Genomic DNA, 111,726 nt, shown 5'->3' with positions numbered 1-111,726 from the left:
CGAGCATCGGGGTGAGGGTGAGGTCGGGGTACTCGCGCTGGAGCGCGCGCAGCCGCCACTTGTCGGTGAACACCGCGACCAGCGAGCCGTCCAGGGCGCGCTCCAGGACCTCGACGCCCTTGCGGCCGGTGAGCGTCTCGGCGGACTCCTTGTCGGTGATCCGCGCGGTCGAGTAGTCGAGCCGGGTCAGCTCGACGGGGGCGCCGAACTCGGTGTCCATGCGGGCGGTGACCACCTCGAACTGCAGCGGCCCGACCGCGGCGAGGACGGGCGCCTGGTCGCCGCGCAGGTCGCTGCGCAGCACCTGCACCACGCCCTCGCCGCCGAGCTGCTCGATGCCGCGCCGGAACTGCTTGGCGCGCCCGTTGTCCTTGGAGCGGACCACCATGAAGTGCTCGGGCGCGAACGCCGGGATGGGCGGGAACTCCACCGGGTTCCTGCTGTAGAGCGTGTCGCCGACGGTCAGGCCGGACGCGTTGGGCAGCCCGATCACGTCGCCGGGGTAGGCGGCGTCCAGCGTCGAGCGGTCGCGGCCGAACATCGTCTGCGCGTACTTCGTCGCGAGCGGACGTCCCGTCGAGGCGTGCGTGATCGTCATGCCGCGCTCGAACCGGCCCGAGCACACCCGGATGAACGCCAGCCGGTCGCGGTGCGCCTTGTCCATGCCCGCCTGGACCTTGAAGACCTGGCCGGAGAACGGCGCCGACACCGGACGCTCCCGCCCGCCCGCGTCCGCGCGCGGCGCCGGGGCCGGGGCGAGCCTCCGCACCGTCTCCAGCAGCGCGGCGACGCCGAAGTTCGGCAGCGCCGCCCCGAACAGGACGGGCGTGCACACCCCCGCCCGAAAGGCGTCCATGTCGAGGACGGCGCCGATCTCGTCCAGCAGCTCCAGCTCCTCGACGGCGGCCCGCCAGGCGTCGCCCTCCTCCCGGGCGGCCTGCTCGGCGGGCATCCGCTCCTCGATCGCGCGCTTCGCGCCGCCGGGCGTGCGGCGGAAGCGCGTGAACGAGCCGTCGGCGCGGTCGATCAGCCCGCGGAAGTCGCCCGCCGCCCCGACCGGCCAGGTCAGCGGGGCCGGCCGCAGCCCGATGCGCTGCTCGACCTCGTCCAGCAGCTCCAGCGGCTCGCGTCCGGGACGGTCCCACTTGTTGACGAAGGTGATCACCGGGATGCGGCGGTGCCGGCACACGTCGAACAGCTTCAGCGTCTGGGCCTCCAGGCCCTTGGCCGAGTCCAGCAGCATGACCGCGCCGTCGACGGCCGCGAGCACCCGGTAGGTGTCCTCGGAGAAGTCGGCGTGGCCGGGGGTGTCGAGCAGGTTCAGCAGCGCGCCGCCGAACTCGAACCGCAGCACCGACGAGGTGATCGAGATGCCGCGGGAGCGCTCGATGTCCATCCAGTCGGACCGGACGCCGCCGCGCCCCGCCTTGCCGTGCACCGCCCCGGCCTGCTCGATCGCCGCCGCGTGCAGCGCGAGCGCCTCGGTCAGCGTCGACTTCCCCGCGTCCGGATGGCTGATCATCGCGAACGTCCGCCGCCGCGCCGCCTCGGCCGCCACGTCCTCCGGCGTCCCCGCCCCGCCGCTCACCCGCGGCCCCTTTCCGTGCTCGCCGAGCCGATCCGCGTCCGGTCGTCCGCGGCGCAAATGAGCTTAGTGAACCTTCGCCGTGCCCAGCGCGTTCCGGTGGCGGCTTGACCTTCGAGTCGGGTCGAAGGATTACCGTCGCGGGTATGACGACGATGCGGATCTCGCAGCTCGCCGAGCGCACCGGTGTGCCGGCGACGACGCTGCGCTTCTATGAGGGCGCGGGCCTGCTGAACGCGGGCCGCACCCCGTCCGGCTACCGGATGTACGGGGAGGACGCGGTCACGCGGCTCGCGTTCATCGCCTCGGCCAAGCACCTGGGCCTGCCCCTGGAGGAGATCGGTGAGCTGCTCGCGGTGTGGGAGACCGGGGCGTGCGCGGACGTGAAGGCCGACCTGCGTCCCCGGGTCGCCGCCCGCCTGTCCGAGGCCGAGCACCGCCTCGCCGAGCTGGGCGCGTTCACCCGCACGCTGCACGACGTGCTGCGCCGCCTCGACGCGCTGCCCGACCGGGCGGAGCGCTGCGACGCCGGCTGCGGGTTCCCCGCCGGGCCGCCCGGGGCCGGGGAACCCGCCGCCTCGCCCGCCGAGCCCGAGCCGGCGATCGCCTGCTCGCTCGACGGGGACGGCATGGCGGAGCGCGTCGCCGAATGGCGCGCGGTCGCCGGGGACGCGCGGCCGGTGGAGATCGACGGCGGGGTGCGGGTCACGCTGCCCGCCGAACGGGCCGGGGCCGTCGCCGCGCTGGCGGCGGACGAGCAGCGGTGCTGCCCGTTCTTCGATTTCCGGCTCCGCTTCGCGGGCGAGATGATCGAGCTGGAGGTCCGGGCCCCGTCCGGCGCCGCCGCCCTGATCGACGAGCTGTTCACCCCCTGACCTCGGCCGGGAGGACATCCGTGCACATCGTCCGCTCCATCGCGCTGTTCGCCGCCGCCGCCGTGCTGGAGATCGGCGGCGCCTGGCTGGTCTGGCAGGGGTGGCGCGAGGAGCGCGGCTGGATCTGGATCGGCGGCGGCGTCATCGCGCTCGGCCTGTACGGCTTCGCCGCCACGTTCCAGCCGGACGCCCATTTCGGCCGCGTGCTGGCCGCCTACGGCGGCGTCTTCGTCGCCGGGTCGATCCTGTGGGGCGCGGTCGCCGACGGCTACCGGCCCGACCGCTTCGACATCGCCGGCGCCCTGATCTGCCTGACCGGCATGGCCGTCATCATGTACGCCCCGCGCTAGGAGCCGGCCAGGAAGTCGCTCTTCAGCCGCGCCTTGTGGATCTTGCCCACGGGCGTCAGCGGGACCTCGGCGGTGATGACGAACCGGCGGGGCACCTTGTAGTCGGCCAGGCGCTCCCGGCAGTAGGCGGTCAGCTCCTCCTCGGTGGGCGGTTCGGCGCCGGGGCTCGGGACGACGTAGCAGCGGCCGACCTCGCCGAGCACCTCGTCCGGGACGCCGATGCCCGCGGCCATCGCCACCCCGGGGTGCCCGGTCAGGACGTTCTCGATCTCGACCGGGTACACGTTGAAGCCGCCCTGGATGTACATCTCCTTCTTGCGGCCCCGCAGGACGAGGTGGCCGTCCGGCTCCATCTCCACCATGTCGCCGGTGGCGAGCCAGCCGTCCGGCAGGAAGACCTCGGCGGTCTCCTCCGGCATGTCCCAGTAGCCGGCGGCCACGCAGCCGCCGCGGATCTGGAGCTCGCCGGTCTCGCCGGGCGGGAGGAGCGCGCCGTCCGGGCCGGTCACGCGGGCCTCGAAGTCGCCGATGACCGCGCCGAGGGTGCGGGAGACGGTCTCCGCGTCGTCGTCAACCGGGGACAGCACGCAGGCGCCCGACGACTCCGACAGCCCGTAGAGGCCGTAGAGCGGGGCGCCGGGGAAGGCGCGGCGGATCGACTCGGCCAGCGCCGGTTCCACGTTGGAGCCGCCCGCCATGCACAGCCGCACGGACGAGACGTCGTGGTCGGCGAAGTCCGGGCGGCCGAGCATGAGCACGTACATCGTCGGGACGGCGCCGAGGAACGTCACCCGGTGGCGTTCGACGGCGCGCAGTGCGCCGTCCGGGGAGAAGGCGGGTAGCAGCGCCACCGACCCGCCGCTGACCAGCGCCGCCATGATCGTGCAGGTGATGCCGCCGACGTGGTTGAACGGCAGGTGCCCGAGCAGGACGTCGGCGTCGGTCATCGCGAAGTGATCGGCCTGCGCCCGCGCCGACGCCAGGATGCCGCCATGCGTGATCACGGCCCCCTTGGGACGCCCGGTCGTCCCGGACGTGTAGAGGATCATCAGCGGGTCGTCCGCGGTGACGGCGTCCCGGGCGGCCTCCAGCCCGGCCGGGTCGGCGGGCGCCGCGGCCAGCGCGTCGAAGTCCGCGCCGAAGAAGAGGTAATCGGTCACCCCGGGAGCCTGCGGGCGGAACTTCGCAAAGAATGCCGCGAAGTCGAAATCCGGGATGGCGTCGACGCTGATGACCATTCGCGCGCCGCTCTGCCCGAGCATGTAGGACAGCTCTTGCTCCCGATAGCGCACGTTGAGCGGGACGATGACGGCGCCGATCCGCGCCGCGCCGTAGAACACCGCCAGCCATTGCGGCGTGTTGAGGCCGAGAAGGCCGATCCGGTCGCCGCGCCCGATTCCGCGCGCCAGCAGCCCGCCCGCGACCCGGTCCACCAGCTCGTCGAACTCGGTGAACGTGAGGGCGCCGTCACCGTCGTACAGGAACGCCTTGTCGCGCGCCGCCGCGTCCGCCAGTGCCGCCCCGACCGTGTCCGACGAAACCGTGTCCGACCAAACCGTGTCCGCCCGCATTTCCGCCTCCGCATTCGGCCCGTCCGGCCATTGACCCGTCCCGCCTTAACGATCACGCACCGGGGAGCGTTCTGCCAATAGCCCAGGACGTGCCGCCGCGGGCTCAGGGCCTGCGGCCGACGCCCGCGTAGAACCAGATCGGCAGGGCCTCCGCCACGGTGATGGATCGTTCCGGCCGCCACAGCGGCGCCCACACGAGGCCGGGGTCGAGCAGTTCGAACTCGCCGAACAGGGCGGTCACCTGCTCCCGGGTGCGGGGCGTGCCGGGCGCGTTCGTCCGCTTGTAGACCTCGACGACCTTGGCGACCACGTCGGGGACGCCGTCGGCCGACGCGTGCGTCAGCACCAGGTGGCTGCCGGAGGGCAGCGCGTCGCGCAGCTCGGCCATGATGCCCTGCGGGTCGTCCACGTCCGGGATGAAGTGGAGCGTCGCGACCAGCAGCAGCGCGATCGGCCTGCCGAAGTCGAGCAGCCGCCGCACCTCGGCGTTCTCCAGGATCTGGCGGGGATCGCGGACGTCGCCCTCGATCATCCGCGTGCCCGGGGAATCGGCGAGCAGCGCCCGCCCGTGCGCGACGACCTGCCCGTCGTAGTCGACGTAGGCGACGCGCGCGTCCGGATTCACCGACTGCGCGATCTGGTGGACGTTCTGCTGCGTCGGCAGCCCGGTGCCGATGTCGAGGAACTGGTCGATTCCCTGCTCGGCCAGATAACGCACCGCGCGGCCGAGAAAGGCGCGGTTCTCCCGGATCAGGGTGACGAGCGTCGGATCGGCCGCGATCGCCTCGTCGGCGCGTGCGCGGTCGGCCGCGTAATGGTCCTTGCCGCCGAGATAATAATCGTACATCCGCGCGATGTTCGGGACGTTCGGATCGAATCCGCTCGGCTGCGGACGGCCACCTGGCACCATTTCTCCTCACAGCCGCGAGCACCGGCTCCCGGCCCCCTCAGATTACGCGATCATGAACGTTCCGCGGCCCCGCCGTCGGCCCGCCCGCGCTCACAGGTCGGCGGGCGCGGCCGGGGTCTCGTCGAAGATCAGCCAGGTGCGGGTGGCGCGGACGCCTTCGACCGCGTGGATGCGGGCCAGCACGACATCGCGCAGAGAGGCGTTGTCGGGGGTGCGGACCAGCATGACCAGGTCGACGTCGCCGCCGACGAAGGCCATGTGCTCGATGTGCGCGACCTTCCCGAGCTGGGCGGCCACCTTGCGCCAGGAGTTCTGCTCGATGTTGACGAGCACGTAGGCCGCCGTGCCGAGGCCCGCGCGGACGGGATCGACCTGCGCGGTGAAACCGGTGACGACGCCTTCGGCGATGAGGCGCTCCACGCGCGTGTAGGCGTTGGAGCGGGACACGCTGACCCGCTCGGCGAGGGCGCGCATGGAGATGCGGCCGTCCGCGCGCAGCTCCCGGATGATCGCGCGATCGAGGTCGTCGAGGGGGACCGCCGAACGTCCGTCCGGGCCCGGAGGCGGCGGGGGTTCCGGAGACAGTTGGTCCATGTTCACTCCCCTGGGCGGCCGTTCGTCCTGGATTCAGGCCGTCTATTGAGACCTATGGCCGTTCTGGTTCATATTCCTAGCACCGATCGAGTGCGGAGGTGGAGGCGTATGACGACGGGACGGATTGAGGCGCTGCTCCCCTCGGCGGAGCCCGTGCGGTTCCTGACCGACGGCGGCGCGGCGGTACGCGGGAGGCAGCGCTACGCGGTGCCGGACATGGAGCTGCTGCGCAGGGCGCACCGGGCGATGGTCGTCGGGCGGCGGTTCGACGCGCAGGCGACCGCGCTGACCAAGCAGGGCCGGCTGGCCGTGTACCCGTCCAGCCACGGGCAGGAGGCGTGCCAGGTCGGCTCCGTGCTCGTCCTGGAGGACGGCGACTGGTTCTTCCCCACCTACCGGGAGTCGATGGCCCTCGTGTCGCGCGGCATCGACCCGGTCGAGGTGCTGTCGCTGCTGCGCGGCGACGCGCACTGCGGGTACGACCCCGGCCGCCACCACACGGCGCCGCAGTGCACCCCGCTCGCGACGCAGACCGTCCACGCGGCCGGGCTCGCGTACGCGGAGCAGCGCAAGGGGACGGGACGGGTCGCGCTGGCCTGCGTGGGCGACGGCGCGACCAGTGAGGGCGACTTCCACGAGGCGCTCAATTTCGCGGCCGTGTTCAAGGCGCCGGTGGTGTTCCTCGTCCAGAACAACCAGTACGCCATCTCGGTGCCGCTGGAGCGGCAGACCGCGGCGCCGTCCCTCGCCTACAAGGGCATCGGATACGGGGTGCGCTCCGAACGCGTGGACGGCAACGACCCGGTCGCGGTCCTGGCCGTGCTCGCCGCGGCCGTCGAGCACGCCCGATCGGGGAACGGACCGTTCCTCGTCGAGGCGCACACGTACCGGCTCGAATCGCACACGAACGCCGACGACGCGTCCCGCTACCGGACGGACGCCGAGGCCGACGCGTGGCGGAAGCGCGACCCGATCGCACGGCTGGAGAGCTACCTGCGGCGGCGCGGGCACCTCTCGGACGAGGACGTCGCGGCGGCGTCCGCCGAGGCGGAGGAGTTCGCCGCACGCCTCCGGGACCGGATGAACGCCGACCCCGAACTCGTCCCGCTGGGCCTGTTCGAGCACGTCTACGGCACCCCGACACCGCAACTGGACGAGCAGCGGGCCCTGCTCCGGGCCGAGATCGAGGCCGAGGAGGCGCTGACGTGATCACCATGGCGCAGGCGCTCAACACCGCGCTGCAGGAGGCGATGGACGCCGACGAGCGGGTCCTGGTGTTCGGCGAGGACGTCGGCGCGCTCGGCGGCGTCTTCCGCATCACCGACGGGCTGGCCGCCAAGTTCGGCGACGACCGCTGCTTCGACACGCCGCTCGCCGAGGCGGGCATCGTCGGGTTCGCGGTCGGGATGGCGATGGGCGGGTTCAGGCCCGTCGTCGAGATGCAGTTCGACGCGTTCGCCTATCCGGCGTTCGAGCAGATCGCGTCGCACGTGGCGAAGATGCGGAACCGCACGCGGGGGCAGGTCGCGCTGCCGATCGTCATCCGCATCCCCTACGCGGGCGGGATCGGCGGCGTCGAGCACCACTGCGACTCCAGCGAGGCGTACTTCGCGCACACGCCGGGGCTGAAGGTCGTCACGCCGGCGACGGTCGAGGACGCGTACTCGCTGCTGCGGGAGGCGATCGACGACCCCGACCCGGTCGTGTTCATGGAGCCGAAGAAGCTGTACTGGTCGAAGTCGGACATCGCGCGGCTGGACCGGACGGAGCCGTTCGGGCGCGCCGCCGTCCGCCGCCCCGGCCGGGACGCGACGGTCGTCGCGTACGGGCCGACCGTGCCGGTCGCGCTGGAGGCCGCTGCCGCCGCCGCGGACGAGGGCTGGGACCTGGAGGTCGTCGACCTGCGGACGCTCGTCCCGTTCGACGACGCGACCGTGGCCGCGTCGGTGCGCAGGACGGGCCGCTGCGTCGTGATCAGCGAGGCGGCCGGGTTCGCGGGCGTCGGCGCGGAGATCGCCGCCCGCGTCCAGGAGCGCTGCTTCCACAGCCTGCAGGCCCCGGTGCTGCGGGTGACCGGGTTCGACGTCCCGTACCCGCCGCCGATGCTGGAGCACCACCACCTGCCGAGCGTCGACCGCGTCCTGGACGCGCTCGACCGGCTCCAGTGCGACGACCGGCCGGACACGCGCTATCTGGGGGGCGCCGCATGAGCGAAGCGAACCGGGGGGCGCGGGGGGTCGTCCCCCCGCAAGAGACCCGCATGAGCGAAGCGAACCGGGGGATCGCCGCCCCGGACGAGACCCGCGTGAGCCCGACGGTCTTCAAGCTGCCCGACCTCGGCGAGGGCCTCACCGAGGCGGAGATCCTGGAATGGAAGGTCTCGGTCGGCGACACGGTGGCGGTCGACCAGGTCATCGTCGAGGTGGAGACCGCGAAGGCCGCCGTGGACGTCCCGATCCCGGTCGCCGGGACCGTCGCGGAGCTGTACGCGAAGGCGGGCACGGTCGTGGACGTGGGCTCGCCCCTCATCGCGGTGACCGCGCGGGACGCGGCCGCGGAGCGGTACCGGGAGGAGGAGCGGGCCGGTTCGGGGAACGTGCTCGTCGGCTACGGGACGTCCGGGACGCGCCGCTCCCGCCGCCGCGCCGCACGACCGTCCTCCGCCGGACCGGCGGCGGCGCCCCCGGCCCGCGACGACGTGGCGCGGGTCATCTCGCCCGTGGTGCGGCGCCTGGCGAAGGACAACGGGATCGACGTCGGCGTCATCGCCGCGACCGGCCCCGGCGGCGTCGTCCTGCGCCGGGACGTGGAGAAGGCGATCGCCGACGTCGCCCCCGCTCCGGCACCTGACGCGCGCGACGAGAAGGCGTCCGCGCCCCGCGAGCAGACCGCCTCCGGGCCCCGCGACGAGGACGCCGCCGAGCGCGTCCCGCTCAGGGGCGTCCGGCGGGCGACGGCCGAGAAGCTGTCCCGCAGCCGCCGCGAGATCCCGGACGCGACCACGTGGGTCGACGTCGACGCGACCCGCCTGGTCAAGCTCAAGAGGAGGATCGGGCGGGCCGACCCGGACGCGGGCGTCGGCATGCTGGCCCTGTTCGCCGCGATCGCCGTGGCGGGCCTCCGCCGGTTCCCCGAGCTCAACGCCTACGTGGACACCGAGCGGCAGGAGATCGTCCGGCTGCCGCGCGTCCATCTCGGGTTCGCCGCGCAGACCGACCGGGGCCTCGTCGTGCCGGTGGTCCGCGACGCGCACCGGATGACGCTGGCCGAGCTCGCCGCCGCGCTCAGGGAGCGCACGGAGGAGGCCCGCGAGGGACGCCTGTCCCCCGGCGACCTCACCGGCGGCACGTTCACGCTCAACAACTACGGCGTGTTCGGCGTGGACGGCTCGACCCCGATCATCAACCACCCCGAGGCGGCGATGCTCGGCGTCGGCCGGATCGCCGAGAAGCCGTGGGCGCACAACGGCAAGGTGAGGGTGCGCGAGGTGACGCAGCTGTCGTTCACCTTCGACCACCGGGTCTGCGACGGCGGCGTCGCCGGCGGGTTCCTCCGGTTCGTCGCCGACTGCGTGGAGCGCCCCGAGATGCTGGTCAGTCGCCGTTAGCCGCCGCGCGGCGGCGCAGCCCGTCGAACGCGACCTTGCACAGCGCGTCGGCGATCTCCCCACCACTCGCGCCGCCGCGCGGCCTGTACCACTCGATCAACGAGTTGACCAGGCCGAACAGCAGCCGGGCGGTGATCGCGGGGTCGATGTCGGCGCGGATGTCGCCCTCCGCCTCGGCCTGCGCGACGAGCGCGGCGACCAGGTGGTCGAACTCGCGTCGGCGGGCCAGCGCCCGCTTCTCGACGGCGGTGTTGCCGCGCACCCGCAGCAGCAGGGTGACGAACGGCTGCCGCTCGACGAGGACGGCGACGCTGGCGCGCACGAGGTGCTCCAGCCGGTCGACGGCGCGGCCCTCCACGGCGGCGGTCTCCTCGGCGGCGGCGAACAGCCCGTCGAGCGCCCGGTCGACCGCGAGCTGGAGCAGCTCGTGCTTGCCGGAGACATGGTGGTAGATCGCGGACTTGCCGATGCCGAGCCGCTTGGCCAGGTCGTCCATGCTGGTGCCGTCGTAGCCGCGCTCGTTGAACACCGTGACGGCGACCAGCAGCAGCGACTCCCTGTCGTAGCCCGGCCGCCCTCGCCGGTTCGCCCGCCCGCCGCCCGTGTCAGCCACGCGCCCATTATCGCAGCGCCGAACGCCGTTCGGCTCTTCTCCCGGGCCGCGCACCGGGTTAATATCTGACTGAACGGACGGTCAGTAAATCGAGGAGGCCAGATGGGTCCGCTGCCCAGTTACGTGTCCGGCGCCTGGCATGTCCCGCCGGACGAGGGCGCCCCGCTGGCCGACGCCGTGACCGGCGAGCTGGTCGCCCGCGTCTCCACGTCCGGCATCGACATGGGCGCGGCGCTGGAGCACGGGCGGCGGACGGGCGGCCCGGCCCTGCGCGAGCTGACCTTCCACCAGCGCGCCGCGCTGCTCAAGAACCTCGGGCTTCACCTGCGCGAACACCGCGACGAGCTGTACGCGCTGTCGGCCCGCACGGGCGCGACCCTGGCCGACTCAAAGATCGACGTCGACGGCGGCATCGGCGTCCTGCTGGCGTACGCGAGCAAGGGCAAGCGCGAGCTGCCGAACGACACCGTCCTCGTCGACGGGGACGTGGAGCCGCTGGGCAAGGGCGGCACGTTCGCCGCACGGCACGTCTGCACGCCGCTCCAGGGCGTCGCGGTGCAGATCAACGCGTTCAACTTCCCCGTGTGGGGCCCGCTGGAGAAGCTCGCCCCCGCGTTCCTCGCCGGGATGCCGAGCCTGGTCAAGCCCGCGCCGCAGACGGCGTACCTGACCGCGCGGCTGGTCGAGCTGATCGTCGAGTCGGGCATCCTGCCGGAGGGGACGCTCCAGCTCGTCTGCGGCGACCCCGGCGACCTGCTCGACCACCTGACCGAGCAGGACGTCCTGGCGTTCACCGGGTCCGCCACGACCGGCCGCACGCTGCGCGCGCACCCGGTCGTGACCGGGCGGTCGGTCCGCTTCAACGCCGAGGCCGACTCGCTGAACTGCTCCATCCTCGGCCCGGACGCCCGCCCCGGCACGGCCGAGTTCGACCTGTTCGTCAAGCAGCTCGTCACCGAGATGACGGTGAAGGCCGGCCAGAAGTGCACGGCCATCCGGCGCGCGCTGGTCCCGTCCGACCTGATGGACGACGTCGCGCGGGCGGCGGGCGAGCGGCTCGCGCGCGTGAAGATCGGGAACCCGTCCGACCCGGACGTCCGGATGGGCGCGCTCGCCACCCTCGAACAGCGCGAGGAGGTCCGCCGGCAGCTGAAGAAGCTCCTGGACGCGGGCCGCATCGTGTACGGCGACCCGGAGCGCGTCGAGGTGGCCGGCGCCGACGCCGAGCGCGGCGCGTTCCTGTCCCCGATCCTGCTGCGCGCGGACGACGCCGACCGCGCCGAGCCGCACGAGGTCGAGGCGTTCGGCCCGGTCAGCACGCTACTCCCCTACGACGGCGGCGCCGAGCGGGCGGTCGCGCTGGCGGCCCGCGGCCTCGGCAGCCTGGTCGGCTCGGTCGTCACCGCCGACCCCGGTTTCGCGCGCCGCGTCGTGCTGGGCGCCGCGCCGTGGCACGGGCGGCTGCTGGTCCTCAACGAGGAGGACGCGAAGGAGTCGACCGGGCACGGCTCGCCGATGCCGGGCCTCGTGCACGGCGGCCCGGGACGCGCGGGCGGCGGCGAGGAGATGGGCGGGATGCGCGGCGTCATGCACCACATGCAGCGCACCGCCGTCCAGGCCGGGCCCTCGATGCTGTCCGCGATCACCGGGCGCTGGACGCCGGGCGCGCCCCGCACCGAGACCGGCGCCCACCCGTTCCGCAAGCACCTCGAAGAGCTGCGGATCGGCGACACGGTCGTCGCCGGCCCCCGCACCGTCACCCTCGCGGACGTCGAGCACTTCGCCGAGTTCACCGGCGACACCTTCTACGCCCACATGGACGAGGAGGCCGCCAAGGCGAACCCGTTCTTCGGCGGCCGGGTCGCGCACGGCTACCTGGTGGTCTCGTTCGCGGCGGGCCTGTTCGTGTCGCCCGATCCCGGCCCCGTCCTCGCGAACTACGGGCTGGAGAACCTGCGGTTCCTCACGCCGGTCAAGCCGGGCGACGCGCTGACCGTCACCCTCACCGCCAAGCAGATCAGCCCGCGCGAGAACGCCGCCTACGGCGAGGTCCGCTGGGACACCGACGTCACCAACCAGGACGGCGCCTCGGTCGCCAGGTACGACGTCCTCACCCTCGTGGCCAAGCGGGAGGCATCATGACCCAGGAGACCCGCGACACCCGGGAGACGCAGGCGCACTTCGAGCGGACGATCGGCCGCGACCAGCGGATCGAGCCGCGCGACTGGATGCCGGACAAGTACCGGGCGACGATGGTCCGGCAGATCGCCCAGCACGCGCACTCCGAGATCATCGGGATGCAGCCGGAGGGCGCCTGGATCACCCGCGCGCCGTCGCTGCGCCGCAAGGCGATCCTGCTCGCCAAGGTGCAGGACGAGGCGGGCCACGGCCTCTACCTGTACTCGGCGGCGGAGACGCTCGGCGCCGACCGGTCCGACCTGACCGCCAAGCTGATCTCCGGCGGGCAGAAGTACTCCTCGATCTTCAACTACCCGACGCCGACGTTCGCGGACGTCGGCGTGATCGGCTGGCTGGTGGACGGCGCCGCGATCTGCAACCAGGTGCCGCTGTGCCGCAGCTCCTACGGCCCCTACGCGCGGGCGATGATCCGCATCTGCAAGGAGGAGTCGTTCCACCAGCGGCAGGGCTACGAGCTGCTGATGACGCTCATGCGCGGCACCGGGGCCCAGCGCGAGATGGTGCAGGACGCCGTGAACCGCTGGTGGTGGCCGTCGCTGATGATGTTCGGCCCGCCGGACGCCGACTCGACGCACACCGCGCAGTCCATGGCCTGGAAGATCAAGCGGCACACCAACGACGAGCTGCGGCAGCGGTTCGTCGACATGACCGTCCCGCAGGCGGACGCGCTCGGCGTCACGCTCCCCGACCCGGACCTGCGCTGGAACGAGGAGCGCGGCCACCACGACTTCGGCGAGATCGACTGGTCGGAGCTGAAACGCGTGATCAGCGGCGACGGCCCCTGCAACGCCGAGCGGATCGAGCGGCGCCGCAAGGCCCACGAGGACGGCGCCTGGGTGCGCGAGGCCGCCGCCGCGTACGCCGCCAAGCACTCCGACTCCGGAAGGGAGGTGGCGTGATGGACAAGGACTGGCCGCTGTACGAGGTGTTCGTCCGCGGCAAGCGCGGCCTGAACCACGTGCACGTCGGGTCGCTGCGCGCCCCCGACGACGAGATGGCCCTGCGGAACGCGCGCGACCTGTACACGCGGCGGAACGAGGGCGTCAGCATCTGGGTGGTCAAGGCGAAGGACATCACCGCGTCCAGCCCGGACGAGAAGGACCCGTTCTTCGCCCCCAGCGGCGACAAGGTCTACCGGCACCCGACGTTCTACGACATCCCCGAGAACGTCCCGCACATGTGAGGTCCCGATGCCCTCCGACAACCCGTTCGAGGCGCTCTCCGAGCAGAGCGACGACGCCCGCTGGGCGTTCGGCACCGGTTTCGACGACCCGCTCTCCGGGATCGACCCGTCCGTCCCGGACGGCGTCGACCGCGACGCGCTGGCCGCGTACTGCCTGATGCTGGGCGACGACGCGCTCGTCATGTCGCACCGCCTCCAGGAATGGTGCACGCACGCACCCGAACTGGAGGAGGAGGTCGCGCTCGCCAACATCGCGCTCGACCTGCTCGGCCAGGCCCGGCTGCTGCTGGCCCGCGCGGGCGTCGCCGAGGGCAAGGGCCGGGGCGAGGACGACCTCGCCTACTTCCGCGACGCGTCCGACTTCCGCAACGTCGGGCTCGCCGAGGCGGAGAACGGCGACTTCGCGTACTCGACGGTCCGGCTGCTGATGTTCGCGACCTGGCGGCTCGCGCTCCTGGACCGCCTCACCTTCTCCGCCGACCCCGTCCTCGCCGCGATCGCCGCGAAGAGCGTCAAGGAGGTCGCCTACCACCGCGACCACGCCGCGCTGTGGACGGTCCGGCTCGGCGACGGCACCGCCCTGTCCCACGACCGGACGCAGCGGGCGCTGGACCACCTGTGGCCGCTGACCGGCGAGCTGTTCGCCACGCACGAGGTCGAGCGCCGGATGGCCGACGCGGGCGCCGGCGCCGACCCGTCCGACGTCCGCGACGAGGTCGACGCCGTCCTCGACGAGGTGCTGGCGCGGGCGACCCTGCGCCGTCCCGAGCCCGTCCCGCCCCACCTGGCCGGACGGGACGGCGCGCACTCCCCGGCGCTCACCGCCCTCCTGACCGAGATGCAGAGCCTGGCCCGCGCGCACCCCGGAGCGACCTGGTGAGCGCCCGCGCGGTCGCCGAGACGGTCACCGACCCCGAGCTGCCGATGCTCACGCTCGCCGAACTCGGCGTCCTGCGCGACGTCACGGAGGAGACCGGCCGCGTCGAGGTGACGATCACCCCGACGTACACCGGCTGCCCCGCCCTGGACACGATGCGCGCCGACCTGCGGAGCCGCCTCGCCGTCGCCGGATACACCGACGTCCGGATCCGCACCGTCCTCGACCCGCCGTGGACGACCGACTGGATCAGCGATTCGGGGCACCGCAAGCTGCGGGAGGCCGGCATCGCGCCGCCCGGCCCGGCGCCCCGCCGCGCGCCGGGCCCGATCCCCCTCACGCTGGGCCCGACACGGCGCGTCCGCTGCCCGCGCTGCGGGTCCGCCGACACGGTCGAGCTGTCCCGGTTCGGCGCGACGGCCTGCAAGTCGCTGCGCCGCTGCGCGTCCTGCCGCGAGCCGTTCGAGCACTTCAAGGAGATCTGAGTGACGCTCATCGAGGCCGCACCACGCCGGGCCGGCTTCCACGCGCTGCGCGTCGCGGGCGTCGAGCGCCTGTGCGACGACGCGGTGGCGGTCACCTTCGACGTGCCGCCGGACCTCGCCGCCGCCTACGCCTTCCGGCCCGGCCAGTTCCTCACGCTCCGCCGGACGATCGGCGGGCGCGAGGAACGCCGCTCGTACTCGATCTGCGCCCCCGCCGGGGCGGCGCCGCGCATCGGCGTCCGCGAGATCCCCGACGGCCTGTTCTCCTCCTGGCTGGTGCACCACGTGCGGCCGGGCGACACCGTCGAGGTGCTCCCGCCCTCCGGCACGTTCACCCTGGACACCACCGCCGCGCACCACGTCCTCATCGCCGCCGGATCGGGCATCACGCCCGTCCTGTCGATCGCCGCGTCCGCCCTCGCCGACCCGGACGCCCGCGTCACCGTCCTCTACGGCAACCGGACGAGCGGCACCGTCATGTTCGCCGACGAGCTCGCCGACCTGAAGGACGCGCATCCCGACCGCTTCGAGCTCGTCCACGTCCTCTCCCAGGAGCCCCGCGAGGCGGAGCTGTTCAGCGGACGCCTGGACGCCGGCAGGCTGCGCACGCTGCTGCCCCTCCTCGTCCCCGTCGCGGACGTCGGCCACTGGTGGCTGTGCGGCCCGCTCGGCATGGTCACCGACGCCCGCGACGTCCTCGACGGCTTCGGCGTGCCGCGCGACCGCGTCCACCAGGAACTCTTCTTCGTGGACGACGCCCCGCCCGGGCCGAACCGCGCGCAGGCGGCGCCCAGCGGCCCGTCCTGCGAGGTCACCGTCGTCCTGGACGGCCGCTCGACGACCCTGACCCAGCCCGCCGACGCGCGGATCCTGGACTCCGCCCAGCGCGTCCGCCCCGACCTGCCGTTCGCGTGCAAGGGCGGCGTCTGCGGCACCTGCCGCGCCAGGGTCGTCGAAGGCGAGGCCGACATGCGCCGCAACTTCGCCCTCGACCCCGCCGAGGTCGAGGCCGGCTACATCCTCACCTGCCAGTCGACCCCGTCCACCCCCCGCCTCACCGTCGACTACGACTCCTGACCCGCACGTTCCGGTCATCGGGACAAGGGGTGGGCGCGGCGCCCCCGCCTCCTTACGATCGGCGCACTCGTGAAGTCGCCCTGGCGGCGGCAACGACCGGGCCAGGCGCGGGCCCTCGACTGGGGCGCTCGCGCGTGCGCGGGGCCGCTGAGAGGAAGACATGGACCAGACCGCTGACTACGTCGTGGTGGGGGCCGGCAGCGCGGGGTGCGTGCTGGCGCGGCGACTGGCCGACTCGGGGGCGAGCGTCGTCCTGCTGGAGGCGGGCGGGCCGGACCGGACGCCGCTGGTGCGCAAGCCCGGCCTGATCGCCGTCTTCCACAACGTCCCGCAGCTGAAGAAGAAGCTGGACTGGGGCTTCTACAGCACCCCGCAGGAGCACGCGCTCGGCCGGAAGATCCCGCAGGTGCGCGGGAAGGTCCTCGGCGGCTCCGGGTCGATCAACGGGATGCTGTTCGTGCGCGGGCACCGCAAGAACTACGACGACTGGGCGGCGGACGGCTGCGCCGGCTGGGGCTTCGACGACGTCCTCGCCAGCTACAAGCGGCTGGAGAACTGGGAGGACGGCGCCACCGACCTGCGCGGCGCGGGCGGGCCGATCCAGGTGACCCGGCAGCGCGACCTGACGCCGGCGTCCGAGGCGTTCATCGAGTCGCTCATCGACACGGCCGGGGTGAAGCGCAACGACGACTACAACGGCGCGGAGCAGGAAGGCGCGGGGATCTTCCAGCAGAGCGTCGACAAGGGGCTGCGGTACAGCTCGTCCGTCGGCTACCTGGACGACCACGGGCTCGCGAACCTGACGGTCGTCACGGGCGCGACGGCCGGCAAGGTGGTGATCGACAAGGGCCGCGCGACGGGCGTCGAGATCGTCACCAAGAAGGGGCCGGGGACGATCCGGGCGTCCAAGGAGGTCATCCTGGCGGCGGGCGCGTTCGGGTCGCCGCACCTGCTGATGCTGTCGGGCGTCGGCCCGGCCGCGCACCTGCGCGAGCACGGCATCGACGTGCACGCCGACCTGCCCGTCGGCGACAACCTGCACGACCACATGTTCGTGCCGATGACGTTCGTCATGGACACCGCCCGGAACAAGGGCACCGCCCCCTACTTCGCGCGCGGCGTCGCGAAGGAGTGGACGAAGGGCGGGACGTGGGTGGCCCGCAGCGTGTTCGAGGCGGTCGGGTTCGTCCGCAGCGGGCAGGCCGGTGAGATCCCCGACCTGCAGATCCACGCGCTGCCGTGGTCGTACCCGTTCCCGAACCAGGACGCCCCGGTGCGGCACAAGGTCGACAAGCGGCCCGCGCTGACGATCATGCCGACGCTGATCTACCCGAAGAGCCGCGGGACGGTCCGGCTGGCGTCCGCCGACCCGGCCGCGGCGCCCGTCATCGACCCCGGCTACCTGACCGAGCCCGACGACGCGCGGCTGCTGCTGGACGGCATCGAACTCGTCCGCGAGGTGATGAACAACAAGATCATCGCTGGGGACGTGAAGGCGGAGCTGTCCCCCGGGCCGCAGTACCCGGACCGGGAGACGCTGGCGAAGGAGCTGCCGAACCGCGCGACGACCGTCTACCACCCGGTCGGAAGCTGCCGGATGGGCGCCGACGAGCGCGCCGTCGTCGACCCGGCGCTGAAGGTCCGCGGCGTCGAGGGGCTCCGCGTCGCGGACGCGTCGATCATGCCGAGCATCATCGGCGGCAACACCAACGCGCCCAGCATGATGATCGGCGAGCACGCCGCCACGCTGATCCTGGGCGACTAGCCGCCACCCATTTCGTTGACCTGCGGCATGTTGTTGTTATGGCAGGCCGGATAACAACAACACGCCGCAGTTCAACGGGCGAATTCTCTGACGACCCAGCGGCGTTGCCAGGGGGTTTCGACGGCGCGCGGGTGGTGGTGCTCGCGCGCCCAGGCGACCGCGCCGGACGGGTCCACGCCGGCCAGGACGGCGAGGCAGGCGATGACGGTGCCGGTGCGTCCGACGCCGCCGCCGCAGGCGACCTCCACCGCCGCGCCCGCGGCGGCCCGCTCGTGCAGGGCGCGGACCTGCCGGACGGCCTCGTCCCGGTCGCGGGGCAGCCGGAAGTCGGGCCAGTCGAGCCACGCCGACTCCCAGCGCAGCCCCGGTTCGTGGCGCCGCCGGAGCCTCGCCGTCCCCAGGTAGAGGCCGAAGTCGGGCGGCGGGCCATCGGGCAGCGGGTCGCGGAGGCCGCGTCCCCGGACCCAGGCGCCGTCCGGCAGCCGGATCGCGCCGGTGAGCGGGGCGGTCACGGGGTCACCGCCTGGCGGCGGGCGCGGTGGTTGGCGACGTTCTGCCGGTTCCCGCACCGCTCCGGCATGCAGTAGCGGCGGCGTCCGGCGCGGCTGGCGTCGGCGAACACGCCCGCGCAGCCGGGCGCGGCGCACGCGCGGAAGCGGCCGTGGCCGAGCGCCCGGATCAGGTCGAGCAGCGCGACGCCGATGACGGCGGCCAGCTCGCCGGCGAGGGAGGCGTCCCGGACGGTCGGCACGTACCACTGCCACCGGCCGGACGGGTCGCGGCGCAGCACGGGTGCGAGCCCCGCGTGCCCGGCGAGCAGCGACGCGCCCTCCACCGCCCGCTCCTCGGTCTCGGCCTCCAGCACGGCGCGCACCTCCCGGCGCAGGAACCGGGCCTTCTCGACGTCCCCGGCGCCGGGCGTCCGGAATCCGAGCGGCGGGAGGAGGCCCGCCAGCGCGCCGGCGTCGGCGAGAGCCTCGCCGCCCCGCACTTCCGGTGACGTGGCGACGAGGGCGTTCGCGACCTCGACGCCCCGCGCGTAGTCGGCGATCGGAATGAGCACACGTCCTCCTGTAAGGGTTACAGAAGGACTTTAACCATTACTCGGTGCTGACGTCGAACTGGAGGCCGCCGTTCACCGCGGACACCTCCACATGCCGGCCGTGCTCCAGGTCGCCGGACAGCAGCAGGTCCGAGAGCTGGTCGTCGACCTCCCGCTGGATCGTGCGGCGCAGCGGCCGGGCGCCGAACTCCGGCTGGTAGCCGCGCTCGGCGAGCCAGTCGACGGCCTCGGCGGTGAAGTCGACGTCGACGTCCTGCGCGCGGAGGCGGCGGCGCGTCTCGTCCAGCAGCAGGTCGGTGATCTGCCTGAGCTGGCCGGCCTCCAGCCGCCGGAACACGATGATCTCGTCGATCCGGTTGAGGAACTCGGGCCGGAACGACTCGCGCAGGCGCCGCATGACCCGGTCGCCGAGCGCGCTCCCCTCGCCGGACATGCCGAAGCCGATCTCGGTCGTGCCGGTGATCAGCTCCGAGCCCAGGTTGCTCGTCATGATCACCACGGTGTTGCGGAAGTCGACGGTGCGGCCCTGCGCGTCCGTGAGCCGGCCGTCGTCGAGGATCTGCAGCAGCACGTTGAACACGTCCTGGTGCGCCTTCTCGATCTCGTCCAGCAGGATCACCGAGTACGGGCGGCGGCGGACGGCGTCGGTGAGCTGCCCCGCCTCCTCGTACCCGACGTATCCGGGCGGGGCGCCCATCAGCCGGCTGACGGTGTGCCGCTCCTGGAACTCGCTCATGTCGAACCGGATCATCCGGTCCTGGCTGCCGAACAGCGCCTCGGCGAGGGCCTTCGCCAGCTCCGTCTTCCCCACGCCGGTCGGGCCGAGGAACAGGAACCCGCCGATCGGGCGGTCCGGGTCGCCCATGCCCGCGCGGGACCGCCGGACGGCCCGCGCCACCGCCGCCACCGCGTCCTCCTGCCCGACCACGCGCTGGTGCAGATGCTCCTCCAGCTCGGTCAGCCTCTCGCGCTCCGCCTGCGTGAGCTGCGTGACCGGCACCCCGGAGATCCGGGAGACGACCTCGGCGATGTCCTCCGCCGTCACCTCCGGGACGGTCGAGGGGGCGTCGTCGTCGCGCGCCGTCGCGAGGTCCTTCTCCAGCCGGCCGATCTCGTCGCGCAGCTCGGACGCCTTCTCGTAGTGCTCGTCCGCGACCGCCTGGTCCTTCTCGCGGCGCCGCCGCTCCAGCCGCTGCTCCAGCTCGCGGCGGCTGCCGTCCCGCGTCCCGGACCGCAGCCGCACGCGCGCGCCCGCCTGGTCGACCAGGTCGATCGCCTTGTCCGGCAGGAACCGGTCGGTGAGGTAGCGGCTGGACAGGTCCACGGCCGCGACCAGCGCCTCGTCGTTGTAGCGCACCTGGTGGTGCGCCTCGTACCGGTCGCGCAGGCCCCGCAGGATCTCGATGCTGTCGTCGCCGCTCGGCTCCGACACGAGGATCGGCTGGAACCGGCGCTCCAGCGCCGCGTCCTTCTCGATGTTGCGGCGGTACTCGTCGATGGTCGTCGCACCGACGACGTGCAGCTCACCGCGCGCCAGCGGCGGCTTCAGCATGTTCCCCGCGGACATGGCGCCCTCGGCGCTGCCCACGCCCACGATCGTGTGGATCTCGTCGATGAACACGACCAGCTCGTCGGCGTGCTCGCGGATCTCGTCCACGAGCTTCTTCAGCCGCTCCTCGAAGTCGCCCCGGTAGCGGGTGCCCGCGACCACGCCGCCCAGATCCAGCTGGACGATCCGCTTCCCGCGCAGCGTCTCGGGCACGTCGTCGTCGACGATCCGCTGCGCCAGCCCCTCGGCGATCGCCGTCTTGCCGACGCCCGGGTCGCCGATCAGGACCGGGTTGTTCTTGGTGCGCCGCGACAGGACCTCGACGGTCTCCTCGATCTCCTGCTGCCGTCCGATCACCGGGTCGACCCGGCCCTCCCGCGCCAGCGCGGTCAGGTCGCGGCCGAACTCGTCCAGCGTCGGCGTCGCGGACGGCTGCGCGCCGCCCCCGCCCGGCGGCGGCTGCCCGGGGCCGCCCCCGCTCGCGGCCTGCTGCAGCGTGTCCGGCGTCACGTGCTCGTGGTCGAGGATCCGGCCCGCGCTCGACCCGCGGTCGAGCGCCAGCGCGAACAGGACGTGCTCGGGCCCGATGTAGGACGAGCCCAGCGCCCGCGACACCTGGTGCGAGTCCAGCAGCGCGCGCTTCGCCGACGGCGTCAGCTCGGGCGGGACGTCGCGCGGCTCGCCCCGCCGGCCATGGCTCTCGATCTCGTCCTTGATCTTGTCCGGGTCGGCGCCGGCCCGCTCGATCCAGTGCCGCGTCCCCTGCTGCCGCGTCGCCGCCCACAGCAGGTGATCGGTGTCGAGGTCGACGCTGCCCCACTGCGCCGCCTGCGCCGCCGCGTCCCGCACCAGTTCGCGCGCCGGCTCGCTCATGAGCCGGGCGATGCTGATCCGCTCCTGCGGGCGGCGGTGCGCCCGCGAACCGAAGAAACGGGCGAGCATCTCCTCGAAGGGATCCATCCCCCCTGACCCGTACCATCCCGCGGTCATCTTCGGAAACCCCCCGGTCGTCGAAGGACACGTCTGGCAATGGTCACTCACGTGCCCGTGGCGCGCTCCCGGAAACCCGGCCGGACGGTGCGCGCGGCTCCCCGGCGGCGCCGCACGAGATCGTCGGCGGCGTCCGGCCACCGGACGTGCTCGAAGGCGAACCCCGCGTCGAGCAGCCGGCCGGGGACGACACGGCGGCTCTTCAGCAGGAGCTCGGTGTCGGACCGGATCGCGAGCGCGCCGACCTCCGCCATCCACGCGGTCGCGGGCAGGCCGGCCGGGACGCCCCACGCGGCCCGCAGCGCCCGCATGAACCGCCGCTGCGGCAGCGGCCCCGGAGCCGCGAGGTTGACCGGCCCGGCGAGATCGTCCCGTCCGATCAGGAACTCGACCGCGCGGACGAAGTCGCGGTCGTGGATCCAGGACACGTACTGCGCGCCCCCCGCGACGGGCCCGCCGAGCCCGAGCCGCGCCAGCCACGACAGGACGTCGAACACGCCGCCGCGATCCGGGCTCATCACCATCGCGGCCCGCAGCGCGACCTTGCGGGTCCCCGGCGTCTCGGCCCGCTCCTGCGCCCGCTCCCAGTTCCGGGCGATCCTGACGCTGTAGCCCCAGTACCCCGGTACTCCGGGCTCACCACCGCCGATCACGCCGGTCGCCTCGTCGTTCGGCGCGTCGAACCGGTGCGCGTAGACGGTGGCCGTGCTCATTTGCAGCCAGACCCGCGGGGGTCGCGCGGCGGCCGCGATCGCCGCGCCCACGACCTCCGTCGACTGGACCCGCGAATCCATCATCTCCCGCAGGTTGGCGGGGGTGTAGCGGCAGCTGACGCTCCGCCCCGCCAGGTTGATCACGACGTCGCTGCCGTCGACCGCCTCCGCCCAGGCGCCCAGCGTCCGGCCGTCCCACGGGATCTCGCGCTCGCGCGACGGCCTCCGCGTCAGGACCACGACCTCGTGCCCCGCCGCCGTCAGCGCGCGATCCAGGATCGTGCCCACCTGCCCGGTACCCCCGGGGATCACAACCTTCATCGCCCCGCCTCTCGACGTCCCACAGGCGACTCTAACCGCAAAACTGAACGCGTTCAAAGAACGGTGCCGCACGCCACACCGGATCTCCCGGAGGGCCGCCCTACCCGCGCTCCACATCGTCCGCCGGGGTCTCGACCGGGCCGTGCAGCACCTCGCGGGCCTGTTCGGCAGCGCGAATGGTGCTCTCGCTGACGAATTCGAGGAAACGGGCGACGTTCTCGAGGCGCTCGGCGGCCGGGGTGCCGCGGCCGAGGACGTCGACGCCCTGCCGCGCGGTCTCGACGATCTGGGTGAGCGACCGGGCGCTCGCCATCATCGACTGGTACCAGACGTCGTCGTCGACGGTGTAGCGCTCGCGGCGCCGCTCGTCGCGCTCGCGCCGGACGAGGCTCTGCTCCTCCAGGAACGCGATCGCCTTGGACACCGACGCCGGGCTGACCTGGAGGCGCTGGACCAGTTCGGCCGCGGTGAGGCTGCCGGTGTCGGTGAGGGAGATGCACCCCAGCACCCGGGCCGTCATCTTGGGCATCCCCGAGGCCATGAGGACGGTGGTGAACGTCTCGGTGTACTCGCGGAGGGCCTCGGTGTCCCGCCCGTCGGGCCGCGGGGGCGCCTCCCGGGACGCCGCCCGCCTGCGCCGGTGGGCGCGGCGCTCGGTGGCGCGGTGCGCCAGGTCGGAGCGGTAGGCGGTGGGCCCGCCGTTGCGCATCACCTCGCGCGTGATCGTCGAGGTCGGACGATCGAGGCGGCGGGCGATCTCCGCGTAGGCGAGGCCGTCGGCCACCCCCAGCGCGATCTGCTGGCGTTCCTGCTGGGTGAGCCTGCCTCCCGGCATCGCGACCTCCTCGGTGCTCCTGGATGCGGAGAGCATAGCGTTCACTTCCAAGTCATTGCAACAATCGACTGTCCAGTCGTTGCATTGACCTTCATGTCATTGCAACAATTTAGGACTTTCTACCTGTAGAAACGCTCTTCACGTGCAACACAGTCGTTGCCAAAATTTGAAACGCAACGTAGCGTTTTTAGCATCGGAAACACAATCCACGGGGTGCGACGCCGGAGGCGCCACAGACCTCGACATCCACGCGACCACCTACGGCGACATCGTCGCTCGCGGCCTCTGAGGAGCACCATCATGACCAACCTGGCCATCGCGGCGAACGGGCTGCGCAAGTCCTACGGCGACAAGGTCGTGCTCGACGGCGTCGACCTGGCCGTCCCCGAAGGGACGATCTTCTCTCTGCTGGGCCCGAACGGCGCCGGCAAGACGACCACCGTCCAGATTCTCTCCACCCTGATCCCGGCCGACGGCGGCACCGTCCAGGTCGCCGGGCACGACCTCGCCCGCGAACCGGACGACGTGCGCGGCGCCATCGGCGTCACCGGCCAGTACTCGGCCGTCGACAAGCTGCTCACCGGCGAGGAGAACCTCCTCCTCATGGCCGACCTCAAGCACCTGCCCCGCAAGGACGGCAAGCGCAAGGCCGCCGAACTGCTCGACCGCTTCGACCTGGCCGACGCCGCGCGCAAGCCCGCCTCCACCTACTCCGGCGGCATGCGGCGCCGCCTCGACCTGGCGATGACCCTGGTCGGCGACCCCCGCCTGATCTTCCTGGACGAGCCCACCACCGGCCTCGACCCGCGCAGCCGCCGCTCCATGTGGCGGACCGTCCGCGAACTCGTCGCCCGCGGCGTCACCATCTTCCTGACCACCCAGTACCTGGATGAGGCCGACGAGCTCGCCGACCACATCGCCCTCCTCGACAACGGACGCCTGATCGCCGAGGGCACCGCCGACGAGCTGAAACGCCTCGTCCCCGGCGGCCACATCCGGCTCACCTTCACCGGCACGCCCCCGCTCGACGCCGCCCGCCGCCTCGTCGGCACCGGCATCGCCGACCCCGAGGCGCTCACCCTGCGGGTGCCGAGCGACGGCGGCGTCCGCTCGATCCGCGAACTGCTCACCCTCCTGGACGACCACGCGATCGACATCGCCGACATGAGCGTCCACACCCCCGACCTCGACGACGTCTTCCTCACCCTCACCGGCCGGCAGAAGGAGCCCACCCCATGAGCACCCTCACCCTCGCGATGCGCGATTCGTCCACCATGGTCCGGCGCCAGCTCAAGCGCCTGGTCCGCTACCCGGCCATGACCGTCCAGCTGATCATCACGCCGGTCATCATCCTGCTGCTGTTCGTCTACGTCCTCGGCGGCACCCTGGGCAGCGGACTCGGCGGCGGACGCGACGCCTACGTCAACTACGTCGTCCCCGGCATCCTCCTCATGGCGGTCGCGACCGCCGCGACCGGGACCGCCGTCATGGTCGCCACCGACATGACCGAAGGCATCATCGCCCGCTTCCGCACCATGCGGATCTCCCGCGCCTCCGTCCTCACCGGCCACGTCGTCGGCAGCGTCGTCCAGCAGCTGCTCGGCATGGCCGTCCTCATCGGGATCGCCCTGGCCATCGGCTTCCGCCCGAACGCCACCGCACTCGAATGGCTGGCCGCCATCGCGATGCTCACCCTGTTCGCCCTGGCCGTCACCTGGCTGTCGGTCGCCCTGGGCCTGAAGTCCCCGACCCCCGAGGCCGCCAGCAACGCCCCGATGCCGCTGATCCTCCTGCCCTTCCTGGGCAGCGGCTTCGTCCCCACCGACTCCATGCCCACCGCCCTCCGCTGGTTCGCCGAGTACCAGCCCTTCACCCCCATCATGGAAACCATCCGCGGTCTCCTCCTAGGAACCCCCATCGGCAACAGCGCGACCATCGCCACCGCCTGGTGCACCGGCATAGCGGCCCTCTCCTACCTCTGGGCCAAGCGCACCTTCAACAAGCCCTGACAGAGCACCCCGCCCCAAGGGCCGTCGGACCCCAGGTCCAGACGGCCCTTCACCCTTTCCAGGCCACCCATTCCAGCCCGGTCACGAAGTCCGGTTCGGTTACGTGGGGTCGGCGTCGCGGCCTTGGCGTTGGACGCCCCGGCGCATCGCGTCGAGGAGGATTTTTCCCACGAGGCCGAGGAACACGAGGTCACCGAACATCTGGACGGTCGTCAGGATCCGCGCCGGCTGGGAGCGCGGAACGATGTCCCCGAACCCGACCGATGAGAACACGGTCACGGTGAAGTACAGCGCGTCGACGTGGGTGAGCGGTTCGGAGAACGTACCCGGCGCATTGTTCTCCATCAGGCAGTAGCTCCCCGCGAACACCACCAAGAACAGCGTGACGGACGTCGCGAGCGCCTCGACGGCACGCAGCAGCGGCGTGGGCGACCGCACGATCGCCTTCGCCTGCCACCCGACGAGGACTCCCAGCGCGCCCAGGGAGCAGCCCAGCACCACGCTCGTCACGCCCGTGAACGAACGGGTCAGCGGCACCGCGAAGTAGACCGCCAGCAGGCAGGCGGTCGTCAGCGTCGGGCGCAGGACGGCCCAGAACACGAACCGGCGCGAGCGGGTCACCACCCCCCACCCATTCCCCGGCGGGACGAAGAAATCGTCTCGGTCATCCGCACCCGCCTGGCGCCGTAGCGGTCAGGGCGTCCGGCGGTCGCGCCAGGCTCACCGAACTGCTCACCTTCGCCGCCGATGGCGTCCTGGAACCACGGGTCGCCGGCCGGGTGCCCCTGACCGACGCCGCAACGGCCTACGACAGGGTCGCCGGCGGCGGCCAACGCGGCCGCTGGCTCCTACTCCCCTGACAAGCTCCCCTGACAAGCCTCAGCCGGCGCGGCCGTCCTCGACGGAAGCACGCCGAGGACGGCGTTCTGGCGTGTCCCGCCCTCGGGCCTCCTGCACTGGCAGCAGGCCCGAGGGCCGGGGGGGACGGTCAGGACGCGGGATCCACGAACATGGTGGTCTCCCAGGTACTGCCGTCCGGGAGTCGCGCCGTGAGGGTGGGGGCCGCGAATTCGCTCACCTCTGACGTCGTTCCCTGGAAGGTGACCGAGGACTGGCCCGCCGGGATGGTCACCTCGGCGGGGAGCTGAACGACCGGGTCGCTGCTTTCGAGATGCACGCTGATCGGCACGCTCGTGGCCGTCCCGAGGCGGACGGTGCCCGCGAACGGCTGCCCGCCGGTGATCACCCACGGCTCGACGTCGAACCCGACGAGACCGGGGTGCACCCGGACGGTGTGGCTCCGCGTCCCCACTCCCTCGATGTTCGCCGTGATGGTGACGTCGCCGTCGATATCGGACGGCATCGAGACCTGGATCTGAGAAGTCCCGGTGTGGCCTTCCAGGTACTGCCGAGGACTGGGCGGGTACTGGAGTTTCCACCATCCCGCCCTCTCTGAAACAGCGCACAAGGACTTCCGAACCAAGATCGTAAACGCGTGGGAGCTGGTGCGACGTCACATCTTGGTAGCGCTGCCGTCGTGAGGCGGCACGGAGAAGCGAGCGTCAGGGCGGGGTCAGATGAGGCCCTGGGCGAGCATGGCGTCGGCGACGCGTTCGAAGCCCGCTATGTTCGCGCCGACGACGTAGTTGCCGGGTGCGCCGTAGCGTTCGGCGGTCTCGTAGCACGTCTCGTGGATGTTCCGCATGATCGAGGCCAGTTCCTCCTCGACGCGGGAGAACGACCAGGCGGCGCGGCTCGCGTTCTGGCGCATCTCCAGGGCGCTGACGGCGACGCCGCCCGCGTTGGCGGCCTTGCCGGGGCCGAACGCGACGTTCGCGTCCTGGAAGATGTGCGCGGCCTCCGGCGTGGTCGGCATGTTGGCGCCCTCGGACACCGCCTTGACGCCGTTGCGGACGAGGATCCGCGCGGCCTCCGCGTCCAGTTCGTTCTGCGTCGCGGACGGCAGCGCGATATCGGCCGGGACGTCCCAGACCCGGCCGCCCGGTACGAACCGGGCGGACACGCCGCGCTTGTCGGCGTAGTCGGACACGCGGCCCCGGTCGATCTCCTTGACCTGCTTCAGCAGGTCGAGGTCGATGCCCTTCTCGTCCACCACGTACCCGCTGGAGTCGGACACCGTGATCACGTTGGCGCCGAGCTGCTGCGCCTTCTCGATCGTGTAGATCGCGACGTTCCCGGAGCCGGACACGGTGATCTGCTGGCCGTCCAGGTCCTCGCCGCGGCGGCGGAGCATCTCGGACGTGAACATGACGTTGCCGTAGCCGGTCGCCTCCGTCCGGCACGCGGAGCCGCCCCAGAGGGCGCCCTTGCCCGTCAGCATCCCCGCCTCCCAGCGGTTCGTGACGCGGCGGTACTGGCCGAACAGGTAGCCGACCTCGCGGCCGCCGACGCCGATGTCCCCGGCCGGGACGTCGGTGTGCTCGCCGACGTGCCGGTACAGCTCGGTCATGAACGACTGGCAGAACCGCATGACCTCCTCGTCGCTGCGGCCGTGCGGGTCGAAGTCGCTGCCGCCCTTGCCGCCGCCGATGCCGAGCCCGGTCAGCGCGTTCTTGAAGATCTGCTCGAAGCCGAGGAACTTGACGATGCCGAGGTTCACCGTCGGATGAAAGCGGAGCCCGCCCTTGTACGGCCCGAGTGCGCCGTTGAACTCGACGCGGAAGCCGCGGTTGACGTGGATCTCACCGTTGTCGTCCTGCCAGGGCACCCGGAACATGATCTGGCGCTCCGGCTCGATCACCCGCTCGACCATCTTGGCCGCCGCCAGCCCCGGCCGCGCCGCCAGGACCGGGCCGAGGGACTCGAGCACCTCGTGGACGGCCTGGTGGAACTCCGGTTCGCCCGGGTCCCGGCTGAGCACCCTGTCGTAGGACTCTTCCAGGGCGGCCATTGTCTCGGGCGGCGCCGGCAGACGAGGGGCCAGTGGCATGGTGAGGTTCCCTTCCGTGAGACCCCTCCACTCTAAAACCTGTGTTTCACCGCCTGAGACGGGGTGACCGCAGGTCGGAACCGGTGCACTGCCGACCAAAGCCCTGAACGGTCCCATGCCGAGAGCGCCGGGCTCGTGAACCACCGCGGCGGCGAGCGGTCAGGGGGCGGCGCGGAGGTGGCCGGCGAGGACGGCGGCCTGGCTGTGGTCGATGTCCTTGGTCGCGGTGAGGAGGGTGAGCGTGCCGCCGGCGGCGAGTTCGCGGAGCCGGTCGAGGGCGGCGGCGCGGTCGGGGTCGCGCAGCTCGGCGTCGTAGCGGTCGGTGAACTCGCCGAACTTGTCGACGTCGTGGCCGTACCACTTGCGCAGCTCGGTCGATGGGGCGACGTCCTTCGCCCACTCGTCCAGGCGGGCCTTGTCCTTGGACAGCCCGCGCGGCCACACGCGGTCGACCAGGACCCGCGTGCCGTCGTCGGACGATGCGGGCTCGTACACCCGGCGCAGCTTGACGTCCATGCTTCCTCCCAGTCCCACCTATACCCGGCCCGGCGGCTCGATGCCCGGGTTCTGTCGGTGCCGGGCCGTACGCTCTGGCCGTCCGTCCACGGGGAGGCCGCATGCCGGAGACCGCGCGCCAGGCGCCCTTATGGCGGCTCACCCCGGCACAGCGGCTGCTGGAGGGCGGTGCGCTGCTGAACTCGCTGGCGTTCTTCGCCGCGATGCCGTTCGCGCCGCTGTACCTGAGCGAGCACACGAGCCTCGGGAAGCCCGCCGTGGGCGCGGTCGTCGGGGCGGTCGCGCTCATCGCGGCGTTCGGCGGGCTGCTCGGCGGCATGATCGTCGACCGGCTCGGCGCGGTGCCGCTGATGCGGGCCGGGCTGGTCTGCTACGTCGCCGTGTACGGGCTGCTGGCCTCGGTCCGCGAGGCGGCGGCGATCGTGGTGCTGTTCCTGCTGCTGGGCGGGGCGCGGCTGATGGTGGAGCCGGGCGCGAAGAAGCTGCTGTCGCACGCGGCCGACGAGTCCCCCGGGCGCGCGGAGGGCCGCATGTTCAGGGTGCGGTACATGACGCTCTGCGCGGGCGCCATCGGCGGGCCCGCGATCGGCGGCGCGCTGTACCACGTCGATCCGGTGGCGTTCTTCGCCGTGCCCGCGTTCTTCTACGCGTCCTACCTGGTCCTCGTGCTCGTGCGGAACCGGGACCTCGTGGCGTTGCAGCCGCCGCGCGGGGACGGGGCCGGGCCGTCCGCGCGCGCGTCGGTCGCGGCCACGCTGCGCGACCGGCGGCTCCTCGCGGTCGTCGCCGGCGGCATCGTGGTCTTCTTCGTCTTCTCCCAGCTGGAGTCGATGATCCCGCTCTACATGAAGGAGCGGTACGGCGACCGGACGGAGGGCTACTTCGCGGTCCTGTTCATCACCAACGCCGTGCTCGCCCTGGCGCTGCAACTCCCGATCGACCGGGTGTCGGGGCGGATCGGCCGCACCGCCTTGATCGTGCTGGGCGCGGCGAACTTCACGCTGGCGTTCGCGTGCTTCTGGGCGAGCCCGTCCGGCCTGGTCTGGCTGTACGCCGGGATCGTCTTCTGGACGATCGGCGAGGGCGTCCTGCTGCCGCTGCCCGACATCGCCGTCCACGAGATGGCGTCCGGCGAGCACAAGGGCGCGTACTTCGGCCTGTCGGAGGTCCGGCAGCTCGGCTTCTTCCTCGGCCCCTTCACCGGCGGCCTGCTGCTGGACGCCGGGACGACGCCGTACTTCCTCGTCATGGGAACGTTCATCTTCCTGTGCGTCCCGCTGTTGATGCACCGCCCCTCCGGCGCCGTGCCGTCCGCCTCCGGAGCCGCCCCCACGCCCGCACCCGCTCCCTGATCGCGGTCCGGGCGCTCACCCGTCCGGGCCCGCCGCGGGGTTCCGGTCGGCGGGGCTCCGGTCGGCGGCGCTCCGGGCGCGCTCGGCCGCGCGGCGGGCGAACTCGGCGGCGGCGGTGCGGCGGGCGAACTCCCCGGCCAGGGCGCGGCCGAGGACGTCGTCGTCGGGCCGGTGCCGTTCCAGGTATTCGAGGGCCTCGGCGAGTTCCCCGGTGGTGAGCCGGCGCACCGGCTTCCCGGTCCAGCGCGGAGGCCGCCCGTCGGCGGCCCCGGCGGCGGGCGCCGCACGCGTTTCTGAGTTCACGTTCCTGCCCCTTTCATTGTCCGGTGCCGGTCATGGCGCGGCGCGGCGCCGGGTACCGCATTCGCCGGCTCGAATAGGATCGCCGCGTGCATTGGTGGAGCCAGCAGGCGTGCGACGCGGCCGCGGAGGCGCAGGCCGCCGATCCCTCCCCGGGAAATCTCATGGCCGCGGCCCAGGTGCAGGCGCTGGTCTCGCTGGCGGAGGCGCTGCACCGCATCGCCGCGACGCTGGAGGAGCGGGACGAGAACGATACCGCCCCGCCATTGCCCGTCCGGCCGAAATAGCGATCGTTTCCGCAAAGAACACCGGCGCGAAAATACCGGTGCGCCCGCAAAGGGGACGCACCGGTATCTCCCAGGACGATCAGACGTCGCTGAATGACTTGCGTTCCGTCCTGCCGTTGGCGCTCGGGGCGAGGCGGGAGGTCTTGGCGACGGGCGGGCGGGGCGGCGGCACGGTCTCCACGGGGTGGTCGGTGTCGGGCGCCGGGGCGCGCTCGTCGGGCACGGTGGGGCGGGGCTCGTCGCGGGGCCGGTCGCGCAGCCGCCGCGCGGCCTGCCGGAGGGCGCGCTCGCCGACCAGCCGGGTCAGCTCCAGGCCCCAGCAGTCCAGCTTGTCGGCGTCGGTGAGGTCGTCGCGGTGGCTCAGCTCGGCCGCGAGGCCGCCGAGCCGCTGCGCCTCCGACAGGTCGAACTCGCGCATGAGGTGGCAGCACAGCTCGGCGAGGGCGGCGTGGTCGCGCTCGAACGACAGCCCCGCCAGGTCGTTGCGCGACAGCCTGCTGAGGGCGCGCTTGCGCTCCAGCTCGCCGTCGGCGATCCGGAGGATGCCGTTGAGGACGGAGATCGGCCCGGCGCCGGCGGCCCTGCTCTGGGCGGGGGCGAACGACATCCGCAGGACGGCGGCGGAGCCGAGCCCGGCGGCGATCACCCGGACGACCATGAGGCTCGCCGGGGGCGTGGTGTCGGGGAGCCCGAACGTCCAGTCGGCGGCGGTGACCGCGATCAGCGCGACGATGGACGCGCTGCCGTTGACGAACACGAACAGCAGCCCGCCCGGCGACAGGAGGGCGGAGAACGGCTTGTCGCGGTAGCGTGCGACGAGTTCGGCGAGGCCGATCGCGCCGCCGATCAGGGCGGCGAAGAGCATCTCGAGGGTCATGGCCTTCCCCTATGCGCTGCGGGCGGTCAGCCGGCCGAACGGGGACTCCTCGCGCCGGTCGCGCCGCGCGAGCAGGGGTGCGGGACGCTGCCGGGCGGCGAGTTCGGCGCTCTCGACCTGCAGGAAGACCAGCAGCCATTCGGCGGGGCCGGCGGCGAGTCCGGAGTGGGTGCGCAGCGCCTGCTCGCGGGCGCCGAGAAAGGCCAGCAGCCAGCCGGTCGGCCCGGCCGCCCCGGCGCCTCGAATTCGTGAATTCATGGGGACGACCTTCGCGCAGCGGGGCACGGAAGTCGACGCCATCCGGGTCAAGTTTTCGCGGCGCGGGAGGGATTATCGGCAATTGCCGTTACGTCGGGAACGTCCGGTCGGCGGCGCCGATCTTCGCCCTTTTGGAGGGAATCCGGTGCCGTTTGATCAGGCCCGGGGATACCTTTACGAAGATTTCCGGTTCGGCGCTGAAACGTCTCCTGCGGGGAGATCTCCTGCCCCGTTCGCGGGCCGTCCGGCGGGGCTTCCGGCATTGCCCGGGAGGCGGTGCGACACGCCGCGCGGCGTGTCGTCGACTGTCAGCGCGGTGACAATCACCGGCCGGCCGCGCTGTCGCTGCGCTGGGCGCGGCAGGGGCTCGCGCTGGTCGAGCGGGGCGTGCTGCCGGGCAAGGAGCCGCTGCGCTGCCTGGACCATCTGCCGAGCCTGGTGGCGGCGCAGAGCGAGGAGCTGCTGGACGTGGCGCTCGGCGGCCGGCTCGCGCCGCTGATGAAGCTGCCGCCGCACCGCCGGGACGCGCTGGCCCGGACGCTGCTGACCTACATGGAGTGCCGCGACAACGCGGTGGCGGCGGCGGAGCGGCTGCTGGTGCACGAGCAGACCGTCCGGTACCGGATCCGGCGGCTGGGCGAGACGCTCGGCGGGATCATGCTCGATCCGGACCGGCGCATCGAGCTGCTGCTGCTCCTGCACCATCTCGTCCGCCTCGATCCGGGCGACCGGCGGCTGTCCCCCGGCGGACGCGCCGCAGGCGTGAACCGCGGTTGAGCGCCTGAACGGGCGGAGGGGCCACTCCCCCCGAAGTGACCCCTCTCCCCCCGTTCCGCCCGTGCCGGCCCCGGTGTTCTCACAGGACCGGCCGCTCCCCCCGAAGCGGCTCGCACCGGCCGGCGGCGGATGTGAAGAACGTAGCGAGGGCGGCGCGCCGAATCGAGGTTTCGGCCCTCCCCATCGACGAACGGGCCACTATGTGCGACGAACGGACCACGCTCAGCGAACATCTGGTGGGGGAGCGTGATGTAATTGCGTATTCCGGACGGCTTGCAGGGGCGAAGGGGCGAGGCGATGGCGGGACGCGCGCGGCCGATCACGCTGGTGGGGACTCCTGTCCTGCATCAGCCGTGCCGGCCGGTCGAGGACTTCGGCGCGACGCTGCGGGAGCTCACCGACGACATGTTCGCCAGCATGTACGAAGCGGAGGGCGTCGGCCTGGCCGCGAACCAGATCGGCGTGGACCTGCGCGTCTTCGTCTACGACTGCCCCGACGCGGACGGCGAGCGGCACAAGGGCGCCGTGGTCAATCCCGTCCTGGAACTGCCGGATCTGGAGGACAGGCGGCTGGACGACGACGAGGAAGGGTGCCTGTCCGTGCCGGGCCCTCATGCGCGCCTGGCACGTCCCGACCGTGCGGCCGTGCACGGCTTCGACGTCGAGGGGGCGGCGATCCGGGTAGAGGGGACGGGATTGCTCGCCCGCTGCCTCCAGCACGAGACGGACCACCTTGAGGGCAAGCTCTACATCGACCGGCTGTCGGCAAGGGCGCGCAAGAAGGTGCTCAAGGAGTTCGAGGCCCTGCGCGCGGAGAGCGCGGCGGGCTAGGCGCGGAGAGCGCGGCGGGCTAGGCGCGGAGAGCGCGGCGGGCTGGACGCGCAGGGCGCGGCGGGTCAGCCGTTCCACACCGGGAGGTGGACGGCGGACGGCCGGTCCCTGTCGCGGAGGATCTCGAAGCGGGTGCGGCGGGACGCGACGGCCCGTCCGGCGGGCTCGCCGGTGCCGTGGTTGCGGGCGAACCTGGGGAACGCGCCGCCCGCGAGCATGACGCGCAGCCGGTGGCCGCGCAGGAAGCGGTACGCGGTCGGGTGCATCTCGATCTCGGCCCGGACGACGCCCTCGCTCCCGATGCGCAGGATGCCGTCGGTGACGTTGCGGGAGACGCCGTCGCGGTCGACATCGCAGAGGCGGATGAACAGGTCGCCCCGGCCGGTGCTCGTCCGGACGTGGATCGTCGCCGACACCGGGCCGATGAGGTCGAGGTCGTCGTCCAGGGGCGTGCCGGTCATGACGACGACGTCGGCGCGGTGCTCGATCCGCGTGTTGTCCCGCTGCTTGCCTTTGCCGGGCGACAGGAGCGGGCCGCCGACGGTGGGTGTGGGGTCGAGCGGGTCGTAGGTGAACGTGGCGGGGCCCGCGTCGGGTGGGCCGTCCCAGACGAGGCTCTGGCCGAGGTAGAGCGGCGTGGGCTTGGTCTCGGGCGGGGGCCACTGGTCGAAGTCCAGCCAGCGGTCGGCCTTCTGCAGGTGGAGCCTGACCGGGGCCCGGCGGAGCTGGGCCTTGTCGCCGTTCAGGTGGGCGTTCAGCCAGGAGACCTGGTCGGAGACCATCGCACGGAGGGCCTTGGTGTCGTGTCCCCACGGGCCGATGGTGATGCGGACCTGGCGACCGGCCTCGTGGAGGGCGGTGAAGTCGCGTAGCTGGCCGCGCAGGAAGAGGTCCCACCATCCCGTCACCATCGTGGCCGGCGTGGTGGTGGCGGGGACGGCGGCGCTGTGGTCCGTCGCCTCCCAGAAGCCGTCGCCCGGTTCGGCGTGGGCGGTGACGTCGCGAAGGAACGATTCGGAGCGTCCGATGGCCGCCGTGTCCGCTTCCCCTACCGGCAGGTGACGCATCGCCTGGCGGACGCGCCTGTCGTGGAAGGGCCGCTTCCTCTCGCCTTGCGTGCCCATCAACGACGACCAGACGAGCGTGTTGTGGAGGGCGAGCGCACCACCCGGATAGAAGGAGCTCACGAACTCGGACGCGGTGACGCCGAGCCCCATCGCCTCAAGGGGAGGGTCCGCATAGGGCGCGATGGCCCATTCGGTGAAGCCGAGATAGCTCGCGCCCACCATGGCGACCTTGCCGTTACACCACGGTTGGTCGCGGAGCCATGCGAGCGTCGCCAGGCCGTCCGCCTTCTCGTTGTGGAAGGCGTGGAACTCGCCGCCCGAGCCGAGGACGCCGCGCACGTTCTGGATGACGACCTGGAACCCGCGCCTTGCGAGGACCCCGGCGAACAGCCGCATCGCGGGTTGCCGCTTGCCGTAGGGGGTGCGTATCAGCACGGCCGGCATCGGCCCCACGCCGCGCGGCCGGTACAGGTCGGCGATGAGGACGGCGCCGTCCGGCATGGGGACGCGCAGGTCGCGCCTGATGCCGATGTCCGGTGCGGGCACCTCGGGCAGGCCGAAGAGGCGGTCGACGAGTCGTCCCACGATGGCCATGCGCTCCTCCTCGGTCCGGTTACGAGGCTAGGAGACGTTCGTACTCGTAGAGAACGCCGGCGAACTCGCCGGTCGGCATCTCGCATGCGTGGCCGGGCAGCCACAGATGCTCCAGCCGGACGGTCTGGACGTCGACCCGCAGATGGCAGGCGTTCCCCGTGTGCTCCCAGCCGGGACGCGCCGCGCGCACGACCTCCAGATGGTGGCGATGGCTCTGCACGTCGTGGAGCAGGAACGCCGTGAGGACGTGGCGCGGCCCGTTCACCGCCTGGGTGAAGGTGCCCGCGCTGGACGCGGCGGCCTCCAGGTCGACCCCGGAGTCGACCAGCTCTGGGAAGAACACCCGGACGTGGCGGACGACGCCCTCGATCTCGATCGGCTGGCACGGCAGCCTCGGGACGGCGTCCGGGTCGACGTATCCGTGCACCGGGACACCGGCGACCACGCCCGACCACGCTCCCGGGACGCCGCTGACGAAACGGGCCTGCGTCAGGGTGTTGCCGAGCTCCGCCAGAAGCCGCTCCGGGTCGAGACCCCGCGGCATGAAGGTCTTGGTGCCGCCGCGCAGGCGGGTGCCCGACTCGTCCAGGACGGCGAGGTCGGCCCAACAGGCACCGGAGCCGGTCTCCATGACGCCGTGCGGGAGGCAGCCGTCGGGGTGCGGGGTGAGCCCGGCCATGTCCTCCAGCATGGCGCGCGGTGACTGGATCAGGCCCCAGCCCTGCGTCCGGTGGGAGACGGACCCGAGCGCGAGGGAACTCGCCATCGGCTCGCCGTTGCGCGGCTCCCCCAGGACGCGTTCGAGGCTGCGGCGGCTCCGCAGGGCGCCGATCTCCTGGAGGTACTCCTCCAGGCACTGCCGCAGCACGTCCGGGTCGAGGTCGCAGGACGCCCATCCGCCGACGTCCCGGACGTGGACGATCGTGCCGTCGAAGTCGAGGCGGTGGTAGCGGTAGACCTCCTCCCAGGGCGCGGACGGGCCGCCGCGGCCCAGCCGCCCCTGGGCGCGCGCGATCGCGGAGACGTCCTCGCCGAGGTCGTTGATGAGAAAGTCGCGCAGCGGGGCGTGCAGTGGATCGGTCTCCACGGCCACCCGCGCGCCATCGCTGCGGAACCGCACCGGAAGCGACATCGCCATTCGCGTGATTATGCCTATAAGCGAAGATCATCACCGCTAGGGCGGAATGTTCTTTCCGAACGTGCAGGCCATCAGCCAGTTTCGCTGCCCGTCCACGCGGGTTCGTCGGCCGTGTACGGGGGCGCCGGCTCGTACGGGCCGGCTCAACCGGGGCCGCTGAGCGGCGTCTCCCGGCCCCGGTCCCGCCGCCGAGCGGCCGGGGCCGGGAACTCCGCCCACACCACCGTCCGCGGCCCGTCCGCGCGGAACCCCCAGCGCGCCGAGAGCGCCTCCACGATCCGCATCCCGCGTCCCGTCTCGGCCCCGGCGCCGTCCTGCGCCCGCGGGGCCCTGACGTGCGGGCGCGCGCCCGCCGCGCCGTCGTCGGCGACCTCCAGCCGGTACACCCCGTCGCCCGCCGCGAGGACGACCGTCACCCGCCCGCCGTCCAGCCCCGACGCCGTGTGCGTGACCGCGTTCGCGACCGTCTCGCTCACCACCATGATCATGTCGTCGAGGGCGGGGAGGCCGGGCACCAGGTCGCGGACGAAGCGCCGCACGACCCCGACCGACCGCCGCTCCCCCGGCACGGTGATCTCGCCGATCACCGTGCACTCCCGCGCCTCCCCCACAGCACCGCCTCCCCCACGCCGGACGGAACCGGCCCGCAGGCCCGGATCGCCGGCCACGGCGGCCCGCAACGCGTCCTCGACGCCCACCCGACGGCTCCCTTCACGTCCGGAAAGTCGCCCGCCACCTCGCTGTACGGCCCCGCACCGGCCTTCCGTTCACGCCCCCCGGCGGGCCGATCGGACACCCGGGACCGAATGGTTACGCTGAGTAGTGCAAGGTGACCACGAGTACCGCACCGGGGGATCGGCTGTGACGACGGAGAGGCGGGACCGCGTCCGCCGCTGGCGGAACCGCCTGCTCTTCTCGGTGCGGGGGCGCGCGACGGTCCTGACGGCGGCGGTGTCCGCGCTGATCCTGGTGCTGGTGTTCGTCCTGGTGATGCTCCTCGCCCGGGACTGGGCGACGAACAGGGTGGCGCGGAAATCGGAGCGGACCGCCGAGCGGATCGCGTTCGACGTCTCCACGGGCGCGCAGCGCCAGGCACTCACCGTCAAGCCGGACGAGGCGCCGCTGGTCCAGGTCGTGAGCCCCGACGGAACGGTCGAGGCGGCCAGCAAGGCCGCCGAAGGACGCCCGGCCTTCGCGCAACCGCGGCTCAAGCGGAACGTCCTGCTGATCGACGAGCGGGCATGCCCCGCCTCCCTGGACGGTTGCGTCTGGGTGTTCGGCCTGCGCCTGCGGACGTCGCCGTGGGGGGAGGGCGTGATGGTCATGGCCGCGTCCCCGCTGCCGACCCCGCTGGACGTGTGGCTGCTGCCGGTGGGCACCGCGTTCATCCTCGCCGTGCTCCTCGCCCTCATCACCTGGTGGACGTGGTACACGCTCGGGCGGGCGCTGGTCCCGGTCGACCGCCTCCGCGCGGAACTCGCGGACGTCGGCGCCCGGGGCCTGGACCGCCGGGTCACGGTGCCGCGGACGGAAGGCGAGATGCAGGCGCTCACCGAGACGGTCAACGCCACCCTCGCGCGCCTGGAGGAGGCGTCCAACCGGGAGCGCCGGTTCGTCTCGGATGCCTCGCACGACCTGCGGAACCCGATCGCCGGCCTGTACATGCGGCTGGAGGTCGCGCTGGACGAACCGGACGACTACCCCTGGAAACCGATGGTCCGCGCGGCCATGGCCGACGTGCAGCGGCTGAGCGACATCGTCATGGACCTGCTGGAGCTGTCCCGGCTCGACGCGCGTACCCCGGCGACCGTCGAGCCCGTCGACCTCGCCGAGCTGGCCCGCCGCGAGCTGGCGCTGAGCGGAGGCCAGGTCCCCATCGAGACCCGGCTCGAACCGGGCGTGGTCGTCGCCGCGAACACGGTGCGGCTGGGCCGGGTGCTCGCCAACCTCCTGAACAACGCCGAGCGGCACGCCGAGTCGCGGATCCGGGTCACCGTGGCCCGCGACGACGGTGAGGCGGTCGTGGAGGTCCTGGACGACGGCTCCGGCGTCCCCGAGAAGTCCCGCGAACGGGTCTTCGAGCGATTCGCCAGGCTCCCGGAGTCGCGCGACCGGGACCCGCACGGCACCGGCCTCGGCCTGCCCATCGCCCGCGAGATCGCCGAGATCTACGGCGGCTCGCTGCGCGTCGCCGACAGCCCGCGCGGCGCCCGGTTCGTCCTTCGGCTCCCACTCGCCTGAGCACATCGGGAGGAATCAGGGCGGATCCGGTGTTATGCCGTTGATCGGCGAGAGGACGTCATGGGCGAGGACCTTGGGTACGGGTGGCAGGGCGAGCTGCTGGATCTGCCCGCCTATCTGAAGCGTGTCGGATACGACGGCGAGCCGGCGCCGACCGGGGAGGCGCTACGGGCGCTCCACCGGGCGCACGTCACGTCGATCCCCTTCGAGAACCTGGAGATCATGCTCGGGCGGCCGATCGGGCTGTCGCTGGACGCCGTCCAGGCGAAGCTCGTCGAGCGGCCGCGCGGCGGATACTGCTTCGAGCACAACCGGCTGTTCGCGGCCGTGCTGGAACGGCTCGGGTACGAGGTCACGGCCCTGACCGGGCGGGTCACGCTGGGCGCGGCGAACCTCCGCCCGCCGACGCACGCGCTGCTGCACGTCCGCGCGCCGGGCGCGCCGCGCGACGAGCCCGCCTGGCTGTGCGACGTGGGCTTCGGCGGCGGGCCGCTGGAGCCGCTGCGCCTCGTCGACGGCGAGGAGGTCGTCCAGGACGGCTGGGGTTTCCGCCTCCAGCGGGGCCGCACCGTCACCGCGTGGACCCCGCCCACGACCGGCTGGGAACTCCACCAGACCGGAGCGGACGGCTGGCTCCAGCGGCACACGTTCACGCTGGACGAGGCGTTCCGGGTCGACTTCGACGTGCTGAACTACTACGTCTCGACCAATCCCCGGTCGCCGTTCACGACCCGTCCGTTCACGCAGCGGTTCTCGCCGGACGCCCTCCGCGCCCTGGACGGGACGACGCTGACCGTCACCCGTCCGGACGGCTCCGCCGAGTCCCGCGAGCTCGCCCCGGAGGAGCTGCCCGAAACGCTCGAACGGGACTTCGGGATCGTCCTGGAGGCCGAGGACGCCGCCCGCCTCATCGCGTTCGTCCGCGCCGGCGCCCCAGGACCGGAGGATTGAGATTCGCCCTCCGGGTATCGCCTCCGTTCGAGTCCGACGAGGAGGGGCGATGACCGGGCACGACTCGAACAAGCACGACGCGAACGAGCACGATTCGAACAAGCGCGACGAGGACAAGCCGCTCGCCGACCGGCGCGCCGAGGCGGGCGCGCCGCAGGACACCGAAGCGGACTTCGCCGAGGAGCACACCCCCGGCCCCACCGACCCGCCGATCGCCGAGGCCGAGACCCCCGGCGGCGAGGACGACGGCTACAGCCCGCAGACGGAGGTCCCGTAGCGGCTCACTCGCTGTCGTCGCCGTGGTCGGAGCCGACCGTGACGCCGACGACGTCGTCCAGCTCGCTCAGGTGCGCGGTGAGATCGGGCACCGAGCCCGTGCCCTCCAGCACCAGCGACACGACCGCGTTGCCGTGCCGCCGCCGCTCGGCGGGCTCGCGCCGGTCGCGCCGCTCGTCCCGGCCGCGGTCGGAGTCGTCCGGCAGGTAGTCGCGGTCGACGTTGACCTCCAGGATGACGAACCCGCGCTGCGTGCACTCCATCAGCACCTGCCGCAGCACGCCCCGGCCGTCCCGGTAGACGAGCCGCATCCGCACCGTCCCGGCCGGGCGGAACCGCCGCAGCGGCAGCCGGTGCGACAGCCCGCTCAGCCCGTACACGACGAGGAAGTGCACGGCCGTGACCGCCACGGCCAGGACCGGCAGCCCGCCGCCCGCCGCCATGCCGACCGCCGCCGTCACCCACACGACCGCCGCCGTCGTCAGCCCGCGCACCGCGTCCCGCCGGACGAAGATGAGCCCGCCGCCGATGAACCCGATGCCGGACACGATCTGCGCCGCCACCCGGGACGGGTCGAGCGACACGTTGCCCGGGACGTCCTCGAACCCGTACTTGCTGACCAGCATGAACAGGGCGGAGCCGACGCCGACGAGGGTGTGCGTGCGCAGCCCGGCGCTCTTGTTGCGCAGCCCGCGCTCCAGGCCGATGGCGGCCGACAGCACCATCGCCAGGAGCAGCTCACCGATCTGGACGAACCCCTGGCCCGGCGACAGCTCGATCACCCGTTGTCCCTACCCTCCCGCCGCGTCCCACAAGCCATCACAAACCATCACAAGCACCCGCAAACCTCCCCATGCAGGCCACGGCATGCGAAACCTGCCCCGGGTTCCGCTCCCGGGACAGGCTCGCCTCGCCCTATGCGCTGGACGGCTCGGGACGCAGCGGGTCGTGCCCCACGCTCATCAGCGCGTGCCGCCACTCCTCGTCCCGCTCCGCGTTCGGCGGACGGTGCTCCAGGCGGTCCTCGACGAAGTCCACGACCTCCACCATCAGCTCGGCGTCGCCCTCGGTCAGGTCGACCTTGCGCTTGCGCAGCACGTCCACCACGCGGGCGCCGAGCCGGTCGACCCCCGGGCCGCGTCCGCCCGCCGGGAACGCCTCTTCGCCCGAGGCGTCCGTGAGCAGCCACGTCCGCAGTTCGTCGGAGGTCATGTTGACGACCCGGTGGAAGTCCTCCCAGGCCAGCTCTACGTCAGCCGGTATGCGATCTTTCATCGGCAACTCCCTCTCGGCCGTTGCGGACCGCCCTACCCGATGCTCACCGCCCCATTCGTCCCACATTGCTGGGACATGACCGTGTTGCCTGACCTGCCATGCGTTACAGGGACGGCGAGCCGGGCACACGTCCGCCCATGGACCACTCCCAGGCCCCCGTCCTCGACGCCCTCGCGGCCTACCATCGCGAAGAGCAGCTCCCCTTCACCCCGCCCGGCCACAAGCAGGGCCGCGGCGCCGACCCGCGCGTGCGCGAGGTGCTCGGTGACGCGGTGTTCCGGTCGGACGTCCTCGCGATCTCCGGCCTGGACGACCGCATGTCGAGCAACGAGGTGCTGGAGCAGGCCCAGGAGCTGATGGCGGACGCCGTCCACGCCGAGCGGACGTTCTTCTCCACGTGCGGCAGCTCGCTTTCGGTCAAGAGCGCGATGCTGGCGGTGGCGGGCCCCGGCGAGAAGCTCCTCATCGGGCGGGACGCCCACAAGTCGGTCGTCTCGGGCCTGATCCTCTCGGGCGTCCGGCCGATCTGGGTGGAACCGCAGTGGGACGCCGTCCGGCACCTCGCGCACCCGCCGTCCCCCGAGGCGTTCGCGGCGCGCCTCGACGAGCACCCCGACGCGCGCGGCGCCCTCGTCACCAGCCCCACCCCGTACGGGACGTGCGCCGACCTCGCCGCGATCGCCGAAGCCTGCCACCGCCGCGGCAAGCCGCTCATCGTGGACGAGGCGTGGGGCGCGCACCTGCCGTTCCACCCCGGCCTCCCCACCTGGGCCATGGACGCCGGCGCCGACGTGTGCGTCACGAGCGTCCACAAGATGGGTGCCGGGCTAGAACAGGGCTCCGTCTTCCACCAGCAGGGAGACCTGGTCGACCCCGACGTGCTCAAGGCCCGCGAGGACCTGCTCGGCACCACCAGCCCGTCCGTCCTGCTCTACGCGGGGCTGGACGGGTGGCGGCGGCAGATGGTGGAACACGGTGAGGCCCTGCTGCAGGACGCGCTCGACCTGGCGTCCGGCGTCCGCGCGAAGATATCCGCCATCCCCGGGTTAGACGTCCAGGGCCGGACCGAGTTCACCGGCCCCGGACGTGCCCGCGACCTCGATCCCCTGCCGATCGTCATCGACATCGCCGGGCTCGGCGTCACCGGCTACCGCGCCGCCGACTGGCTCCGCGAGCACCACCGCGTCAACATGCACCTCGCCGACCACCGGCGGATCAGCGCGCAGCTCACCTTCGCCGACGACAAGGACACGGCCGCGCGACTCCTCGCCGCGCTCGGCGACCTGCACGCGCACGCCGGCGATCTGAAGGGGTCGCCGGAGATCTACGTGCCGTCCCCGAAGCAGCTGCGGCTCGAACTGGTCGTGCTGCCGCGCGACGCGTTCTTCGGCCCCGCCGAGCAGGTCCCCGCGCGCGACGCCATCGGACGCGTCAGCGCGGAGATGCTCACCCCGTACCCGCCCGGCATCCCGGCCGTCCTGCCGGGTGAACGGATCACGGCGCCGGTCACGGACTACCTGCGCACCGGCGTCGACGGCGGAATGGTCATCCCCGACGGAGCGGATCCGTCGGTGAAGACGATCCGGGTCCTGATCGAAGACTGACGTAGTCCTCCAGGCGGGCCACGGCGAAGCCCTGGCGCCGCACCCGCTTGAGCATGTGGGCGAACATCCCGGTCATCGTCTCGCCCTTGAGCTGCTCCGGGCCCCGGAAGTGGGCCAGCAGGATGTCGCCGGGGTGCAGCCTCTTGTTCACGTCGTCGTACTGCATGTCGTGGATCTGCATGGAGGCGCGCCACATGACGATCCCGTCGACGCCGCATTCGCGGGCCGCCTGCTGCGTGACCCAGTTCCATCGTCCGTAGGGCGGCCTCAGCAGGGTGGGACTCGTCCCGTACTGCTCGGTCAGCGCCTTCTGGTTGCCGCAGATCTCGCGCTTCTGGCCGTCCAGCCCGAGCGCCGGCAGGACGGGATGGGTCAGCGTGTGGTTCTGGACCTGGTTCCCCAGAGCCTGCAAGGGCCGGAAGTACGCGTAGTCGTCCATGACGACGTTGTCGGTGAGGAACATGGTGACGGGCACCCGGAGGTCCGTCAGCATCTGGACGAACCGGGGGTCCTTCTCCTGACCGTCATCGATCGTGATGAAGACGACCCGCTCCTCGGTCGGGACACGGTCGAAGACCTTCACGGGTCCCTTGCCGCCGAGCTTGAGGGGCGCGTCCTGCGGCGGAGCGGGCGCCGGCGGCAGCGGCGCGAGGCCCCACTTCCGCCAGACCGCGGCCTCGTCCCGGACGACGGGCGCCGCACTCGGCGCCGGCGCCCGCGTCGCCTGCACCGGCGCGGCCACCCGGCTCGGCTCGGCCGCCTCGCATCCCCGCGCCCCCAGCACCGCGACCAGCACGGCGGCACCGGCCACCACCCGAAAAGCCCGCACCCCTCGCCCTCCCCCACCCGGCTGCTCAGAACCTATCGGCCCTCGTGGGGGCGCCGGAGGGCGCTGTGCCAGACTCCTATCCGGCGGGACCGCTAGCTGAGGAGCGACATGGAGCTGATCCACTCCGGGAAGGTCAGGGACGTCTACGCGGACGGCGACGAGCTGATCCTCGTGGCGTCCGACCGGGTGAGCGTCTACGACGTCGTCCTGCCCACGCGGATCCCCGACAAGGGCAAGATCCTCACCCAACTGTCCCTGTGGTGGTTCGAGCAGCTCGCCGGAATCATCCCGAACCATGTCGTGTCGGCGACGGACGTCCCCGACGAGTGGGCCGGGCGCGCCATCCGCTGCCGCCGCCTCAGCATGCTCCCCGTCGAGTGGATCGCCCGCGGCTACCTCACCGGCCTCGGCCTGAAGGAGTACGAGAAGAACGGCACCGTGTCCGGGATCGCGCTGCCGGGCGGCCTGGTCGACGCGTCCAGCCTCCCCGAGCCGATCTTCACCCCGACCACGAAGGCCACCGAGGGCCACGACGAGTTCATCACCTACGCCGACGTGGTGGACGAGATCGGCGCCGACACCGCCGCGCGGCTCAAGGACGTCACGCTGGAGATCTACAAGCGCGGCGCCGCCCTCGCCGCCGAACGCGGCATCATCATCGCCGACACGAAGCTGGAGTTCGGCCGCGCCGCCGACGGCACGCTCGTCCTCGGCGACGAGGTCCTGACGCCCGACTCGTCCCGCTTCTGGCCCGCCGACGACTGGGCGCCGGGCCGCGCCCAGCACTCCCTGGACAAGCAGTTCGTCCGCGACTGGAGCAGCACCCTCGACTGGGACCGCACCCCGCCCGGCCCGGCCATCCCCCGGGAGGTCGTGGACGCCACCCGCGCCCGCTACACCGAGGTCTACGAACGCCTCACCGGCACCCCCTGGACGTCCTGACCCGGCCGGCGGGTGCTCTCAGAAGCCGGAGCGGTCGCCGGACGAGACGATGTCGTGGCCGAGCGGCGTCAGGGAGATCGGGATCAGCTTGAAGTTGGCGATGCCGAACGGGATGCCGATGATCGTGATGCACAGCAGCACGCCGGTGACCAGGTGCCCGAGCGCCAGCCACCAGCCGGCGACGATGATCCAGATGATGTTCCCGATGAGGGAGCCGACGCCCGCGTTGCGCTTGGGCACCGTCGTCCGGCCGAACGGCCACAGCGCGAACCCCGCGATCCGGAACGACGCGATGCCGAACGGGATCGTGATGATGAGGATGCAGCAGATGATTCCGGCGACCACGTAGCTCAGCGCCATCCAGAACCCTGCCAGCACCAGCCATATGACGTTCAGCAACGTCCGCACGAGCGACCTCCCGACGGCAGCACCCCAGTGATCCCGAGCATAGATCGTCCCAGGGCGGGTCCGCGCTGGACCGGCCGGATCAGAAGTGGCCCTCCAGGTCGGCGAGCAGGGCGCGCTTGGGCTTGGCGCCGACGATCTGCCGGACGACCTCGCCGCCGCTGTACAGGTTGAGGGTGGGGAAGCCCATGACGCCGTACCGGGCCACGATGTCGGCGTTCTCGTCGCCGTTGAGCTTCGCGACGGTCAGCCGGTCACCGTGCTCCGCCTCGATCTGCTCCAGGATCGGCGCGATCATCTTGCACGGCGGGCACCAGTCCGCCCAGAATTCGACCAGTACCGGCCTGTCGGCGCGCAGCACCCGCTCGTCGAAGTTCTCGCTGGTCAGTGTGAGCATTCGTCCCCTCCGGTGAGAGCGCGCAGCCCGGACAGGCCCGCGCGAGCTGGCCGGCCACGTCGGCGCGCAGGCGGATCAGCGCGCCGATCTCGGTGTCGATCTCCGCGAGCTTCCGCCGGTACACCGCGACGGACTCCGGACAGGACGCCCCGTCGGCGTGCCCGGCGCGCAAGCAGTCGACGAACGGACGCGTGTCGTCTAGCGTGAACCCGGCCGCCAGCAGCGACCGGATCTCCGCGACGAGCCGGACGTCGGACTCCTCGTACAGCCGGTACCCGTTGGACGCGCGCCGCGCCGGCAGCAGCCCCTGCTCCTCGTAGTAGCGCAGGGTGCGGGTGCTGACGCCCGCGCGTGCGGCGAGTTCCCCGATCCGCATCGGTCCGTCCTCCTCGTGGCCGATCGCGACGCTATCCCTTCACACCGGCGTCAAGGTCAAGCCCGATTCTTCCGTTGATCTGCGGCGTGTTGTTGCTTTCCGTGCGCTCATAACAACAACACGCCGCAGGTCAACGCGGGGGGGTCAGTGCAGGTCGGCGGCGGACTGGACGGCGGTGCGCAGGGCCGCACGGGTCAGCACGAGGACAGGCCCGTCCGGGTCCTTGCTATCCCGAACCGCCACCACCGCACCAGCCACGCCCGCCAGCTCGACGCAGTCACCGCCGTTCTCACCGCTGCGGCTTGCCTTGCGCCAGGTGACGTTGCTCAGGTCCATTTCTCCAACGCCTCTCTGATCATGTCCCGGGACATGTCTTCGGGGAGCGCCCTCGCTCGCAGTTCTCGGAGCGATTCGGAGAGTTTGGCGAGGTCCGAGGGGTTGTCGGTCGTGATGCCTCGCACCGTCGTCTCCATATAGGCGACTTCGCTCCGGTCCTCCATGGTAGCCACCACGAAGGCGCCGCCTGTGCCCGCCGGTCGCCCATTGTTGCGGACGATCTGGATGGTGATGTTGGGCAGTTCGCTGAGGGCGAGCAGGTGCTCGAACTGTTCGCGCATCACTTCGGGCGAGCCCACCAGGTAGTCGAGCACCCTCTCGCTCAGCAGCGCGGTCAGCACCGTGGGAGGCGCGTCCTCGCGGGTGAGGATGGCCTGGCGAGCAATGCGGGCTTCCACGGCTTCGTCCGAGGTGAGGAATGTACGGGCGTAGGCCGGAGTCTGGAGGAGGCCAGGGACGATGGTGTGCTGCCAGGTGACCAGTTCTGCGGCTTCGGATTCTGTTTGCGGCCAGTCGAACCAGATCGGTACCGGGTGGCCGTCCTTGTTGAGGTCATCCCACAGGCTGGTGAGTGATCCGCCTGCCTCTAGGTAGTCGTCCACGAGTTCCACGAATGTGCGCGTGGCGCGCTTCTTACCGCCCTCGATCCGGCTCACTTGGGCGGGGCTGACCTTTGTCAGGTGGGCGATCGTCTCCTGCTTGATGTCCTTGGCCTCCCGCAGCCGTCGCATTTGGCGGCCGAACGCGACGAGGGCGGGGGAGTCATCGGGACGCTGACGCCGTACGGCCATGGCGACTTACCTCTCTTGGTAACTTGCACATACGTCTCTCTCCGTGCCGTTGCAATCCACTTGAGGAGTGCATGCGAATCCTAGCTCCGAAAGTGGCTAACTGTGTGCAGTACGCCACACATAGTGAGGAGCGGTCATGGGGCAGGCGGCGACGCAGAGCGAGATGGTGGTGAAGCGGGACCTCAAGGGGGTCGCGGAGGTCCGGGAGTTCGTGCGGCTGGTCACCGGCGAGTACGGGATGGACGACTTCGTCCCGTGCCTGGTGGCCAGCGAGCTGGTCACCAATGCGCTCCAGCACGCGACGTCCGAGGCCGACGGCGACGTGGTCCTGCGGTTGAGCCGCACCGAGGACGACGCCCTGTGGATGGAGGTCCAGGACGCCGCGTGCAGCCTCCCGCACCTGCTGGCGGCCGACGCGTCCAGTGAGAGTGGCCGTGGCCTGTTCATCGTCGACCAGTACGCCCGCTGCTGGGGCATCCGCGCCCTGGCCGGCAACTCCGGCAAGGTCGTCTTCGCGGTCATCGACCGCACCTGAAGACCAGCGGAGGGACGACCCCCGGTCCGTCCCTACGGGTGTCCGCCGGTGCCGCAGCCGGACGATTGGTCATCTTGGCCAGGACTCATGTGGTTCAGCCGAGCGACTGCTCTTCTCGACCTCGCCGAGAACGCACCCGGGGTGGATCAGGCGGGGTCGCAGACGACGACGGGGATCGTGCGGTCGGTCCAGCGCTGATAGTCGCCGTACTCGGGATAGAACTCGACCAGGCGGCGCCAGAGGTCGGTGCGTTCGTCGCCTTCCGCGGTACGAGCGACCATCGGGCGGGGACGGCGGCCCGTCTGAACGGCCACCTTGGGGTTGGCGCCGATGTTCAGGTACCACTGCGGGTGGCGTCCCGTTCCGCCTCTGGACGCGACGAGGACGACGCGGTCGCCGTCCGGGAGGTAGAGGAGCGCCATCGTCCGCGGCTTTCCGGACTTGCGGCCGCGAGTGGTGAGCAGGCAGACCGGCACTCCGGACGGAAAGGCGCTCCCGAACCGGAACCGGCTCCCGGCACGTCCGCCGGTGGCACGGAAGAGCGCCACATGTCCCCTGGTGAGGGCCTTCATCGCGGGAGCGAACAACGCGGAATCGAAGAACGTCGGCCTGTCGCTGGGCACCATCGACTCCCTCGTCCGGCAGTGGTGATCAGTATGCCGTCCACGGACGGGCCGGCGCGATCCTCGGCGGGCCCTCGCCGAGCACCTCCAGCAGCCGGTACCGGCCGACCACGGCACTTCCCGCGTCCTGCGCCACAGCGGCACATTAGTCACTCGGCGCGTGTTCCGACAGCGCCCCCCGCCCGGCCGCCTCAGGCCGAGGCGCGGGGACGGTCGGCGGGCGGGGTGAAGGTGCAGGGCAGGCGCTTGTAGCCGTTGATGAAGCCGGACATGAGCCGGTCGGGCTCCCCCGCGGTGATGTCGGGCAGGCGGGTGAACAGCTCGCGGAGCATCACGGTGATCTCGCGCCGGGCCAGGTTGGCGCCCAGGCAGAAGTGCGGGCCGGGGCCGCCGAACCCGACGTGCGGGTTCGGTGAGCGCAGGATGTCGAAGCGGTCCGGGTCGGTGAAGACCGCCTCGTCCCGGTTGGCGGACCAGTAGAACAGCGTCACCCGCTCGCCCTTGCGGTAGGTGTGGCCGTTCAGCTCGTAGTCGCGGGTGAGGTTGCGGCGCATGAAGATGACGGGGCTGCTGTAGCGGACGATCTCCTCGACGGCCCCGGCGATGCGTCCGTCGAAGTCCTCCATGAGGAGTTCGCGCTGGTCGGGGTGCTCGGTGAACAGCTTCAGGCCGTGCGCGATCGCGTTGCGCGTGGTCTCGTTCCCGGCGACGACCAGCAGCAGGAAGAACGCGGCGAACTCGCGCGGGCTCAGCCGCTCGCCGTCGACGTTGGCATTCACCAGTGCCGAGGTCAGGTCGTCGGTGGGCTTGGCCTTGCGCTCCCGTCCGAGCTTGAAGGCCAGCCGGTGCAGCCGCCAGCCCGCCGACGCGATCGTGCCCAGCATGCGGATCGTGTCGATCCGGCCCAGCTTGGGGCCGTCGCCGCCGTACTCGACGGTGGCGCCGACGTACTCGGGGTCGCTGTAGCCGACGATGATGTTGGTCCAGTCCACCACACGGCGGTGGTGCTCGACGGGGATGCCCAGCATGTCGCAGATGACCTCGACCGGGAGCCGGGCCGCGGCCTGCGACACGAAGTCGCCGCCGCCGGCCTCGATCAGCTCGTCGACGATCCGGGTGGCGCGCCGCGCGATGTCGTCCTCTGCCTTGGCGAGCATCTTCGGGCTGAACGCCCGGGACACGATCCGGCGGATCTTGGCGTGCCGCGGGTCGTCCATGTCGATCATCGAGTTGAAGTACTTGTCCATCCAGCGCGGCATGTCGGCCGGGCTGGTGGCGCTCGGCTCGCTGCTGAACACCTGCGGGTTGCGGCTGGCCTCCGTCACCTCGGCGTGGTGCGTCAGCGCCCACGACCCCGGGCTCTGCGGGAGGAACGGCATCTTGGGCAGTTCGTTGAACGTCGGCTCCGGCCGGGCGCGCAGCGCCGCGAACGCCTCCGCCCGCTCGTTCAGGGGACGGACCCAGAACCGCAGATCGCTCAGGTCGATGTCCGCTGGCGTCGATTGCGGGGGGTTCTTCGTGGCCACCGGACCTCACGCTCCCATCTCATCTGGTGAAGCGACACACCAGAATTCTGGTGTTCAGCGTCCCCAGATCCGGGGGCGAAGTCAAGGGATGCGGCACAATCGGGTCTGTGACGTCCGAGCCCGCACCCGCGCGCCCCTACCGGGGCGTGCCCGCCGAGCAGCGCCGCGCCCGCCGCCGCGCCGCGCTGCTGGAGGCCGGGCTGGAACTGCTCGGCACCCAGGGGTGGGCCGCCGCGACCGTCCGGAAGGTGTGCGCCGAGGCCGGGCTCAACGACCGCTACTTCTACGAGAGCTTCCCGGACCGGGACGCCCTGCTCCTGGCGGTCGTCGACGACCAGGTCGCCCTGGGCACCGAGGTGATCCTGTCCGCCGCCCGCGGCGCGCCCCGCGACCCGCGCGCCCGCACCCGCGCGGTCGTCACCGCCATCCTCGACTTCCTGACCGGCGATCCGCGCCGCGCCCACATCCTCACGCACGCGTTCCCCGCCTCGCCGCTGCTCCAGCGGCGCCGCATCGAGATCATCCGGACCATGGCCGCGATCTTCATCGCGCAGACCCACGACACCATGGACCAGGTCCTCCTCCCCGACGTCGACGTGGAGCTGACCGGCCTGACCCTCACGGCCGGGCTCTGGGAGCTGTTCACCACCTGGTTCCGCGGGGACCTCACCATCGACCGCGACCACCTGACCGACTACACGGTCGCCCTCATCCTCACCACCACCGAGCTGGCCGCCCCCCTCCACCACCACCTCCGCTGACCCGGCCTTCGCCGCCACAGCCGCCGCGCCGGCCGCCGCTCCTCTTCAGCCGCCGCTCGCGGCTTCGAGACCGGCGGCCTCCGCGAAGGCCTCCCAGCCCGCTACGCGCGCGACTCCACGGAGATGTGCGGGGACAGGGCGCGAAGGAAGTCGGGGGCGTCGAAGATCTCACCGGCGGAGGCGACGCCGGTGGTCTTCGTCCGCCCGGTGAGGATGCGGTCGACCGCCTCCACCGCCAGCGGCGCGGTGACGGCGTAGATGTCCCGGCCGGTCGCCACGGCGCGCCGTTCGACGCCGCCGGAGCGCACGACGACGTCCACCAGGAAGGTCTGCGCCGACCGCCCGTGCTCGTCGGCCGCAGCCGGCGACGGGGTGTCCGGGGCGGCGATGTCCTGGGCGGCCTCGACCGTCATGTAGGTGCGCACCTCGGGGATGGGCAGGTGGCTGGGGACGGTGACGACGTCGGCCATCGTGAACTCGCCGATGACGGTGCGGGGCCCCATCGGGTCGGGGAAGGTCCACTCCAGGGTCGGCGGGTCGTCGTGGCGGTACTCCAGCCGCCCGCCGGTGAAGCGGACGCGCCGTCCGTCCCGGCGCTCCCCGGAGACCCTGCCCGAGGCGCGCGTCCCGGCGGTGGGGTGCCAGCCGCTCAGACCGTAGGCGATGTGGGCCTCGTCGGCCGCCGTCCAGTCGCCCATCGCGGCCGTGACGAGCAGGTCGCCGAGACCGCCGTAGAACGCCATCGCCGGGACGACCACCGCCCCGGCGGCGCGGGCGCGGTCGCCGAAGTGCGCGAACGTGTCGGCGTTGGCCTCGATCTCGGCCGCGACGTCCACGTACGGGATCCCGGCGCGCAGCGCCGCCTCGATCACGGGGGCGGCCGTCACGGCGAAGGGGCCGGCGCAGTTGACCACGGCCGCGGCGCCGCCGAGCGCGCGGTCGAGCGCGGCCGGGCCGTCGACGGGCGCCGGGCGGTCCTCCAGCCCGGACTCGTACGCCATCGCCTTCAGCTTCGCGGCGTCGCGCCCGGACAGCACCGGGACGAACCCGCGCTCCCGCAACCGCGCCACCACAAACCGCCCGGTGTGCCCGTACGCGCCGTACACCACCACGATCCGCCCCGATTCCATGGGCCCTCCCTCATGCTCGAACGCTCCGCCGCACACATCCTGACGAGGGCGGGCGCACCACCGCGAGAGTCTGGAACGCCATGACCCATACAATTCCGGACATGCGTTCTGTCGCGCTCGCCGTCACCGACGGCATGCTGCATTTCGAGATGGCGCTCGCGTACGAGGTCTTCGCGTCCGCCCCGGCCGGCGTCACGGCCCCCTGGTACGACGTCGCCGTCTGCGGCCCGGCCGCCGTCCGGGCCGGGCTGTTCCGGCTGGAACCCGACCACGGGCTCGACCGGCTCCGGCATGCCGACACCGTGATCGTCCCGGGGTGGGCGGACGTCGACGCGGCACCGCCCGCCGACCTCGTCGACGCGGTGCGCGCGGCCCACGAGGCGGGCGCGCGGGTGGCCTCGCTCTGCACGGGCGCGTTCGTGCTGGCCGCCGCCGGGCTGCTGGACGGCCGCCGCGCGACCACGCACTGGGCGCACACCGAGGTCCTGGCCGCCCGCCATCCCCTCGTGGACGTCGACCCGGACGTCCTGTACGTGGACGGCGGCAGCGTCCTCACCTCCGCCGGCAAGGCCGCCGCCATGGACCTGTGCCTGCACCTCGTCCGCCTCGACCACGGTTCGGCCGTCGCCAACACGGCCGCCCGCCGCCTGGTCGTGCCGCCGCACCGGGACGGCGGCCAGGCGCAGTTCGTCCCCACGCCGGTGCCCGACCCGGGCGACCACCCGCTCGCCGCACTGTTCCCCTGGATCATCGAGCGGCTCGACCAGCCGCTGACCGTGGAGGACCTGGCCCGCCAGGCGCGGATGAGCTCGCGCCACCTCGGCCGCCGCTTCCGGGCGGTGACGGGCACCACCCCGCTGCAATGGCTGCTGACCCAGCGGATCCGCCACGCCCAGGAACTGCTGGAGACCACCGACGACGGCATCGACGCCGTCGCCGCGGCCACCGGCATGGGCACCGCCACCACGCTGCGGCGCCACTTCAACCGCACGGTCGGCGTCCCGCCGGACGCCTACCGCCGCACCTTCCACTCCCGCGCCGCCGAACCGCCCGGGTGAGCCGCTTCCGTGCGCGCGGTGGGCGAGACTGGCGGGCATGGAGTTCTTCGTCTACCACCGGGACCGGCCCGGGTCGCTGCGGCTGCGCACGGAGCTGCTGGAAGAGCACTGGTCCTACATGGACCGCTACGGGACGGAGATGATCGCCCGCGGCCCGACGTTCGCGGACGACGGCGAGACGGTCACCGGCAGCGTCCATATCGTCGACCTGCCCGACCCCGCCGCGGCCCGCGCGTTCGCGTTCGACGAGCCCGGCTACCAGGCGGGCGCGTACCGGGACGTGCTGATACGCCGATGGCGCAACCTGCTCGGCCGGACGATGTGGGACTTCCCCGGCGGACGCACCGGCGGCGACCGGTTCCTCGTGCTCGGCCTCGGGCCGGGTGAGGGCCCCGGCCTCGGACCGGGTGAGGGCCCCGGCCCGGCCGTGCCGCCCGGCCGGGACGACGACCTGATCGCGTACGGGCCGCTGCTGTCCGACGACGGCGGCGTCTGGGTGGGGACGGCGGCCCTCGTCCGGGCGTCCGGCGGCGACGCCGCGCGCACCGTCCTCGACCAGGACCGGTACGCGGGCGTCGAAGTCCACGACTGGGAGTTCGGCGGCCGGCGGTAGGCGGCGCCGTGCCGCCCGGGATCAGGTGGCGGCGGTCCAGGCCGGCGTGCGGCGCCTCGTGCGCGTGCGGCGCTCTTCGGCCGGGCCCGCCGGGACGCCCGCCGGAGGCAGGCGCACCTCGATCCGCCCGTTCTGGGTCCGCGTCTCGTAGCAGGGCTGCGGCGCGCTCGCGGGGCCGCGCACGATGCCGCCGTCCGCGAACCGGAAGGTGCTGCCGTGCCACGGGCAGGTGACGCAGCCGCGTTCGATCGTCCCCTCGGGCAGCGGGCCGCCCATGTGGCTGCACGTGGCGGCCAGGGCGTACACCTTCCCGTGCATGCGGTGCAGCAGGATCTGCACGCCGCCGGCGTCGGCCGTGCGGTGCTCGCCCTCGGCCAGCTCGCCCTCGCCCAGCACGGACGTCCACTCGTCCGGGCCCTCCCGCCAGGCGTTGCGGTTGACGTTGACGCCCCTGCCGAAGGACAGGTGGCCGCCGAGGTAGGAGCTCGCCCCCATCAGCCCGAACCCGGCGAAGCCCAGGATCTTGCCGTTCCGCCGGTGCCCCCGCGCGCGCTCGACGAGCGACGCCACGTACAGCGACAGCGCCGCGGTGTTGGCCGCCGCGTGGACCAGCCCGACCCGCCGCTCCCCGCCGAGGGTGTCGGACCAGTCGTTCAGTCCGCTCATGGCGGTGGGCACGGCGGCGATGACGCCGGTCGCCATCAGCATGTCGGACGCCGGTTCCGACTCGTACCCCCCGAAGACGTCCAGCAGCGAGGCCATGCTCCACGCGCCGATCGTCACGTCCGTGAGCGCCGGATGCAGCGGATGCCCCAGATTCGTCCCGCTGAGCAGGTTCCGGACGATGCGGGGCCGTACCGCCCGCTGCACCGCCTTGCTCACCGGCTTCGCGACCTTGTCGAGCGCTTCCACCTGCTCAAGCCGACGCATCATCTTCTGCGGCATGCTCATTCGCAGCCTCCCCCAGGCACACGACGTCATTTAGTCCGCTCCCTATCCGCCCAGCACCCCCCAAAACCCTTCGCCCGACTCCGCGGTCAGGAGGCGCTGCGCAGCAGGTCGTGGACGACCTCGCTCATCGTGACCGGATCGACCCTGCCGAAGGGCGCCGTGCCCGCGGCAGCCGGCGGGGGCCTCCGCGGGTCCGTCAGACGATGATCGCGAGGACCAGCGAGGCCGCGGCCAGGCCGAGGTAGGCGCCGGGGAAGGCGATGTTGGAGAAGACCCGGGCCCGGACGTGGAACGCGACCGCGACGACGAAGAACCCCACGAGCCCGGCCGCCGCGGCGATCCCGACGGCGTCGAGGCCGAGCAGGCCGAGGACGAGCCCGGCGGCGCCCGCGGCCTTGAGCGCGGCCAGCCGCGGCAGCCACGAGCGCGGCACGCCCACCTCCGCGGAGTTGGCAAGGACGAACCCGGCCTTCGCCAGGTCGGCGACGACGATCGCGGCATTGATCGCGACCGTGACCAGGGTGACGACGACGTAGCCGATGAACACTGTCAGTCCTCAATGTGCAGCAGGGCCAGCCGCCGGGGGTCGGCGATGACGTCGTAGTGGACGATGAGGCCGTCGGCGATGGTGAAGACGAGCGCGGCGAGCGGGCCCGGCCCGACGGCGATGCCGGGCCGCCCGTCGATGACGGCCAGACGTGCCCGCCGGGCACTGGCCCGCATGGCGCGGGTCTCCTCGACGACGGCCTCGATCCCCTGCACGCGCTGCGGGGCGCCCGGCCGGAGGACCTGCGGGTCGGCCGTCCTCAGCACGTCCGGGTGCAGGACCTCGACGAGGCCGTCGACGTCGCCCTGCCGGGCGGCCTGCATGAAGGCGCCGACGACCCGCCGGGCCTCGCCGGACTCCACGTCCGGCCGGGGCGTCCCGCGGACGCGTCCCCGGGCGCGGCTGGCCAGCTTCTTGGCCGACCCCTCGGTCGTCCCCAGGATGTGGGCGATCTCGTCGAAGGGCGCGCCGAACACGTCGTGCAGGATGAGCGCGACCCGCTGCGGCGGCGTCAGCGCCTCGACCACGACCGTGAAGGCCGCGGTCAGCTCGCCCGCGAGGAGCGCGACGTCCTCCGGGTCGTCCCCGCCGGGGGCCGGCGGCAGGTCCTCCGGGCGCCGTGGCTCCTCGCGGGAACGCCGCAGCAGGTCGAGGCACAGCCGGGTCACCACGGTGGTCAGCCACGCCTGCACGTTGCGGATCTCGTCGGCGTCGGCTCGGACGTACCTGGTCCACGCGTCCTGCACGACGTCCTGCGCGTCGGCGTCCGATCCGAGGATGCGGAACGCCACCGCCAGCAGCCGCGGCCGCTCGCGGTCGAAGACCGCGACCCGATCGGTGCTCCCTGCCGTCACGACGCCTCCTGTCCTCCGTGCCCGTCCACCCACCAGACGCACCGGCGCCACTAAAGGTGACCCGACCGGCGGAGACCGGTTCTATGCGCGGCGGGTGGGCGCGCACGACGACGTCGTGGAGGGAGTCCTCCTCGCCTCCGTGACCGGTGAGCGCGGCTGACGCTGGGCCCCGACCGGCCGAGGTTCGTTGACCTGCGGCGTGTTGTTGCTTTGGCAGGGGGCGATTTCACCAACACGCCGCAGGTCAACGTAGCCGGCGCCGGTGCGGGAGCGGTTCGGGGTCTTGGGGCGGGGTGGCCGCGCGGTCACAGGTGGTGGCGCAGGACGAGGTCGGCCGGGAACGGGTCGAGGAAGGTCTGTTCGGCCAGGTAGGCGAGGTCCTCGCCTTCGGCGTGGTGGCGCAGCAGGGCCACCGGGACGCTGAGCGGGGCCTCGCCCTGGCGGTAGGACTCGACCGCCGCCACGATGTCGTGGCGCCGTGCCTGGTTGAGGTGCTCGCTCAGCGGGCCCAGGACGTGCAGGAGCGCGTTGGCGTTGCGGCCCCGCTTGGGCCGGATGGCGAAGGCGTCGGCGAAGGCGCGGCGGTACTCCGACTCCAGCTCGTCGCGGTCGCCGGTGCCGGCCCGCGCCACGATCCGTCCCATGGCGCGGTAGGCGGACGGGTCGTGCGCCAGGATCTGCAGCTTGTGCCTGCTGTGGAAGGCGACGAGGTCCCGGGGCCGCCAGTCGCGGTCGAAGAACTCGCGGAGCCGGGCCTGGGCGAAGACGCGCTCGATGAAGTGCTCGCGCAGGCCGGGATCGTTGAGCCGGCCGTCCTCCTCAGTGGGGAGGTGCGGGAGCGCCCTCGTCACGCGGTCGGCGAACAGGCCCCGGCCGTGGCGGTCCACCGGCTGCCCGTCGGTGCGCTCACCGGGGCGGCCGGACGCGTAGCGCGGCAGGTTGAGCAGCCCGCAGCTGGGCGACCGGGACTTGAACACGTATCCGTCGACGTCCGCGAGGCCGGGGATCCGGTCGTCCGCCAGCGCCGTCATCGCCTTGGTGTGGTCGGCGTCCCCGTCCTTGGCGACGATCCGCCCGTCGGAGAGCAGCCGCAGGGTGGGACGGGGAGCGCCCAGCCCGATCTCCATCTCGGGGCAGACGGGGACCCAGTCGACGTGCCGCGCGAGCGCCCCGGTGAGGAAGCGGTCGCGGCTGTGGCCGCCGTTGTAGCGGACCGGCGCGCCCAGCAGGCAACTCGACACCGCCAGCCGGGGACGCGGATGCCCCGGGCCGGCCGCGGGCCCAGGCGGCGGCATGGGCGCTGACATGGGCGAGGCCGTACCCGGCCTGGCCTGGCATAACCGACCGCGCCGCGCCCGGTACGGGTAGCGACTGCCAAAATCAGGGAAAAGTAGCGGATAGTCACACATCGGCCACGCTGAAGCACCTACGCTCGTGCGCATCCCCGAACCGTGCGTGAAGGCGCGCACCGCAAGGAGACGTCCCCCGTGAAGTTCAGCTACGCCATGCTCCCCGACTACCCGCTCTCGGAGTCGCTGGCCTCGATCGAGCTCGCCGACGAGCTCGGTTTCCACGCCGTGTACGCCGCCGACGAGCCGTGGCACAAGGACCTCTGGCTGCTGTTCGCCGCCGCCGCGGCGAACACCTCGCAGATCCGCCTCGGCCCGTCGGTGTCGGCGGTGACCCTGCGCGAGCCGTCCCTGATCGCCCAGGCCGCCGCGACGCTGGACGAGCTGACCGGAGGCCGCGCCGAGGTCGTCCTCGGCAGCGGCAACTTCGGGGTGCTCGCCCAGTACAAGATCGACTGGACGAAGACCAAGCCGCTCAGCCGCGTCAAGGAGGCCGTCGCCGTCGTCCGCACCCTGCTGGACGAGGGCGCCATCACCCGCGACGGCGAGTTCTACTCCTACGACGGCCTGTTCACCTTCGCCCGTCCCGTCCAGACGCGGCTGCCCGTCAAGATCGGCGCGATGCGCGGGCCGAAGTCGTTCGAGGCGGCCGGCGAGCTGTCCGACGGCGTCCACCACGCGCTCAGCTACTCCCGCCGCGCCTACGAGTACGCCGTCGAGCACGTCAAGGCCGGCGCCGAACGCGCGGGCAGGGACTGGCGCACGCTCGACATCGGCGCCTGGGTCGTCTTCGCCGTCGGCCCCGACTCGGCCGCCGCCAAGGAGGCGGCCCGCAGCATGGTCGGCCTGTACGCCTCGGCGATGCCGGCCGAGCAGCTGGAGCGCAACGGCGTCGACCCGGCCGACATGGCCCCGATCATCGACGCCATCGGCGCCGGCGACCTGGCCAAGGGCATCGAGATGACCACCCCCGAGATCACCGAGAGACTGTCGCTGGCCGGCACCCCCGAGGAGGTCCGCGCCAAGATCGAGTCCGAGATCGCCCCGACGGGCGTGAACCACATGATCTGCGCCATCACCGACCCCGGCCTCGTGAAGTCCTTCACGGGGCGCGACCTCGCCGGCGTCCCCGACGTGGACGGCCAGCTCCGGCTGATCCACGACCACCTGATGCCGGCCTTCACGTAGGCCCTCGCGGGACCACACCGGCCCCGTCCCGGTGTGGTCCCGTCCGGCTGCCTCTACAGGACGACGGGGCTGCGGCGTTCCAGCAGGACGACGTCCCGCCAACGGCCGTGCAGGCGGCCGAGCCGTTCGCGGACGCCGACGGTGCGGAACCCGGCTTTGGCATGCAGCCTGAGGCTGGGCGTGTTCTCGGGGAAGATGCCGGTCTGGATCGTCCAGACGCCATCGGCTTCGGTAGCGGCGATGAACGCCGCCAGCAGGGCGGCGCCGACGCCTCGGCCACGGGCGCGGGGGCTGACGTAGATGCTGTGCTCCACGACACCGGCGTAGCAGCAGCGGTCGGACACGGGACTGGCGGCGATCCAGCCGAGCACGTCGGTGCTCGCCGCCGCGGCGGGGTCGGCCGCGACGTAGCGGTACCGGTCGAGCCTGGCGGCGTCGAACTCGTCCCAGGTGGGCGCGGTGGTTTCGAAACTGGCGTCACCGGTGTCCAGGCCGTCCTGGTAGATCTTCAACACCTGGTCGGCGTCTTGCGGTCGCATCGCCCGAAGGGAGATGCCGGGGACGTCGTGGTCATGAGGTGCCATGGCGCTCTTCCGGACGGTCAGCCAGTGGGCTTGACGGCGTGGACGGTGGCCGCGTGCAGCCCGCCGCCCGCCTCGCCGGTCGGGGTGATCGCGACGGCGGTGAAACCGGCCGCGTGCAGTTCGCGGCGGTGGCGGCGGCACCGAAACAGGAGTCGCCGCACTGGCCGCCGTCCTGCGGGGTGTCGCCGGCCATCGCGATCCGGGCGAGGCCGGAGTATCTCGTCACGATGGTGGCGTCGGTCGCGGACGTGCCGTCGGCGCGTGAGTCGGTCATCGGTCGCCCCCTTCGGGCGGGCAGGTCGGCGTGATCGGTGCGGGACGGCCCATGACCACATCGGCGGCGGTCGGGAAGCACCCCACGCACGCGGCGTTGATCCGGTAGAAGCGGGAGGTGCCGTGCTGGTCGACCAGGACGAACCTGACCTCCGACAGCACCTTGAGATGCGCGGACACGGTCGACTGCCCGACGTGGACGGCGTCGACGATCTCGCCGACGCTCATCGGCCGTCCCTGCCGGGCGAGCAGCGACACGATCTGGACGCGCGTCGGGTCGGCCAACGCCTTGAACCACGCCGCGTACTCGGTGGCGGCCGATCGTTCGAGCGGCCCCTTCTCCATGTTCATCGTCCATCGACGATAAACGATTAAGTCGGAGAAGGGAACCCGCGCCACGGCCCGTACCGGCGGCCCTACTTAGACACATCTCTAATTTGACATCCATCTATCTCTGGGCGCATACTCGGGTCACGGGCTACTTAGACGGATATCTAAGCAGCACACGGCCCGCCACCGAGGAGGAACCGCATGTCCCGCGTCCAGCTCGCACTTCGCGTGTCCGACCTGGAAGGCTCGATCGCCTTCTACTCCGAGCTGTTCGGCACCGGACCGGCCAAGCTCCGTCCGGGCTACGCCAACTTCGCCATCAGCGAGCCGCCGCTCAAACTCGTCCTCATCGAGGGCGAGGGCGACGAGCCGACCCGCATGGACCACCTCGGCGTCGAGGTCGAAGACTCCGGCCTCGTCCACGAGGCGACCAAGCGCCTCGCCGATGCCGGTCTGGCCACCCTGGAGGAGAACGACACGTCCTGCTGCTACGCGCTACAGGACAAGGTCTGGGTCCACGGCCCCGGCGGCGAGCCCTGGGAGGTCTACACGGTCAAGAACGACGCCGACACCCTCGCCAAGGAGGGCACCAGCGCCTGCTGCACCTGATCAACCTTTGACCCGCGCCGAGACGAGACACGGCGAATAGCACTGATGGTTTGGCAATGGCGAGACATCTTGGCATCACGTGCAGAAATGCTCCTCGCCCGCCGGCGAGGGCGAGCGCCACTGTCTCGGCAGTCATCAGCCCACCGCCACGGCGATACGGTTGCGATTCTCACTTCTACCCCGGGTCAGAGACGTCGGCCGATGGTCAGGACGGCGGACCAGTGCCGGGTCAGTAGTCCGTCTGGGCGGGCGGCGAGGCGGTGGCGTATCTCGCGGTACAGATGTTCGCGTATGGAGGGCTCCATGGCGATGTGGCCGGAGAAGGTCTGCAGCAGGACGATGTACTGGTCCGCGGTGTAGCGCAGGGCCCAGAGGTAGCGTCGCGCCCCGACGACCGTGAAGTGCCCGGAGGCCTCGAACTCGCCGGCGTTCGGATCGGTCTGCTCCTCGGGTGCTGGCGGTGGCCAGGGACCACCATCGCCTTCGCCGATCTCGTCATAGACCTGCTGGATGTCGGTGAAGAACGGGTCGAAGCCCGGAGGGAAGGCGTGCGTGGCGTCCCAGACGGCCAAGTGGCCGCCTTGCGCGAGGAGGGCGGCGGCCTTGGCGTACTTGACCTGCGGATCCACCCATTTCCAGGCGGTGGCCGCGTAGACGAGGTCGAAGAGGGCGCCGGTCGGCGGCCTCCAGTCCTCGAAAGACGACGTGATCACCGATACGCCGACGAAGTCGGCGAGGCGGTGCCGTGCCTCCGCGGCCAAGGCGTCGCCGAGTTCGACCGCGGTGATCCGAAAACCCATCCGTGCCAGCGGCAGCGTGGCCTTTCCTGGACCGCACCCCACTTCGAGCAGGTTTCCGGGCGTTTCGAGCCCCGTGACCGCGAGCAGGTCGGAATACAACCCGGCTGGATAGTCAGGGCGCGCGTCCTGATAGATGGCGGCGGCCCTGTCGAAGGTGACTCGCAGCCGACGGTCGCGGGACATGCTTCCAATGTCGCATGAGGAGGTGACTCAGGACGAGCCATGTCGATGAACCAGGATGCTACGGCATGCTGTGTCTCCCGGACCCATCCAAGGTGCCGACTCGATTCGAACGGCGCAAGGTGGGCCATGGTCCGCGGCGTCCCCCGTGGGCGACCGACGCGACCATGATCATCCGCTCTGACGGGCGCGCAACGGGCACGGCCAGTCGGACTATAGAGGCCACGATCTCGACTCCTTCCCCTGAACCGCCCGCAGGATCCTCCGCGAGGACCTGATCAGGGCCCTTGACGACGCAGGCTGCCAGCACCAAGTCAACAGCACCCTCACCTTCGGCAAGCAGTCGAGCATCCTCACCCGGCCCGCCGCCGTCTGCGCGGTCTTCAGCCTTCCGGGAGGTGGCCGCCACGTGCCACACCGCGACCGGCATCACCTCACGGTCATGCATAAGCGCACGGATTGAGGACTCGAATAGCAAACGCCTGGCACATAGCACTCCCATCGGCCTGGTCATCATCCCCAACCTGTACAAGCACCCGGATGGGTACGTCCAACCCGGCCCCAACGGCTTCGTGTTCGTCGGCGTCCGGGCGGGCAGCTCCGACAGGAGCGACTTCTCCAAGGTCTGGGCTCGGACGCTGGAGAGGTCAGAGTTGGAGGTCGGTGCGATCCACGTCCATGGCCTCCGCCACACGGGCAACATCGGCCGCGGGCGTGGATGCGACGGTGGTCCGGTCGGACTCGACGGCGTTGCGTGAGGCACTGGAGCAATGTGGCAGCGCGTGAGGCGTCCGGTGTTGAAAAGAGCCGGGTGATGGTGGCGTGTCATCACCGGTTGGGGCCGCCCCCGCGCTGAGTGGGACGGTCCTGGGAAGGCTGAGGCGGCGCGGCGGCGCCTATCCCCCCGGATGCACTCGCGGCGCCGCCTCGGCCGTTCACTGCTCGGCTGCTGCTCAACCGGCTCGGGCGGGTGCTGCGGCGGCGCGGCCGGAGGGTGGAGCACCGCTCGGTACTGCACGAAGAGCACATCATCATGAGGAGGCACGGAACGCCGAATTTGGGGGGACGACGATGACGGGGCGGCGGGGTCACTGGTGCCCGTGACTTGGTTCCACGCTAATTGCACGATAGTGATGTCAACGAAAAACGATCAAGGCCCAGCGTCAGGAATCATGTCCCTGACCTGGGCCTTCGTCGTGAGCAGGTGACGGGAATCGAACCCGCGCCGTCAGCTTGAGAATAGCTTCGATCTTGCTGGTCCACCCGGTCGACATGCAGTCGCGGTGTTCCGGGAGTGACCGTGAATGACTCTTGATCGCCCTGGCTTACAGCCCGCTCATGGAGATCGAGATCCGGTCGGTGGTGCTCGAGCCCGCCGAGACCACCGAGTACGTCGTGCTGAGCCGGGAACGCGAGGACTACCCGCGGACGCAGATCGCGCACCGATTAGGTTTCCGCGCCGCGCCCGTCTGTACGTGCGAGATCGACTCACAGGAGGCTGGCACGATGCGGAAACTGATCTTCGCCATGAACGTGACCCTGGACGGCTATATCGCCGCGCCTGGCGACGACCTTGGTTGGAGCGTGCCGAGCGACGAGTTCTTCCAGTGGTGGTCCGACCGGGTGGACGCGACGAGCCTGGCGCTGTACGGGCGCAAATTGTGGGAGGCGATGAGCTCTCACTGGCCGACCGCCGACCAGCAGCCTGGCGCCACACCGGCGCAGGTCGAGTTCGCCCGCCGCTGGCGGGACATGCCGAAGGTGGTGTTCTCCTCGACGATCAGCACGGTCGACTGGAACGCCCGCCTGGTCACCGGCGACGCGGTCACCGAGATCACCCGGCTCAAGGCCGAGGACGGCGGCCCCATGGACGTCAGCAGCGGCACACTCGCCGCGGCGGCCATGCGGGCCGGGCTGATCGACGAGTACGCGATCGTCACCCACCCGGTCCTGGTGGGCGGCGGCACGCCGTTCTTCACAGCCCTGGACAACTGGGTGAAACTGAACCTGGTCGAGACGCGGACATTTCCCGGCGGCGTGGTGCTGACCCGATACGAGACGAGGCGCTGACCACGAGCCAAAATGCTCGGCTCGTAAGGCCAGGTCGAAATCTTTCCTGGCGTGCTCACCATGGCCCTCGGCTATGAGGGAACCCTTTCCCGGGCCCTGCCTCGCGTTCCAAGTGAGCTGTGGACCGACTCGCTGAAGATGGGGCCGACGGCCTCGTTGATCTGACGGTGTTCTTCGGGTATCTGGTGTTCGCGTTGCCGCGTTGGTGTTCAGTTGGTCGGGGTGCTCATTCCGCGGTGACTTCGGTGACGCCTGCCCGTGCGCTGGACTCGTCCACGATGGGGACTTGTCTGATCACAGCGCCGCGGGCAGGCCCAGCCAGGGTTTGTCGGTGGCGTCGAATCCGGTGAGTTCGGCGATCTTCCCGTCGACGATGTGCAGGACCGCGATGTTGGACAAACGGTATTCCGGGTTGTCGGGGGTGCGGAGGTACAGCACGGCGGCAGGCATGCGGTTGACCGTCGTGGCGATGCAGCGCCAGTCGTCGTGGCCACGCTGGAACAGCCCACCGGAGACCCAGCCGTCCACCGCGTCCTTGGCCGTGACGATCAAGGTGCCCGGGTCGGGCAGCATCGCGAAGCGCAGGTCGTCGCGCAGTAGGCCCATCAGCCCGTCGAGGTCGTTGCGCTCATGGGCGTCCATATACGACCTCACCACGCCGCGCTCGTCATCCGACAGCTCGTGCGTGGCGGGGCTCCGCCAGTCGAGGCGGCGGGCGGGCAGCTGCTCGCGCATCGTCACGCGCGCCCGCTGCAGTGCGCTGGTCACCGATGCGACGGTCAGCTCGAGGGCGTCGGCGGCCTTCGACGCCGGCCAGCCGAGGACGTCGCGCAGGATGAACACCGCCCGCTGCCGCGGCGGCAGGTGCTGGACGGCGACGATGAACGCCAGCTCGATCGTCTCCCGCGCCACCACCGATTCCTGCGGGTCCTCCGGGAGCATCCGGTCCGGGTAGGGCTGCAGGTAGCGCACTTGCGACCCCGCGTCCGGCAGCTCGGCAGGCACGGGTGTGCGGTCGTTGCGCTTCTCCAGGAAGTCGAGGCAGGCGTTCGTCGCGATCCGGTACAGCCAGGTCCGCAACGCAGCGTGGCCCTTGAACGACTCCCGCTTGTTCCACACCCGCAGGAACGTCTCCTGCGTCATGTCCTGGGCGTCCTCGTAGTTCGCGAGCATCCGGTAGCAGTGCACCTGCAGCTCACGCCGGTAGCGCTCCGTGATGAACGCGAACTGTGCCGCGTCGTTTGAGCGGGCCGCCGCGATGAACGCGGCCTCGTCGTCGCCTAGCAGTCTGGCGTCGGTCATGGTCGTCAATCCTTCCGCAGGTGGCGAGGGGCTACCAGAACTGACGACGTGGCGGAGGATTTCTGAGCGGTAAAGCCGCTGACACCGGGCCGTTTGTCAGGCCGGATGGGGCGGGCCGATCCAGGGGACGTGTTCGGGTCGGGCACACCCTCGAGGTCGAGTGGGAGTCCCCCAACACAACCAGGACGACGAAGAAGAGACGGCGGGACGGCCCGGTCGCTCGCGCCGGTGGCTCAATTGCACGGCGGGCGCTAGAGCGCACAAATGATCAAGGCCCAGGCCCAATGATCAGTCCCTGACCTGGGCCTTTGTAGTGGAGCGGGTGACGGGAATCGAACCCGCGCTGTCAGCTTGGGAAGCTGAAGTTCTACCATTGAACTACACCCGCGTGGGGGCCCCTGGGGGCTCCATGCTGTGGATACTGTACCGGATCGCCGGGTGGGGTGTGGGGTGGGATAGCGTTTCGGGGTGCTGCTCAGCGATCGTGATATCAGGGCCGAGCTCGAGTCCGGGCGGGTGAAGATCGACCCGTACGAGGCGGGCATGGTTCAGCCGTCCAGTGTGGATGTAAGGCTGGACCGGTACTTCCGGGTGTTCGAGAACCACAAGTATCCGCACATCGATCCCGCTGTGGAGCAGCCGGATCTGACGCGGCTGGTGGAGGTGGAGGCGGACGAGGCGTTCGTCCTGCATCCCGGGGAGTTCGTGCTCGCGTCGACGTTCGAGGTGTTCGGGCTGCCGGAGGACCTCGCGGCGCGGCTGGAGGGGAAGAGCTCGCTGGGGCGGCTGGGGCTGCTCACCCACTCGACCGCCGGGTGGATCGATCCCGGGTTCAGCGGTCATGTCACGTTGGAGCTGTCGAACGTGGCGACGCTGCCGATCAAGTTGTGGCCGGGGATGAAGATCGGGCAGATGTGCCTGTTCCGGACGAGCTCGCCGGCGGAGTACCCCTACGGGTCGGCGAAGTACGGGTCGCGGTACCAGGACCAGCGGGGACCGACGCCGTCGCGGTCGTTCCTGAACTTCCACCGGACGAAGGTGTAGTCCTTTTGTGACCTGAACGTGACGAGAGTGCCCAAAAGATGAAACATGTTCTCTGGACGGGTAGTTTCGGGTGACGCACAGGTTCGGCGTCCGGTTTACGGCCTCTTCGCGTGAGGTGCGGACGTCCAGGGCGACCCGTTTCCGCGCATGACCGTGGGAACCCGGAAGGAGATCGTGTCAGTACTCCGCGCGGAAAGCGTCACCAAGCTGTTCGGTCGTAAGGCGGCAGAGGCACACCGGAAACTGAAGGCGGGCGCCGATCTGGAGGCGGTCCGCGCGCTCGGGGTCACACCCGCCGTGGTGGACGCCTCGTTCGAGGTCCGGCAGGGCGAGATCTTCGTGGTCATGGGACTGTCGGGGTCGGGGAAGTCGACCCTGATCCGGATGCTGAACGGGCTGCTCGGGGTCACCTCCGGAAGCGTCGAGATCGACGGTCAGGACATCGCGAAGTTGTCGCCGAAGGCGCTGCGGGCGCTCCGGCAGAACAAGGTCAGCATGGTCTTCCAGCACTTCGCGCTGTTCCCCCACCGGACGGTTCTGGCCAACGCGGCGTACGGGCTCGAAGTCCGCGGCGTCGCGAAGGAGGAACGCGAGAGGAAGGCGCGGGAGTTCCTGGCCCTGGTCGGACTCGAGGGCTGGGAGGACAAGGTTCCCGGCCAGTTGTCCGGCGGCATGCAGCAGCGCGTGGGGCTCGCCCGGGCGCTCGCGTCCGGTACCGACATCATCTTGATGGACGAGGCGTTCAGCGCCCTGGACCCGCTCATCCGGCGGGAGGTCCAGGATCTGCTGCTCGATCTGCAGGGGCGGTTCGGGAAGACGATCGTCTTCATCACCCACGACCTGAACGAGGCCATGCGCATCGGCGACCGGATCGCCGTGATGCGGGAGGGCCGGATCGTGCAGATCGGCACGGCCGAGGAGATCCTGACGGACCCGGCCAACGACTACGTCGCCCAGTTCGTCGCGGATGTGGACCGTACCAGAGTGCTGACGGCGTCGTCCGTCATGGAGAAGCCGCTGGTCACGGTGCCGGCGTCGACGGGGCCGCGGACGGCGCTCCGGACGATGCGCGAGCACCAGACGTCCGCGGCGTTCGTCGTCGGACGCGACCGCAAGCTGATCGGCCGGGTCCGTGCGACGGTGATCGCCGACGCGGTGCGGGAGAACGTGCAGAGCCTGGACGGGCTGATCGACCTGGGGGAGCCGGGGCCCGTGGCGCCCGACACCCCGGTCGCGGACCTGTTCGTCCGGTGCGCCGAGAGCGAGCTGCCGGTCCCGGTCGCGGACGGGGACGGCAGGCTGCTCGGCGTGATCCCGCGGGTGACGCTGCTGGCGGCGCTCGGCGCGATCAACTCGACGGTCGAGGAGGCCGTCGGGGAGGCTGTCGGGGAGGCCGCCGGGGAAGGTCCGGAACTCGCGCTGGCGAAGGAGGGCGGCGACGGTGAGTGATGCGATCGAGCTGCCCAGGGCGCCGATCGGCGAGTGGTTCGACACCCTGGTGAGCTGGTGCACCGACCACCTGTCGTGGCTGTTCGACGGGATCGGGACGGCGATCGAGACGTCGGTCGACGGGCTGACGGACGTCCTGACGTTCCTGCCGCCGCTGGGGGTGACCCTGGTGCTCGCCGTCATCGCGCTGGCGGTCAGCGGCTGGCGGCTCAGCCTGTTCACCGTCCTCGGCTTCGCGCTGATCGACAGCATCGAGCTGTGGGACGACTCGATGGACTCGCTGGCGCTGGTGCTCGTGTCGGCGGTGGTGTCCACGGTCCTGTCGATACCGATCGGCATCGCGGCGGCGCGCAGCGACGTGGTGAGCCGGATCGTCCGGCCCGTCCTCGACTTCATGCAGACGATGCCGGCGTTCGTCTACCTGATCCCGGCGATCTTCTTCTTCAGCATCGGCTCCGTGCCGGGCGTGGTCGCGACGGTCATCTTCGCGATGCCGCCCGGGGTGCGGCTGACCGAGCTCGGCATCCGCGGCGTCGACCCGGAGATGGTGGAGGCGGGCGAGGCGTTCGGCACGCCCCCGAACCGGATCCTGACCCGGATCCAGATCCCGCTCGCCATGCCGTCGATCATGGCCGGCGTCAACCAGCTGATCATGCTGTCGCTGTCGATGGTCGTCATCGCGGGCATGGTCGGCGCGGGCGGCCTCGGCGGCGTGGTGCTGGAGGGCATCAACCGGGTGGACGTGGCGAAGGGCTTCGAGGGCGGCATCGCCGTCGTCATCCTGGCCATCTACCTGGACCGCCTCACCGGCGCCCTGGGCGAGGGCCCCGGCATGCTCCGCGCGCTGTTCGCGCGCGGCAAGGCCACCCGCGGAGCGGCCCCCCGCGAAGTGGCCACACCGTCGGCCGACCTCGTCGGCTGACATTCACGGCAGAGCCGATCCGCCCGCCGGGCGGAGAGTTCCGCTCCCCCTACTCCCACTGATGCAAGCCAACGAAGGGATGGGCATGCGTTTCAAGTTCAAGGGTCTGACGGTCGCGGCGTTGACGCTGGCGCTCGGTTTGAGCGCCGCGGCGTGCGGCGACTCCGACTCGGGCGGGGGTGAGAACGACAAGGAGATCACCATCGGCATGATGTCGGGCTGGGCCGAGGGTGAGGCCGCCACGGCGCTCTGGAAGCGGATCCTGACCGACAAGGGCTACAAGGTGGACGTCAAGACCCTCGACGTCGGCGTGCTCTTCGCGGGCATGTCGAAGGGCGACGTGGACCTGTTCGTGGACGCCTGGCTCCCCGGCACGCACGAGGACTACTGGAAGAAGTACGGCGACAAGCTGGAGAAGGTCGGCGCCTGGTACGACGCGGCGCCGCTGACGATCGCGGTGCCGGAGTACTCGCCGCTCCAGTCCCTGGAGGATCTGAAGGGCAAGGGCGGCCAGTACGGCGGCGAGATCATCGGCATCGAGAAGAGCTCCGGCCTGTACCGGGTGTCGCAGGAGAAGATGCTTCCCGCGTACGGCCTCCAGGACGAGTTCAAGGTGACGACGTCGTCGACGTCCGCCATGCTCGCCGAGCTGAAGAAGTCCATCGACGCCAAGAAGGACGTCGTCGTCACGCTGTGGCGGCCGCACTGGGCGTACGCGAAGTACCCGATCCGCGACCTGAAGGACCCGAAGGGCGCGATGGGCAAGCCGGACGCCATCTACACGGTCGCCCGCGAGGGCTTCGGCAAGGACCAGGCCGAGGTCGCGAACTGGCTGAAGAAGTTCAAGATGGACGACAAGCAGCTGGGGTCGCTCGAAGACCTCATGGAGAACAAGTACAAGGGCAAGCCCGACGAGGCCGTCGACGAGTGGCTCAAGACGAACCAGAGCTACGCGACGTCCCTGACGAGCTGATCCGTCGGCGGAAGGAAGGGCCGTCCGGCGATGCCGGGCGGGCCTTCGCCGTTCCCGGGCCTCAACCGGCGAGGCTCACGGCGAACAGGACGGCGACCAGCCCGGCCCCGGTGGCGCACAGCGTCATGACGCGCGGGTGGACGCTGTGCGCCTCGGGCAGGATCTCGGCGGCGGCCAGGTACAGCAGGACGCCCGCGAACGTCCCCAGGTAGGGCCCGAGGACGGCGTCCGGGACGGTCGCGAGGGTGCCGAGCGCCGCCCCGGCGACGGGCGCGGCGGCGTCGGCGAGCAGCAGCAGGACGGCGGGGCGGCGGTCGTCGCGGTTCAGCGAGGCGGCGGTGAAGGTGTTGAAGCCGTCCGCGAAGTCGTGGGTGATCACGGCGAGGGCGACGAAGACGCCGACGTCCGTCCCGGACTGGAAGCCGAGGCCGATGCTGAGGCCGTCCACCAGGCTGTGCAGGACGAGCGCGGACGCCGCGAGCAGCCCCCCGGCGCCCGGCCGGTGGCCGTGGGTGTGGACGTGCGGCGCGTACTCGTCCTCGTGGGCGCGGTGGATCGCGACGGCCTGCTCGACGACGTGCAGCAGCACGAACCCGGCCGCGAAGCCGATCATCGGTGCGGGCACGCCGAGCGGGCTGTGCCGCGTCATCTGCAGCGACTCGGGGATGAGGTCGAACGCGACGACGCCGAGCATGAGCCCGCCGGCCAGCCCGAGCACGAGGTGTCGCCGGTCGCGCACGCGCATCGCGGCGAGCCCGCCGGCGAGCGTCATCACGAACGCGAGGACGGACACGAGCACGGCCATGCCCGAGTCTTACCAGGAGTCCGCGTTCACAACCTCATCCGCGGGTGGGGAGCCGCCCGCCCGGCGCGGCCCGCGGCCCCGGGACGCCGGGCGGGCGGCGGCTCATTCGAACGCGTCGCCGTCGACGACGCTCGCGGCGGGCGGGCGCTGGACGTCCACCGGCTGCTCGTATGCGAGGTACTCGATGCGGTTCCCCGGGCCGCCGTTCATCACCAGCACGTAGGGCTCGCCCCGGGTCGCGACGCTGATCTCCTCGCCGGGTGCGCCGGTGAGGGTCACGGCGGGGGTTCCGCCGATCGCCCCCGTCTTGCCCTTCGTCCAGGTCCCGACGGCTTTCACGGCCTCGTCGAAGAGGGCCGTGCGGGAGGTGAAGGCCGCGAGGTCCTTGAAGTCGGCGTTGCTGGTCGTCGTCTTGAGGTGCTTGCCGGAGAACAGCTGCACGGCGCCCTTCCCGCCGATCGACTTCCAGAACGCGTTGTTGCCCTTGAGGTAGACGTCCTTGCCGATCCTGGTGATCTCGACGCGCTCGGCGCCCTGCTGGAACCAGCCGGTCGCCTTCGTCTTGCCCGCGAAGCGGAAGTCGAGCTTGAACGTGTCGCCGCCCTCCTGGACGTCGCCGCGCATCCGCAGGAAGCGCGCGGACCCCGTCGCCTTGCGGGCGCGGGCCAGGATCTCCGCGGACTTCAGCTTCTCCACCCCGTTGGACGCCGCGGCGGGCGACGCGGAGCCGGTGGCGGACGTGGAGGCCGCCCTCGGTGTCGTCTCGGTCTTCTCGGCCGGCCCGCAGGCGGCGACGGACGCGAGCAGGAGCATGAGCGCGGCCGGCGTGCCGGCGGCCCGCAGTGTGTGATCCCGCAGTGTGCGATGAGGCACCGGAGGTCCCCTCTCTGTTTGCCTTCGTGGGACATCGCCCCCGATGTCCGGATCCAGCCTGTTGCAGGCCGGTGCGGGACCACTGTCGTTATGCTGCGGTCACTGCGTCCGGGCTGCCGAACGACTGCCGCGGCGCCCGGCGACGGTGAACGGAGGTGGTGGCGCTGCCGGACGAAGGACCATCACCGCGCTTCGAGATCCTGGGGCGGACGGCCGCGTGGCGGGACGGACGGGAGCTCGACCTGGGGCCGGGCAAGCAGCGCGCGGTCCTCGCCGTCCTGCTGCTGACGCTCGGCCGGCCGGTGTCGACGGCGTCGATCGTGCGGGCGGTGTGGGGGGACGAGCCGCCCGACAACGGCGCCAACGTCGTCCAGAAGTACGTGGCCGGGCTGCGGCGCGTGCTGGAGCCGGACCGTTCGCCGCGCGCCCCGGGCCGGCTGCTGACGCTGACCGGTGCCGGATACGCGTTGAACGTCCCGCCGGAGGCGCTGGACGCCGAGGTCTTCCAGGAGCGGGTGAGGGCGGCCCAGGCGGTGCTCGCCGGGGGCGACGCGGCGCGGGCGGAGCCGATGCTGCGCGAGGCGCTCGCGATGTGGCGGGGCCCGGCGCTGGCGGACCTGAGCGGCTCGTTCTTCGACGCGGCGCGCGACCGCCTGGAGGAGACGCGCGCGGCCGGGCTGGAAGCGTGCGCGGAGGCCGCGCTGGAGTCGGGCGAGCACGCGCGTCTCGTCCCGGAGCTGCTGCGGCTGGTCGCCGAGTTCCCGCTCCGGGAGGGGTTCCGGTACCTGCTGATGCTGGCCCTGTACCGGTGCGGGCGGCAGGCCGAGGCCCTCGCCGCCTACCGGGACGCGCGCGACCTCCTCGCGGACGAGTTCGGCGTCGAGCCCGGCGAGCGCCTGCAGAACCTGCACCTGGGAATCCTGCGCTCCGATCCGTCCCTGGCCGCCTCGACCGCGCGGGCGCCCGCGCGGACGCCCGCGCAGGCGCCGGCGCCTGCCGACCCGCCTGCCGACCCGCCTGCCGACCCGCCTGCCGACGCGGCCGAGGCCCTGCGCCTCGCGCCGCCCGACCCGCTGGAAACGATCACGCCGGTGCCGACGGCGGCCGTCCACCCGCCTCCCGCCCCGCTCTACATCCCGGCCCACCATCTCGCGGGCGAGCATGCGGCCTGGCCGCCCCCGCCGCCGCCCGCCCGGCGGGTCGCATGGCCGCTGCGGACCGTCCTGCTGGCCCTCCCGGTGTTCACCTTCGGATTCATGACCTGGGCCCTGGTCGTCTACTACGGGGCACGGCGCCGGAGCCGCGCGCTGGCGCTGATGGGGGCCGGCTACCTGGTGCTGTCGCTGCTGTTCTTCGTCGGCGTCATGAGCACCGAGACCGAGCAGAGCACCCCGTGGGACGGCCCGATCTTCTTCACGGTGCTGGTCACGATGTTCGGCGGCGCCGTCCACATGGCCATCCTCACGGCCGAGCCGCATCCGGCCGGTCATCAGGGCGGGCCGCCGCTGCTGAACGTCCAGCTGATCGAGCGGCGGGTCCGCCGGGAGCAGGCGCGCTCGCTCGCCGCGCACCACCCGTCGATCGCCCGCCGCCTCGCCGTCGGACGTCCCGACCTGCCGCGCACGTTCGACGACGGCGGGCTCGTCGACGTCAACTCGGCGCCCGAGCACCTGCTCGCGTCGCTGCCGGGCGTCGACCCGCACCACGCGAAGCTGATCGTGCTGGCCCGGACGGCGCACGGCCCGCTCGTCTCCGTGGACGACCTCGCGACCCGGGCGATCCTGCCCTACCAGGCGGTCCACGCCCTGCGCGACATGCTCATCGCCGTCCCGCCGGCCGCGGACGCCGAGCCGGAACCGGCGGTCCCGCCCGTGGAGCGGGCTCCGCGCCTGTGAGCAGGCCGGTTCCCGGCCCGTGAACGGGAAGGACCCCGGGCCGCGGGCCCGGGGTCCTGCGACGTCGGTCGCGCTATTCGGCGGCCACGGTCTCCTTCTCGGGCGCGCGGCCCTCGCCCTTGATCGAGCGGATCAGGAGCTGGGACACGTCCACGACCTCCAGCGTCTCCTTGGCCGCGCCCTCGTTCTTCTTCTCGTTGATGGCGTCGCCCAGCATCACGAGGCAGAACGGGCAGGCGGTGGACACGGTGTCGGGGTTGGTCTCCAGCGCCTCGTCCACGCGCTCGGTGTTGATGCGCTTGCCGATGCGCTCCTCCATCCACATCCGGGCGCCGCCGGCGCCGCAGCAGAAGCCGCGGTCCTTGTGCCGGTGCATCTCCTGCGTCTTGACGCCGGGGACGGTCGCCATGATGTCGCGCGGCTGCTTGTAGACCTTGTTGTGCCGGCCCAGGAAGCAGGGGTCGTGGTAGGTGATGTTCTCCTCGATCGGCGAGACCGGGGTGAGCTTGCCTTCCTCGACGAGGTGCGCGAGCAGCTGGGTGTGGTGGACGACCTCGTAGTTCCCGCCGATCTGCGGGTACTCGTTGGCCAGGGTGTTGAAGCAGTGCGGGCAGGTCGCGACGATCTTCTTGACCCCCGCGTCGTTCAGCGTCTCGACGTTCTGCTGGCCGAGCATCTGGAAGACGAACTCCATGCCGAGGCGGCGGGCCGGGTCACCGGTGCACGCCTCCATGGGGCCGAGGACGGCGAACTTGACGCCCGCGATGTGCAGCAGCTCCGCGACGGCCTTGGTGGTCTTCTTGGCCCGGTCCTCCAGGGCGCCGGCGCAGCCGACCCAGAACAGGTACTCGGTGTCCTCGGCGACCTTGTCGTCGACGACCTCGACCTCGAAGTCCAGCTCCTCGATCCATTCGAGGCGCTTCATCTCGGACATGCCCCACGGGTTGCCCTTGTTCTCCAGGTTCTTCAGCATGACGCCGGCCTCGCTGGGGAACGAGGACTCGATCATGACCTGGAAGCGGCGCATGTCCAGGATGTGGTCGATGTGCTCGATGTCGACCGGGCACTGCTCGACGCACGCGCCGCAGTTGGTGCAGGACCACAGGACGTCGGGGTGGATGACGCCGTCCTCGCCGACGAGCTCCTTGTCCACCTGCATGGCGAGCTTCTGCTCGTCGGTGAACGCGTTGCGGGCCTCTTCCGACGCGGTCATGTACGGCGCCTTGGCCAGCGCGTGGTCGCGCAGCTCCAGGACGAGCATCTTCGGCGACAGCGGCTTGCCGGTGTTCCAGGCGGGGCACTGCGACTGGCAGCGACCGCACTCGGTGCAGGTCGCCATGTCGAGGAAGCCCTTCCAGGTGAAGTCCTCGATCTTGCCGCGGCCGAAGACGTCCTCGTCGGGGTCGGCCTCCTCGAAGTCGAGCGGCTTGCCGCCCGACATCATCGGCTGCGCGGCGCCGAGGCCGTCCGGGCGGCGCTTGAACATGACGTTCAGCGGCGCCAGGAAGATGTGCAGGTGCTTGGAGTGGACGACGAAGACCAGGAAGACGAGCGCGACGCCGATGTGCAGCAGCAGCCCGACGGACTCCAGGACCTCCAGCGTGGTGTCGCTGCCGATCCCGTCGAACAGCTTGCCGGTCAGGTGCGAGAAGTAGGCGGCCCCGCCGTAGCCGAAGTTGTCGCGGGCGACCTCGACGCCGCGGAAGAAGAACATCGTCCAGATCACGTTGAAGATCATGAACAGCGTGATCCAGGCGCCGGACAGGTGCGAGCCCTTGAACCGGGACTTGCGGCCGATGCGCTTCGGCGAGTTCTTGACCCGGATCGCGGTGAAGACGATCAGGCCGGCGAGGCACGCCAGGGCGATGGTGTCCTGGACGAACCCGATCGGGCCCCACGTCTGCAGGCCGGGGATGTGCGCCTCGAGCCCGAACAGCAGCTGGACGGCCGCCTCCAGGTAGACGGTCGCGAGCAGGAAGAACGCCCACATGACGGCGAAGTGCGCCGCGCCGGCCACCGTCCACTTCAGGAGCTTGCGCTGCCCCAGGACCTCGACCGCCTGGCCCTCGACGGCCTTCTTGGGGTCACGCTTGACCTGCAGCGTCCGCTCGGGGTCGGGCTGCCCGCTCTTGGCGATGGCGTACAGGAACAGCACCCGCCGCGCAGCGAGCGCCAGAGCGACCGCCGCACCGGCGAGCCCAATGACCAACGTGATCCAGAACACTGTTCCGTCCTCCTGGGGTACGGGCGTTGGCAGTCAGCGTAGGGCGCGCGACAGACCGCTCTTCACCCGGGGCCCGAATACTACTCGGTAGTAGCTTATGCGTCACATGCCCTGGTCAACACATTCCCAACCCCTCCCGGGGCCCTGGAAGCACCGCCCGGAGGCCGTGTCGCCCGTCATACCTTAGAGATTCCCGGCGCCGATGAGTATCGGCGGGTTCCGAAGTCCATACCACAGGACGCCGCCCGTCCAGGGCGATCCCGTCCACCGGAACGTGGAACGAAGGGACCGAGATGACCCCGATGCCAGACCTTGAGCCCGCCGCCCGCCGCATGGCCGCCCTGCTGGCGAACGTCCCCGACCACCGGCTCGACGCCCCGACGCCCTGCGCGGACACGTCCCTCGGCGCGCTGATCGACCACGTGAACGGGCTGGCGCTCGCCTTCACCTGGGCCGCCGCGAAGGACTTCCCGGAGGGCGGTTCGCAGCCGCCGTCCGCCGACGCGTCCAGCCTCGCCCCGGACTGGCGGGCCCGCGTGCCCGAGCGGCTCGACGCGCTCGCCGCCGCCTGGCGCTCCCCGGACGCCTGGTCCGGCATGACCGCCGCCGGGGGCATCGACCTCCCCGGCGAGCAGGCCGGGCACGTCGCGATGAACGAGCTCATCGTGCACGGCTGGGACGTCGCACGCGCCACCGGCCAGACCTACGACGCCGGCGAGGACGAGATCGAGTCCTGCCTGGCCTTCGTCGGCCCGACGGTCGAGCAGAGCGGCGGCAAGGGCGTCCCCGGCCTCTTCGGCCCCGCCGTGGACGTCCCCGCCGACGCCCCCGCCCTCGACCGCCTGATCGCGATGACCGGCCGCGACCCGTCCTGGACTCCGCCCGCCGCCTGACCGCCGCGCCAAGGCCGTCGCGCGAACCCCTCGGCCCCTCGGCGCCGATCCGACCCCGGATGCATGTTGAATGCCTGGGAGGGACGAGGCGAGGAGGCCACGGTGGAGCAGTGGGCGCGGCAGGTGACGACGGTCCGGGTGATCGGCACCGGGGCGATGGGGCGCGGCATCGCGCAGCTCGCGGCGGCGGGCGGGCTGACCGTGGAGTTGGCCGACATCCGGCTGGAGGCCGTCGTCGCCGCGACGGAGTACATCGGCGGCATGTTCGACAAGCTCGTGCGCAAGGGCCGGATGACCGCCGAGGAGGCGGAGGCCGCCAAGGGACGGCTCCGCCCGGTCGGGGAGCCGCTCACCCCTTTCCAGGACTGCGACCTCGTGGTGGAGGCCGTCCGGGAGGACATCGACACCAAGCGCGAACTGTTCAGGTCCCTGGAGAAGGTGTGCCCGAAGCACACGGTCCTGGTGACCAACACGAGTTCGCTGCCGGTGACGGCGATCGCGGCGGCCCTGGACGACCCGTCCAGGGTGGCGGGGCTGCACTTCTTCAACCCGGTGCCGCTGATGCGTCTCGTCGAGGTGATTCCGGGGGCGCGCACGGCGGAGTGGATCCCGGACGCGCTGGTCGAACTCGTCCGGCGCCTCGGGCACGAACCGGTGATCGCCCCGGACGCGCCCGGGTTCCTCGTCAACCATGCCGGGCGCGGCCTGGTGACGGAGGCACTGCAGATCCTGTCGGAGGGGATCGCCGAGCCTGTCGACATCGACCGCATCGCGCGGGACGTCCTGGGTCTCAAGATGGGCCCCTGCGAGCTGCTCGACCTGACCGGCCTGGACGTGTCGCACCCGGTCATGGAGTCCATCTGGACGGGGTTCTACACCGAGCCGCGGTTCCGTCCGTCCAGGATCGGGCGGGCGCGCATGGAGGCCGGCCTGTACGGACGCAAGACGGGCGAGGGCTTCTATAAGTACGTGGACGGCGCCAAGCAAGAGCCACCGGAGGTCACCGTCCCGGCGGTGGAGCCGCGCCCAGTCTGGGTGCACGGCGACGTCCGCGAAGAACTGGGCGCGCTGCTCTCCACAGCGGGAGTGGACGTCGAGTCCGGGGAAGGACCGTCGGCCGACGCGGTCGTGCTCGTCGCGCCGTTCGGGCAGAGCACCGTGGCCGCCGCCGAGGGCCTTCCCCTGGAGCGCACCTTGGGCGTCGACCCGCTCGGCGGGTTCTTCACGCGCCTCACCGTCGCCGTCCATCCGGGCGTGGACAGGGACGCGGGCCGCGCCGGTCTCGCCGCCCTCGCCGCCACCGGACGTGCCGTGACCGTGGTCCGCGACGCCCCCGCGACCGTGGCGCAGCGGCTCGTCACCTCGATCGTGAACGTGGGCTGCGGCATCGCCGAGCAGCGCCTCGCCCTGCCGCGGGACATCGACACCGCCGTCCGGCTCGGCCTCGGCTACCCGCGCGGCCCGCTGGAGTGGGGCGACCACGAGAGCGCCGGCCGCGTCCTGCGGATCCTGCGCGGCCTGCACGAGGCGACCGGCGACCCCCGCTACCGTCCGAGCGGCTGGCTGGCCGAACGCGCCGCCCTGGCCCTCCCCTTGACCGAGTCCGGCACCGCCCCGGACGACCTCACGTCCTGACACGTCCGGGGCACGACGGCACGATGCCCCGCCCGGACGGCGGGCGGGGCATCGCCGGGGGGACTCCACGCCCGAACGGCCTCCGCCCGGGGTGCACCGGCGGGAGGGCATTGGCGCCCCGTTGCGGAAGGGCCGCGCTCACCTCGGCCTGCGCACGGAACCTAGAGCGCCCAGCCGGGTCCGCCGTCGACCGGCTGGCCGGAGTCGTTCTGGGGCGTGAACTCCACCCGCTGAGGCCGCTTGTCCTTCGGCACCTCGAACGGGATCCAGTCCCGGACGCATTGGCCCGCGCGCACGTACCGGGCGGCGGGGTAGACCTGCACCGAGAACCAGTCCTGGCCGGCGGAGGCCACCGGGGAGGTCGCGGGCCCCCCGCTGTAGACGAGCTTCCACTGCGTCCAGACGAGCCTTTCGACGCTGGCGGTGCGGTCGACGCAGACCCGGACGTCGAGCCCGGCGTACACATGACCCGCACGTTGTGGAGCGCCCCGCCCCGGACGAGGCCGCAAGGGCTGGCGGTAGGCGAGCACGGTGACCCGCGCCCGTCCCTGCGTGCCGTTCGTGGTCGGCACCGTCACCCCGAGGCGCACCGGCTCCCGGGCGGTCGGGGACGGCGCGGGGGCGGCGCTCGTGGCCGGCGGCGACGCATGGGCCGCCGGGCCGGGCTCGTCGGAGGACTGGCAGGCGGCCAGGGCGGCGGCGCTCACGGCGACCAGGACCGCCCGCAGGACGAGGCGCGGCCTCGGGGTGCTGTCGTTCACCGGGACAGCATGACCACTCTCGACACCCATATCGGATTGTTTGCCGCTTTCGGCCGACTCTGCGCGCCACGGCCACGGGCGTCGGCCGGGCCGCGATCCGCGCGTGCGCGGTCAGAGGCCGGCGTTCCGAGGGGGTCGTGCGGACGAGGCGGTGCGTCCTCCTGGCGGGGGACGGCGGCGGGAGGCCCTCCTCCGTCCGGCCGAACTCCGACCGGATGGAGCCGATGCCGGGAACCGGAATAGGTGGCTCAATCGTCCTGTTGTAGAGGTCGTCAGCAAAGTTGAGTGAGGTTGACTCAAGTGATTTGACAAGAAGGTCGATCTCAGGGCAACCTTGCAGACGGAGACGACGAACCGGCCGCGCCCTGGGGGCGACCGGGGCTGCGATAACACCGGAAACGACGGAGGACGAGAACATGGCACGTGCGGTCGGCATCGACCTCGGGACGACCAACTCGGTCGTCGCGATTCTGGAGGGCGGCGAGCCCACCGTCATCGCCAACGCGGAGGGGTCGCGGACCACGCCGTCCGTCGTCGCCTTCGCCAAGAACGGCGAGGTTCTGGTCGGCGAGGTCGCCAAGCGCCAGGCGGTGACCAACGTGGACCGCACCATCCGGTCGGTCAAGCGCGAGATGGGCACCGACTGGAAGACCAAGATCGACGACAAGGACTTCAACCCGCAGCAGATCAGCGCGTTCGTGCTGCAGAAGCTGAAGCGGGACGCCGAGTCCTACCTGGGCGAGACCGTCACCGACGCGGTGATCACGGTCCCCGCCTACTTCTCCGACCACCAGCGGCAGGCCACCAAGGAGGCCGGCCAGATCGCGGGCCTGAACGTCCTGCGCATCATCAACGAGCCGACCTCGGCGGCGCTGGCGTACCACCTGGAGAAGGAGAACGAGGCCACCATCCTGGTCTTCGACCTCGGCGGCGGCACGTTCGACGTGTCCCTCCTGGAGGTCGGCGACGGCGTGGTCGAGGTGAAGGCCACCAGCGGTGACAACCACCTGGGCGGCGACGACTGGGACAACAAGGTCGTCGACTGGCTGGTCGAGAAGTTCAAGAACGCCAACGGCGTCGACCTGTCCAAGGACAAGATGGCGCTGCAGCGGCTGCGCGAGGCCGCGGAGAAGGCGAAGATCGAGCTGTCCGGCTCGTCCGAGACGCAGATCAACCTGCCCTACATCACCGCGTCCAGCGAGGGCCCGCTGCACCTGGACGAGAAGCTCACCCGGGGCGAGTTCCAGCGGATGACCTCCGACCTCCTCGACCGGACCAAGGCGCCGTTCCACTCGGTGCTGAAGGACGCCGGCATCACCGTCGACAAGATCGACCAGGTCGTCCTGGTCGGCGGCTCGACCCGGATGCCCGCCGTGTCGGACCTGGTGAAGGAGCTGACCGGCGGCAAGGAGCCGAACAAGGGCGTCAACCCCGACGAGGTCGTCGCGATCGGCGCCAGCCTCCAGGCCGGCGTGCTGAAGGGCGAGGTCAAGGACGTCCTGCTGCTGGACGTGACCCCGCTCAGCCTCGGCATCGAGACCAAGGGCGGCATCTTCACCAAGATCATCGAGCGGAACACGACGATCCCGACCAAGCGGTCGGAGACGTTCACCACCGCCGACGACAACCAGCCGTCCGTGGAGATCCAGGTCTACCAGGGCGAGCGCGAGATCGCCGCGTACAACAAGAAGCTCGGCACCTTCCAGCTCACCGGTCTGCCGCCGGCGCCGCGCGGCGTCCCGCAGATCGAGGTCACCTTCGACATCGACGCGAACGGCATCGTGAACGTCAGCGCGAAGGACCAGGGCACCGGCCGCGAGCAGTCGATGGTCATCACCGGAGGCAGCGCGCTGCCGAAGGAGGACATCGAGAAGATGATGCGCGACGCCGAGGACTACGCCGAGGAGGACCGCAAGCGCAAGGAGGAGGCCGACGTCCGCAACCAGGCCGACACCCTCGCGTACTCGACCGAGAAGTTCCTGCGGGAGAACGACGAGAAGGTCCCCGCGGAGCTGAAGACCGAGGTGAACGACGCGGTCGCCGAGGTGAAGAAGGCCCTGGAGGGCACCGACGTCGACGCCATCAAGGGCAGCGCCGAGAAGCTCGCGCAGGTCTCCCAGAAGATGGGCGCGGCGATGTACGCGCAGAACCCCGAGGGCGCGCAGGCCGGCGCCGAGGACCACGGTCCCACGGCCGACGCCCAGGGCCCGCAGGACGACGAGGTCGTCGACGCCGAGATCGTGGACGAGGACAAGCCGAAGGGTGATGCATCGTGACGTCCTCCCCTGACGAGGGCGAGGAGAAGGAGGGCCCGGTGATCCGCGACAAGCGGCGCATCGATCCCGAGACAGGGGAGGTCCGGGCGTCGGCGGCGGAGTCGCCGGCCCCGGAGGCCCCGGCGAACGGGGGCGCCGACCAGACCGGCGGGGCCGCCGACGAGGAGGTGTCCGCGCTGAAGACGCAGCTGTCGGAGCGCCTCGCCGACCTCCAGCGCCTGAAGGCCGAATACGACAACTACCGCAGGCGGGTCGAGCGGGACCGGGTCGCGGTCCGCGAGCAGGCTCTCGGGCAGGTGCTGTCCGAACTGCTCCCGGTGCTGGACGACATCGGCCGCGCCCGTGACCACGACGAGCTCACCGGCGGGTTCAAGTCCGTCGCGGAGAGCCTGGAGGCGGTCACCGGCAAGCTCGGCCTGGAGCGGTACGGCGAGAAGGGCGAGCCCTTCGACCCGACCGTGCACGAGGCGCTCATGCACTCGCTCTCGGCGGAGGTGACCGAGACGAGCGTGGTGGACGTCCTCCAGCCCGGCTACCGCATCGGCGAGCGGATCCTGCGGCCCGCGCGCGTCGCGGTGGCCGACCCGGACCCGGACGCCGACGCCGGTGAGGCGGACGGCGAGCCGGGCGACGACGGCGAATGAGCCCCGCGGGGCCCGTCCCGAGCGGCGGGCCCCGGCCGGGGGCGTGGACGACATGTGGCAAGTGGCGATAGCAGAAGGCGGGGCGCCGTGAGCACCAAGGACTACCTGGAGAAGGACTACTACAAGGTCCTCGGTGTCGCGAAGACGGCCTCGCAGGAGGAGATCAAGAAGTCCTACCGGAAGCTGGCGCGCAAGTACCACCCGGACGCCAACAAGGGCGACTCCGACGCCGAGGACCGCTTCAAGGAGGTCTCCGAGGCCTACGACGTGCTGTCCGACGCGAAGCGCCGCAAGGAGTACGACGCCGTCCGGTCGATGCCGGGCGGGTTCCGCGGCCAGCAGGGCGGCGGCGGCTTCGGGTTCGACCTCGGCGACCTGTTCGGCCAGCCCGGCGGCGGGACGCAGACGGGCGGCGCCGGTGAGCGCATCGGCGACCTGTTCGGCGGCCTGTTCGGCCGGGGCGGCGGCACCCGCACGACGGGCACGCGGCGCGCGCGGCGCGGCGCGGACGTCGAGACCGAGGTGACGCTGTCGTTCGGGCGCGCGATGAACGGCGTGACCGTCCCGATCAAGCTGACCAGCGAGGCGGCGTGCGACAGCTGCCGCGGGACGGGCGCGAAGGCCGGCACGGTGCCGCGGGTGTGCCCGAACTGCGAGGGCACCGGGCACGAGACCCGCAACCTCGGCAACTTCGGCTTCCAGGAGCCGTGCAAGGAGTGCCGCGGCCGGGGCCTAGTCGTCGACGACCCGTGCCCGGTCTGCCACGGCAGCGGCCGCGCGACCGGCACCCGGACGATCCAGGCCCGCATCCCGGCGGGCGTCGCGGACGGGCAGAAGATCCGGCTGAAGGGCAAGGGCGCGCCCGGCGAGAACGGCGGCCCGGCCGGCGACCTGTACGTGCACATCAAGGTGCTCCCGCACGCGGTGTTCGGCCGCAGCGGCGACAACCTGACGCTGACCGTCCCGGTCACGTTCCCGGAGGCGGCGCTCGGCGGCGAGATCAGGGTGCCGACGTTCCAGGGGCAGCCCGTCACGCTGAAGCTGCCGGAGGGCACGCCCAACGGCCGCAAGTTCCGGGTGAAGGGCCGCGGCGCGACCCGGCGGGACGGGACGAAGGGCGACCTGCTCGTGACCGTCGACGTGCACGTCCCGCGGAAGCTCGACGAGCAGTCCCGCGAGGCGCTGGCCAAGCTCCGTGAGTCGGGCGGCGGCGAGGACCTCCGCACCGAGCTCCTCCAGCAGGCCAGACAGGAGTGAAGGCATGACGCCCACACGCGGCGCGGCGTGCTCCCGGGCGCGGGCGAACGGAGTGAGCCATGAGCGCTGACCCCTTCGGCGATGACACCCCGGTCTATGTGATCTCGGTGGCGGCGCAGCTGTCCGGGCTGCATCCGCAGACGCTGCGGACGTACGACCGGATGGGGCTGGTGTGCCCGGGCCGGACGGCGGGCCGGGGCCGCCGCTACTCGATGCGCGACATCGTGATGCTCCGCGAGATCCAGCGGCTCTCGCAGGAGGAGGGCATCAACCTGTCCGGGATCAAGCACATCCTGGAGTTGCAGCGCGACAACGTGCGGCTCCGCGAGGAGCTCGCGAAGGCGCACGCCGCGCTGGAGGATCTCGCCAACGAACTCGAGTCGACCCGGTCCGTGGCGGCGCGGCTGGCACAGCAGCGGCGGCACGGGGAGCCGACCGGCACCCCCGGCGCCGACCTGGTGCCCATCAGGCACACCAGCGTCGTCGTCTGGCACGAGCGCAACACCGACTAGTCCGCAACTCACTAAGCACAGCACTTTCACGGGGACGGGACATGGACTACAAGCTGACGCAGAAGAGCCAGGAGGCGGTGTCGGTCGCGGTCCGCAGGGCGGCGGCCGAGGGGCACCCCGAGGTCGAGCCGCAGCACCTGCTGGCGGCGCTGATCGCGCTGCCGGACGGGACGGCGGTGCCGCTGCTGGAGGCGGTCGGCGCCGACTGGCAGGCGATCCGGCGGCGGGCCGAGGAGCAGCTCGCCGCGAAGCCGAGGGCGCAGGGGTCGACGGTGTCGTCCCCGCGGTTGGCCGCGCAGCTCCAGCGGTCGATCAACACGGCGGCGAACCGGGCGCAGCAGCTGGAGGACGAGTACGTCTCGACCGAGCACCTGCTGGTCGGGCTCGCCGCGGACGGCGGCCCGGCGGCGGGCCTGCTGAAGGAGTTCGGCGCGACGCCGCAGGCGCTGCTGGACGCGTTCGAGAAGGTGCGCGGCCACGCCCGCGTCACCAGCGAGAACCCCGAGGGCACCTACCAGTCGCTGGAGAAGTACGGCGTCGACCTGACGGCGGCGGCCCGCGACGGGCGGCTCGACCCGGTCATCGGCCGCGACGCGGAGATCCGCCGGGTCGTGCAGGTGCTGTCGCGCCGGACGAAGAACAACCCGGTGCTCATCGGCGAGCCCGGCGTCGGCAAGACCGCGGTCGTGGAGGGCCTGGCGCAGCGCATCATCGCGGGCGACGTGCCCGAGTCGCTGCGCGGCAAGAAGCTCGTCTCGCTGGACCTCGGCGCGATGGTCGCGGGCGCGAAGTACCGCGGCGAGTTCGAGGAGCGGCTGAAGGCCGTCCTGAACGAGATCAAGGAGTCCGAGGGGCAGATCGTCACGTTCATCGACGAGCTGCACACCGTCGTCGGGGCGGGCGCGGCCGAGGGCGCGATGGACGCCGGCAACATGCTGAAGCCGATGCTGGCGCGCGGCGAGCTGCGCATGATCGGCGCGACGACGCTGGACGAGTACCGCGAGCGCATCGAGAAGGACGCCGCGCTGGAGCGCCGCTTCCAGCAGGTGTTCGTCGGCGAGCCCACGGTCGAGGACTCGATCGCGATCCTGCGCGGGCTGAAGGGCCGCTACGAGGCGCACCACAAGGTGCAGATCAACGACTCGGCGCTGGTCGCCGCGGCGACGCTGTCGGACCGCTACATCACCTCCCGGTACCTGCCGGACAAGGCGATCGACCTGGTGGACGAGGCCGCGTCCCGGCTGCGCATGGAGATCGACTCCCGTCCGGTGGAGATCGACGAGCTGCAGCGCTCGGTGGACCGGCTGAAGATGGAGGAGCTGAACCTCGCCAAGGAGACCGACGAGGCGTCCCGGCAGCGGCTCGACCGGCTGCGCGCGGACCTCGCCGACAAGCAGGAGCACCTCACCGGCCTCGTCGCCCGCTGGGACAAGGAGAAGGCGAGCCTGAACCGGGTCGGCGAGATCAAGGAGACGATCGACCAGCTGCGCGGCGAGGCGGAGCGCGCCCAGCGCGACGGCGACCTGGAGACGTCCGCGCGGCTCACCTACGGCGAGATCCCGGCGCTGGAGAAGCAGCTGGAGGAGGCGTCGGAGGCGGCCGAGAACCGCGACGCGATGGTCAAGGAGGAGGTCGGCCCGGACGACGTCGCCGACGTGGTCGCGTCCTGGACGGGCATCCCGGCGGGCCGGCTCCTCGAAGGCGAGACGGCGAAGCTGCTCCGCATGGAGGACGAGCTGGGCAGGCGCCTGATCGGGCAGGAGGCCGCGGTCCGCACGGTGTCGGACGCGGTGCGCCGCGCCCGCGCGGGCATCTCCGACCCGGACCGCCCGACCGGCTCGTTCCTGTTCCTCGGCCCGACGGGCGTCGGCAAGACCGAGCTGGCGAAGGCGCTCGCGGAGTTCCTGTTCGACGACGAGCGGGCGATGACCCGCATCGACATGAGCGAGTACTCCGAGAAGCACAGCGTCGCCCGGCTGGTCGGCGCGCCGCCCGGATACGTCGGCTACGAGGAGGGCGGGCAGCTCACCGAGGCCGTCCGGCGCCGCCCGTACTCGGCGGTCCTGCTGGACGAGGTGGAGAAGGCGCACCCCGAGGTCTTCGACATCCTGCTCCAGGTGCTGGACGACGGGCGGCTGACGGACGGCCAGGGCCGCACGGTCGACTTCCGCAACACGATCCTGATCCTGACGTCCAACATCGGGTCGCAGTTCCTCGTCGACCCGGCGCTGGAGAACGGGGCGAAGCGGGAGGCGGTGTGGAACGCCGTCCGGAACTCGTTCAAGCCGGAGTTCCTCAACCGCCTGGACGACGTGATCCTGTTCGACGCGCTGTCGACGGACGAGCTGACCCGCATCGTGGACCTGCAGGTCGACACGCTCGCCGCCCGGCTCGCGGACCGGCAGCTGACGCTGGAGGTCACGCCGGCGGCCCGCGAGTGGCTGGCGCTGACCGGCTACGACCCGCTGTACGGGGCGCGCCCGCTGCGCCGCCTCGTGCAGACGGCGATCGGCGACCAGCTCGCCCGCGAGCTGCTCTCCGGTGAGGTCCGCGACGGCGACGAGGTCGTCGTCGACCTGGACGAGGCCGCCGACCGGCTGACGGTCGAGCCGAAGAGCGGACTCAGCCTCACGAAGTGACCGGGCCCCACGAAGTGACCGGGCCCCACGGGGTCCTGCGGGCCGGCGCCACAGCGCGCCGGCCCGTTCTCGTTTCCCCAGCGTGCCGCGCCGGCGAGGGCCTCCGGAGACGCCTTCACGGTCCCTTCGAGGATTATTAAAGTTTCTTTAGGGATATTGCCGCTAGCGTCCCACGGCATTGCGGCGCACCGAAATCCGGTGGCCGCGGTCGACCGTTGGGAGTGTTCTCCATGCGCAGGTCCGTCGCCTACCCCCTCGCCGCCGCGGCGGCCGTCGCGGCGCCCGTGCTCGTCGCCGCCCCCGCCTCGGCGCACGGCTATGTCTCCGCGCCCCCGAGCCGGCAGGCGCTGTGCGCGACGGGCGCCGTCCCCGACTGCGGCCCCATCCGGTTCGAGCCGCAGAGCGTCGAGGGGCCGAAGGGGCTGAAGAGCTGCGACGGCGGCCTCGGCCAGTTCGCCGTCCTGGCCGACGAGAGCCGCGACTGGCCGGCCGCGTCCGTCGGCACGACCGTCCCGTTCCGGTGGGTGTTCACCGCGCGGCACCGCACGTCCAACTGGGAGTACTTCGTCGACGGGACCAAGGTCGCGACGGTCGACGGCGGGAACCGGCAGCCGGACGCGGTCGTGACGCACGACATCGACCTCGGCGCGTTCCCCGGGAAGCACACCGTCCTCGCGGTGTGGAACATCGGCGACACCCCGAACGCGTTCTACAGCTGCATCGACCTCACCATCGGCGGCGGTGGAGGCGGTGGCGGCTCGCAGCCGGCGCCGGAACCCAGCGCGCCGCCCACCACCCGTCCGACGACCCCGGCGCCCGCGCCCGGCGGGGGCGCTCCGGCGCCGACCGGGGAGCCCGCGGCCGGCGGGACGTGGAAGGCGGGCGTGACGTACAAGACGGGCGACGTCGTGACCTTCGACGGCGCGCGGTTCCGCTGCCGCCAGGGCCACACGGCCCTCCAGGGCTGGGAGCCGTCGCAGTTCACGCTGGCCCTGTGGCTGCCGCTGTGAGCGCCCGGCGCCGTGCCGTCCTGCTGACCGCCCTCGCCGTGCCCCTCCTGCCGGCGGCGTGCAGCGCCGAGCCGGCGGAGACGAAGCCGGCGAGCGCCGCGTCCAGCGCCCCGTCCGCCGGCTACAACGACCAGGACGTGGTGTTCCTGCAGATGATGGTGGCCCATCACCGGCAGGGCCTGCAGCTGGCGCGCACGGCCGCCGAACGCGCCCCGCGCAAGGAGGTGCGGACCCTCGCGGCGGCCGTCGACGCGACGCAGACGGAGGAGCTGAAGCTCATGACGACGTGGCTCGGCACGTGGTCGAAGCCGGCGACGTCCGAGGCGGCGGCGAAGACGCACCTGCACCACGGCGCCGCGCCCGCCACCGGCGCCAAAGAGATCAGCGCCCTGCGGAAGACGAAGGGCGCCGGGTTCGAGCCCGCGTTCCTCAACCTGTTCATCGGCCATCAGGGCAGCGCGGTGGAGATGGCGCGGACGGAGCAGAGCAAGGGCGCCAGCCCCGACGCGAAGGCGTTCGCCGACCGCGTCGTGGATTCCCGGACCGCCGAGATCAAGCAGATGCTGATCCTGCTCAACAGCTGACCGCCCCGCCGACGGCGGCGGCCCGTCCCCCGTGTGCGCACCGGTGGACGGGCCGCCCGCCGCGGGCTCACACCTCCAGGTTCTCCTCGATGTCGCGGAGGCGGTGCCGGGCCAGGGCCAGGTTCGCGCGGCCCCGGTCGAGGGCCATGTAGAGGAAGAGGCCCTTGCCCTTGCGCCCGGTCACCGGGCGGATGACGTGGTACTGGCTGGAGATGCTGATGAGGATGTCCTCGATCTCCTCCTTGAGGCCGAGCTGCTCCATGGTGCGCAGCTTGGCCCGCACCACCTCGGTGTTCCCGGCGGCGGCGACCTGCAGGTCGAGGGCCTTGGAGCTGCCGAGCTGCCCGAGGGCCATGCCGCTGTTGTAGTCGACGACGGCGGCGCCGACGGCCCCGTCGATCGCCATCATGTCCTTCAGCGAGAGGTCGAGGTTGGACATGCGTATTCCCCTTCCGGTCTGTCGTTGCGTGCGGTGTCGTTGCGTACGGTTCGTCGTTACGTGCGGCGCGTGCCGGCGAGATGCGCGGCGATGGCACGGGCCGCCGGACGCGACTCCAGGTGGAGCCGCCCCACGTTCACGGTCGGCGCCGCGAGGACGGTGAGGGACGCGGTCGGGCCCGCCGCGTAGATGACCACGTAGCCGTCCACGCCGCGGATCACCACCTCGTGGAAGGCGCCGCCGTGCGCGGTCTGCGCGATCCGGTGCGCCAGCGACAGGCCCGTCGCCGTCACCGCCGCCATCCCGGACGGCTCGACGGAGTCGGGCAGGTCCCGCGCGATGAGCAGCCCGTCCGCCGACGCGACCAGGCTGCCGGTGAGCTGCGGGACGCGCGCCCGCAGCGTCCGCAGTTCCGCCGCCACCTCGGTCTCGGGGACCCGCGCCGCCGTCCCCGCCCCCGCTCGTTTCGCCACCTTCGCCAGCCTTTCGATCAGACGTCTCACGGGCCGCCCCCCGCGGCCCCGGGCACGGTCAACCGAGCTCCACCAGCGCCGTCCGGAGCCGGTCGAGCAGGGCGTGGTCGGGCGGCGCCCACTCGGCCGGGATCTCCGCCGGGGCCGCCGCCGGCGCGTCCGGCGGATCGGTCCGGACGAGCGAGGCCGCGGCCAGCCCGCGGACCGCGAGCAGGCAGCCGAACGCCGTCCGGCCGAGGTCGCGCGCCAGCCGCGCGGGGGTGCGGCGGCCGTCGGCGTTGAGCAGGATCTCCGCCTGGACGCCGGTCAGGATGACGCGCTGCCGCCGCACCCGCCGGACCGGCACGACGGGGGCCGCGTCGACCCGCCCGTCCGGCCAGGCCGCGTCGAGGCGGGCGCGGCGCCGGCGCTGCTCGTGCACGAGCGTCGCCACGGTGACACGCGTGGGGCGGCCTCTGCGCGGCCCCTCGGTGAACACCGGCTCGGCCGCCGAGCCGAGGAGGAAGTAGGCGGCGTCGAACATCGCGAGCAGCGCCGGCAGTTCCGGGTCGGGGCCGCCGGGCAGGTCGGCGGGACCGGGCGCGTGCCGGCTCTCGGCCCGGACGACGGCCCCGCGGTCGACGTGGAACGCTCCGTCGCCGCCGACGCGGAGCACGCCGGTGCGCTTTTCCCGCTCCAGCTCGCCGAGCACGCCGCAAATGTCGCCGTGCATGTCAGCCGTCCGCCATTTCTTGGACGAGGCCCTGCACGCGCAGCCGCGCGAGCGCCAGATTTCCGTTCTCGCGGTCGAGCAGTAAATGGACGAAAAGATGGCCGTCCATATCGGCTCCCGAGAGGGCCAACAGGTGGTACCCGTCCGCGCCGCAAACGATGATCTCCTCGATGTCGTCGCCCGCCGCGGTCGCGCTGAGCGCCGGCGACGCCAGCACCGCGCGCACCACGTCGGTCGCGCCGGCCGCGTCCTCGTGCTGGTCGACGAGGTCCTCCCGGCCCGCCGCCGCCACGGCGAGGCCGCTGGCGCAGTCCACCAGGGTCACCCGCTGGGCGCCCGGAATCGTCATCATCCGCGCAAGGCAGTCGTCAATGCGCACTCATTCCCCCACCGAATGAGAGTTGCAGGAACTCGACCATAGCCAGAACTTTGCGCCCCGCAACACCAAACAGTTAAAGCCCCACAAGAACGATCCTTCGGGGCATAAATACCACCCCGTATCCGAACCGGTCAGCGCGGTGACAGCGTCCGCGCACGCAGAATCGGCCCATCCCGGCCGCCCCATTCCGACCCACCCACAACCCCGGGCCGTACGGCGACGGCGCGGTTCAGCCGGACGACCGGGCGCGGCCGATTTCGACAGGCTCGGCGGAAGAATCTTGGGAGCGGGGCGATTACGCCAAGAGCGTGCAGACGTTCCGTACAGAACGTACAGAAGGCAGAGTTCTCGGCATGAGGCTTCTGATACTGGGCGGGACGGAGTTCGTCGGGCGCGCGATCACCCACGAGGCTCTCGCCCGCGGGTGGGACGTGACCGTCTTCCACAGGGGACGCCACGCGCCGCCCGAAGGGGTCGCCTCGCTGCACGGCGACCGGACGGCGGAAGGCGGCCTCAAGGCACTCGGTCACGGAGAGTGGGACGCGGTCGTCGACACCTGGTCGGCGGCTCCCTCGGCCGTGCGCGACGCCGCGCGACTGCTCGCAGGACGCGTCGGACGGTACGCCTATATCTCCAGCCGTTCCGTCTACCGGTTCCCCGCTCCGGGCGGGCTCGCGGAGGACGCCGACGTCGTGGACGGCTCCCCGGACGACGGCGATGTCGACTACGCGGCGGCCAAGCGCGGCGGTGAGCTGGCGGCGCTCGGCGCGTTCGGCGACGAGGCCCTGCTGGTGCGGGCGGGTCTCATCCTGGGCCCCGACGAGAACATCGGACGGCTGCCCTGGTGGTTGGGGCGCATCGCCAAGGGCGGCCCCGTTCTCGCGCCCGGCCCACGCGACGCGGGGTTGCAGTACATCGACGCCAGGGACCTCGCCATCTGGACGCTGGGTGCGGTCGAGCGCGGGCTCGGCGGCCCGTACAACCTGGTCAGCGAGCCCGGCCACACGACGATGAGCGAGCTGCTCGAGGCGTGCATCCACGTGACGGGGTCGAACGCCGACCTCGTCTGGACGGCCCCGGAAGCGATCCTCGAAGCGGGCATCGAACCGTGGACGGACCTTCCCGTCTGGCTCCCGCCCGGCGAGGCGTACGACACCATGCACCGCGCCAACGTCGACAAGGCCGTTTCCTCGGGGCTGCGATGCAGGCCCGTCCAGGAGACGGTCGCGGACACCTGGGAGTGGCTCCGGTCGATTGGCGGACAGGCGCCGCAACGCCCCGACCGTCCCGCGGTGGGGCTGGACGCCGGCAAGGAGGCCGAACTCCTGCGCGGCTGAACCAGCGAACGCATCTCCATCGCCATCGGCCGCACCACAACCCGACCCACCGGCCTCGAAACACTCGCCACCTGCCGACTCGGTAAGTGACGGGAGAACGGTCACGGTCCGATCGGTCCCCGGGCTCCCGGGGACCGATCGGGGCGGAGTGGACGCGGCGGGGTCCGGTCCGCTAGAGAGACCCTCTATGAGCGCATTGGTACTCGGGCCCCATCTCCGGCATGTGAGTCACCGCACCGCGACGATCTGGGTGGAGACCGAACGGCCCTGCGTAGTGCGGGTCGTCAGCGAGGAGCACGGTGTCGACGCGTCGGCCAGGACGTTCACCGCGCACGGCCACCACTACGCGCTCGTCGAGATCGACGGGCTCGCGCCGGGAGCCCGCGTCCCCTACCGGGTGCTGACCGACGGCGAGACCGTCTGGCCGGAGGACGACGGGTTCCCGCCGTCCCAGATCAGGACGCTCGGCGACCACGGGGAACTGCGCATCTCGTTCGGGTCCTGCCGCCGCTCCCCCGGCACCGTGGAGGAGTTCGGCCACGACGCGCTCTCCGCCTTCGCCGAGCGGCTGCGGACCGGCGGCGACGCGGTCGCCTGGCCGGACATCCTGCTCATGGTCGGCGACCAGGTGTACGCCGACGAGCTGAGCGACGAGATGCGCGCGTTCATCGGCGGACGGCGCGGGCCGGACGAGCCGCCCGCCGACGAGGCCGCCGACTTCGAGGACTACACGTTCCTCTACCAGCTCGCCTGGCACCGCGACCCGGCGGTGCGGTGGCTGCTGTCGACCGTCCCCACCTTCACGATCTTCGACGACCACGACATCCGGGACGACTGGAACACCTCCTACGCGTGGCGGACGGAGATGTGGGCGCAGCCCTGGTGGAGGGACCGCATCACCGGCGGGATCGGCTCGTACTGGATCTACCAGCACCTCGGGAACATGTCGCCGCAGGACCGCGCGTCCGATCCCCTCTTCGCGGCGCTGCGCGAGGCGTCCGACAGCACGGGCGACGCCGGCGCCGTCCTGGACGCGTTCGCGGAGAAGGCCGACAAGGACCCTGCCAGTACGCGCTGGAGCTACGCCCATGACTGGGGCGGCACCCGCCTGATCGTGGTGGACAGCCGGTGCTCTCGGCTCCTCACCCAGGACCGCCGCGGCATGCTCGACGACGAGGAGTTCGCGTGGCTGGACGGCCGGTGCCAGGGCGGCGTCGACCACCTCCTCATCGCGAGTTCTCTCCCCTACCTCCTCCCCATGGCGATCCACCACGCGGAGTCGTGGAACGAGGCCGTCGCCGAGGGAGCCTGGGGCAGGCGCGGCGCCGGGCTCGGCGAGAAGATCCGGCAGGCCGCCGACCTCGAGCACTGGGCCGCGTTCGAGCGCTCGTTCCGCGATGTGGCCGCTGACGTGGTCGCCGTCGGACGCGGCGAGCGCGGACCGGCGCCGGCGAGCATCTCGTTCCTGTCCGGCGACATCCACTACTCGTACCTGGCGCGGATCACCCGTCCGGGCACCGACTCGAAGATCTCCCAAGTCGTCTGCTCGCCGCTGCGCAACCCGCTGCAGGGCAAGTTCAAGTGGGCGAACCGCATCGCGTACTCGCGGGCGGCGGGCGTCCCGTTCCGGATGCTGGCGAAGCTCGCGAAGGTGCCCGTCCCGCCCATCCGGTGGCGCATGACCGAGGGCCCCTGGTTCCACAACGCCATCGCCACCGTCGAGATCGCCGGGCGCGATTGCAACGTGCGCTGGGAGACTCCGCACGAGGGCGGCGAACTCACCGAGATGGGCCGCGCCTCGATCACCTGACCGCCGCTCCGCGCGCCCGCGACCCGGGAAAAGGAAAACGCACCCGAAATGCATGACGGACAGTGGTCAAGCCACCACAATGAGCGAGGCCCTGAAAGGTTTCGGGTCGCGCCCAGATCCCGGAACTCAACTCGTGACCTGCCGCTTCCCGTAAAGATCATGCCGAAGCGCGGGGCAGGCCCGAAACGGCTGGTAGCGTCCGCCGCGGCTCCCAATTAGTGGTTACCGGGGAGTCGCCAACGGGCGGGTCGTCATGAAAGAGTGGCGAATCGCCGTATTGGCCTACTGGGCTGCAGGGCTTCACTACGCTATAAGCGCCCGGGGTCGCTACGTCTAGTGGGCACGCTGTGAGCTCCCGTGTTGAGGAAGGACGGTGCCGCATGGATCGCTGCGCGCTGTTCGTGGACGCCGGCTACCTGCTGGCGGACGGCGCCATGGCCGTGCACGGCACGCGCCACCGCGAAACTGTCTCGTGGGACTTCGGCGGGCTGCTGCAGCTCCTGGGCAACCTCGCGAGAGAACGCACCGGCCTCCCGCTGATGCGCTGCTACTGGTACGAGGCGACCATCGAGGGCCGCCGCGCGCCCGAGCACGACGCGCTCGCCGACCTGCCCGGCCTCAAACTGCGGCTCGGCCGGGTCCGGCCCGGCCGCCGGGAGGGCGTCGACAGCGAGATCCACCGCGACCTGATGACCCTGGCCCGCAACGGCGCGCTCGCCGACGCCGTCCTGGTCAGCGGCGACGAGGACCTCGCGCAGGTCGTCACCGACGCCCAGGACCTCGGCGTCCGCGTCACCGTCGTGCACGTCGCCGTCGACGGCAACTGGACGATCTCCCGCGTGCTGCGGCAGGAATGCGACGACCTCATCGAGATCGGCTCCGGCCACCTGCGCCCCTACGTCAACCTGCTCGCCGGCATGGACGGGACGTCCGGCTCCTCCCTCGCGGCGCCCGCCCCCGCACTCGGCTCCCCGCTCGGGGCGTCGTCCCTCGGCTCGTCCGGCTCCTCCCTCGGGACGAGCCCGCTGTCCAACGGGCACGGCACCTCCAACGGGCACGCGGCCTCCAACGGCCACGGCGGCTCGCTCGGCCCCCTGCAGCCCGCCGCGCACAACGGGCCGCCGCCCGCGTCCCCGGTCAGCGGGCCGCCGGCCCCGTCCGCGCCACCCGTCCGCGACCTCGGCCCCGCCATGACCGGCGGGCTGAACGGCGGCTCCGCCGGCGTCGGCACCGGCCCCATGCCGGTGCCCGGCGGAACCGGCGGCGGCCTCGCCGGATCGTCCTACGGCAGCGGCGGCCAGCAGGTCCCGCTCCAGCCCGCCACCACGTCCGGGCCCTCCCCGCTCCCCGGGCCGTCCGCGGCGCCGCCCATGCCGTCGCAGTCGCCGGGCCCCGGGCCGCAGTACGGCTCGTCGCCCATCCCGGCCCCGTCCCCGCCGCCGCCCCCCCAGACGATGCCGGCGCAGCACGGCCAGCCCAGCCCCTACACCGGGCCGCAGTCGTCGCCCGTCCCGGCGCAGAACACCCCGACCCTCTCGGACGCCGTCAAGGCCGCCCACCAGGAAGGCCAGGACTTCGGCGAGTCCGTCGCCCGGGACGCGCCCGCGCTGTGGCTGGAGGCCGTCCTCGCCCGCAAGCCGCGCATGCCGTCCGACCTGGAGGCGCGCCTCCTGCAGGGCTCCTCACTGCCGATCGACTTCCTGCTGCACGACGAGGTGCGGCACGCGCTGCGCCGCGGATTCTGGGACGCGCTCGAACGTTCCCGCAGGTGAGCTGACAGGTACGCGGCGGTATTCCACGATCATCGTTGATTCGCCCGCTTCGGCCGGGCGCCGCCGGGTAGCGTTGAAGCGTGACGCATGTGACGGAAGACGATCTCGACGACCTGGAGTTCGACACCCTGCGCACCGGCGATCACATCTCGGCGGCCCGCCGGCTGTCCGAGCTGGCCGAGTCGGTCTCCGGTGGGGTGTCACGCGCCAACGTCCTGCTCCGCGCCGGTGAGCAGTGGCAGCACGCCGGCGACCACGGCCGAGCCGCCGAGCTGTACCGCCGTGCCATGGAAGACGGCGGCGAGACCTACGGCGACCCGCGCGCCTACCTCGCCGACGCGCTCTTCGAACTGAACCGGGCCGACGAGGCCCGCACGCTCCTCGACCAGATCCGCGCCGACAGCCCCCGCGACCCCGAGGTGTACCGCGCCGTGGCGGAGGTCCTCTACGCCCAGGGCGACGCGACCGGCGCGCACGAATGGGCCACCAGCGGCGCCGACGTCGTCCTCGCCCTCCGCGACCGCGCCGTCGGCACCGGCATGGGCGGCGGCCCCGACGAGGCCCCCGCCCCCGACGCCGACTCCCTCACCCCGGGCCCCGACGACGTCGCCATCGCCGAGGACAGCCTCGAAGCCCTCCTCCGCCTCCGCTACCGCGCCCGCGTAGACCTGGGCCGCCGCGAAGACGACTACGACGCCCTCCTGGACGACCTCCTCAAGAACGCGTGATTGCCCAGGGGGCGACCCCCTGGAACCCCCGTTGCGACGCGCATGCCGTGTTTGCCCAGGGGGGCGACCCCCTGGAACCCCCGTCACGACGCAGGCGATCCTCACGCCGCCGTTGCGGTCTGTCGTGCCCGTTCTGACGTGCGCGGCGTCGCTGCGGTCGCCCGCGTCGACGGGCATGCCCGCTCCGGTCGCTGGCGCTCCCTCCGCGTGCCTGCCCGTGGGTGTCGCTTCTGTCTGTGCCGTGGCTCGGGTCGAGTCCAAGAGCGTCAGTCCTGACACGTCCAAGGAGGCTCTAGCGTCCGGTGCCCGGCGGGGGCGTGGTGCGGTGGGGCTAGAGGGCGGTGATCAGTTCGCTGAGGGATTGGGGGACGGTGGTGGGGGGCTTTTGTTCGGTCGTCTGCCAGCCGCGGAGGCGGGCTTCTCTGAGGGCCTCTTCGTGCTTGGACGGGGCCGCGGGGTCCGGATGGGTGCGGAGGTAGCCGCAGGGCGCCTCCGGCCAATCTGGGGCCATGGGGAGGGTGTTCTCGGGGGCGCCGTGGTCGTGCTGTCCGCGGCGCGGTAGGTCGGCGTCGACGAAGACGAAACCGGCCACGGGGCGGTGGGCCGCGCGTTGGGCCAGGGCTATGCCGGGCAGAAGGCGGCCGGCCGTGCCGTGGGCGACGAGGACGAGGGGCGCCACCGGGTCGGTCGCGGTGATGATCAGCGAGACGCGGGCGATGTAGCGGGGGCCGGTCTCGTCCGGGACGTCCGGCGCCACCACGTCCAGGCCGTACGAGCGCAGCATCTCGGGCAGATCGCCCCAGGAGGCCGCCGTGGCGCGGGGGGCGTGCAGCAGAACGACGGTCCCGGATGTCACCCACCGAACCTACACGGCGGTCCCGTGGCGGGGACGCGGGGTCAATAGGCTTCCACCGTGAGCGATCGTGATGAACTGCTGCAGCTGATCAAGGACAAGGCCGTCGTGCACGGGGACTTCGTGCTGTCCTCGGGGAAGCGGGCGTCCTGGTACGTGGATCTGCGCCGGGTCACGCTGGACGGGGCGGCGGCGCCGCTGGTGGGGCGGGTCATGCTGGACGAGACCGCCGACCTCGGCTACGACGCCGTGGGCGGGCTGACGCTGGGGGCCGACCCGGTGGCGACGGCGATGCTGCACGCGGCGGCGGCGCGGGGGCGGCGGCTGGACGCGTTCGTCGTCCGCAAGGAGGGCAAGGCGCACGGGCTGCAACGCCGCATCGAGGGGCCGGACGTCGCGGGCCGCCGCGTTCTCGCCGTCGAGGACACCTCGACGACGGGAGGTTCGGTCCTGACGGCGGTGGAGGCGCTGCGCGAGGCCGGGGCGGAGGTCGTGGCGGTCGCGACGATCCTGGAGCGTGGCGCGGCCGGACGGATCGCGGAGGAGGGGCTCGTGTACCGCCACCCCTACGACGCGGCGGATCTCCTCCTCGGTTAGCCCTTGGCCCTCACCAGCCACTCGCCGCGCTGGCCGGCGGGCTTCGCCGGCTGCACCTCGCCGTAGATGACGACCCTCAGGGAGCCGCCGTTGGTGGCGACGACCTGGAGGGGCGCCTGATCGTACTTGAGCGTGTCGCCGGTGTTGAGCTGGCCGTTGGTGAGCACCTTGCCGCCGGCGTCGGCGACCCGGACGACCACGGTCGTGGGCTGGCCGGTGACGCTGATGACGAGCGGCACCCGGGCCGCGGGCGTCGTCTTCTCGGTGCTGCTCGGGGACGCCTTGCCGCCGCCGTCGCCGTCACCGGAAGGCGAGGCGGCCGTCGACGGCCCCTTCTGTTCAGGTTCGCCCGTTACCGCGTTGATCAGTGCCATGCCGCCCACGACGAGGAGGGCCAAAGCGGCCATCACGGCCAATGCCGCGATCAGTATGCGCGCGAGACCCCTAGGGTCCGACCGATGACGTCCCACATGGGGAGGTTAGCGATAACTGTCACCGCTGAGCGACGGACGTGACTCTTCGGGACCATTCTTATTCGGACCACGGTCCGATTTACGCCCCTTGAGGACCTCCCGGATGATCGGGATGACCGACAGGACGAGGATGACCGCGACCCCCGGCAGGATGTACTTCTCGACGTCGGGAACCTCGGAGCCGAGGAAGTGGCCCAGCAGGAACAGGGCGTCCGTCCAGAGGATGCCGCCGATGGCGTTCCAGACGAAGAACTTCTTGGCGTCCATGCCCAGCATCCCGGCGAGCGGGTTGAGGAACGTGCGGACGATCGGGATGAACCGGGCCAGCACCACCGCCTTCGCGGGGCCGAACCGGTTGAAGTAGTACTCGGCCTTCTCCACCCACTCCTGCTTGAAGATGCGGGAGTCCGGCCGGTCGAACAGCTTCCGGCCGTATCTGGCGCCGAGCCAGTGCCCGAGCTGGGCGCCGGCGATCGCCGCGATGGGGCCGCCGACGAGCAGCCAGGGCAGCGACAGGGGCTGGAACGCCTGCCCGTTGACGGTCGACACCGCCGTGAGGATCCCCGCCGTGAACAGCAGCGAGTCGCCCGGGAGGATGCAGCCGAACAGCAGTCCGGTCTCCGCGAAGATGATGGCGAGCACGCCGATCGTCGCGAACGTGCCGAAGAGCTGCAGCCAGGCGGTCGGGTGCAGCCACTCGGTGATGCTTAGGGGAAGGCTCGTGAGATCCACACCGCGAGCGTACCTTTCAACCCACTCCCCGTAGGCGGGATACTGAGGGTGGACGGCATGCCCGACCCGGATAAGTGTGACCTGGGCCTCCACCTGGGTACGCGAACGTCCGGGTGCTACCGCCCGGCGGGACGGCCCGGCGGCACCGCTGCGTATGAAAGGACGCTGACAATGCCCATCGCAACGCCCGAGGTCTACGCGGAGATGCTCGACCGTGCGAAGCAGGACGGCTTCGCCTTCCCCGCGATCAACGTGACGTCCAGCCAGACGCTGAACGCCGCGCTGCGCGGGTTCGCGGAGGCCGAGAGCGACGGGATCGTGCAGGTGTCCACCGGAGGGGCCGAGTACCTGTCCGGTGCCACGGTGAAGGACATGGTCGTCGGCTCGACCGCGCTGGCCGAGTACGCCCGGGTGGTGGCCGCCAAGTACCCGGTGAACATCGCCCTGCACACCGACCACTGCCCGAAGGACAAGCTGGACGGCTTCATGCGTCCGCTGATCAAGATCTCCCAGGAGCGGGTGGCGCGCGGCGAGGAGCCGCTGTTCCAGTCGCACATGTGGGACGGGTCCGCCGTCGAGCTGCACGAGAACCTCGACATCGCCGCCGAGCTGCTCGACCAGTGCGCGAAGGCGCGGATCATCATGGAGATGGAGATCGGCGTCGTCGGCGGCGAGGAGGACGGCGTCGCCAACGAGATCAACGAGAAGCTCTACACGACGCCGGGCGACGCGATCGCGACCGCCGAGGCCGTCGGCGTGGGCGAGAAGGGCCGCTACATCCTCGCCGCGACGTTCGGCAACGTGCACGGCGTCTACAAGCCGGGCTCGGTCAAGCTGCGTCCGGAGGTGCTCAAGGAGATCCAGGACGCGGTCGGCGCCAAGTACGGCAAGGACAAGCCGTTCGACCTGGTCTTCCACGGCGGCTCCGGCTCGTCGCTGGAGGAGATCCGCGAGGCCGTCTCCTACGGCGTCGTGAAGATGAACATCGACACCGACACGCAGTACGCGTTCACCCGTCCGGTCGCGGAGCACATGTTCCGCAACTACGACGGCGTGCTGAAGGTCGACGGCGAGGTCGGCAACAAGAAGCAGTACGACCCGCGCTCGTGGGGCAAGGCCGCCGAGACCGCGATGGCGAACCGCGTCGTCGAGGCCGCCGAGAACCTGCAGTCGGCCGGCAAGAAGCTGAAGTAAAGAAGCCGCAACAACGGCCCCAGGGGACGCCCCTGGGGCCGCGTTGTTTGACGAAACTCGGATAGTGTCGGACATGTGGCACTACCCCGCACGTACGAGTCACAGAACTGCTCCATCGCCCGCTCGCTGGAGGTCGTCGGCGACCGCTGGACGATGCTGGTCATCCGCAGCGCCTTCCAGGGCGTGCGGCGCTTCGACGACTTCCAGGACGTCCTCGGCGTGGCCCGCAATGTCCTCACCGACCGGCTCAACCGGCTGTGCGACGAGGGCATCATGCGCCGCGTCCCGTACCAGCAGCGTCCGGAGCGCTACGAGTACCGCCTCACCCGCAAGGGCGTCGAACTGTGGCCGGCGGTCATGACCCTGATGATGTGGGGCGACCGCCACTACGCGCCCGAAGGGCCGCCGCTGATCATCGGCCACCGCGGCTGCGAGGGGACGCTGACCCCGGAGTTCACCTGCGACTCCTGCGGCGCGCGCCTCGGCCCGTCCGACGTGGCCCCCCGCCCCGGCCCGGCAGCCTGACCTTCTTATGGGTTGCTTCACACAACTTTCTGCGGTCCAATGAGTTGCATGACACAACTCGATGTGCGCAGCGCCGCCCGCATTGACACGACGCTCGACGACGTGCGGATCCGCCCGTACGGCATCACCGACGCGCCGCGCGTCCGGCGGATGTCGGACCACCTCTCGTCCGCGAGCCTCTACACGCGCTTCTTCTCCGGGACGCCCCGCATCCCCGACCACTACGTCGGCATGCTCGACCGCCTCGACCACTGGGACCGCGAGGCCATGGTCGGGCTCGACGGCGACGACCTCGCCGGCATCGCCGAATACGTCCGCGACGCCCGGCGGCCCTGGCGCGCGGACATCGCCGTCCTCATCACCGACCCCTGGCAGCACCGCGGCCTGGGCAGCATCCTGGTCGCCTATCTGGCCCAGCTGGCCGGACGGCGCGGCATCACCGAGTTCGGCGCGGACGTCATCCTCACCAACCGGGGAGGGCTCCAGTTCGTCCACCACGGCTGGCCGGACGTCCGCTCCACCCGTGACGGCGCCACAGCCCGCTTCACCCTGCCCCTTACCGAGGCAGCCCTCCGCTGACGATGCCGAGGCGTTTCGCCCCTGGGCGGGACCAGGCCAGACGGTCGGCACCCGGCTCCATGCGCGCCCCTCCGCTGCCACGGCCCCCGGATAGTGTGGGCGAACACCGCTCGGCCGACAGAATGGGCGCCATGACGACTGATCTCGCTGACGTGCTGGGCGACAAGGAGAGCACGAGCCTTGAGTTCAAGCAGTCGGCCGGCGATCTCGGCAAGATCGGAAAGACGATCTGCGCGTTCGCCAACGACCTGTGCGGACGCGGCGGCGGCGATCTTCTCATCGGCGTCGACGACCAGGGGCGGCCGGTCGCGGACGTGAAGGCCGAAGACAGGGATCTGCTGAAGCTCACCGAATTCCGGGACAGCGGCAAGATCCTCGATCGCCCCTCCATGACCGTCCAACGTGCCGTCTTCAAGGGGGAGCCGGTCGTCCGCATCCACGTCGAAGCCTCCAGCACCCCGCCGGTCCGATACGACGGTGTCGTCTGGGTGCGTCCCGGCCCGACGACCCGCCAAGCGAACCGCGATGACGAGCGCGTGCTCTCCGAACGCCGTCGCGCCCTGGACGGACCGTATGACGGACGAAACGTTCCCGGCAGTTCACTCGACGACCTGGATCTGTCCCTCTTCCGCTCGACCTATCTTCCTTCCGTGATCTCCCCAGAGGTGATCGAAGAGAACGGACGGTCGCAGGAACTGCAACTAGCAAGCCTCCGGCTCGCCGACCTTGCCGGCACACCCACCGTTCTTGGGCTGTTGGTATTGGGCTTCAATCCCAGCGGCTTCGTCCCCGGCGCCTACCTGCAATTCGTACGCTACGACGGCATCGGGTTCGACGCGGCCATCAGCGACGAGCAGGAGATCCGCACCAACGTGGTGGACCTGGCAACGAGGCTGGAGCCGCTGCTTCGGGGACATCTGCACACCCAGGTGGTAGCAGAGACCGGGTTGCGGGAACAGGCCCGACCCGAGTATCCGTTCGCCGCGCTGCGCGAGGTGTGCATGAACGCGGTCATGCATCGTAACTACGAGACGTCCTACGCCCCCGTCCGGATCACCTGGTTCAGCGATCGGCTGGAGGTAAGCAATCCCGGAGGACCGTTCGGGCAGGTACGTCAGGACAACTACGACCGTGTTTGCGATTATCGAAATCCTTCGCTGGCCGCAGCCATGAAGTCCCTGGGCTACGTCAACCGGTTCGGGCGGGGAATCGGCCGCATCCAGACCGCACTGGAGGAGAACGGAAATCCACCAGCAGAATTTCTCATCGAAGACTCGTCGTGGACCGTGGTGCTGAGGCGCGCAACATGAAGTCCGTCGCGCTGTTCAACAACAAGGGCGGCGTGGGCAAGACCACGCTCACCTACCACCTGGCACACATGTTCCAGCGACTCGGACACCGTGTTCTCGCCGTCGACCTGGATCCGCAGGCGAACCTCACGTCCGCGTTCCTCGACGAGGACGACCTCGCCATCCTCTGGACGGAGTCGGAGAGTCCGGCGTGGGCTGGGGCCGAACCGCAGCTCACACTCGGCCCGTTCGCCCGCCGGATCACCCGGGAGACCGGCACCGTCGCCGCCTCGGTACGCCCCATCATGGAGGGGCTGGGCGATGTCGAGTTCTTCTCCCCGACGCAGATCGTGGACGGCCTCTGGCTGACGCCCGGAGACCTTGAACTGAGCGCCTTCGAAGACCGCCTCTCGGAGGCATGGCCCCGCTGCTTCATGGGGGCGTTGGACGCCATCCGGACGACCACGGCGTTCTATCGCATCGTTTCGGACGCGGCCCGCCGAGTGGACGCCGACATCGTGCTCATCGACGTGGGTCCGAACCTCGGTGCCATCAACCGGGCGGCGCTGCTGGCCGCGGACACGGTCTTGATGCCGCTCGCCGCGGACCTCTTCTCACTTCGCGGGTTGCGCAACCTCGGCCCCGCCCTGCGCGACTGGCGGGCGACATGGCAGGGGACAGTGCTGCCCAAGATCCCGCAGGACATCTCGGCTCCGTCCGGAGAGATGCGCCCGCTCGGCTATGTGATCATGCAGCCGACCATGCGCCTGGATCGGCCCGTCAAGGCGTATCAGCGCTGGCTCGCCCGGATCCCGTACGTCTTCGCCGACGCCGTCCTCGCCGATCTGGGTGAGGCGGACAACAAGGCATACGAGATAGCGACTCTGCGCAACTACCGAAGCCTGATGCCGTTGGCACACGACGCGCGCAAGCCAATGTTCGACCTGAAGGCGGCCGACGGGGCGCTGGGCAGCACGCAGACCTACGTCCAGAAATGCCGCGCCGATTTCCAGCACCTGGCCGAACGCGTGCTCGACCGGCTGACGGCAGACGACCCGCCGGGAAACTGAACCGTGGAGACCCGGCCAGGGATGCGGGTCAGCGTCTCAGATCCGCCATCAAGGCACGGAAGGCGTCACGGCTGACCGCGAGCTTCGGGCCGTCCGGATCCTTGCTGTCGCGGATGCCCACAGCTCCGGCAAGGCCGGCCAGTTCGACACAGGCATCCCCCTGCGAACTGCTGTAGCTGCTCTTACGCCAGGTGAACCGGGGGGTCATGGCTTCCATACGTCCTCTGCGATCTCCCTGATCAGTACTGCCGACAACTCGGCCGGAAGCGCATAAGTAGCGATGTCCGCGAACCGCTCATGCAGTCGCTCGATATCGAACCGCCCGTCCAAGATCTTGCCGTGCGGTTCGGAGGCAGTGTAAGCGATCCGCGTTTTCTCCGGCAGCGTCGCGATTCTGAACGCCCCCAGGTTGCCCGGATGCGGGGGACCGTCCGGGATCACCTGAACGGATAGACGCGGGGACACCGCGTCGGCGAGCCGGTGAAGCTGTTCGTACATCACCTCGGTGGTGCCGACCCGTGACCTCAGCACCCGCTCGGGGAGTAGGTAGATCAGTCGTGGTGGAGGCGGTTCATCCCTGACCAGCACGCTCTGCCGTTCGATCCGCGCCTGTACGGCTTGCCGGTCACCGTACAAGAGCACCTCGGCGTAGCTCGGCGTCTGCAGCAGGCCATCGATCACCAGCGGCTCGTAAGACCGCATGACCTCGGCTTGGAGCTCATAGTCGGGCCAGGCGGCGAAGTGCTCGGGGAACACTGCCGTGCGGCCGTCGAAGAGGCCGTCGTGGAGGTGGGTGAGGGCCTCACGGGTGTCGAGGACGCGGTCGCACTGCTCGGCGAACACGCGGTCGCAGGCGGCCTCACCGCGCTCGATCTCGCCGATGGTGGACGCGGCGAACGGGATCTTGTCCGCGAACTGGGCGAGGGAGAGTCCCGCCAGCTCGCGGTAGCGCCGCACCTCGGACCCGAAGAGGTCGAGCGGGCCGCGCGAGGGGGTCAGACGCTTGGGGCGTTGCGGCATTGCCGTGTCCTCCGACCTGCGGTGACCGAATGACGAACGATGACGGACGCAGAGTCGCGATAACACCCGCGACCTCCTGTTTCGCATCACCGGAAATCATCCCGCAGAGGAATCTCGGCCGCAGGGAATCGCAGAGTTCCCGAGGTGAGCCTTATGTGCCCTCTGAGCCTGACTCCGGAGCCCCCGGCCCTCGGCCGCCAGGACGGGATGTACCAAAGATCTTGAAATCGGGGGAAGTGGATCTTTACAGTGCGAACTGGTTGGAACGTTCTCACGCGCCGCGACCGCGCGTCTGCCAGGAAGGCACCCCATGAAGCTCTCCCCACCCCGTCACCGGATGCGGCCGCTGCGCCGGTCCGCCCGGCTGCTCTCGGCGCTCGCGCTGGCAGTGCCGGCCCTCGTCGCCCTCGGCGCCGCGCCCGCGGCCGCCGCGCCCGGTGAGAACGCGCCCGTCGAGTTCGACTTCAGCGACTGCCCCGACCAGCTGCCCATCGGCGCCGACCCTGCCAACTGGCAGTGTGCGGTCATCGTCCTCGGCAGCGGCACCATGAAGCTCGGCTCGATGACGCAGGAGATCACCGAGCCGATCTCGATCACCATGCAGGGCGGCTTCAACCCTGAGACGAACGAGCCGATCAACATCTTCGTGAGCATGCGGTCGAAGGCGATGACCGTGCCGGGAGGCGCGCTCGGCATTCCCGGATCGGAGTCCGTCCCGCTGCTCGACCTCAAGGTCAAGACGAAGTACGTCGGCAACTTCCGGCTCTTCACCACCGAGCAGGGCGAGTACGCCTCCACCATGGACATGAGGATCAAGCTCAAGAACGACCTGCTCGGCGACGACTGCCACATCGGCTCCAAGACGGCGCCGGTCTCGCTCCGCCTCATCGGCGACAACGACTCGGTCGAGTGGTTCGACAACGCCATCGCCATGAAGATGAACGACACGTCGTTCTCCGTTCCCGCGAGCAGCTGCGGGCTCTTCGGCTGGCTCGTCGACTTCCGCTCCGGGCTGCCGTCGGCGTCCGGGAACAACGCCGCGAACTTCCAGATGTACCTGACGAGCAAGAGCTACACCGAACTGTTCCCCGCCATGCGGACCGAGGCGCGGACCGCCGCCGCACCGAAACTGACCGACCTGGTCGCATCCCTGTTCAAGTAAGCGGCGTGCACGTGCGGACGCGCCCCTGCTCGGGGCGCGTCCCCTCCCTCCGGTGCCGCGCCCCTGGTTGCCGTGCGGGCGCCCGGCCTGCCTACGATGGCCCGCATGACCCAGAACCTGCTCGGCGGCCCTCCTCCGACCGAACTCCCGGACAACACCGAAGCCCGGACGGCCTTGGAGGACGGCGTCGACCCGTTCGAAGTCGCCGCGCGCCACCCCGGCTACCCGGGGGCGTGGGCCGAACTGGCCGACCGCGCCTTCGCCAACGGCTCGGTCATCGACTCCTACGCGTTCGCCCGCACCGGCTACCACCGCGGCCTCGACATGCTGCGCCGCGCGGGCTGGAAGGGCCACGGAGCCGTCCCCTGGGAGCACGAGCCCAACCGCGGCTTCCTGCGCGCCCTGCACGCCCTGGGCCGTGCCGCCGCCGCGATCGGCGAGGACGACGAGGCCGAGCGCTGCAAGACGTTCCTGCGCGACAGCAGCTCCACGGCCGCCGACGTCCTCAACGGTCCCTGACCGGCGGCGCGAGGGCCCGGTGAGCGGCGGCCCGGCCCGGCTCCGGTTTCCTTGCCGCCCTGGTACGGGTACGCTTTGATCGCAAGAGGCCCCTTCGCTTGCGGCGACCGGGGCCTTCGTCGTGGGAAGGAAAAGTGGCATGCCCGCCATCGTTCTTGTCGGTGCCCAATGGGGAGATGAGGGCAAGGGCAAGGCAACAGACCTGCTCGGCGGGGACGTCGACTACGTCGTCCGCTACCAGGGCGGCAACAACGCCGGCCACACGGTGGTGATCGGCGACAAGAGCTACGCGCTGCACCTGCTGCCGTCCGGGGTCCTGTCGCCCGAGGTCGTGCCCGTCATCGGCAACGGCGTGGTGATCGACCCGGCTGTCCTGCTGCAGGAGATCGACGGGCTGCGGGAGCGCGGCATCTCGTGCGACCGGCTGCTGATCTCGGCGAACGCGCACCTGATCATGCCGCACCACCGGGCCCTCGACAAGGTCACCGAGCGCTACCTCGGCAAGGCCCGGATCGGCACCACCGGGCGCGGCATCGGCCCCACCTACGCCGACAAGATCAACCGGATGGGCATCCGCGTCCAGGACCTGTTCGACCCGAACATCCTCACGCAGAAGCTCGACCTGGCGCTGCGCGAGAAGAACCAGGTCCTGACGAAGGTCTACAACCGGCGCCGCATCGACACCGGCCCGATCGTCCAGGAGTACCTGACCTACGGCGAGCGCCTGAGGCCGTTCGTCGCCGACACCACCCTGGTGCTGAACAAGGCCCTCGACGACGGCAAGGTCGTCCTGCTGGAGGGCGCGCAGGGCACGCTGCTCGACATCGACCACGGGACGTACCCGTTCGTGACGTCGTCCAGCCCCACCGCGGGCGGCGCGTGCGCGGGCTCCGGCGTCGGCCCCACGAAGATCACTCGCGTGATCGGCATCCTGAAGGCGTACACGACCCGTGTCGGCTCTGGGCCGTTCCCCACGGAGCTGCTGGACGAGCAGGGCGAGTACCTGCGCAAGACCGGCGGCGAGTACGGCGTCACCACGGGCCGCGACCGCCGCTGCGGATGGTTCGACGCCGTCATCGCCCGGTACGCGACCCGCGTGAACGGCATCACCGACTACTTCCTGACGAAGCTGGACGTCCTGTCCGGCCTCGAGCGGGTGCCGGTCTGCGTCGCCTACGAGGTCGACGGCGAGCGGGTGGACGAGCTGCCCACGACGCAGACGGAGTTCCACCACGCCAAGCCGATCCTGGAGTACCTGGACGGCTGGCGGGAGGACATCACAGGCGCCAAGAAGTTCGAGGACCTGCCGCCCAACGCGCAGGCGTACGTCCGGGCGCTGGAGGAGATGTCCGGGGCCCAGATCTCCGCGATCGGCGTCGGCCCCGGCCGCGACCAGACGCTCTCCCTCCGCTCTCTCGTCTGACGTTGTTCACCGACCGGCCGCTCACGGACGGTAACGTGCGTACGGTGATCTCTACCGTCGAGGTGCACGGGCACCGGGGCGCGCGCGGCCTGCGTCCGGAGAACACCCTCCCCGGCTTCGCGCACGCCCTCGAACTGGGCGTCGACGCCGTCGAACTGGACGTGGGCCTAACCTCGGACGGCGCGGTCGTCCTGAACCACGACCAGGTGCTGTCGCCGGGGAACCTGGCGGACACCGGCCCCGTCCAGCCCGACGACCCGGCCTACCCCTACGTGGGCAAGCCGATCCGTGAGCTGACGCTCGCCCAGATCCGCACGGTGGACGCGGGCGGCGCGCAGATGCCCGGTACGGGCGTCCCGACGCTGGCCGAGGCGTGCACCCTCCTGGCACCCGCGGACGTGGACCTCTCCGTAGAACTCAAGACCGACCCCACCTGGACGGACGAGGAGGTCGAACTCTTCACCGCCGCCGTGGTGGACGTCCTGCGGTCCCACGCCCTCACCCACCGGGCCCGCATCCTGGCCTTCGACTGGCGCGTCCTGGCCGAGACCAGCCGCCACTACCCGGAGCTGGGCCGCGTGGCCCTGCTGGAGCGCAAGACCCTCGTTCCGAGCACCCGTTGGCTCGCCGGGCACTCACCCGATGACCCGATCGCCGCCGCTCTGGCGGTCGGCGCCACGGCCGTCTCCCCGGAACACGCCATGACGACACCCGGCCTCGTGGACGCGGCCCACGACCTGGCCTTGCCGGTCATCGTCTGGACGGTCAACGACTACGAGGACATGACCCGCTTCATCAAGTACGGCGTGGACGCGATCGTCACCGACTACCCCGACCGCCTCCAGAACGTCCTGGCCACGCCCCAGGCGCACTGACGCCACACCCGAACGCCACGACGGGGGGGCGCCCCCAGTAAAGCCGCCCAGATCAACTACAACCAGCCGTTGCGGCGGAAGCCGCGGTAGAGGGACAGGCAGGCCAGCGCGATGACGCTGAGGATCATCGGGTAGCCGAACTGCCACTGGGTCTCGGGCATGTGCTTGAAGTTCATCCCGTAGACCCCCGCTATCGCGGTGGGGACCATGAAGATGGCGCCCCAGGCGGAGATCTTGCGCATGTCCTTGTTGTCGGCGACGGTGACCTGGGTCATGTGCGCCTGGAGGATCGGGTTGAGCAGCTCGTCGTAGGACTCGACCTGCTCGCGGACGCGGGTGAGGTGGTCCTCGACGTCGCGCAGGTACTCCTTGATCTCGGCGGGGACGAAGCGGCGGCCGGACAGGTTGCGCAGCGGGCCGGCGAGCGGGCCGACGGCGCGCTTGAGCTGGATGACCTCGCGCTTGAGGCGGTAGATGCGGCGGGACTCGTCGGTGCGCTCGGGGGAGAAGACGGCCTCCTCGACCTCGTCGATGTCCTCCATGACGGCGTTCGCGACGCCGACGTAGCCGTCCACGACGCGGTCGGCGACGGCGTGCAGGACGGCGGCGGGGCCGAGGGCGAGGCGGGCCGGGTCGCGCTCCAGGTCGCGGCGGACGGTGCCGAGCTCGCCGTGCGTGCCGTGCCGGACGGTGACGACGAAGTCGGGCCCGCAGAACAGCATGATCTCGCCGGTGACGACGACCTCGGCGCCGCCGGGCTCGCTCGGGACGTACCCGACGGTCTTCATGACGACGAAGTGGACGTCGTCGTAGCGCTCCAGCTTGGGCCGCTGGTGGGCGTGGATGGCGTCCTCGACGGCGAGCGGGTGCAGGCCGAACACTTCGGCGATGTCGGCGAGTTCGGTGGCGGACGGCTCGTGGAGGCCGACCCATACGAAGCCGGCGCTGTCGCCGTCGGGGGTGAGGCGCCCGTCGCGGATGAGGCGGACGGCGTCGGCGACGGCGTCCGTGCAGACCCGGTTGCCGTCGATGTAGGCGGCCCAGTCGATGACGGCGGAATCGCGGTTCGGAGCCTGCACGCCGTTGGGGCGGCCGCGCGTCTTGAACAGCGCGCGACCGGGGCGGACTCGTGTCATGGCCATGAGGTGCTCCTAACCCGCCGGCCACGCACGGAGCGCGCGCTCAACCCAGGCTGGTCAGCGAAGGGAGCGCGCGAGGGCGGTGGCCGGACGCCAGATGGAGGCGGACGGAGGAACAGTCCTGTCCGGACTGTGAGGGTTTTCCGGCGAACTGCAAGGATCACCAGGACTCATCCCGACCACCTCCTTCCACACACCTCGACAATGGGCCGTCAAGCCCGTGGCAGCCTATCAGCCGCTATTTAGGACGCCGCCCATAACGGGGAGGTTGACCCGTCCCGCTGTGACGGTCGCCTCACCGCCCTGAACGCCCGTGCCCACCGGGGCTATGCCCGTCCCTCCCGGCCGGCGACCAGTAAGCTCGCGTGACGTGCGAGTACTCGTCCTTGGATCGGGTGGCCGCGAGCATGCGCTCGCCCGCGCCCTGCACCGCGACCCTGTCGTCACCGCCCTCCACTGCGCCCCGGGCAACCCGGGCACGGCGGAGATCGCGGACAACCACCAGCTCGACCCGTGCGACCCGACGGCGGTGACGGAGCTGGCCGAGCGGCTGGGCGCCGACCTCGTCGTCATCGGCCCCGAGGCGGTGCTGGTCGCGGGCGTCGGCGACGCCCTGCGCCGGGCGGGGGTCCCGTGCTTCGGTCCGGACCGCGCCGCCGCCCGCATCGAGGCGTCCAAGGCGTTCGCGAAGGAGATCATGGCGGCGGCCGGGGTGCCGACCGCCGCGGCGCGGGTCTGCGACACGGCCGCGCAGGCCGAGGAGGCCCTGGACGCGTTCGGCCCGCCCTACGTCGTGAAGGACGACGGCCTCGCCGCCGGCAAGGGCGTCGTCGTCACCGGGGACCGCGCCGTCGCGTCCCGGCACGCCGCGTCCTGCGAGCGCGTCGTGATCGAGGAGTTCCTGGACGGCCCCGAGGTCTCCCTGTTCGCCCTCTGCGACGGCCAGAGCGCGGTCCCGCTCCTCCCCGCCCAGGACTTCAAGCGCGCCTACGACGGCGACGAGGGCCCCAACACGGGCGGCATGGGCGCCTACACGCCGCTGCCGTGGATCTCCCCCGACCTGGTGGACGAGGTCATGGCCACGGTCGTCCAGCCCGCCGTCGACGAACTGCGCCGCCGCGAGATCCCCTACGTGGGGACCCTCTACGCGGGGCTGGCGCTGACGTCCAAGGGCGTCCGCGTCGTGGAGTTCAACGCGCGCTTCGGCGACCCCGAGACCCAGGTCGTCCTCGACCGCCTGGCGACCCCCCTCGCCACGCTCCTCCAGGCGTGCGCGATCGGCGGCCTGGACCCCGAGTTCCGTCCCGAATGGCACCCGGGCTCGGCCGTCACCGTCGTCGTGGCCGCCGAGGGCTACCCGGCAGCCCCCGTGAAGGGCGACGAGATCACCGGTTTGGACGAGGCCGCCCAGGTGGAGGGCGCCTACATCCTGCATGCGGGCACGAAGCCGGGCGCCGAAGGCCGCCTCGTCGCCGCCGGCGGGCGCGTCCTCAACGTGGTGGGCACCGGCCCCGACCTCGCCACCGCCCGCCGGGCCGCCTACGAGGCCGCCTCCCGCATCTCCCTGCGCGGTTCCCACCACCGCACGGACATCGCCGAGAAGGCCGCGACGGCCGTCCGACCTGGGTGATGGGACAATCGGCAGGTGATTGAGCGCTACACGCTTCCGGAGATGGGGCGCGTCTGGAGTGACGCGCACAAGTACGAGCTGTGGTGTCGGGTGGAGGTCCTCGTCGTCGAGGCCCACGCCGAGGCCGGCACGATCCCGGCGGAGGTGGTGGAGCCGGTGCGCAAGGCGCCGCCGCCGACGCCGGAGGCGGTGCACGCGATCGAGGCGGTCACGCAGCACGACGTGATCGCGTTCCTGTCGGCGTGGGCGGACAACACCGAGCCCCGCGAGGCCGCCCGGTACGTCCACTTCGGCATGACGTCGTCCGACCTGCTGGACACGGCGCTCGCGCTGCAGCTCGTCGAGGCCACCGACATCCTGCTGGAGAAGGCCGGCGCGCTCGTCGCGACGCTGCGCGACCACGCCCTGGCGCACCAGGCGACGCTGCGGGTCGGGCGGACGCACGGCATCCACGGCGAACCGGACGTGTGGGGGCACCGGGTCGCCGACTTCGCGTTCGCCCTGGCCCGGTCCCGGGACCGGCTGCGGCGGGCCCGCGAGGCCGTCGGCGTGATGGCGATCTCGGGCGCCGTCGGGACGTACTCCAACATCGACCCCGCGATCGAGCTGCACGTCGCGCGGAAGCTGGGCCTCAAGGCGGCGGACGTGTCGACGCAGGTCGTGATGCGGGACGGCATCAGCGAGTGGGTGTCCGCGCTGGCGATCATGGCGACGGTGTGCGAGGCGATCGCGCTGGAGGTGCGGCACGGGCAGCGCACCGAGGTCCGCGAGCTGTGGGAGCCGTTCGGGAAGGGCCAGAAGGGCTCGTCGGCGATGCCGCACAAGAAGAACCCGATCATCTCCGAGCGGCTCGCCGGGATGGCGCGGATCGTGCGGGCCCAGATCGTCCCGGTCCTGGAGGGCATCCCGCTGTGGCACGAGCGCGACATCTCGCACTCGTCCACCGAGCGGATCGCGCTGCCGGACGCCTCCATCGCGCTCGACTACATGCTGAACCTGACGAACCGCCTCATGTCCGGGCTCGTGGTGGACGAGGCGCGGATGAAGGCCAACCTGGAGTCGACGGGCGGCCTGATCTACACCTCGACCGTGCTGCTGGAACTGGTGGAAGCGGGCATGTCGCGGGACGATGAGGCGTACCCGCTCGTCCAGAAGGCCGCCATGGACACCTGGGAGAGCGGGACGCCGTTCCGTGAGACGCTCCGCAGGCACGCGGCGGAGGCGGGCCTGGCGCTGGACGAGAAGCGCCTGGACGAGGTCTGCCGTCCGGAGCGTTTCGTCGAGCGGCTGGACCCGGTCTTCGACCGCCTGGCCGCGCTGACCTGACACCGCGCCGACCTGACACCGCGCGCAGCCGAAACCGCGCGCACCCGAAACAAGGAGGGGCCTTGACGGGGACCCTGACCGAGCTGAACGCCTACCCCCTCAAGAGCGGCGGCGGCACCGCGCTGCGCAGCGCGGAGCTGACGCCCAGGGGGCTGCGGTTCGACCGCGAGTTCATGCTGGTCGGCATCGGTGGGCGTTTCCTGTCGCAGCGCGAGTTCGCGCAGATGGCGCTCCTGCGTCCCTCCTACGACGGCGAGCTCCTCACCGTCGGCGCTCCCAGGGCCACGCCGCTCGTCCACAAGGCCGTGGACGGCGGTGAGGTCATGGAGGTGCGCGTCCACCGGACGGACTGCCAGGGCATCGACCAGGGCGACGAGGCCGCGACGTGGTTCTCCGAGCTGCTCGGCACGGACTGCCGCCTGGTGCGCTTCACCGGTCACCGGGCGACGTCCAGGGGCGGCGGTGAGGTGATGTTCGCCGACGGGTACCCGCTGCTGGTCCTGTCGGCCGAGTCCCTGGCCGACCTCAACGCGCGCCTGGACGACCCGCTCCCGATGAACCGTTTCCGTCCGAGCGTCGTCATCGAGGGGCTCGGCCCCTACGGCGAGGACGACGTTCGCGTCCTGCGCATCGGCGAGGCCGTCGTCGAGATGGTCAAGCCGTGCGCCCGCTGCCTCATCACGACCACCGACCAGGAGACGGCTGAGCGCGGCCGTGAGCCGCTGCGGACGCTCGCCGCCTACCGGACCCGCGACCGGGGCATCCAGTTCGGCCACAACGCCGTACCGCGCGTCCTGGGCACCCTCACGGTCGGCGACGAGGTCGAGGTCCTGGAGGCGCGCTGACGGCTCAGCCGACGACCTCGCCGGTCTTCTCGCCGTAGCGGTCCCTGATGGCGGTCGGGACGATCTCGACGGTCAGCCCGGGGAGGGACGCGATGGGGTCCGCCCGGCCTTGTTCTGCAGGAAGTTCAGCGCCCAGGCCGGCGGCCGCCCAGCCCGGCGATTCATCCATGGATGATCAGTTAGTGCCTCGTGCGGCGACGCGCCGCCCCTAGGCTCACCTTGGGAAATTTCCTGGGGGAGTGCGAACTTTTTGCGCGGAACCGAGGTCTCACCAAGCAGACTGACGCCAACGCGGGCAGGACGGGACATGTCCGGCCCGGTGGTTTACTGGGGTCGCGTTGGCGCAGAGGGGGGACACCGTTCGGCGCGCTCGGCCCTCGTGCTCCCACTTGATGGCAGGCACCTACCCGCACCCGAGAAGGAGTAAGGCGGCATGAGCATGGGCCACGAGGTTCGCTACCGCGTGCGCGGCGGCAGGCAACTGCACGGCACGGTATTCATCCAGGGGGCGAAGAACGCCGTCCTGCCGATGATCGGCGCCTCGCTGATGGCCGCCAAGGGCCGGACCGTCCTGCGCAACGTCCCCATCATCGAGGACGTGCGGC

Annotated in this window: 116 protein-coding genes, 1 tRNA gene and 2 pseudogenes (2 of these 119 cut by a window edge); 63 read left to right on the top strand and 56 right to left on the bottom strand. The window is 71.5% G+C overall.

Features of this window, described 5'->3' with window-relative positions:
- A protein-coding gene (locus tag SM611_RS16765) for a peptide chain release factor 3 (protein ID WP_371950470.1) crosses the window boundary here: on the bottom strand, positions 1-1,588 show its 5' portion. It extends 26 nt beyond the left edge of the window; only the first 1,588 of its 1,614 coding nucleotides appear in the window; it begins with the start codon at positions 1,586-1,588; its stop codon lies beyond the left edge, outside the window.
- A 143-nt stretch (positions 1,589-1,731) separates the two neighbouring features.
- Between SM611_RS16765 and SM611_RS16760 the strand changes: the two genes are divergently transcribed.
- Entirely contained in the window at positions 1,732-2,460 is a 729-nt protein-coding gene (locus SM611_RS16760; RefSeq protein WP_371950469.1) for a MerR family transcriptional regulator, read from the top strand.
- A gap of 20 nt (positions 2,461-2,480) precedes the next feature.
- A complete protein-coding gene (locus tag SM611_RS16755; RefSeq protein WP_371950468.1) occupies positions 2,481-2,810 on the top strand; it encodes a YnfA family protein in 330 nt (109 codons plus the stop codon).
- On the opposite strand, the gene SM611_RS16750 is transcribed toward SM611_RS16755, so the two are convergent.
- The 3 genes from SM611_RS16750 to SM611_RS16740 form a co-directional block, all read right to left on the bottom strand.
- On the bottom strand, positions 2,807-4,381 hold the full coding sequence (locus SM611_RS16750) for a class I adenylate-forming enzyme family protein (RefSeq protein ID WP_371950467.1): 1,575 nt from the start codon (positions 4,379-4,381) through the stop codon (positions 2,807-2,809). The genes SM611_RS16755 and SM611_RS16750 overlap by 4 nt on opposite strands.
- A 103-nt stretch (positions 4,382-4,484) precedes the next feature.
- A complete protein-coding gene (locus SM611_RS16745) occupies positions 4,485-5,291 on the bottom strand; it encodes an SAM-dependent methyltransferase (protein ID WP_371950466.1) in 807 nt (268 codons plus the stop codon).
- 90 nt (positions 5,292-5,381) lie between these two features.
- Positions 5,382-5,885 carry an Lrp/AsnC family transcriptional regulator gene (locus SM611_RS16740; protein ID WP_371950465.1) on the bottom strand — a complete coding sequence of 168 codons (504 nt, stop codon included), beginning with the start codon at positions 5,883-5,885 and terminating at the stop codon, positions 5,382-5,384.
- Between the two features lie 108 nt (positions 5,886-5,993).
- On the opposite strand from SM611_RS16740, the gene pdhA reads away from it, so the two are divergent.
- Genes pdhA through SM611_RS16725 form a run of 3 tightly spaced genes read left to right on the top strand, consistent with a single transcriptional unit; the run spans position 5,994 to position 9,492 of the window.
- Positions 5,994-7,094: a pyruvate dehydrogenase (acetyl-transferring) E1 component subunit alpha gene (gene pdhA / locus SM611_RS16735; protein WP_371950464.1), complete on the top strand. Its 1,101-nt coding sequence runs from the start codon at positions 5,994-5,996 to the stop codon at positions 7,092-7,094.
- A gap of 5 nt (positions 7,095-7,099) precedes the next feature.
- A complete protein-coding gene (locus SM611_RS16730; protein WP_371950504.1) occupies positions 7,100-8,095 on the top strand; it encodes an alpha-ketoacid dehydrogenase subunit beta in 996 nt (331 codons plus the stop codon).
- 50 nt (positions 8,096-8,145) lie between these two features.
- Positions 8,146-9,492, top strand: coding sequence for a dihydrolipoamide acetyltransferase family protein (locus tag SM611_RS16725; RefSeq protein WP_371950463.1), 1,347 nt, complete (start codon positions 8,146-8,148; stop codon positions 9,490-9,492).
- Here the strand turns inward: SM611_RS16725 and SM611_RS16720 are convergent.
- Positions 9,479-10,105, bottom strand: coding sequence for a TetR/AcrR family transcriptional regulator (locus SM611_RS16720; protein WP_371950462.1), 627 nt, complete (start codon positions 10,103-10,105; stop codon positions 9,479-9,481). The two genes, SM611_RS16725 and SM611_RS16720, sit on opposite strands and share 14 nt — an antisense overlap.
- Before the next feature lie 102 nt (positions 10,106-10,207).
- Here SM611_RS16720 and paaZ point away from each other — a divergent pair, with 102 nt between their 5' ends.
- The 7 genes from paaZ to SM611_RS16685 all read left to right on the top strand — a co-directional run bounded on the left by paaZ (position 10,208) and on the right by SM611_RS16685 (position 17,691).
- Positions 10,208-12,247 carry a phenylacetic acid degradation bifunctional protein PaaZ gene (gene paaZ / locus SM611_RS16715; RefSeq protein WP_371950461.1) on the top strand — a complete coding sequence of 680 codons (2,040 nt, stop codon included), beginning with the start codon at positions 10,208-10,210 and terminating at the stop codon, positions 12,245-12,247.
- Positions 12,244-13,203 carry a 1,2-phenylacetyl-CoA epoxidase subunit PaaA gene (gene paaA, locus SM611_RS16710; RefSeq protein WP_371950460.1) on the top strand — a complete coding sequence of 320 codons (960 nt, stop codon included), beginning with the start codon at positions 12,244-12,246 and terminating at the stop codon, positions 13,201-13,203. Before paaZ ends, paaA begins: the two co-directional genes overlap by 4 nt.
- Complete coding sequence (paaB, locus tag SM611_RS16705) at positions 13,203-13,487, top strand: 1,2-phenylacetyl-CoA epoxidase subunit PaaB (protein ID WP_371950459.1); 285 nt, start codon at positions 13,203-13,205, stop codon at positions 13,485-13,487. Before paaA ends, paaB begins: the two co-directional genes overlap by 1 nt.
- Before the next feature lie 7 nt (positions 13,488-13,494).
- Positions 13,495-14,367 (top strand): 1,2-phenylacetyl-CoA epoxidase subunit PaaC, encoded by an 873-nt coding sequence (gene paaC, locus SM611_RS16700; RefSeq protein ID WP_371950458.1) that lies wholly within the window; start codon positions 13,495-13,497, stop codon positions 14,365-14,367.
- Positions 14,364-14,849, top strand: a complete 486-nt coding sequence (paaD, locus tag SM611_RS16695; protein WP_371950457.1) for a 1,2-phenylacetyl-CoA epoxidase subunit PaaD — start codon at positions 14,364-14,366, stop codon at positions 14,847-14,849. The genes paaC and paaD overlap by 4 nt, the downstream gene beginning before the upstream one ends.
- A gap of 9 nt (positions 14,850-14,858) precedes the next feature.
- Positions 14,859-15,926 carry a 1,2-phenylacetyl-CoA epoxidase subunit PaaE gene (paaE, locus tag SM611_RS16690; protein WP_371950503.1) on the top strand — a complete coding sequence of 356 codons (1,068 nt, stop codon included), beginning with the start codon at positions 14,859-14,861 and terminating at the stop codon, positions 15,924-15,926.
- A gap of 160 nt (positions 15,927-16,086) precedes the next feature.
- The gene (locus tag SM611_RS16685) at positions 16,087-17,691 is read left to right on the top strand and encodes a GMC family oxidoreductase (RefSeq protein ID WP_371950456.1); all 1,605 of its coding nucleotides are present in this window, start codon (positions 16,087-16,089) and stop codon (positions 17,689-17,691) included.
- Positions 17,692-17,762: 71 nt separating this feature from the next.
- On the opposite strand, the gene SM611_RS16680 is transcribed toward SM611_RS16685, so the two are convergent.
- The 5 genes from SM611_RS16680 to SM611_RS16660 form a co-directional block, all read right to left on the bottom strand.
- A complete protein-coding gene (locus tag SM611_RS16680; protein WP_371950455.1) occupies positions 17,763-18,203 on the bottom strand; it encodes a phosphatase domain-containing protein in 441 nt (146 codons plus the stop codon).
- The gene (locus SM611_RS16675) at positions 18,200-18,754 is read right to left on the bottom strand and encodes a CGNR zinc finger domain-containing protein (RefSeq protein ID WP_371950454.1); all 555 of its coding nucleotides are present in this window, start codon (positions 18,752-18,754) and stop codon (positions 18,200-18,202) included. Before SM611_RS16675 ends, SM611_RS16680 begins: the two co-directional genes overlap by 4 nt.
- A gap of 37 nt (positions 18,755-18,791) precedes the next feature.
- On the bottom strand, positions 18,792-21,293 hold the full coding sequence (locus SM611_RS16670; protein WP_371950453.1) for an ATP-dependent Clp protease ATP-binding subunit: 2,502 nt from the start codon (positions 21,291-21,293) through the stop codon (positions 18,792-18,794).
- A gap of 47 nt (positions 21,294-21,340) precedes the next feature.
- Positions 21,341-22,327: a TIGR01777 family oxidoreductase gene (locus SM611_RS16665; RefSeq protein WP_371950452.1), complete on the bottom strand. Its 987-nt coding sequence runs from the start codon at positions 22,325-22,327 to the stop codon at positions 21,341-21,343.
- A gap of 100 nt (positions 22,328-22,427) precedes the next feature.
- Positions 22,428-23,162 (bottom strand): helix-turn-helix domain-containing protein, encoded by a 735-nt coding sequence (locus SM611_RS16660; protein ID WP_371950451.1) that lies wholly within the window; start codon positions 23,160-23,162, stop codon positions 22,428-22,430.
- 300 nt (positions 23,163-23,462) lie between these two features.
- Between SM611_RS16660 and SM611_RS16655 the strand changes: the two genes are divergently transcribed.
- Positions 23,463-24,401 (top strand): ATP-binding cassette domain-containing protein, encoded by a 939-nt coding sequence (locus tag SM611_RS16655; RefSeq protein ID WP_371950450.1) that lies wholly within the window; start codon positions 23,463-23,465, stop codon positions 24,399-24,401.
- Positions 24,398-25,171 (top strand): ABC transporter permease, encoded by a 774-nt coding sequence (locus tag SM611_RS16650; protein ID WP_371950449.1) that lies wholly within the window; start codon positions 24,398-24,400, stop codon positions 25,169-25,171. Before SM611_RS16655 ends, SM611_RS16650 begins: the two co-directional genes overlap by 4 nt.
- Before the next feature lie 99 nt (positions 25,172-25,270).
- On the opposite strand, the gene SM611_RS16645 is transcribed toward SM611_RS16650, so the two are convergent.
- A complete protein-coding gene (locus tag SM611_RS16645; RefSeq protein WP_371950448.1) occupies positions 25,271-25,792 on the bottom strand; it encodes a potassium channel family protein in 522 nt (173 codons plus the stop codon).
- A gap of 80 nt (positions 25,793-25,872) precedes the next feature.
- Between SM611_RS16645 and SM611_RS16640 the strand changes: the two are divergent.
- Positions 25,873-26,031 (top strand): annotated as a pseudogene (locus tag SM611_RS16640) (zinc-binding dehydrogenase); the annotation flags it as partial.
- 128 nt (positions 26,032-26,159) lie between these two features.
- On the opposite strand, the gene SM611_RS16635 reads toward SM611_RS16640, so the two are convergent.
- The 3 genes from SM611_RS16635 to SM611_RS16625 all read right to left on the bottom strand — a co-directional run bounded on the left by SM611_RS16635 (position 26,160) and on the right by SM611_RS16625 (position 28,637).
- Entirely contained in the window at positions 26,160-26,534 is a 375-nt protein-coding gene (locus tag SM611_RS16635) for a hypothetical protein (RefSeq protein ID WP_371950447.1), read from the bottom strand.
- Between the two features lie 210 nt (positions 26,535-26,744).
- A complete protein-coding gene (gdhA, locus tag SM611_RS16630) occupies positions 26,745-28,082 on the bottom strand; it encodes an NADP-specific glutamate dehydrogenase (RefSeq protein ID WP_371950502.1) in 1,338 nt (445 codons plus the stop codon).
- A 198-nt stretch (positions 28,083-28,280) separates the two neighbouring features.
- Positions 28,281-28,637, bottom strand: coding sequence for a DUF488 domain-containing protein (locus SM611_RS16625; RefSeq protein ID WP_371950446.1), 357 nt, complete (start codon positions 28,635-28,637; stop codon positions 28,281-28,283).
- Positions 28,638-28,738: 101 nt separating this feature from the next.
- Here SM611_RS16625 and SM611_RS16620 point away from each other — a divergent pair, with 101 nt between their 5' ends.
- Positions 28,739-29,989, top strand: coding sequence for an MFS transporter (locus SM611_RS16620; protein ID WP_371950445.1), 1,251 nt, complete (start codon positions 28,739-28,741; stop codon positions 29,987-29,989).
- A gap of 15 nt (positions 29,990-30,004) precedes the next feature.
- Here SM611_RS16620 and SM611_RS16615 read toward each other — a convergent pair whose 3' ends face one another.
- Positions 30,005-30,292 carry a hypothetical protein gene (locus SM611_RS16615; RefSeq protein ID WP_371950444.1) on the bottom strand — a complete coding sequence of 96 codons (288 nt, stop codon included), beginning with the start codon at positions 30,290-30,292 and terminating at the stop codon, positions 30,005-30,007.
- Between the two features lie 86 nt (positions 30,293-30,378).
- Between SM611_RS16615 and SM611_RS16610 the strand changes: the two genes are divergently transcribed.
- Positions 30,379-30,576: a hypothetical protein gene (locus tag SM611_RS16610; RefSeq protein ID WP_371950443.1), complete on the top strand. Its 198-nt coding sequence runs from the start codon at positions 30,379-30,381 to the stop codon at positions 30,574-30,576.
- A 79-nt stretch (positions 30,577-30,655) separates the two neighbouring features.
- Here the strand turns inward: SM611_RS16610 and SM611_RS16605 are convergent, their stop codons facing one another.
- On the bottom strand, positions 30,656-31,453 hold the full coding sequence (locus SM611_RS16605) for a hypothetical protein (protein ID WP_371950442.1): 798 nt from the start codon (positions 31,451-31,453) through the stop codon (positions 30,656-30,658).
- 9 nt (positions 31,454-31,462) lie between these two features.
- A complete protein-coding gene (locus SM611_RS16600) occupies positions 31,463-31,711 on the bottom strand; it encodes a hypothetical protein (RefSeq protein ID WP_371950441.1) in 249 nt (82 codons plus the stop codon).
- Between the two features lie 276 nt (positions 31,712-31,987).
- Here SM611_RS16600 and SM611_RS16595 point away from each other — a divergent pair, with 276 nt between their 5' ends.
- Together SM611_RS16595 and def are read left to right on the top strand one after the other, a co-directional pair.
- Entirely contained in the window at positions 31,988-32,488 is a 501-nt protein-coding gene (locus SM611_RS16595) for a PucR family transcriptional regulator (protein WP_371950440.1), read from the top strand.
- A gap of 297 nt (positions 32,489-32,785) precedes the next feature.
- Positions 32,786-33,319, top strand: a complete 534-nt coding sequence (gene def, locus SM611_RS16590; protein ID WP_371950439.1) for a peptide deformylase — start codon at positions 32,786-32,788, stop codon at positions 33,317-33,319.
- A gap of 65 nt (positions 33,320-33,384) precedes the next feature.
- Here def and SM611_RS16585 read toward each other — a convergent pair whose 3' ends face one another.
- From SM611_RS16585 to SM611_RS16575, 3 genes are all read right to left on the bottom strand, one after another.
- Positions 33,385-34,980, bottom strand: a complete 1,596-nt coding sequence (locus SM611_RS16585; protein WP_371950438.1) for a CocE/NonD family hydrolase — start codon at positions 34,978-34,980, stop codon at positions 33,385-33,387.
- Positions 34,981-34,999: 19 nt separating this feature from the next.
- On the bottom strand, positions 35,000-36,118 hold the full coding sequence (locus tag SM611_RS16580) for a hypothetical protein (protein ID WP_371950437.1): 1,119 nt from the start codon (positions 36,116-36,118) through the stop codon (positions 35,000-35,002).
- Between the two features lie 143 nt (positions 36,119-36,261).
- A complete protein-coding gene (locus SM611_RS16575; RefSeq protein WP_371950436.1) occupies positions 36,262-36,816 on the bottom strand; it encodes an ATP-binding protein in 555 nt (184 codons plus the stop codon).
- A 163-nt stretch (positions 36,817-36,979) separates the two neighbouring features.
- Between SM611_RS16575 and SM611_RS16570 the strand changes: the two genes are divergently transcribed.
- Genes SM611_RS16570 through SM611_RS16560 form a run of 3 tightly spaced genes read left to right on the top strand, consistent with a single transcriptional unit; the run spans position 36,980 to position 39,587 of the window.
- Entirely contained in the window at positions 36,980-38,359 is a 1,380-nt protein-coding gene (locus tag SM611_RS16570) for a sensor histidine kinase (protein WP_371950435.1), read from the top strand.
- 60 nt (positions 38,360-38,419) lie between these two features.
- Positions 38,420-39,310 carry an arylamine N-acetyltransferase family protein gene (locus SM611_RS16565; RefSeq protein ID WP_371950434.1) on the top strand — a complete coding sequence of 297 codons (891 nt, stop codon included), beginning with the start codon at positions 38,420-38,422 and terminating at the stop codon, positions 39,308-39,310.
- A gap of 49 nt (positions 39,311-39,359) precedes the next feature.
- Complete coding sequence (locus SM611_RS16560; RefSeq protein ID WP_371950433.1) at positions 39,360-39,587, top strand: hypothetical protein; 228 nt, start codon at positions 39,360-39,362, stop codon at positions 39,585-39,587.
- Positions 39,588-39,591: 4 nt separating this feature from the next.
- On the opposite strand, the gene SM611_RS16555 is transcribed toward SM611_RS16560, so the two are convergent.
- Positions 39,592-40,368, bottom strand: a complete 777-nt coding sequence (locus SM611_RS16555; RefSeq protein ID WP_371950432.1) for an MgtC/SapB family protein — start codon at positions 40,366-40,368, stop codon at positions 39,592-39,594.
- 133 nt (positions 40,369-40,501) lie between these two features.
- A complete protein-coding gene (locus tag SM611_RS16550) occupies positions 40,502-40,861 on the bottom strand; it encodes a DUF3140 domain-containing protein (protein WP_371950431.1) in 360 nt (119 codons plus the stop codon).
- Between the two features lie 137 nt (positions 40,862-40,998).
- Between SM611_RS16550 and SM611_RS16545 the strand changes: the two genes are divergently transcribed.
- On the top strand, positions 40,999-42,465 hold the full coding sequence (locus SM611_RS16545; protein ID WP_371950430.1) for an aminotransferase class I/II-fold pyridoxal phosphate-dependent enzyme: 1,467 nt from the start codon (positions 40,999-41,001) through the stop codon (positions 42,463-42,465).
- Here SM611_RS16545 and SM611_RS16540 read toward each other — a convergent pair.
- Positions 42,407-43,294 (bottom strand): polysaccharide deacetylase family protein, encoded by an 888-nt coding sequence (locus SM611_RS16540; protein ID WP_371950429.1) that lies wholly within the window; start codon positions 43,292-43,294, stop codon positions 42,407-42,409. The genes SM611_RS16545 and SM611_RS16540 overlap by 59 nt on opposite strands.
- Positions 43,295-43,402: 108 nt before the next feature.
- Between SM611_RS16540 and SM611_RS16535 the strand changes: the two genes are divergently transcribed.
- Positions 43,403-44,236, top strand: coding sequence for a phosphoribosylaminoimidazolesuccinocarboxamide synthase (locus tag SM611_RS16535; protein ID WP_371950428.1), 834 nt, complete (start codon positions 43,403-43,405; stop codon positions 44,234-44,236).
- A gap of 18 nt (positions 44,237-44,254) precedes the next feature.
- Here SM611_RS16535 and SM611_RS16530 read toward each other — a convergent pair whose 3' ends face one another.
- From SM611_RS16530 to SM611_RS16510, 5 genes are all read right to left on the bottom strand, one after another.
- Positions 44,255-44,644, bottom strand: coding sequence for a YccF domain-containing protein (locus SM611_RS16530; RefSeq protein WP_371950427.1), 390 nt, complete (start codon positions 44,642-44,644; stop codon positions 44,255-44,257).
- A gap of 79 nt (positions 44,645-44,723) precedes the next feature.
- Positions 44,724-45,002, bottom strand: a complete 279-nt coding sequence (gene trxA, locus SM611_RS16525) for a thioredoxin (protein ID WP_371950426.1) — start codon at positions 45,000-45,002, stop codon at positions 44,724-44,726.
- Positions 44,896-45,414, bottom strand: a complete 519-nt coding sequence (locus tag SM611_RS16520; RefSeq protein WP_371950425.1) for a MerR family transcriptional regulator — start codon at positions 45,412-45,414, stop codon at positions 44,896-44,898. The genes trxA and SM611_RS16520 overlap by 107 nt, the downstream gene beginning before the upstream one ends.
- Positions 45,415-45,558: 144 nt before the next feature.
- Complete coding sequence (locus tag SM611_RS16515) at positions 45,559-45,750, bottom strand: DUF397 domain-containing protein (RefSeq protein WP_371950424.1); 192 nt, start codon at positions 45,748-45,750, stop codon at positions 45,559-45,561.
- Positions 45,741-46,541, bottom strand: a complete 801-nt coding sequence (locus SM611_RS16510; protein WP_371950423.1) for a helix-turn-helix domain-containing protein — start codon at positions 46,539-46,541, stop codon at positions 45,741-45,743. Before SM611_RS16510 ends, SM611_RS16515 begins: the two co-directional genes overlap by 10 nt.
- 136 nt (positions 46,542-46,677) lie before the next feature.
- Between SM611_RS16510 and SM611_RS16505 the strand changes: the two genes are divergently transcribed.
- Complete coding sequence (locus tag SM611_RS16505; protein ID WP_371950422.1) at positions 46,678-47,076, top strand: ATP-binding protein; 399 nt, start codon at positions 46,678-46,680, stop codon at positions 47,074-47,076.
- A gap of 146 nt (positions 47,077-47,222) precedes the next feature.
- Here the strand turns inward: SM611_RS16505 and SM611_RS16500 are convergent, their stop codons facing one another.
- Positions 47,223-47,624 carry a nitroreductase family deazaflavin-dependent oxidoreductase gene (locus SM611_RS16500; protein WP_371950421.1) on the bottom strand — a complete coding sequence of 134 codons (402 nt, stop codon included), beginning with the start codon at positions 47,622-47,624 and terminating at the stop codon, positions 47,223-47,225.
- 266 nt (positions 47,625-47,890) lie between these two features.
- Positions 47,891-49,225: a cytochrome P450 gene (locus SM611_RS16495; protein ID WP_371950420.1), complete on the bottom strand. Its 1,335-nt coding sequence runs from the start codon at positions 49,223-49,225 to the stop codon at positions 47,891-47,893.
- 107 nt (positions 49,226-49,332) lie between these two features.
- Here SM611_RS16495 and SM611_RS16490 point away from each other — a divergent pair, with 107 nt between their 5' ends.
- Positions 49,333-49,986 carry a TetR/AcrR family transcriptional regulator gene (locus tag SM611_RS16490; RefSeq protein ID WP_371950419.1) on the top strand — a complete coding sequence of 218 codons (654 nt, stop codon included), beginning with the start codon at positions 49,333-49,335 and terminating at the stop codon, positions 49,984-49,986.
- 101 nt (positions 49,987-50,087) lie between these two features.
- Here SM611_RS16490 and SM611_RS16485 read toward each other — a convergent pair whose 3' ends face one another.
- Positions 50,088-51,116, bottom strand: a complete 1,029-nt coding sequence (locus tag SM611_RS16485) for a saccharopine dehydrogenase family protein (protein ID WP_371950418.1) — start codon at positions 51,114-51,116, stop codon at positions 50,088-50,090.
- A 101-nt stretch (positions 51,117-51,217) separates the two neighbouring features.
- Here SM611_RS16485 and SM611_RS16480 point away from each other — a divergent pair, with 101 nt between their 5' ends.
- Both SM611_RS16480 and SM611_RS16475 read left to right on the top strand, forming a co-directional pair.
- On the top strand, positions 51,218-52,174 hold the full coding sequence (locus SM611_RS16480; protein WP_371950417.1) for a helix-turn-helix domain-containing protein: 957 nt from the start codon (positions 51,218-51,220) through the stop codon (positions 52,172-52,174).
- A gap of 37 nt (positions 52,175-52,211) precedes the next feature.
- Positions 52,212-52,787 (top strand): YciI family protein, encoded by a 576-nt coding sequence (locus SM611_RS16475; RefSeq protein ID WP_371950416.1) that lies wholly within the window; start codon positions 52,212-52,214, stop codon positions 52,785-52,787.
- Positions 52,788-52,808: 21 nt separating this feature from the next.
- Here SM611_RS16475 and SM611_RS16470 read toward each other — a convergent pair whose 3' ends face one another.
- The 4 genes from SM611_RS16470 to SM611_RS16455 all read right to left on the bottom strand — a co-directional run bounded on the left by SM611_RS16470 (position 52,809) and on the right by SM611_RS16455 (position 56,446).
- Positions 52,809-53,738: a Rieske (2Fe-2S) protein gene (locus SM611_RS16470; RefSeq protein ID WP_371950415.1), complete on the bottom strand. Its 930-nt coding sequence runs from the start codon at positions 53,736-53,738 to the stop codon at positions 52,809-52,811.
- A 196-nt stretch (positions 53,739-53,934) separates the two neighbouring features.
- Complete coding sequence (locus SM611_RS16465; RefSeq protein WP_371950414.1) at positions 53,935-54,285, bottom strand: DoxX family protein; 351 nt, start codon at positions 54,283-54,285, stop codon at positions 53,935-53,937.
- Positions 54,286-54,287: 2 nt separating this feature from the next.
- On the bottom strand, positions 54,288-55,139 hold the full coding sequence (locus SM611_RS16460) for a sigma-70 family RNA polymerase sigma factor (RefSeq protein WP_371950413.1): 852 nt from the start codon (positions 55,137-55,139) through the stop codon (positions 54,288-54,290).
- A 305-nt stretch (positions 55,140-55,444) separates the two neighbouring features.
- Positions 55,445-56,446, bottom strand: a complete 1,002-nt coding sequence (locus SM611_RS16455) for a YbgA family protein (RefSeq protein WP_371950412.1) — start codon at positions 56,444-56,446, stop codon at positions 55,445-55,447.
- Positions 56,447-56,626: 180 nt separating this feature from the next.
- On the opposite strand from SM611_RS16455, the gene SM611_RS16450 reads away from it, so the two are divergent.
- Positions 56,627-57,676, top strand: a complete 1,050-nt coding sequence (locus SM611_RS16450; protein WP_371950411.1) for an LLM class flavin-dependent oxidoreductase — start codon at positions 56,627-56,629, stop codon at positions 57,674-57,676.
- A 53-nt stretch (positions 57,677-57,729) separates the two neighbouring features.
- Here the strand turns inward: SM611_RS16450 and SM611_RS16445 are convergent, their stop codons facing one another.
- The 3 genes from SM611_RS16445 to SM611_RS16435 all read right to left on the bottom strand — a co-directional run bounded on the left by SM611_RS16445 (position 57,730) and on the right by SM611_RS16435 (position 58,884).
- Positions 57,730-58,215 (bottom strand): GNAT family N-acetyltransferase, encoded by a 486-nt coding sequence (locus SM611_RS16445; protein ID WP_371950410.1) that lies wholly within the window; start codon positions 58,213-58,215, stop codon positions 57,730-57,732.
- Between the two features lie 62 nt (positions 58,216-58,277).
- Positions 58,278-58,421, bottom strand: coding sequence for a hypothetical protein (locus SM611_RS16440; protein ID WP_371950409.1), 144 nt, complete (start codon positions 58,419-58,421; stop codon positions 58,278-58,280).
- Positions 58,422-58,530: 109 nt separating this feature from the next.
- The gene (locus tag SM611_RS16435; protein WP_371950408.1) at positions 58,531-58,884 is read right to left on the bottom strand and encodes an ArsR/SmtB family transcription factor; all 354 of its coding nucleotides are present in this window, start codon (positions 58,882-58,884) and stop codon (positions 58,531-58,533) included.
- A 180-nt stretch (positions 58,885-59,064) separates the two neighbouring features.
- On the opposite strand from SM611_RS16435, the gene SM611_RS16430 reads away from it, so the two are divergent.
- Positions 59,065-59,472: an ArsI/CadI family heavy metal resistance metalloenzyme gene (locus tag SM611_RS16430; protein WP_371950407.1), complete on the top strand. Its 408-nt coding sequence runs from the start codon at positions 59,065-59,067 to the stop codon at positions 59,470-59,472.
- A 185-nt stretch (positions 59,473-59,657) separates the two neighbouring features.
- Here SM611_RS16430 and SM611_RS16425 read toward each other — a convergent pair whose 3' ends face one another.
- Positions 59,658-60,455 carry a class I SAM-dependent methyltransferase gene (locus SM611_RS16425; RefSeq protein ID WP_371950406.1) on the bottom strand — a complete coding sequence of 266 codons (798 nt, stop codon included), beginning with the start codon at positions 60,453-60,455 and terminating at the stop codon, positions 59,658-59,660.
- 1,503 nt (positions 60,456-61,958) lie between these two features.
- Here SM611_RS16425 and SM611_RS16420 point away from each other — a divergent pair.
- Positions 61,959-62,522, top strand: coding sequence for a dihydrofolate reductase family protein (locus tag SM611_RS16420; RefSeq protein WP_371950501.1), 564 nt, complete (start codon positions 61,959-61,961; stop codon positions 62,520-62,522).
- 294 nt (positions 62,523-62,816) lie between these two features.
- Here the strand turns inward: SM611_RS16420 and SM611_RS16415 are convergent, their stop codons facing one another.
- Positions 62,817-63,824: an RNA polymerase subunit sigma-70 gene (locus SM611_RS16415; protein WP_371950405.1), complete on the bottom strand. Its 1,008-nt coding sequence runs from the start codon at positions 63,822-63,824 to the stop codon at positions 62,817-62,819.
- Between the two features lie 314 nt (positions 63,825-64,138).
- Positions 64,139-64,212: transfer RNA gene (locus SM611_RS16410), tRNA-Gly, on the bottom strand.
- An 80-nt stretch (positions 64,213-64,292) separates the two neighbouring features.
- Here SM611_RS16410 and dcd point away from each other — a divergent pair.
- The 4 genes and pseudogenes from dcd (at position 64,293) to SM611_RS16390 (ending at position 68,212) form a co-directional block, all read left to right on the top strand.
- Positions 64,293-64,868 (top strand): dCTP deaminase, encoded by a 576-nt coding sequence (dcd, locus tag SM611_RS16405; RefSeq protein WP_371950404.1) that lies wholly within the window; start codon positions 64,293-64,295, stop codon positions 64,866-64,868.
- A gap of 174 nt (positions 64,869-65,042) precedes the next feature.
- Positions 65,043-66,317 (top strand): quaternary amine ABC transporter ATP-binding protein, encoded by a 1,275-nt coding sequence (locus SM611_RS16400; RefSeq protein ID WP_371950403.1) that lies wholly within the window; start codon positions 65,043-65,045, stop codon positions 66,315-66,317.
- A gap of 166 nt (positions 66,318-66,483) precedes the next feature.
- Positions 66,484-67,134: pseudogene (locus SM611_RS16395) on the top strand (ABC transporter permease); the annotation flags it as partial.
- A gap of 190 nt (positions 67,135-67,324) precedes the next feature.
- A complete protein-coding gene (locus tag SM611_RS16390) occupies positions 67,325-68,212 on the top strand; it encodes a glycine betaine ABC transporter substrate-binding protein (RefSeq protein WP_371950401.1) in 888 nt (295 codons plus the stop codon).
- 61 nt (positions 68,213-68,273) lie between these two features.
- Here the strand turns inward: SM611_RS16390 and SM611_RS16385 are convergent, their stop codons facing one another.
- Entirely contained in the window at positions 68,274-69,017 is a 744-nt protein-coding gene (locus tag SM611_RS16385; protein WP_371950400.1) for a ZIP family metal transporter, read from the bottom strand.
- Between the two features lie 102 nt (positions 69,018-69,119).
- Positions 69,120-69,890: a hypothetical protein gene (locus tag SM611_RS16380; protein ID WP_371950399.1), complete on the bottom strand. Its 771-nt coding sequence runs from the start codon at positions 69,888-69,890 to the stop codon at positions 69,120-69,122.
- Positions 69,891-70,045: 155 nt separating this feature from the next.
- Here SM611_RS16380 and SM611_RS16375 point away from each other — a divergent pair, with 155 nt between their 5' ends.
- A complete protein-coding gene (locus SM611_RS16375; RefSeq protein WP_371950398.1) occupies positions 70,046-71,785 on the top strand; it encodes an AfsR/SARP family transcriptional regulator in 1,740 nt (579 codons plus the stop codon).
- A 73-nt stretch (positions 71,786-71,858) separates the two neighbouring features.
- Here SM611_RS16375 and SM611_RS16370 read toward each other — a convergent pair whose 3' ends face one another.
- Positions 71,859-74,009 carry a (Fe-S)-binding protein gene (locus SM611_RS16370; RefSeq protein ID WP_371950397.1) on the bottom strand — a complete coding sequence of 717 codons (2,151 nt, stop codon included), beginning with the start codon at positions 74,007-74,009 and terminating at the stop codon, positions 71,859-71,861.
- A 293-nt stretch (positions 74,010-74,302) separates the two neighbouring features.
- Between SM611_RS16370 and SM611_RS16365 the strand changes: the two genes are divergently transcribed.
- Together SM611_RS16365 and SM611_RS16360 are read left to right on the top strand one after the other, a co-directional pair.
- Positions 74,303-74,902, top strand: a complete 600-nt coding sequence (locus SM611_RS16365; RefSeq protein WP_371950396.1) for a TIGR03086 family metal-binding protein — start codon at positions 74,303-74,305, stop codon at positions 74,900-74,902.
- A gap of 63 nt (positions 74,903-74,965) precedes the next feature.
- Positions 74,966-76,537, top strand: coding sequence for a 3-hydroxyacyl-CoA dehydrogenase (locus tag SM611_RS16360; RefSeq protein WP_371950395.1), 1,572 nt, complete (start codon positions 74,966-74,968; stop codon positions 76,535-76,537).
- 161 nt (positions 76,538-76,698) lie between these two features.
- Here the strand turns inward: SM611_RS16360 and SM611_RS16355 are convergent, their stop codons facing one another.
- Complete coding sequence (locus SM611_RS16355; protein ID WP_371950394.1) at positions 76,699-77,298, bottom strand: hypothetical protein; 600 nt, start codon at positions 77,296-77,298, stop codon at positions 76,699-76,701.
- 416 nt (positions 77,299-77,714) lie between these two features.
- Between SM611_RS16355 and dnaK the strand changes: the two genes are divergently transcribed.
- From dnaK to SM611_RS16320, 7 genes are all read left to right on the top strand, one after another.
- Complete coding sequence (dnaK, locus tag SM611_RS16350) at positions 77,715-79,574, top strand: molecular chaperone DnaK (RefSeq protein WP_371950393.1); 1,860 nt, start codon at positions 77,715-77,717, stop codon at positions 79,572-79,574.
- Positions 79,571-80,218 carry a nucleotide exchange factor GrpE gene (grpE, locus tag SM611_RS16345; protein ID WP_371950392.1) on the top strand — a complete coding sequence of 216 codons (648 nt, stop codon included), beginning with the start codon at positions 79,571-79,573 and terminating at the stop codon, positions 80,216-80,218. The genes dnaK and grpE overlap by 4 nt, the downstream gene beginning before the upstream one ends.
- 87 nt (positions 80,219-80,305) lie before the next feature.
- A complete protein-coding gene (gene dnaJ / locus SM611_RS16340; RefSeq protein ID WP_371950391.1) occupies positions 80,306-81,475 on the top strand; it encodes a molecular chaperone DnaJ in 1,170 nt (389 codons plus the stop codon).
- 59 nt (positions 81,476-81,534) lie between these two features.
- Positions 81,535-81,987 carry a heat shock protein transcriptional repressor HspR gene (locus SM611_RS16335; RefSeq protein ID WP_371950390.1) on the top strand — a complete coding sequence of 151 codons (453 nt, stop codon included), beginning with the start codon at positions 81,535-81,537 and terminating at the stop codon, positions 81,985-81,987.
- A 41-nt stretch (positions 81,988-82,028) separates the two neighbouring features.
- Entirely contained in the window at positions 82,029-84,626 is a 2,598-nt protein-coding gene (clpB, locus tag SM611_RS16330) for an ATP-dependent chaperone ClpB (RefSeq protein ID WP_371950389.1), read from the top strand.
- A gap of 230 nt (positions 84,627-84,856) precedes the next feature.
- Positions 84,857-85,636: a lytic polysaccharide monooxygenase gene (locus tag SM611_RS16325; RefSeq protein WP_371950388.1), complete on the top strand. Its 780-nt coding sequence runs from the start codon at positions 84,857-84,859 to the stop codon at positions 85,634-85,636.
- A complete protein-coding gene (locus SM611_RS16320; RefSeq protein WP_371950387.1) occupies positions 85,621-86,220 on the top strand; it encodes a DUF305 domain-containing protein in 600 nt (199 codons plus the stop codon). The genes SM611_RS16325 and SM611_RS16320 overlap by 16 nt, the downstream gene beginning before the upstream one ends.
- A gap of 67 nt (positions 86,221-86,287) precedes the next feature.
- On the opposite strand, the gene SM611_RS16315 is transcribed toward SM611_RS16320, so the two are convergent.
- Genes SM611_RS16315 through SM611_RS16300 form a run of 4 tightly spaced genes read right to left on the bottom strand, consistent with a single transcriptional unit; the run spans position 86,288 to position 88,223 of the window.
- Positions 86,288-86,659 (bottom strand): hypothetical protein, encoded by a 372-nt coding sequence (locus SM611_RS16315; protein WP_371950386.1) that lies wholly within the window; start codon positions 86,657-86,659, stop codon positions 86,288-86,290.
- Positions 86,660-86,715: 56 nt separating this feature from the next.
- Entirely contained in the window at positions 86,716-87,162 is a 447-nt protein-coding gene (locus tag SM611_RS16310; RefSeq protein WP_371950385.1) for a roadblock/LC7 domain-containing protein, read from the bottom strand.
- A 28-nt stretch (positions 87,163-87,190) separates the two neighbouring features.
- Entirely contained in the window at positions 87,191-87,844 is a 654-nt protein-coding gene (locus SM611_RS16305) for a hypothetical protein (protein WP_371950384.1), read from the bottom strand.
- Position 87,845: 1 nt separating this feature from the next.
- On the bottom strand, positions 87,846-88,223 hold the full coding sequence (locus SM611_RS16300) for a hypothetical protein (RefSeq protein WP_371950383.1): 378 nt from the start codon (positions 88,221-88,223) through the stop codon (positions 87,846-87,848).
- 353 nt (positions 88,224-88,576) lie between these two features.
- On the opposite strand from SM611_RS16300, the gene SM611_RS16295 reads away from it, so the two are divergent.
- The 4 genes from SM611_RS16295 (at position 88,577) to SM611_RS16280 (ending at position 93,870) form a co-directional block, all read left to right on the top strand.
- The gene (locus SM611_RS16295; protein WP_371950382.1) at positions 88,577-89,560 is read left to right on the top strand and encodes an NAD-dependent epimerase/dehydratase family protein; all 984 of its coding nucleotides are present in this window, start codon (positions 88,577-88,579) and stop codon (positions 89,558-89,560) included.
- 187 nt (positions 89,561-89,747) lie between these two features.
- The gene (locus tag SM611_RS16290) at positions 89,748-91,370 is read left to right on the top strand and encodes a DUF7800 domain-containing protein (protein WP_371950381.1); all 1,623 of its coding nucleotides are present in this window, start codon (positions 89,748-89,750) and stop codon (positions 91,368-91,370) included.
- Positions 91,371-91,750: 380 nt separating this feature from the next.
- Positions 91,751-93,142: an NYN domain-containing protein gene (locus SM611_RS16285; protein ID WP_371950380.1), complete on the top strand. Its 1,392-nt coding sequence runs from the start codon at positions 91,751-91,753 to the stop codon at positions 93,140-93,142.
- Positions 93,143-93,222: 80 nt separating this feature from the next.
- A complete protein-coding gene (locus SM611_RS16280; protein WP_371950379.1) occupies positions 93,223-93,870 on the top strand; it encodes a tetratricopeptide repeat protein in 648 nt (215 codons plus the stop codon).
- A 331-nt stretch (positions 93,871-94,201) separates the two neighbouring features.
- Here SM611_RS16280 and SM611_RS16275 read toward each other — a convergent pair whose 3' ends face one another.
- Positions 94,202-94,726 (bottom strand): alpha/beta fold hydrolase, encoded by a 525-nt coding sequence (locus SM611_RS16275; protein ID WP_371950378.1) that lies wholly within the window; start codon positions 94,724-94,726, stop codon positions 94,202-94,204.
- 57 nt (positions 94,727-94,783) lie between these two features.
- Here SM611_RS16275 and pyrE point away from each other — a divergent pair, with 57 nt between their 5' ends.
- A complete protein-coding gene (gene pyrE / locus SM611_RS16270; RefSeq protein WP_371950377.1) occupies positions 94,784-95,320 on the top strand; it encodes an orotate phosphoribosyltransferase in 537 nt (178 codons plus the stop codon).
- On the opposite strand, the gene SM611_RS16265 is transcribed toward pyrE, so the two are convergent.
- Complete coding sequence (locus SM611_RS16265) at positions 95,317-95,727, bottom strand: RodZ domain-containing protein (RefSeq protein WP_371950376.1); 411 nt, start codon at positions 95,725-95,727, stop codon at positions 95,317-95,319. The genes pyrE and SM611_RS16265 overlap by 4 nt on opposite strands.
- A 72-nt stretch (positions 95,728-95,799) precedes the next feature.
- Positions 95,800-96,525 carry a DedA family protein gene (locus tag SM611_RS16260; RefSeq protein WP_371950375.1) on the bottom strand — a complete coding sequence of 242 codons (726 nt, stop codon included), beginning with the start codon at positions 96,523-96,525 and terminating at the stop codon, positions 95,800-95,802.
- Positions 96,526-96,696: 171 nt separating this feature from the next.
- On the opposite strand from SM611_RS16260, the gene fbaA reads away from it, so the two are divergent.
- The 5 genes from fbaA (at position 96,697) to SM611_RS16235 (ending at position 101,182) form a co-directional block, all read left to right on the top strand.
- Entirely contained in the window at positions 96,697-97,719 is a 1,023-nt protein-coding gene (gene fbaA, locus SM611_RS16255) for a class II fructose-bisphosphate aldolase (protein ID WP_371950374.1), read from the top strand.
- A gap of 75 nt (positions 97,720-97,794) precedes the next feature.
- Positions 97,795-98,244, top strand: coding sequence for a winged helix-turn-helix transcriptional regulator (locus SM611_RS16250; RefSeq protein ID WP_371950373.1), 450 nt, complete (start codon positions 97,795-97,797; stop codon positions 98,242-98,244).
- Between the two features lie 48 nt (positions 98,245-98,292).
- Positions 98,293-98,823 (top strand): GNAT family N-acetyltransferase, encoded by a 531-nt coding sequence (locus SM611_RS16245; protein ID WP_371950372.1) that lies wholly within the window; start codon positions 98,293-98,295, stop codon positions 98,821-98,823.
- A 131-nt stretch (positions 98,824-98,954) separates the two neighbouring features.
- A complete protein-coding gene (locus SM611_RS16240) occupies positions 98,955-100,133 on the top strand; it encodes an RNA-binding domain-containing protein (protein WP_371950371.1) in 1,179 nt (392 codons plus the stop codon).
- Positions 100,130-101,182, top strand: a complete 1,053-nt coding sequence (locus tag SM611_RS16235; RefSeq protein WP_371950370.1) for a ParA family protein — start codon at positions 100,130-100,132, stop codon at positions 101,180-101,182. Before SM611_RS16240 ends, SM611_RS16235 begins: the two co-directional genes overlap by 4 nt.
- 28 nt (positions 101,183-101,210) lie before the next feature.
- On the opposite strand, the gene SM611_RS16230 is transcribed toward SM611_RS16235, so the two are convergent.
- Both SM611_RS16230 and SM611_RS16225 read right to left on the bottom strand, forming a co-directional pair.
- The gene (locus tag SM611_RS16230) at positions 101,211-101,399 is read right to left on the bottom strand and encodes a DUF397 domain-containing protein (RefSeq protein WP_371950369.1); all 189 of its coding nucleotides are present in this window, start codon (positions 101,397-101,399) and stop codon (positions 101,211-101,213) included.
- Positions 101,387-102,202 carry a helix-turn-helix domain-containing protein gene (locus SM611_RS16225; RefSeq protein WP_371950368.1) on the bottom strand — a complete coding sequence of 272 codons (816 nt, stop codon included), beginning with the start codon at positions 102,200-102,202 and terminating at the stop codon, positions 101,387-101,389. The genes SM611_RS16230 and SM611_RS16225 overlap by 13 nt, the downstream gene beginning before the upstream one ends.
- Positions 102,203-102,512: 310 nt before the next feature.
- Between SM611_RS16225 and SM611_RS16220 the strand changes: the two genes are divergently transcribed.
- The 4 genes from SM611_RS16220 to SM611_RS16205 all read left to right on the top strand — a co-directional run bounded on the left by SM611_RS16220 (position 102,513) and on the right by SM611_RS16205 (position 106,181).
- Positions 102,513-103,364 carry a hypothetical protein gene (locus SM611_RS16220; protein WP_371950367.1) on the top strand — a complete coding sequence of 284 codons (852 nt, stop codon included), beginning with the start codon at positions 102,513-102,515 and terminating at the stop codon, positions 103,362-103,364.
- Between the two features lie 96 nt (positions 103,365-103,460).
- The gene (locus tag SM611_RS16215) at positions 103,461-103,883 is read left to right on the top strand and encodes a DUF3151 domain-containing protein (RefSeq protein WP_371950366.1); all 423 of its coding nucleotides are present in this window, start codon (positions 103,461-103,463) and stop codon (positions 103,881-103,883) included.
- Between the two features lie 139 nt (positions 103,884-104,022).
- Positions 104,023-105,306 (top strand): adenylosuccinate synthase, encoded by a 1,284-nt coding sequence (locus SM611_RS16210; RefSeq protein ID WP_371950365.1) that lies wholly within the window; start codon positions 104,023-104,025, stop codon positions 105,304-105,306.
- Between the two features lie 44 nt (positions 105,307-105,350).
- A complete protein-coding gene (locus tag SM611_RS16205; RefSeq protein WP_371950364.1) occupies positions 105,351-106,181 on the top strand; it encodes a glycerophosphodiester phosphodiesterase family protein in 831 nt (276 codons plus the stop codon).
- Between the two features lie 56 nt (positions 106,182-106,237).
- Here SM611_RS16205 and SM611_RS16200 read toward each other — a convergent pair whose 3' ends face one another.
- The gene (locus SM611_RS16200) at positions 106,238-107,323 is read right to left on the bottom strand and encodes a magnesium and cobalt transport protein CorA (RefSeq protein ID WP_371950363.1); all 1,086 of its coding nucleotides are present in this window, start codon (positions 107,321-107,323) and stop codon (positions 106,238-106,240) included.
- A gap of 367 nt (positions 107,324-107,690) precedes the next feature.
- Between SM611_RS16200 and purD the strand changes: the two genes are divergently transcribed.
- The 3 genes from purD to SM611_RS16185 all read left to right on the top strand — a co-directional run bounded on the left by purD (position 107,691) and on the right by SM611_RS16185 (position 111,121).
- The gene (purD, locus tag SM611_RS16195; protein ID WP_371950362.1) at positions 107,691-108,950 is read left to right on the top strand and encodes a phosphoribosylamine--glycine ligase; all 1,260 of its coding nucleotides are present in this window, start codon (positions 107,691-107,693) and stop codon (positions 108,948-108,950) included.
- A 15-nt stretch (positions 108,951-108,965) separates the two neighbouring features.
- Positions 108,966-110,276, top strand: a complete 1,311-nt coding sequence (purB, locus tag SM611_RS16190; RefSeq protein ID WP_371950361.1) for an adenylosuccinate lyase — start codon at positions 108,966-108,968, stop codon at positions 110,274-110,276.
- Between the two features lie 62 nt (positions 110,277-110,338).
- On the top strand, positions 110,339-111,121 hold the full coding sequence (locus tag SM611_RS16185; protein WP_371950360.1) for an MOSC domain-containing protein: 783 nt from the start codon (positions 110,339-110,341) through the stop codon (positions 111,119-111,121).
- Positions 111,122-111,125: 4 nt separating this feature from the next.
- Here the strand turns inward: SM611_RS16185 and SM611_RS16180 are convergent, their stop codons facing one another.
- Positions 111,126-111,290, bottom strand: a complete 165-nt coding sequence (locus SM611_RS16180) for a hypothetical protein (RefSeq protein WP_371950359.1) — start codon at positions 111,288-111,290, stop codon at positions 111,126-111,128.
- Between the two features lie 270 nt (positions 111,291-111,560).
- On the opposite strand from SM611_RS16180, the gene murA reads away from it, so the two are divergent.
- Positions 111,561-111,726: the 5' end (the start) of a UDP-N-acetylglucosamine 1-carboxyvinyltransferase gene (gene murA, locus SM611_RS16175; RefSeq protein ID WP_371950500.1), read on the top strand. It continues 1,121 nt past the right edge of the window; only the first 166 of its 1,287 coding nucleotides appear in the window; it begins with the start codon at positions 111,561-111,563; its stop codon lies beyond the right edge, outside the window.

The organism is Actinomadura monticuli (genome assembly GCF_041463655.1).
GTDB classification, from domain to species: Bacteria; Actinomycetota; Actinomycetes; order Streptosporangiales; family Streptosporangiaceae; genus Spirillospora; species Spirillospora monticuli.
This window is presented reverse-complemented; position numbering and strand designations above follow the sequence as displayed.

Bases quoted from the DNA above. Each gene is read 5' to 3' on its own strand.
- SM611_RS16225 (WP_371950368.1), bottom strand. From the start codon at position 102,202: ATGCCGCAACGCCCCAAGCGTCTGACCCCCTCGCGCGGCCCGCTCGAC.
- SM611_RS16605 (WP_371950442.1), bottom strand. From the start codon at position 31,453: ATGACCCTCGAGATGCTCTTCGCCGCCCTGATCGGCGGCGCGATCGGC.
- paaA (WP_371950460.1), top strand. From the start codon at position 12,244: ATGACCCAGGAGACCCGCGACACCCGGGAGACGCAGGCGCACTTCGAG.
- SM611_RS16220 (WP_371950367.1), top strand. From the start codon at position 102,513: ATGAAGCTCTCCCCACCCCGTCACCGGATGCGGCCGCTGCGCCGGTCC.
- SM611_RS16550 (WP_371950431.1), bottom strand. From the start codon at position 40,861: ATGAAAGATCGCATACCGGCTGACGTAGAGCTGGCCTGGGAGGACTTC.
- SM611_RS16475 (WP_371950416.1), top strand. From the start codon at position 52,212: ATGGAGTTCTTCGTCTACCACCGGGACCGGCCCGGGTCGCTGCGGCTG.
- SM611_RS16245 (WP_371950372.1), top strand. From the start codon at position 98,293: ATGACACAACTCGATGTGCGCAGCGCCGCCCGCATTGACACGACGCTC.
- SM611_RS16285 (WP_371950380.1), top strand. From the start codon at position 91,751: ATGGATCGCTGCGCGCTGTTCGTGGACGCCGGCTACCTGCTGGCGGAC.
- paaB (WP_371950459.1), top strand. From the start codon at position 13,203: ATGGACAAGGACTGGCCGCTGTACGAGGTGTTCGTCCGCGGCAAGCGC.
- SM611_RS16745 (WP_371950466.1), bottom strand. From the start codon at position 5,291: ATGGTGCCAGGTGGCCGTCCGCAGCCGAGCGGATTCGATCCGAACGTC.
- SM611_RS16385 (WP_371950400.1), bottom strand. From the start codon at position 69,017: ATGGCCGTGCTCGTGTCCGTCCTCGCGTTCGTGATGACGCTCGCCGGC.
- SM611_RS16750 (WP_371950467.1), bottom strand. From the start codon at position 4,381: ATGCGGGCGGACACGGTTTGGTCGGACACGGTTTCGTCGGACACGGTC.
- SM611_RS16585 (WP_371950438.1), bottom strand. From the start codon at position 34,980: ATGGCCATCGTGGGACGACTCGTCGACCGCCTCTTCGGCCTGCCCGAG.
- SM611_RS16655 (WP_371950450.1), top strand. From the start codon at position 23,463: ATGACCAACCTGGCCATCGCGGCGAACGGGCTGCGCAAGTCCTACGGC.
- SM611_RS16685 (WP_371950456.1), top strand. From the start codon at position 16,087: ATGGACCAGACCGCTGACTACGTCGTGGTGGGGGCCGGCAGCGCGGGG.
- SM611_RS16470 (WP_371950415.1), bottom strand. From the start codon at position 53,738: ATGAGCATGCCGCAGAAGATGATGCGTCGGCTTGAGCAGGTGGAAGCG.
- clpB (WP_371950389.1), top strand. From the start codon at position 82,029: ATGGACTACAAGCTGACGCAGAAGAGCCAGGAGGCGGTGTCGGTCGCG.
- SM611_RS16635 (WP_371950447.1), bottom strand. From the start codon at position 26,534: ATGCCGTCCGATATCGACGGCGACGTCACCATCACGGCGAACATCGAG.
- SM611_RS16670 (WP_371950453.1), bottom strand. From the start codon at position 21,293: ATGACCGCGGGATGGTACGGGTCAGGGGGGATGGATCCCTTCGAGGAG.
- SM611_RS16265 (WP_371950376.1), bottom strand. From the start codon at position 95,727: ATGGCCGCTTTGGCCCTCCTCGTCGTGGGCGGCATGGCACTGATCAAC.
- SM611_RS16240 (WP_371950371.1), top strand. From the start codon at position 98,955: ATGACGACTGATCTCGCTGACGTGCTGGGCGACAAGGAGAGCACGAGC.
- SM611_RS16315 (WP_371950386.1), bottom strand. From the start codon at position 86,659: ATGTCCAACCTCGACCTCTCGCTGAAGGACATGATGGCGATCGACGGG.
- SM611_RS16740 (WP_371950465.1), bottom strand. From the start codon at position 5,885: ATGGACCAACTGTCTCCGGAACCCCCGCCGCCTCCGGGCCCGGACGGA.
- SM611_RS16600 (WP_371950441.1), bottom strand. From the start codon at position 31,711: ATGAATTCACGAATTCGAGGCGCCGGGGCGGCCGGGCCGACCGGCTGG.
- SM611_RS16230 (WP_371950369.1), bottom strand. From the start codon at position 101,399: ATGGAAGCCATGACCCCCCGGTTCACCTGGCGTAAGAGCAGCTACAGC.
- SM611_RS16425 (WP_371950406.1), bottom strand. From the start codon at position 60,455: ATGTCCCGCGACCGTCGGCTGCGAGTCACCTTCGACAGGGCCGCCGCC.
- SM611_RS16480 (WP_371950417.1), top strand. From the start codon at position 51,218: ATGCGTTCTGTCGCGCTCGCCGTCACCGACGGCATGCTGCATTTCGAG.
- SM611_RS16625 (WP_371950446.1), bottom strand. From the start codon at position 28,637: ATGGACGTCAAGCTGCGCCGGGTGTACGAGCCCGCATCGTCCGACGAC.
- SM611_RS16620 (WP_371950445.1), top strand. From the start codon at position 28,739: ATGCCGGAGACCGCGCGCCAGGCGCCCTTATGGCGGCTCACCCCGGCA.
- SM611_RS16580 (WP_371950437.1), bottom strand. From the start codon at position 36,118: ATGGCGATGTCGCTTCCGGTGCGGTTCCGCAGCGATGGCGCGCGGGTG.
- gdhA (WP_371950502.1), bottom strand. From the start codon at position 28,082: ATGGCCGCCCTGGAAGAGTCCTACGACAGGGTGCTCAGCCGGGACCCG.
- SM611_RS16435 (WP_371950408.1), bottom strand. From the start codon at position 58,884: ATGAACATGGAGAAGGGGCCGCTCGAACGATCGGCCGCCACCGAGTAC.
- SM611_RS16290 (WP_371950381.1), top strand. From the start codon at position 89,748: ATGAGCGCATTGGTACTCGGGCCCCATCTCCGGCATGTGAGTCACCGC.
- SM611_RS16210 (WP_371950365.1), top strand. From the start codon at position 104,023: ATGCCCGCCATCGTTCTTGTCGGTGCCCAATGGGGAGATGAGGGCAAG.
- SM611_RS16730 (WP_371950504.1), top strand. From the start codon at position 7,100: ATGGCGCAGGCGCTCAACACCGCGCTGCAGGAGGCGATGGACGCCGAC.
- SM611_RS16360 (WP_371950395.1), top strand. From the start codon at position 74,966: ATGTTGAATGCCTGGGAGGGACGAGGCGAGGAGGCCACGGTGGAGCAG.
- SM611_RS16545 (WP_371950430.1), top strand. From the start codon at position 40,999: ATGGACCACTCCCAGGCCCCCGTCCTCGACGCCCTCGCGGCCTACCAT.
- SM611_RS16565 (WP_371950434.1), top strand. From the start codon at position 38,420: ATGGGCGAGGACCTTGGGTACGGGTGGCAGGGCGAGCTGCTGGATCTG.
- SM611_RS16325 (WP_371950388.1), top strand. From the start codon at position 84,857: ATGCGCAGGTCCGTCGCCTACCCCCTCGCCGCCGCGGCGGCCGTCGCG.
- SM611_RS16485 (WP_371950418.1), bottom strand. From the start codon at position 51,116: ATGGAATCGGGGCGGATCGTGGTGGTGTACGGCGCGTACGGGCACACC.
- pdhA (WP_371950464.1), top strand. From the start codon at position 5,994: ATGACGACGGGACGGATTGAGGCGCTGCTCCCCTCGGCGGAGCCCGTG.
- SM611_RS16415 (WP_371950405.1), bottom strand. From the start codon at position 63,824: ATGACCGACGCCAGACTGCTAGGCGACGACGAGGCCGCGTTCATCGCG.
- SM611_RS16455 (WP_371950412.1), bottom strand. From the start codon at position 56,446: ATGTCAGCGCCCATGCCGCCGCCTGGGCCCGCGGCCGGCCCGGGGCAT.
- SM611_RS16515 (WP_371950424.1), bottom strand. From the start codon at position 45,750: ATGGACCTGAGCAACGTCACCTGGCGCAAGGCAAGCCGCAGCGGTGAG.
- SM611_RS16725 (WP_371950463.1), top strand. From the start codon at position 8,146: ATGAGCGAAGCGAACCGGGGGATCGCCGCCCCGGACGAGACCCGCGTG.
- SM611_RS16335 (WP_371950390.1), top strand. From the start codon at position 81,535: ATGAGCGCTGACCCCTTCGGCGATGACACCCCGGTCTATGTGATCTCG.
- SM611_RS16660 (WP_371950451.1), bottom strand. From the start codon at position 23,162: ATGCCGGGAGGCAGGCTCACCCAGCAGGAACGCCAGCAGATCGCGCTG.
- SM611_RS16520 (WP_371950425.1), bottom strand. From the start codon at position 45,414: ATGCGGATCGGGGAACTCGCCGCACGCGCGGGCGTCAGCACCCGCACC.
- SM611_RS16665 (WP_371950452.1), bottom strand. From the start codon at position 22,327: ATGAAGGTTGTGATCCCCGGGGGTACCGGGCAGGTGGGCACGATCCTG.
- SM611_RS16295 (WP_371950382.1), top strand. From the start codon at position 88,577: ATGAGGCTTCTGATACTGGGCGGGACGGAGTTCGTCGGGCGCGCGATC.
- def (WP_371950439.1), top strand. From the start codon at position 32,786: ATGGCGGGACGCGCGCGGCCGATCACGCTGGTGGGGACTCCTGTCCTG.
- fbaA (WP_371950374.1), top strand. From the start codon at position 96,697: ATGCCCATCGCAACGCCCGAGGTCTACGCGGAGATGCTCGACCGTGCG.
- SM611_RS16390 (WP_371950401.1), top strand. From the start codon at position 67,325: ATGCGTTTCAAGTTCAAGGGTCTGACGGTCGCGGCGTTGACGCTGGCG.
- SM611_RS16305 (WP_371950384.1), bottom strand. From the start codon at position 87,844: ATGCACGGCGACATTTGCGGCGTGCTCGGCGAGCTGGAGCGGGAAAAG.
- SM611_RS16235 (WP_371950370.1), top strand. From the start codon at position 100,130: ATGAAGTCCGTCGCGCTGTTCAACAACAAGGGCGGCGTGGGCAAGACC.
- SM611_RS16445 (WP_371950410.1), bottom strand. From the start codon at position 58,215: ATGCGACCGCAAGACGCCGACCAGGTGTTGAAGATCTACCAGGACGGC.
- dnaK (WP_371950393.1), top strand. From the start codon at position 77,715: ATGGCACGTGCGGTCGGCATCGACCTCGGGACGACCAACTCGGTCGTC.
- SM611_RS16535 (WP_371950428.1), top strand. From the start codon at position 43,403: ATGGAGCTGATCCACTCCGGGAAGGTCAGGGACGTCTACGCGGACGGC.
- paaC (WP_371950458.1), top strand. From the start codon at position 13,495: ATGCCCTCCGACAACCCGTTCGAGGCGCTCTCCGAGCAGAGCGACGAC.
- SM611_RS16365 (WP_371950396.1), top strand. From the start codon at position 74,303: ATGACCCCGATGCCAGACCTTGAGCCCGCCGCCCGCCGCATGGCCGCC.
- SM611_RS16510 (WP_371950423.1), bottom strand. From the start codon at position 46,541: ATGGCCGTACGGCGTCAGCGTCCCGATGACTCCCCCGCCCTCGTCGCG.
- SM611_RS16420 (WP_371950501.1), top strand. From the start codon at position 61,959: ATGCGGAAACTGATCTTCGCCATGAACGTGACCCTGGACGGCTATATC.
- SM611_RS16430 (WP_371950407.1), top strand. From the start codon at position 59,065: ATGTCCCGCGTCCAGCTCGCACTTCGCGTGTCCGACCTGGAAGGCTCG.
- paaZ (WP_371950461.1), top strand. From the start codon at position 10,208: ATGGGTCCGCTGCCCAGTTACGTGTCCGGCGCCTGGCATGTCCCGCCG.
- SM611_RS16650 (WP_371950449.1), top strand. From the start codon at position 24,398: ATGAGCACCCTCACCCTCGCGATGCGCGATTCGTCCACCATGGTCCGG.
- SM611_RS16180 (WP_371950359.1), bottom strand. From the start codon at position 111,290: ATGGATGAATCGCCGGGCTGGGCGGCCGCCGGCCTGGGCGCTGAACTT.
- SM611_RS16760 (WP_371950469.1), top strand. From the start codon at position 1,732: ATGACGACGATGCGGATCTCGCAGCTCGCCGAGCGCACCGGTGTGCCG.
- SM611_RS16215 (WP_371950366.1), top strand. From the start codon at position 103,461: ATGGCCCGCATGACCCAGAACCTGCTCGGCGGCCCTCCTCCGACCGAA.
- SM611_RS16200 (WP_371950363.1), bottom strand. From the start codon at position 107,323: ATGGCCATGACACGAGTCCGCCCCGGTCGCGCGCTGTTCAAGACGCGC.
- SM611_RS16505 (WP_371950422.1), top strand. From the start codon at position 46,678: ATGGGGCAGGCGGCGACGCAGAGCGAGATGGTGGTGAAGCGGGACCTC.
- SM611_RS16560 (WP_371950433.1), top strand. From the start codon at position 39,360: ATGACCGGGCACGACTCGAACAAGCACGACGCGAACGAGCACGATTCG.